The organism is Variovorax sp. 01N429 (genome assembly GCF_056399425.1).
The window spans coordinates 222,688-337,626 of the sequence record NZ_JBFTRG010000006.1; the positions used below are offsets into that span (position 1 = coordinate 222,688).

At 63.2% G+C, this 114,939-nt stretch carries 104 protein-coding genes, 2 tRNA genes and 1 pseudogene (1 of these 107 only partly in view); 40 read left to right on the top strand and 67 right to left on the bottom strand.

Annotated elements, in window-relative coordinates:
* Positions 1-224, bottom strand: partial view of a glutathione S-transferase family protein gene (locus tag AC1DSF_RS13350; RefSeq protein WP_478123347.1) — the 5' portion only. Its footprint begins 409 nt before the window's first position; 224 of the gene's 633 nt are visible here — the first part of the coding sequence; its start codon is at positions 222-224; its stop codon lies beyond the left edge, outside the window.
* Between the two features lie 481 nt (positions 225-705).
* Here AC1DSF_RS13350 and AC1DSF_RS13355 point away from each other — a divergent pair, with 481 nt between their 5' ends.
* Complete coding sequence (locus AC1DSF_RS13355; protein ID WP_478123348.1) at positions 706-1,038, top strand: hypothetical protein; 333 nt, start codon at positions 706-708, stop codon at positions 1,036-1,038.
* Positions 1,039-1,200: 162 nt separating this feature from the next.
* Here the strand turns inward: AC1DSF_RS13355 and fabG are convergent, their stop codons facing one another.
* Genes fabG through AC1DSF_RS13405 form a run of 10 tightly spaced genes read right to left on the bottom strand, consistent with a single transcriptional unit; the run spans position 1,201 to position 10,662 of the window.
* A complete protein-coding gene (gene fabG / locus AC1DSF_RS13360) occupies positions 1,201-1,932 on the bottom strand; it encodes a 3-oxoacyl-ACP reductase FabG (RefSeq protein ID WP_478123349.1) in 732 nt (243 codons plus the stop codon).
* On the bottom strand, positions 1,929-2,396 hold the full coding sequence (locus tag AC1DSF_RS13365; protein WP_478123350.1) for a hotdog family protein: 468 nt from the start codon (positions 2,394-2,396) through the stop codon (positions 1,929-1,931). The genes fabG and AC1DSF_RS13365 overlap by 4 nt, the downstream gene beginning before the upstream one ends.
* Positions 2,397-3,143: a class I SAM-dependent methyltransferase gene (locus AC1DSF_RS13370; RefSeq protein WP_478123351.1), complete on the bottom strand. Its 747-nt coding sequence runs from the start codon at positions 3,141-3,143 to the stop codon at positions 2,397-2,399.
* Positions 3,140-3,967 (bottom strand): polysaccharide deacetylase family protein, encoded by an 828-nt coding sequence (locus AC1DSF_RS13375; RefSeq protein ID WP_478123352.1) that lies wholly within the window; start codon positions 3,965-3,967, stop codon positions 3,140-3,142. Before AC1DSF_RS13375 ends, AC1DSF_RS13370 begins: the two co-directional genes overlap by 4 nt.
* Positions 3,968-4,017: 50 nt before the next feature.
* Entirely contained in the window at positions 4,018-6,411 is a 2,394-nt protein-coding gene (locus AC1DSF_RS13380) for an MMPL family transporter (RefSeq protein ID WP_478123353.1), read from the bottom strand.
* Positions 6,408-7,037: a LolA-related protein gene (locus AC1DSF_RS13385; protein WP_478123354.1), complete on the bottom strand. Its 630-nt coding sequence runs from the start codon at positions 7,035-7,037 to the stop codon at positions 6,408-6,410. The genes AC1DSF_RS13380 and AC1DSF_RS13385 overlap by 4 nt, the downstream gene beginning before the upstream one ends.
* Positions 7,009-7,989, bottom strand: a complete 981-nt coding sequence (locus AC1DSF_RS13390) for an acyl-CoA synthetase (protein ID WP_478123355.1) — start codon at positions 7,987-7,989, stop codon at positions 7,009-7,011. The genes AC1DSF_RS13385 and AC1DSF_RS13390 overlap by 29 nt, the downstream gene beginning before the upstream one ends.
* On the bottom strand, positions 7,986-9,695 hold the full coding sequence (locus AC1DSF_RS13395) for an AMP-binding protein (RefSeq protein WP_478123356.1): 1,710 nt from the start codon (positions 9,693-9,695) through the stop codon (positions 7,986-7,988). The genes AC1DSF_RS13390 and AC1DSF_RS13395 overlap by 4 nt, the downstream gene beginning before the upstream one ends.
* A gap of 13 nt (positions 9,696-9,708) precedes the next feature.
* Positions 9,709-10,347 (bottom strand): COG4648 family protein, encoded by a 639-nt coding sequence (locus AC1DSF_RS13400; protein WP_478123357.1) that lies wholly within the window; start codon positions 10,345-10,347, stop codon positions 9,709-9,711.
* A gap of 3 nt (positions 10,348-10,350) precedes the next feature.
* Complete coding sequence (locus AC1DSF_RS13405) at positions 10,351-10,662, bottom strand: phosphopantetheine-binding protein (RefSeq protein WP_478123358.1); 312 nt, start codon at positions 10,660-10,662, stop codon at positions 10,351-10,353.
* A 99-nt stretch (positions 10,663-10,761) separates the two neighbouring features.
* On the opposite strand from AC1DSF_RS13405, the gene AC1DSF_RS13410 reads away from it, so the two are divergent.
* Entirely contained in the window at positions 10,762-12,291 is a 1,530-nt protein-coding gene (locus tag AC1DSF_RS13410) for a helicase HerA-like domain-containing protein (RefSeq protein WP_478123359.1), read from the top strand.
* Between the two features lie 18 nt (positions 12,292-12,309).
* Here the strand turns inward: AC1DSF_RS13410 and AC1DSF_RS13415 are convergent, their stop codons facing one another.
* Together AC1DSF_RS13415 and AC1DSF_RS13420 are read right to left on the bottom strand one after the other, a co-directional pair.
* On the bottom strand, positions 12,310-12,951 hold the full coding sequence (locus tag AC1DSF_RS13415; RefSeq protein WP_478123360.1) for a DUF1109 domain-containing protein: 642 nt from the start codon (positions 12,949-12,951) through the stop codon (positions 12,310-12,312).
* Positions 12,948-13,517, bottom strand: coding sequence for a sigma-70 family RNA polymerase sigma factor (locus AC1DSF_RS13420; RefSeq protein ID WP_478123361.1), 570 nt, complete (start codon positions 13,515-13,517; stop codon positions 12,948-12,950). The genes AC1DSF_RS13415 and AC1DSF_RS13420 overlap by 4 nt, the downstream gene beginning before the upstream one ends.
* Positions 13,518-13,687: 170 nt before the next feature.
* Here AC1DSF_RS13420 and AC1DSF_RS13425 point away from each other — a divergent pair, with 170 nt between their 5' ends.
* The 8 genes from AC1DSF_RS13425 to AC1DSF_RS13460 all read left to right on the top strand — a co-directional run bounded on the left by AC1DSF_RS13425 (position 13,688) and on the right by AC1DSF_RS13460 (position 23,032).
* Positions 13,688-14,992, top strand: a complete 1,305-nt coding sequence (locus AC1DSF_RS13425) for a GTP cyclohydrolase II (RefSeq protein ID WP_478123362.1) — start codon at positions 13,688-13,690, stop codon at positions 14,990-14,992.
* Positions 14,993-15,042: 50 nt separating this feature from the next.
* Positions 15,043-16,389: a DUF1688 family protein gene (locus tag AC1DSF_RS13430; protein WP_478123964.1), complete on the top strand. Its 1,347-nt coding sequence runs from the start codon at positions 15,043-15,045 to the stop codon at positions 16,387-16,389.
* A 44-nt stretch (positions 16,390-16,433) separates the two neighbouring features.
* Positions 16,434-17,063, top strand: coding sequence for a uracil phosphoribosyltransferase (gene upp / locus AC1DSF_RS13435; RefSeq protein WP_478123363.1), 630 nt, complete (start codon positions 16,434-16,436; stop codon positions 17,061-17,063).
* Between the two features lie 145 nt (positions 17,064-17,208).
* Entirely contained in the window at positions 17,209-18,210 is a 1,002-nt protein-coding gene (locus AC1DSF_RS13440) for a BMP family protein (RefSeq protein ID WP_478182943.1), read from the top strand.
* A gap of 19 nt (positions 18,211-18,229) precedes the next feature.
* Complete coding sequence (locus AC1DSF_RS13445; protein ID WP_478182944.1) at positions 18,230-19,756, top strand: ABC transporter ATP-binding protein; 1,527 nt, start codon at positions 18,230-18,232, stop codon at positions 19,754-19,756.
* Positions 19,753-20,814: an ABC transporter permease gene (locus AC1DSF_RS13450; RefSeq protein ID WP_478123366.1), complete on the top strand. Its 1,062-nt coding sequence runs from the start codon at positions 19,753-19,755 to the stop codon at positions 20,812-20,814. Before AC1DSF_RS13445 ends, AC1DSF_RS13450 begins: the two co-directional genes overlap by 4 nt.
* Positions 20,811-21,734, top strand: coding sequence for an ABC transporter permease (locus tag AC1DSF_RS13455; RefSeq protein ID WP_478123367.1), 924 nt, complete (start codon positions 20,811-20,813; stop codon positions 21,732-21,734). The genes AC1DSF_RS13450 and AC1DSF_RS13455 overlap by 4 nt, the downstream gene beginning before the upstream one ends.
* On the top strand, positions 21,734-23,032 hold the full coding sequence (locus AC1DSF_RS13460) for an amidohydrolase family protein (protein WP_478123368.1): 1,299 nt from the start codon (positions 21,734-21,736) through the stop codon (positions 23,030-23,032). The genes AC1DSF_RS13455 and AC1DSF_RS13460 overlap by 1 nt, the downstream gene beginning before the upstream one ends.
* Positions 23,033-23,196: 164 nt before the next feature.
* On the opposite strand, the gene AC1DSF_RS13465 is transcribed toward AC1DSF_RS13460, so the two are convergent.
* The 11 genes from AC1DSF_RS13465 to icd all read right to left on the bottom strand — a co-directional run bounded on the left by AC1DSF_RS13465 (position 23,197) and on the right by icd (position 38,924).
* On the bottom strand, positions 23,197-24,567 hold the full coding sequence (locus tag AC1DSF_RS13465; RefSeq protein ID WP_478123369.1) for a heavy metal sensor histidine kinase: 1,371 nt from the start codon (positions 24,565-24,567) through the stop codon (positions 23,197-23,199).
* A complete protein-coding gene (locus tag AC1DSF_RS13470; protein WP_478123370.1) occupies positions 24,564-25,250 on the bottom strand; it encodes a heavy metal response regulator transcription factor in 687 nt (228 codons plus the stop codon). Before AC1DSF_RS13470 ends, AC1DSF_RS13465 begins: the two co-directional genes overlap by 4 nt.
* Positions 25,247-28,420 (bottom strand): efflux RND transporter permease subunit, encoded by a 3,174-nt coding sequence (locus AC1DSF_RS13475; RefSeq protein WP_478123371.1) that lies wholly within the window; start codon positions 28,418-28,420, stop codon positions 25,247-25,249. Before AC1DSF_RS13475 ends, AC1DSF_RS13470 begins: the two co-directional genes overlap by 4 nt.
* Positions 28,417-29,607 carry an efflux RND transporter periplasmic adaptor subunit gene (locus AC1DSF_RS13480; RefSeq protein ID WP_478123372.1) on the bottom strand — a complete coding sequence of 397 codons (1,191 nt, stop codon included), beginning with the start codon at positions 29,605-29,607 and terminating at the stop codon, positions 28,417-28,419. Before AC1DSF_RS13480 ends, AC1DSF_RS13475 begins: the two co-directional genes overlap by 4 nt.
* Positions 29,608-29,612: 5 nt before the next feature.
* A complete protein-coding gene (locus tag AC1DSF_RS13485; RefSeq protein ID WP_478123373.1) occupies positions 29,613-31,064 on the bottom strand; it encodes an efflux transporter outer membrane subunit in 1,452 nt (483 codons plus the stop codon).
* 115 nt (positions 31,065-31,179) lie between these two features.
* Entirely contained in the window at positions 31,180-31,707 is a 528-nt protein-coding gene (locus AC1DSF_RS13490; protein WP_478123374.1) for an N-acetyltransferase family protein, read from the bottom strand.
* A 10-nt stretch (positions 31,708-31,717) separates the two neighbouring features.
* A complete protein-coding gene (gene sbcB / locus AC1DSF_RS13495; RefSeq protein ID WP_478123375.1) occupies positions 31,718-33,160 on the bottom strand; it encodes an exodeoxyribonuclease I in 1,443 nt (480 codons plus the stop codon).
* On the bottom strand, positions 33,157-34,614 hold the full coding sequence (gene cls / locus AC1DSF_RS13500; RefSeq protein WP_478123376.1) for a cardiolipin synthase: 1,458 nt from the start codon (positions 34,612-34,614) through the stop codon (positions 33,157-33,159). Before cls ends, sbcB begins: the two co-directional genes overlap by 4 nt.
* Positions 34,615-34,723: 109 nt before the next feature.
* Entirely contained in the window at positions 34,724-37,045 is a 2,322-nt protein-coding gene (gene clpA, locus AC1DSF_RS13505) for an ATP-dependent Clp protease ATP-binding subunit ClpA (protein WP_478123377.1), read from the bottom strand.
* A 54-nt stretch (positions 37,046-37,099) separates the two neighbouring features.
* Positions 37,100-37,459 (bottom strand): ATP-dependent Clp protease adapter ClpS, encoded by a 360-nt coding sequence (clpS, locus tag AC1DSF_RS13510; RefSeq protein ID WP_478123378.1) that lies wholly within the window; start codon positions 37,457-37,459, stop codon positions 37,100-37,102.
* A gap of 205 nt (positions 37,460-37,664) precedes the next feature.
* Positions 37,665-38,924 (bottom strand): NADP-dependent isocitrate dehydrogenase, encoded by a 1,260-nt coding sequence (icd, locus tag AC1DSF_RS13515; protein WP_478123379.1) that lies wholly within the window; start codon positions 38,922-38,924, stop codon positions 37,665-37,667.
* Between the two features lie 200 nt (positions 38,925-39,124).
* Here icd and AC1DSF_RS13520 point away from each other — a divergent pair, with 200 nt between their 5' ends.
* Together AC1DSF_RS13520 and AC1DSF_RS13525 are read left to right on the top strand one after the other, a co-directional pair.
* Positions 39,125-39,448 carry a cell envelope biogenesis protein TolA gene (locus AC1DSF_RS13520; protein WP_478123380.1) on the top strand — a complete coding sequence of 108 codons (324 nt, stop codon included), beginning with the start codon at positions 39,125-39,127 and terminating at the stop codon, positions 39,446-39,448.
* A gap of 187 nt (positions 39,449-39,635) precedes the next feature.
* Positions 39,636-40,097, top strand: coding sequence for a DUF192 domain-containing protein (locus AC1DSF_RS13525; protein ID WP_478123381.1), 462 nt, complete (start codon positions 39,636-39,638; stop codon positions 40,095-40,097).
* 73 nt (positions 40,098-40,170) lie between these two features.
* Here AC1DSF_RS13525 and AC1DSF_RS13530 read toward each other — a convergent pair whose 3' ends face one another.
* A complete protein-coding gene (locus tag AC1DSF_RS13530; protein WP_478123382.1) occupies positions 40,171-40,752 on the bottom strand; it encodes a superoxide dismutase in 582 nt (193 codons plus the stop codon).
* Positions 40,753-40,801: 49 nt separating this feature from the next.
* Positions 40,802-42,115, bottom strand: coding sequence for an exodeoxyribonuclease VII large subunit (xseA, locus tag AC1DSF_RS13535; RefSeq protein ID WP_478123383.1), 1,314 nt, complete (start codon positions 42,113-42,115; stop codon positions 40,802-40,804).
* Between the two features lie 310 nt (positions 42,116-42,425).
* Between xseA and AC1DSF_RS13540 the strand changes: the two genes are divergently transcribed.
* The 6 genes from AC1DSF_RS13540 to adk all read left to right on the top strand — a co-directional run bounded on the left by AC1DSF_RS13540 (position 42,426) and on the right by adk (position 46,183).
* Positions 42,426-43,058: a MotA/TolQ/ExbB proton channel family protein gene (locus AC1DSF_RS13540; protein WP_478123965.1), complete on the top strand. Its 633-nt coding sequence runs from the start codon at positions 42,426-42,428 to the stop codon at positions 43,056-43,058.
* 2 nt (positions 43,059-43,060) lie between these two features.
* Positions 43,061-43,486 (top strand): ExbD/TolR family protein, encoded by a 426-nt coding sequence (locus AC1DSF_RS13545; RefSeq protein WP_478123966.1) that lies wholly within the window; start codon positions 43,061-43,063, stop codon positions 43,484-43,486.
* Positions 43,483-44,469, top strand: a complete 987-nt coding sequence (lpxK, locus tag AC1DSF_RS13550; RefSeq protein WP_478123967.1) for a tetraacyldisaccharide 4'-kinase — start codon at positions 43,483-43,485, stop codon at positions 44,467-44,469. The genes AC1DSF_RS13545 and lpxK overlap by 4 nt, the downstream gene beginning before the upstream one ends.
* Positions 44,450-44,632 carry a Trm112 family protein gene (locus tag AC1DSF_RS13555; RefSeq protein ID WP_478123384.1) on the top strand — a complete coding sequence of 61 codons (183 nt, stop codon included), beginning with the start codon at positions 44,450-44,452 and terminating at the stop codon, positions 44,630-44,632. The genes lpxK and AC1DSF_RS13555 overlap by 20 nt, the downstream gene beginning before the upstream one ends.
* A 14-nt stretch (positions 44,633-44,646) precedes the next feature.
* Positions 44,647-45,417, top strand: coding sequence for a 3-deoxy-manno-octulosonate cytidylyltransferase (gene kdsB / locus AC1DSF_RS13560; RefSeq protein ID WP_478123385.1), 771 nt, complete (start codon positions 44,647-44,649; stop codon positions 45,415-45,417).
* Between the two features lie 109 nt (positions 45,418-45,526).
* Entirely contained in the window at positions 45,527-46,183 is a 657-nt protein-coding gene (gene adk, locus AC1DSF_RS13565; protein WP_478123386.1) for an adenylate kinase, read from the top strand.
* Between the two features lie 3 nt (positions 46,184-46,186).
* On the opposite strand, the gene AC1DSF_RS13570 is transcribed toward adk, so the two are convergent.
* The gene (locus AC1DSF_RS13570; RefSeq protein ID WP_478123387.1) at positions 46,187-47,188 is read right to left on the bottom strand and encodes an asparaginase; all 1,002 of its coding nucleotides are present in this window, start codon (positions 47,186-47,188) and stop codon (positions 46,187-46,189) included.
* A gap of 72 nt (positions 47,189-47,260) precedes the next feature.
* Here AC1DSF_RS13570 and lexA point away from each other — a divergent pair, with 72 nt between their 5' ends.
* From lexA to AC1DSF_RS13585, 3 genes are all read left to right on the top strand, one after another.
* Positions 47,261-47,935, top strand: coding sequence for a transcriptional repressor LexA (gene lexA, locus AC1DSF_RS13575; protein WP_478123968.1), 675 nt, complete (start codon positions 47,261-47,263; stop codon positions 47,933-47,935).
* A 627-nt stretch (positions 47,936-48,562) separates the two neighbouring features.
* A complete protein-coding gene (locus AC1DSF_RS13580; RefSeq protein ID WP_478123388.1) occupies positions 48,563-49,570 on the top strand; it encodes a D-2-hydroxyacid dehydrogenase family protein in 1,008 nt (335 codons plus the stop codon).
* Positions 49,567-50,739: an MFS transporter gene (locus AC1DSF_RS13585; RefSeq protein WP_478123389.1), complete on the top strand. Its 1,173-nt coding sequence runs from the start codon at positions 49,567-49,569 to the stop codon at positions 50,737-50,739. The genes AC1DSF_RS13580 and AC1DSF_RS13585 overlap by 4 nt, the downstream gene beginning before the upstream one ends.
* Here AC1DSF_RS13585 and AC1DSF_RS13590 read toward each other — a convergent pair.
* Positions 50,729-52,903, bottom strand: a complete 2,175-nt coding sequence (locus AC1DSF_RS13590) for a tetratricopeptide repeat protein (protein ID WP_478182945.1) — start codon at positions 52,901-52,903, stop codon at positions 50,729-50,731. The two genes, AC1DSF_RS13585 and AC1DSF_RS13590, sit on opposite strands and share 11 nt — an antisense overlap.
* Before the next feature lie 146 nt (positions 52,904-53,049).
* On the opposite strand from AC1DSF_RS13590, the gene AC1DSF_RS13595 reads away from it, so the two are divergent.
* From AC1DSF_RS13595 to AC1DSF_RS13615, 5 genes are read left to right on the top strand one after another with little or no spacing between them, the layout of a single operon-like run.
* Positions 53,050-54,570 carry a 3-hydroxyacyl-CoA dehydrogenase gene (locus AC1DSF_RS13595; RefSeq protein WP_478123391.1) on the top strand — a complete coding sequence of 507 codons (1,521 nt, stop codon included), beginning with the start codon at positions 53,050-53,052 and terminating at the stop codon, positions 54,568-54,570.
* Positions 54,571-54,602: 32 nt separating this feature from the next.
* Entirely contained in the window at positions 54,603-55,382 is a 780-nt protein-coding gene (locus AC1DSF_RS13600) for an oxepin-CoA hydrolase, alternative type (protein WP_478123392.1), read from the top strand.
* A 56-nt stretch (positions 55,383-55,438) separates the two neighbouring features.
* A complete protein-coding gene (locus AC1DSF_RS13605) occupies positions 55,439-56,161 on the top strand; it encodes a Crp/Fnr family transcriptional regulator (protein WP_478123393.1) in 723 nt (240 codons plus the stop codon).
* Positions 56,162-56,178: 17 nt separating this feature from the next.
* Positions 56,179-57,267, top strand: a complete 1,089-nt coding sequence (locus AC1DSF_RS13610) for a phosphotransferase (protein WP_478123394.1) — start codon at positions 56,179-56,181, stop codon at positions 57,265-57,267.
* A gap of 41 nt (positions 57,268-57,308) precedes the next feature.
* Positions 57,309-58,580, top strand: a complete 1,272-nt coding sequence (locus AC1DSF_RS13615) for an acyl-CoA dehydrogenase family protein (protein ID WP_478123395.1) — start codon at positions 57,309-57,311, stop codon at positions 58,578-58,580.
* 68 nt (positions 58,581-58,648) lie between these two features.
* Here AC1DSF_RS13615 and AC1DSF_RS13620 read toward each other — a convergent pair whose 3' ends face one another.
* The 5 genes from AC1DSF_RS13620 to AC1DSF_RS13640 form a co-directional block, all read right to left on the bottom strand.
* Positions 58,649-59,152: a GNAT family N-acetyltransferase gene (locus AC1DSF_RS13620; RefSeq protein WP_478123396.1), complete on the bottom strand. Its 504-nt coding sequence runs from the start codon at positions 59,150-59,152 to the stop codon at positions 58,649-58,651.
* A gap of 12 nt (positions 59,153-59,164) precedes the next feature.
* Complete coding sequence (gene glmM, locus AC1DSF_RS13625; RefSeq protein ID WP_478123397.1) at positions 59,165-60,499, bottom strand: phosphoglucosamine mutase; 1,335 nt, start codon at positions 60,497-60,499, stop codon at positions 59,165-59,167.
* Positions 60,500-60,501: 2 nt separating this feature from the next.
* A complete protein-coding gene (gene folP / locus AC1DSF_RS13630) occupies positions 60,502-61,356 on the bottom strand; it encodes a dihydropteroate synthase (RefSeq protein ID WP_478123398.1) in 855 nt (284 codons plus the stop codon).
* 58 nt (positions 61,357-61,414) lie between these two features.
* Complete coding sequence (ftsH, locus tag AC1DSF_RS13635; protein WP_478123399.1) at positions 61,415-63,334, bottom strand: ATP-dependent zinc metalloprotease FtsH; 1,920 nt, start codon at positions 63,332-63,334, stop codon at positions 61,415-61,417.
* Positions 63,335-63,501: 167 nt separating this feature from the next.
* A complete protein-coding gene (locus AC1DSF_RS13640; RefSeq protein WP_478123400.1) occupies positions 63,502-64,170 on the bottom strand; it encodes an RlmE family RNA methyltransferase in 669 nt (222 codons plus the stop codon).
* 19 nt (positions 64,171-64,189) lie between these two features.
* On the opposite strand from AC1DSF_RS13640, the gene AC1DSF_RS13645 reads away from it, so the two are divergent.
* Both AC1DSF_RS13645 and AC1DSF_RS13650 read left to right on the top strand, forming a co-directional pair.
* The gene (locus AC1DSF_RS13645; protein ID WP_478123401.1) at positions 64,190-64,669 is read left to right on the top strand and encodes a YhbY family RNA-binding protein; all 480 of its coding nucleotides are present in this window, start codon (positions 64,190-64,192) and stop codon (positions 64,667-64,669) included.
* A 2-nt stretch (positions 64,670-64,671) separates the two neighbouring features.
* The gene (locus AC1DSF_RS13650; RefSeq protein ID WP_478123402.1) at positions 64,672-65,436 is read left to right on the top strand and encodes a glycosyltransferase; all 765 of its coding nucleotides are present in this window, start codon (positions 64,672-64,674) and stop codon (positions 65,434-65,436) included.
* On the opposite strand, the gene AC1DSF_RS13655 is transcribed toward AC1DSF_RS13650, so the two are convergent.
* From AC1DSF_RS13655 to rpsB, 21 genes are all read right to left on the bottom strand, one after another.
* Positions 65,437-65,850 (bottom strand): DUF4149 domain-containing protein, encoded by a 414-nt coding sequence (locus tag AC1DSF_RS13655; protein WP_478123403.1) that lies wholly within the window; start codon positions 65,848-65,850, stop codon positions 65,437-65,439. It lies immediately after the preceding gene.
* A 7-nt stretch (positions 65,851-65,857) separates the two neighbouring features.
* Complete coding sequence (greA, locus tag AC1DSF_RS13660; protein WP_478123404.1) at positions 65,858-66,334, bottom strand: transcription elongation factor GreA; 477 nt, start codon at positions 66,332-66,334, stop codon at positions 65,858-65,860.
* Positions 66,335-66,398: 64 nt separating this feature from the next.
* Positions 66,399-67,268, bottom strand: a complete 870-nt coding sequence (locus tag AC1DSF_RS13665; protein WP_478123405.1) for a Kdo hydroxylase family protein — start codon at positions 67,266-67,268, stop codon at positions 66,399-66,401.
* Between the two features lie 31 nt (positions 67,269-67,299).
* Positions 67,300-70,521, bottom strand: a complete 3,222-nt coding sequence (carB, locus tag AC1DSF_RS13670; protein WP_478123406.1) for a carbamoyl-phosphate synthase large subunit — start codon at positions 70,519-70,521, stop codon at positions 67,300-67,302.
* The gene (gene carA / locus AC1DSF_RS13675) at positions 70,514-71,698 is read right to left on the bottom strand and encodes a glutamine-hydrolyzing carbamoyl-phosphate synthase small subunit (protein ID WP_478123407.1); all 1,185 of its coding nucleotides are present in this window, start codon (positions 71,696-71,698) and stop codon (positions 70,514-70,516) included. Before carA ends, carB begins: the two co-directional genes overlap by 8 nt.
* A gap of 136 nt (positions 71,699-71,834) precedes the next feature.
* Positions 71,835-72,611, bottom strand: coding sequence for a TrmH family RNA methyltransferase (locus tag AC1DSF_RS13680; RefSeq protein WP_478123408.1), 777 nt, complete (start codon positions 72,609-72,611; stop codon positions 71,835-71,837).
* Complete coding sequence (rnhB, locus tag AC1DSF_RS13685) at positions 72,608-73,312, bottom strand: ribonuclease HII (RefSeq protein WP_478123409.1); 705 nt, start codon at positions 73,310-73,312, stop codon at positions 72,608-72,610. Before rnhB ends, AC1DSF_RS13680 begins: the two co-directional genes overlap by 4 nt.
* Positions 73,284-74,438 carry a lipid-A-disaccharide synthase gene (gene lpxB / locus AC1DSF_RS13690; RefSeq protein ID WP_478182946.1) on the bottom strand — a complete coding sequence of 385 codons (1,155 nt, stop codon included), beginning with the start codon at positions 74,436-74,438 and terminating at the stop codon, positions 73,284-73,286. The genes rnhB and lpxB overlap by 29 nt, the downstream gene beginning before the upstream one ends.
* Positions 74,439-74,443: 5 nt before the next feature.
* On the bottom strand, positions 74,444-75,232 hold the full coding sequence (gene lpxA / locus AC1DSF_RS13695; RefSeq protein ID WP_478123411.1) for an acyl-ACP--UDP-N-acetylglucosamine O-acyltransferase: 789 nt from the start codon (positions 75,230-75,232) through the stop codon (positions 74,444-74,446).
* 13 nt (positions 75,233-75,245) lie between these two features.
* Positions 75,246-75,689, bottom strand: a complete 444-nt coding sequence (fabZ, locus tag AC1DSF_RS13700) for a 3-hydroxyacyl-ACP dehydratase FabZ (protein WP_478123412.1) — start codon at positions 75,687-75,689, stop codon at positions 75,246-75,248.
* A complete protein-coding gene (gene lpxD / locus AC1DSF_RS13705; protein ID WP_478123413.1) occupies positions 75,686-76,672 on the bottom strand; it encodes a UDP-3-O-(3-hydroxymyristoyl)glucosamine N-acyltransferase in 987 nt (328 codons plus the stop codon). Before lpxD ends, fabZ begins: the two co-directional genes overlap by 4 nt.
* 14 nt (positions 76,673-76,686) lie before the next feature.
* A complete protein-coding gene (locus AC1DSF_RS13710; RefSeq protein ID WP_478123414.1) occupies positions 76,687-77,217 on the bottom strand; it encodes an OmpH/Skp family outer membrane protein in 531 nt (176 codons plus the stop codon).
* Positions 77,217-79,622, bottom strand: coding sequence for an outer membrane protein assembly factor BamA (bamA, locus tag AC1DSF_RS13715; protein ID WP_478123415.1), 2,406 nt, complete (start codon positions 79,620-79,622; stop codon positions 77,217-77,219). The genes AC1DSF_RS13710 and bamA overlap by 1 nt, the downstream gene beginning before the upstream one ends.
* Before the next feature lie 39 nt (positions 79,623-79,661).
* Entirely contained in the window at positions 79,662-81,032 is a 1,371-nt protein-coding gene (gene rseP / locus AC1DSF_RS13720; RefSeq protein ID WP_478123416.1) for an RIP metalloprotease RseP, read from the bottom strand.
* Between the two features lie 21 nt (positions 81,033-81,053).
* The gene (gene ispC / locus AC1DSF_RS13725; protein WP_478123969.1) at positions 81,054-82,232 is read right to left on the bottom strand and encodes a 1-deoxy-D-xylulose-5-phosphate reductoisomerase; all 1,179 of its coding nucleotides are present in this window, start codon (positions 82,230-82,232) and stop codon (positions 81,054-81,056) included.
* Between the two features lie 5 nt (positions 82,233-82,237).
* Positions 82,238-83,083 (bottom strand): phosphatidate cytidylyltransferase, encoded by an 846-nt coding sequence (locus AC1DSF_RS13730; RefSeq protein WP_478123417.1) that lies wholly within the window; start codon positions 83,081-83,083, stop codon positions 82,238-82,240.
* A 4-nt stretch (positions 83,084-83,087) separates the two neighbouring features.
* Positions 83,088-83,822, bottom strand: coding sequence for a polyprenyl diphosphate synthase (uppS, locus tag AC1DSF_RS13735; protein WP_478123418.1), 735 nt, complete (start codon positions 83,820-83,822; stop codon positions 83,088-83,090).
* Position 83,823: 1 nt separating this feature from the next.
* Positions 83,824-84,384, bottom strand: coding sequence for a ribosome recycling factor (frr, locus tag AC1DSF_RS13740; protein ID WP_478123419.1), 561 nt, complete (start codon positions 84,382-84,384; stop codon positions 83,824-83,826).
* A gap of 15 nt (positions 84,385-84,399) precedes the next feature.
* Positions 84,400-85,122, bottom strand: a complete 723-nt coding sequence (pyrH, locus tag AC1DSF_RS13745) for a UMP kinase (protein WP_478123970.1) — start codon at positions 85,120-85,122, stop codon at positions 84,400-84,402.
* 90 nt (positions 85,123-85,212) lie between these two features.
* The gene (tsf, locus tag AC1DSF_RS13750; protein ID WP_478123420.1) at positions 85,213-86,136 is read right to left on the bottom strand and encodes a translation elongation factor Ts; all 924 of its coding nucleotides are present in this window, start codon (positions 86,134-86,136) and stop codon (positions 85,213-85,215) included.
* 111 nt (positions 86,137-86,247) lie between these two features.
* A complete protein-coding gene (gene rpsB, locus AC1DSF_RS13755) occupies positions 86,248-87,003 on the bottom strand; it encodes a 30S ribosomal protein S2 (RefSeq protein WP_478123421.1) in 756 nt (251 codons plus the stop codon).
* Positions 87,004-87,211: 208 nt separating this feature from the next.
* On the opposite strand from rpsB, the gene AC1DSF_RS13760 reads away from it, so the two are divergent.
* From AC1DSF_RS13760 to AC1DSF_RS13770, 3 genes are read left to right on the top strand one after another with little or no spacing between them, the layout of a single operon-like run.
* A complete protein-coding gene (locus AC1DSF_RS13760) occupies positions 87,212-88,546 on the top strand; it encodes an amidase (RefSeq protein ID WP_478123422.1) in 1,335 nt (444 codons plus the stop codon).
* A 13-nt stretch (positions 88,547-88,559) separates the two neighbouring features.
* Positions 88,560-89,816, top strand: a complete 1,257-nt coding sequence (locus tag AC1DSF_RS13765; protein ID WP_478123423.1) for a D-amino acid dehydrogenase — start codon at positions 88,560-88,562, stop codon at positions 89,814-89,816.
* Positions 89,817-89,834: 18 nt separating this feature from the next.
* On the top strand, positions 89,835-91,316 hold the full coding sequence (locus AC1DSF_RS13770; protein ID WP_478123424.1) for an NAD(P)H-hydrate dehydratase: 1,482 nt from the start codon (positions 89,835-89,837) through the stop codon (positions 91,314-91,316).
* 8 nt (positions 91,317-91,324) lie between these two features.
* Here AC1DSF_RS13770 and AC1DSF_RS13775 read toward each other — a convergent pair whose 3' ends face one another.
* Together AC1DSF_RS13775 and rnr are read right to left on the bottom strand one after the other, a co-directional pair.
* On the bottom strand, positions 91,325-92,086 hold the full coding sequence (locus AC1DSF_RS13775; RefSeq protein ID WP_478123425.1) for an SDR family oxidoreductase: 762 nt from the start codon (positions 92,084-92,086) through the stop codon (positions 91,325-91,327).
* Between the two features lie 15 nt (positions 92,087-92,101).
* Entirely contained in the window at positions 92,102-94,354 is a 2,253-nt protein-coding gene (gene rnr, locus AC1DSF_RS13780) for a ribonuclease R (RefSeq protein WP_478123426.1), read from the bottom strand.
* Between the two features lie 81 nt (positions 94,355-94,435).
* Between rnr and AC1DSF_RS13785 the strand changes: the two genes are divergently transcribed.
* Positions 94,436-94,520: transfer RNA gene (locus AC1DSF_RS13785), tRNA-Leu, on the top strand.
* An 87-nt stretch (positions 94,521-94,607) separates the two neighbouring features.
* Here the strand turns inward: AC1DSF_RS13785 and rimO are convergent.
* The 5 genes from rimO to AC1DSF_RS13810 all read right to left on the bottom strand — a co-directional run bounded on the left by rimO (position 94,608) and on the right by AC1DSF_RS13810 (position 99,533).
* Positions 94,608-96,014 (bottom strand): 30S ribosomal protein S12 methylthiotransferase RimO, encoded by a 1,407-nt coding sequence (gene rimO / locus AC1DSF_RS13790; RefSeq protein WP_478123427.1) that lies wholly within the window; start codon positions 96,012-96,014, stop codon positions 94,608-94,610.
* Positions 96,015-96,053: 39 nt separating this feature from the next.
* Positions 96,054-96,587, bottom strand: coding sequence for a polyhydroxyalkanoate synthesis repressor PhaR (gene phaR, locus AC1DSF_RS13795; RefSeq protein ID WP_478123428.1), 534 nt, complete (start codon positions 96,585-96,587; stop codon positions 96,054-96,056).
* Positions 96,588-96,713: 126 nt separating this feature from the next.
* Positions 96,714-97,079, bottom strand: a complete 366-nt coding sequence (locus tag AC1DSF_RS13800) for a hypothetical protein (protein WP_478123429.1) — start codon at positions 97,077-97,079, stop codon at positions 96,714-96,716.
* A gap of 188 nt (positions 97,080-97,267) precedes the next feature.
* Positions 97,268-97,344 (bottom strand) — tRNA-Val (locus AC1DSF_RS13805).
* A gap of 47 nt (positions 97,345-97,391) precedes the next feature.
* Positions 97,392-99,533 carry a RelA/SpoT family protein gene (locus AC1DSF_RS13810; RefSeq protein WP_478123971.1) on the bottom strand — a complete coding sequence of 714 codons (2,142 nt, stop codon included), beginning with the start codon at positions 99,531-99,533 and terminating at the stop codon, positions 97,392-97,394.
* Between the two features lie 246 nt (positions 99,534-99,779).
* Here AC1DSF_RS13810 and AC1DSF_RS13815 point away from each other — a divergent pair, with 246 nt between their 5' ends.
* Positions 99,780-100,550, top strand: a complete 771-nt coding sequence (locus tag AC1DSF_RS13815) for a 3-hydroxybutyrate dehydrogenase (RefSeq protein ID WP_478123430.1) — start codon at positions 99,780-99,782, stop codon at positions 100,548-100,550.
* A gap of 33 nt (positions 100,551-100,583) precedes the next feature.
* On the opposite strand, the gene AC1DSF_RS13820 is transcribed toward AC1DSF_RS13815, so the two are convergent.
* Positions 100,584-101,255: an SIMPL domain-containing protein gene (locus tag AC1DSF_RS13820; protein WP_478123431.1), complete on the bottom strand. Its 672-nt coding sequence runs from the start codon at positions 101,253-101,255 to the stop codon at positions 100,584-100,586.
* Positions 101,256-101,351: 96 nt separating this feature from the next.
* Complete coding sequence (locus AC1DSF_RS13825) at positions 101,352-101,711, bottom strand: hypothetical protein (protein WP_478123432.1); 360 nt, start codon at positions 101,709-101,711, stop codon at positions 101,352-101,354.
* A gap of 171 nt (positions 101,712-101,882) precedes the next feature.
* Between AC1DSF_RS13825 and ompR the strand changes: the two genes are divergently transcribed.
* Entirely contained in the window at positions 101,883-102,614 is a 732-nt protein-coding gene (ompR, locus tag AC1DSF_RS13830) for an osmolarity response regulator transcription factor OmpR (RefSeq protein ID WP_028250078.1), read from the top strand.
* Between the two features lie 83 nt (positions 102,615-102,697).
* The gene (locus AC1DSF_RS13835) at positions 102,698-104,146 is read left to right on the top strand and encodes a sensor histidine kinase (RefSeq protein ID WP_478123972.1); all 1,449 of its coding nucleotides are present in this window, start codon (positions 102,698-102,700) and stop codon (positions 104,144-104,146) included.
* Here the strand turns inward: AC1DSF_RS13835 and ispF are convergent.
* Positions 104,137-104,622 carry a 2-C-methyl-D-erythritol 2,4-cyclodiphosphate synthase gene (gene ispF / locus AC1DSF_RS13840; RefSeq protein ID WP_478123433.1) on the bottom strand — a complete coding sequence of 162 codons (486 nt, stop codon included), beginning with the start codon at positions 104,620-104,622 and terminating at the stop codon, positions 104,137-104,139. The genes AC1DSF_RS13835 and ispF overlap by 10 nt on opposite strands.
* Positions 104,615-105,331: a 2-C-methyl-D-erythritol 4-phosphate cytidylyltransferase gene (gene ispD, locus AC1DSF_RS13845; RefSeq protein WP_478123434.1), complete on the bottom strand. Its 717-nt coding sequence runs from the start codon at positions 105,329-105,331 to the stop codon at positions 104,615-104,617. Before ispD ends, ispF begins: the two co-directional genes overlap by 8 nt.
* A gap of 129 nt (positions 105,332-105,460) precedes the next feature.
* Between ispD and mfd the strand changes: the two genes are divergently transcribed.
* Genes mfd through AC1DSF_RS13860 form a run of 3 tightly spaced genes read left to right on the top strand, consistent with a single transcriptional unit; the run spans position 105,461 to position 110,926 of the window.
* Positions 105,461-108,943, top strand: a complete 3,483-nt coding sequence (mfd, locus tag AC1DSF_RS13850) for a transcription-repair coupling factor (protein WP_478123435.1) — start codon at positions 105,461-105,463, stop codon at positions 108,941-108,943.
* A complete protein-coding gene (gene serB, locus AC1DSF_RS13855; RefSeq protein ID WP_478123436.1) occupies positions 108,940-109,650 on the top strand; it encodes a phosphoserine phosphatase SerB in 711 nt (236 codons plus the stop codon). Before mfd ends, serB begins: the two co-directional genes overlap by 4 nt.
* 4 nt (positions 109,651-109,654) lie before the next feature.
* A complete protein-coding gene (locus AC1DSF_RS13860) occupies positions 109,655-110,926 on the top strand; it encodes a cystathionine gamma-synthase family protein (RefSeq protein WP_478123437.1) in 1,272 nt (423 codons plus the stop codon).
* A 16-nt stretch (positions 110,927-110,942) separates the two neighbouring features.
* On the opposite strand, the gene AC1DSF_RS13865 is transcribed toward AC1DSF_RS13860, so the two are convergent.
* A complete protein-coding gene (locus AC1DSF_RS13865; protein ID WP_478123438.1) occupies positions 110,943-112,094 on the bottom strand; it encodes a serine hydrolase domain-containing protein in 1,152 nt (383 codons plus the stop codon).
* 133 nt (positions 112,095-112,227) lie between these two features.
* Here AC1DSF_RS13865 and blaOXA point away from each other — a divergent pair, with 133 nt between their 5' ends.
* Entirely contained in the window at positions 112,228-113,037 is an 810-nt protein-coding gene (gene blaOXA, locus AC1DSF_RS13870) for a class D beta-lactamase (RefSeq protein WP_478123439.1), read from the top strand.
* 40 nt (positions 113,038-113,077) lie between these two features.
* On the opposite strand, the gene AC1DSF_RS13875 is transcribed toward blaOXA, so the two are convergent.
* On the bottom strand, positions 113,078-114,265 hold the full coding sequence (locus tag AC1DSF_RS13875; protein ID WP_478123440.1) for an aminotransferase-like domain-containing protein: 1,188 nt from the start codon (positions 114,263-114,265) through the stop codon (positions 113,078-113,080).
* A gap of 95 nt (positions 114,266-114,360) precedes the next feature.
* Between AC1DSF_RS13875 and AC1DSF_RS13880 the strand changes: the two are divergent.
* Positions 114,361-114,560 (top strand): annotated as a pseudogene (locus tag AC1DSF_RS13880) (transposase); the annotation flags it as partial.
* Between the last annotated feature and the right edge of the window lie 379 nt (positions 114,561-114,939).

Genomic DNA, 114,939 nt, shown 5'->3' on the forward strand with positions numbered 1-114,939 from the left:
ATGATGGCCAGCGATTCGCTGAGAAACACGCCATCCTCGACTTCCAGAACCGGAATCCTGCCTATCGGGTTCCGCGCTAGGTGCGGCTCCTGACGCTGCTCCCCGGCCTGAAGATTGACGACGACATCGGTGACCTGGAGAACTGGCTGAACCGCATTCTTCTCGGCCACGTAGAGACGAACACGCGTGGGGCTGGGGGCACCTGGACAAATGAAAAGGTTCATATTGGAGGCATCGCCTGAAGGACCGCTCCTGCGCGAGCCGCAGTACAAGCCTACCGGAGCCAACGAAGATTCGCCCAGAAGTTGTCGCCGAACCGAGCGGCGCAGATTCCACAGGCGAGGACGGCAGCCCCCACAAGAATGCATGTGGCCAGAGCACTAAGCGGCGACAGATTGACGCATAGGCCCAGGCCAACTGCCAGCCCGAGCAGAGCTCCGCACGCAAAGCGCACCTTCATCTCGAATGCATCGGGCTTCCTGCCCGCGAGAGCCGGTCCTGATTCGGTCTTCATACTCGTCCTGGAGGTCTGTATGGAGGACGGCGTCGACCGTCCGGTGTTGGCCTGCATCCTGCCACATGGTTGTCGGCGCCGGGGTGCCCGAAGCCCGGCTCAAATTTTCTACAAATCTGCCGATATCAAACAACTTCAGGCCGAACAAAAGCTCGCGACCGGAATTTCAGAGTACTACAAGGAGAGAGCACATGCTGATTTGGAGAGGGTATGGAATCATGGTTGCGATATTCGCGGTCCTCGGCCTGCTTGCCAGCAAGATTGGCGCGGAGCGCTTGTTTGGAGTCCCGATTCCGGTCGACAAAAAGCAATGGTCTGAACTGATAGGTTTGTGCTTTGCCGCAGCTCTGGTTTACGGACTGCATCTCCTCCTGCAAAGGTCATCCGAGCCGCGCGCCGTGATTGACAAGAAGACCGGGACGGAGATGGTCCTGGTGACCAAACACGACCTCTTCTTCATTCCAGTGAGGTATTGGCCATTCATTTTGGTCGCGCTCGGCTTGATGTCCTTCTTTCAGAAGTAGTCATCGCCTCCGGATGGGTCGTTCGCTTTTTGCCCGCATCAGCTCGCACGGCGTGACGCAGGTGCGACTCGCGAGTTCGGAAATGCCGATGACGAACGCCCCCGTCGAACAGCCACGGAGCCCGCGCCGCCTACCGGGCGGCCCCCCAAAAGAGCCGAAGCACTAAATCATCCCACCATTGATCGAGATCACCTGCCCAGTGATGTAAGCAGCGTCGTCACTCGCAAGAAACCCCGCCAGCGCCGCCACTTCTTCCGGCCTACCCGCGCGTTTAACAGGCACCATCTGATTGATCGTCGCCGCATCGAAAACCCCATCAGCCATTGGCGACGCAATGATCCCCGGCGCAATCGCGTTCACCGTCACGCCCCGCGCAGCAACTTCCAGCGACAACGCCTTGGTCGCACTGTTGAGTGCACCCTTGGCCGCTGCATAGTTGACCTGCCCTCGATTGCCCGTCAAAGACGCCACCGAAGAGATGTTCAGGATGCGCCCCCACCGCGTGCGCAGCATCGGCAACAACAGAGGCTGTGTCACGCGGAAAAATCCGTTGAGCGATACGTCGATCACCTTGTGCCACTGCTCAGGCCGCATGCCCGGCAGAACCGCGTCGTCGTGGACACCGGCATTGTTCACGATCACCTGCACCGGTCCGCTCTCGAGCATGCGTTCGCATGCGGCGCGCGAAGCCTCGTCGCTACGCAGATCGAACATCACGCATTCGGCTTTGCCACCGGCCTCCATGATGGCCGCAGCCAGTTGCTCGACCGCCTCGGGCCGCGAGTTCGCGTGAAGCAACACTGTGGCCCCGTCGCGGGAGAGACGTTGAGCAATGGCCGCGCCAAGCGCGCCGCTTGCGCCAGTGATCAGCGCGCGTTTTCCTGTGAGACTCATGATGTGGTTTCCATGGCGAGCGGTGTATTGAGCACGACGACTGCCCGCCCCTCTGCAAGCGAACGTGCAGCGTCGTCTTTCACCGCGAATTCGTAAAGTATCTGGCTACCATCGCCTGAGATTCGCTGGGCATGCACGTGCAACGCCCCGGCAACATCGTCGATGCGCTCGACAGCCAGCCGGACATTGCGCGCACTCGCCAGAAACCCGGCCGATGGCTCGCTCCCCTCCACTGCCAACAGGCCCCCATGCAAAGCCATCGCCTGGGCGGCGTACTCGATGAGCGTCGGCGACAACAGCCCACTCGCGGTGCGAAGCGGATTGTCAGCGCGCGTGTGGGTCGTCGTCGTGCAGTGGATGGCGTTCGCGTCCCATGATTCCAGCCGCTCCAGCAGGCACATCGTGCCGCTATGCGGAATCCGCCGGGCAATGCCCGCCTGGTCGAGTGTTTGAGGTGCGGTCATTCAGATTTCCTTCAGATCGGCCACGAGCAGAACATTGGCAAAGGGCGTTCCCTGGCTCATCGGAATGCTCTGCACGGAAAATCCCAATCGCTCCAGCAGCGCCATCCAATCGTTGAGCGTGCGGCCCCAGGTGGGCGACACGCGATGTCCTCGAATGCGAGTCACCGTCCGGTCAACCCATTGGCTGATCGCGAAACCGCGTCTGCTGGCCGCATCGCCGACGCGCAACAGCAGCCGCCCGCCCGGCTGCAATGCATTGCGTACCCGATGCAGGACGCCCTCTTGCGCTTCAAGGTTGACGTAATGCAGCACATCGAGAATGACCACCAGGTCACTCGGCGGCAAGCTGGCCTTGCACATGTCGGCGCACAGGAAGCGGGGCGTCGGCTGCAGATGCCCCACCGATGCTTCGGCGCGAGCCACATCCTTGGGCATCAACTCGATGCCCGTATAGCTGGCGGCTTTCGGCGCGACAGGCCACGATGCGGGCCATTTTCCGGCTTCCGTTTGCATGGCGCTCATCGCCGACAGCAGACTCGCGAACAGACCCTGGCCGCACCCGATGTCCACCACGCGACCATGCGCTTCTCCGATCAGGCCCCTTTCGATGAGCCCTCTGAAGACCGGATCGCGGCCCAGCTTGCCGCGCGCGAAATGCCAGGCGAAGTTCCCTGCCCTCCTGTACGGATCGGTCGCACGCTCGTGCAATCGATGCCACGCGGCGTCGGTAGAAGCCCGTTCGCTCATACCGACATGCCTTTCGGCAAGGTTACTGCGCGCAAGCCGTCCGTCCGGATGCGCGCCAGAAGCTGCGGCAACACCTCCAGCACGACGGCTCGCCCGGCGGCCGTACGCGCTGCATTCCCGTCGTGCAACAGCAGGATGTCGCCAGCCTTCAGGTTCTTCGTCAGCCGCGCAAGCACCGTCGCCGCGTCGCCCTCGCGCGTGTCGTAGCCGCGCCGCGTCCAGCTGACCAACGACAGGCCCATGCCATGCAGCACCGGCGCCAGGAAGGCATTGCGCAATCCCGCAGGCGCACGAAAACACGTTGGACGTTCCCCGGTGGCATCTTCCAGCACCTGCTGCGCGCGCGAGATCTCGGCCGTGAAGCCGCGCGGGCCGAGCAATGAAAAATTGTGCCGATGCTGTGCCGTGTGGTTCTGGATGCTGTGCCCGCGTGCGACGATCTCGCGCGCCAGCGCCGGATGTTCGAGCACACGTTCGGCGATGCAGAAGAACGTGGCGCGCTGCTCATGCGCATCGAGCAGGTCGAGCACCTGCGGCGTGACCTCAGGATCGGGCCCATCGTCAATGGTGATGGCAACCTCCCGCCGATCGGCGGCCGCCTGCGGCAAGCGCGTGATGTTCGGGCCCAGCAGACTGCTGCGCGGCGTCAGGCCAGCCACCGTGATCACCACATGGTTCAGCACGACCGCGGCGATCGCCCAGGGCGCCGCACCCGGGACCAACCAGGCTGCACCCAAGGCGGCGACATGCCAGCCAACACTGGCGCGAATGATCGGCGGCCAGGACCACGATCCGGGGACTGATGAGGAAAGAACTTGCGACATGAAAATCTGGAGCCTGAAGATGCTGAACCGGCGCCGCTCGGATTTTCCCATCAGCGGGGCGCCGGGCCATCCGCCACTTTGGCGCGCGCGAACGCCGCGGACAACAACAGGGCGAGGAACGCGCCGGGCGCAACCACCCGGCCGATGGAAGACAGTGCCGGAATGTTCGAGATGGCGATCAATCCGAACGAAATGACCGTCGTGAGATTGGCGAGCATCAGCGAAGCCAGCGTGTCGGCGTCGGCCCGGCCGGTCTCGCGCAGCTGATCGAAGAAAAGCGCGTAGTTCGAACCCACCGCCACGATCAACAACAGCCCTACCAGGTGCAGGATTCCCAGCGGCACCTGGAGCGCCGCCATCCCGCCGAGCGTGAGCACCACCGCGACCACCAACGGCTGGCACACGGCCAGCAAGCGACGGCCCGAGCGCAGATAGGCTGCCAGGAGCACGACCACTGCCAGCGCGCCGAGCATGACCTGCACGAACGCTTCATGCAGATAGCGCTTGTACAGGCTCGAAAGCTCATCGCCCACATTCACCACCTGTACATCTGGCAGCCCGTCGAGCGCGTGTGCCAGGCGACCGGTGTCGAAACTCGCGCCCGGATGCAGTGCGATGAGGGTCGACCACCCGTCGCCAGCCTGGCGTTGGAACATCAGCGCGTTGACCACGGCATCGAGCGGGCCGCCCTCCAAGTCGGTTCGCTGGATGATCGGCTGGGCCCTGGCCGCCTGAGCGTCGGAGATGAAAGGCTCCAAACGCGATGCCGACAACGGCAGGCCGCGCGTCGCTTCGACCAGGCGCGCGCGCAAGGTTTCTGCATCCGGAAGGCTCGCTTTGCGCGCCTGTTGCGCTGCTTCGCTCGGCAACAGCCGCGTGACGGATTCATAACCGGCCAAGTCGCCCTTGTCCACCAGCGCTTCGAGACGCTCGCCAGCGGTCTCGGCGCTTCGCAGGGTCGCCTGGATGTCTGCGCCATGGATCACGATCAGCGTGCCGCCGTCGCTGGCGCCAATGTCACCTCGCAGTTCGGCATCGAGTTCCTGCGCTGCCTTGGGAACCGGGCTCATCGCGCCGAGATCGGCTCGCCAAAGATGGCCGCCCTGCCACACCACCAGCGCCAGCCCGGCCACGCCGAGCCCGATGAAGGCATAACGCAGCCGCGGGAGTCCGAGCACGAGCATGCCCGCGACCTTTGCCATCTGACCTCGCATGCCCATGCCGGTCGCACCGTCCGGAGCGAGCACCGGCAGCACATGGCGCGCCACGAGCGCCGCCGCGATCAGCCCCGCGAGCGAAAACACGCCCAGTTGCGCCAAGCCCGGAAAACCTGAGAAGACAAGCGCCGCGAACCCGCAGACGGACGTCAACAAACCCAGCCGGACCGTTGGCCAGTGGATGTCGCGCCAACGCTCCCAGCCCATGCCAGGCACGGCCGCGCCGCGCGCCTGGATGAGGTAGTAGATCGCGTAGTCGACCGTCTCGCCGATCAACGTGCTTCCAAAGCCCATCGTGAGGCCGTGCACTTCGCCGAACACCACGCTGACCGCTGCCGTGCCTGCTACCACGCCAGTGGCGACCGGAAGCAGCGCGACGACCAGCGCCCGCGGCGAGGCGAAGGCCAGCAGCAACAAGGCGCCCATCACGATGCCGCCGACGACGGCGAGGTGAATCGCTTCCGACTTGATCTGGTCGCGGCTTTGCACCGAAAAAACCGGCGCGCCGGTCATTTGCAATTGCGGCTTGGCACCTGCGATTCCCTGCGTCGCGGCATCGAATTCGCTCTGCACTTGCTCGATCGCTTTCGAGACGGCATCGAGGTCACTGCCCGCCGCATGCGTCGTCGCTAGGATGAGCGCGCGGGGTGCGGTCCGCGAGACCCACACGCCCTCCTCGCTGCGCGGCGAGGTCGCCGGAATCAGGTTCTCGGCAATGCGCTGCGTCTCACCTGTCGGGTCGCGCTCCAGCAGTGGCTTGAGTGCGTTGCCTGCGGGTGTTCCGAGCATCGACAAGGAGTCGACGATTGCATCGCGCAAGCCATTGGCGGTGAACCGATCCGGCGTGACATCGCTGGCGAGCAGATAGCGATGATCGAAGATCCATGTGCCGGACTCCTTCCAGTCGCTGGTGTCGCCGTTCTGCACTTGATCGAAGAGATGGCTCTTGCGCATCGCCGATGCCACCGCGCGCGAAACATCGGCGCGTTGCGCAGCGTCCTTACCGCCTTGGATGCCGATGAAGATTGTTCGGGACGCGATTCCACTCCGCAACTGCTCGATCAGCACACGCTGGCGCGCATCGGGATTTGCCGGCAGGAATGCCGAGAGGTCCGCCGAGAAATGAGTCCTCGCAATCCACGCCAGTCCCGCCAGCATCAACACCAGCCAGATCGACAACACCAGCGCGCCATGGCGCCGGCGGGACGCCGCAATGGTTCGGGTCACGGCGCCGACCGCGCCGGCGTCCGGGCGGCACCGCCAGCGCCGCGTCGGGGCGTGATCGTCATCACGGAACGATCGCCGCCGATGAACTCCATCTCGACCCCGAGCACCTCGCCGCCGCGGCCAGTCAGGCGCATCGAGCGCACCTGGGCCGCCAGGCGTTCGTCGACGGGTTTCAGCTCCAGCGCCCAGCTATTGCTGGAGCCGGTGAGCGTGCTGCGGAAATAGCGCTCCAGGTTCTGCGCATTGCCGGTCAGGGTCCCACGCATGGCTTCGACCATGCCGAGCAGTTCGGGCATGCTGTCGAGCGTCATCGTGCGGGTGCGCCCGCCACGCGACAGGGTCAGCGTGTTGCCGTCCACCGACATCGATTCGGGCCGCGGCGTGAGCGTGCGGCGCACCAAGCGATCGGGTGCCGTGAAGCTCAGTTCGCCGCTCGCGCTCAATGGCCCGTCGAGGCCACGCACAAAGCGCTGCTCGGTGAAGGTCGCCTCGCCGCTCTTTTGCTGCGCAAGCAAGCCCATCAACTCCGGCAGATCGAAAGCCCACGCCGTGGAGGCCGAAAGGGCGAGCACCGCCAGCAGCGCCCTGCACCAGCGGTCAATCCGAATCTTCGAGCCAGAAATCATGAAAATTGAACCAATTGTGCGGATACGCGCGGCACAGCGCTTCGAGTCGCGCGACGTAGCTTTCAAGCGCGGACCGGATGCGCCGCTCCCGCTCGGCCGGATCCCTGACGTGTTCGCTGAAATCGGCCAGCGGCTCGAACAGCACATCGTAGCGGGCGCCGCCCACATACAAGCCTGCCATGAAAAACACTTTGCGCCGCAACAGGGCCGCGAGCCGGAATGGGCCGTCGTTGAAAAGCGCCGGCTGGCCCAGAAACGGAAGCTCGATGCTGCTGCCGCGCTGTTGACCTGCTTCTTCGGGCCCAGCCAGCGTCCGGTCGGCCAGCAAGCCGGCCAAGCCGCCCGAATCGAGCCAGTCGCGTAGCTCGAGCATGGCGTGCGGCCGGCCCAGGCCGATGATGTGCGGCCGCAACTCGGGCAGACTGATCGCCTCCAGCATGGCGTTGATCTGTTGGGCGTTCTCCTGGTACATCAGCATGGCGAGCCGAAGACCGGCCGGCGCGCCGCTGTACTGCTTGGTTGCGCCCAGCGCCTCGAAGCTGCCGACATGCGCGCCCAGCATGAAGGCGCCCCGCCCCGCGTACACCTCCGCCTCGACCGGCTGCTGACCGGTGACCCGGATGTCGAACAGATCCATGCGGCCGCGCAGGAAGTAGAGGCGATCGAGCACCGTTGAAGCAAAAGAATGCAAGAGCCGATAGCCGTCGCTCCACGTCGCGCTCGGCCCGATGGCGCGAAACAGGTAGCGCTTGATATGACGGCGCGGCGTCGGCGAAAACAGCAGGAAGTACAGCGAGATGGGATGCAGGATGAGCCGCGTCAACCGACGACCGCATTTGATGGCGATCCAGCAAATGACGCGCAGCGCGAGCATGTTGCTGCGCTCAGGCGCACGCAGCCATTCGGCCTGGCGCAATTTGGCATCGCCGCTCTCTGGCGGCGAACCACTCATGACGCGGCGCCGACGCCGGGAATCCAGCGCCCGCTGGCGGCGACGACCCTGCCGCAGCGCACTTCGAAACGGAGTCCGCGCGAAGCCCCGGTTTCGGGTGTCAGATCTATGAGCAGCGTGCTGCCCGGACGCACCGGCGCGAGAAACTTGGCCGCCGCCAATGTGGGCTGCGCGCCAAGGCGTGCCGCCAGCGCCGGAACGCTGCGAACCGCCTCCAGGACCTCCGACACGAGCAGCGCGCCCGGCAAAAGCGGCTGCCCGGGAAAATGGCCCGCGAACGCCGGATGATCCTCAGGCACTTCGCGGGTCAACTGCACGGGCGTGTCGTCGGAAGCCAGATGCGCCAGCGCAAACTCGCGCAACGATCGCGCCGTGAGCTTGCCCGTTCCCTCGCGCGGAAACGCGGCCACATGCACAACGCGCCGCGGCACGAACACCGCTTCGATGCGTTCGCGCAGCGCGGAAATGATGGCCTTTGCATCGAGCGTGGGCGCGACGACGAAGGCTACCGGGCGCACCACACCATCCACCACGTCATCAGGCAGCCAGAAGGCGCCGTCGACCACGCCGGGAATGCTGTTGAGATGGTGATTGAGGTAGCCCAGCGAACTGCGCCGCCCTGCAACGTGGATCAAGTCATTGGCACGGCCCAGCAGGCGGAAACTGCGGTCGTCGACCAGTTCGAGGATGTCGGCCATGGGGGTCGGCTCGGCGATGTAGTCGCCCGAGACAATGAAGCGTTCGGTTCCGCTGTCGTCGTGTTCGACATGGACGCGAACCTCGCCGAACGTTTCCCAGACTTCGCTTTGTGTGGGCCTGCGGGTGGCAACCTGGCCCGATTCGGTGCTGCCGTAAATCTCGATCAGGGCGCCGCCCATTGCCTGCTCCGCCTGCGCCGCGAGTTGTGGCGAAAGCGGCGCGGTCGCCGAAAGGATCAAATCCACCTTCGGCAAGCTGATGCCTGACAGCAGCAGTGTCTTCAGATGAAACGGCGTGGTCACCAACGCCCGCGGTTGCGGAACGCACGCGAGGGCCTCGGCCACATCCGCCGGAAAGAACGGCCGGCCGCTGTCGAAAGCCGCGCCGCCCAGCAACGCCAGCAACGCCGAGGATTCGAGTCCATAGCTGTGCTGCACCGGAACCGTGGCCACCAACGTGAGTCCGGAAAGCGACGGACGCCCAAGCAGGCTGGAGAGGCGCTTCACTGCCGCATCCACACATTGGACCAAAGCTCCCCAACTCTTGGCGTGTGGCTTGGGAGCGCCGGTGGAACCGGAGGTCAGCAGACTCACCGCATGCATTCCCCGGTCAAAGGCGGGCACCGGCGTATCCGTGTGGGTCGACGTTGTCGCGGCGGGTCGATGCTCGAAGAGGACGCGCGGCAGCCCGGGCGTTTCGACGTCCGCGCTGTCGGCGACGGCGAAAGCCGGATCGCCCACCTCATGCAGTCGCGCCAAGGTATCGGCGCGCGCATCGGGCGGCAAGAAACTGGTCTCGCCGCGAACGAGCGCGGCAGCAAGGCTCACCGCAAAGGCATAGCGATCGACGCAAAGATTGACGACCGGGCCGCCGTCGCGCAGTTCGGGTGCGAAGCGTGCGACGTCCGAGATGAACTCGCGCGCGCTCACGGGCACACCGGCGCGCCATGCAATGGGCTGGTCGAGATCGCGCTCTGCGATCAGCGGCAAAAAGAAGGAAGAACTCACCGTCAGGTCCGGTTCATCGTCGAGCGGTGCGATTGACCGGCGCGCCATAGACGGCGCGAACGGCGTCGACCAGACGCGTACGCTCGAATTCAGGATGCAGTCGATATCGCAACAGGTACTCACCCAGGAAGAGCATTCCGACGAACAGCGGCGTCAGAAGGTTGGCGAGCACGGACCATGCGGCGAAAGAGAAGCTTGCATACACCGCGATCGAAGCCACGACCATTGCCGCAAAGTAGATTGCCCAGACCCGCGTGACCTGCGCCGTGTACTTGACCATGGCCGGCGAAAGAGGATGCACGCGTTCGGCAAACTGGCCGATGAGCGAAAGCCGGCCTGCGCGAAGCGATCCGCCGAACCACCCGCACAGCAAGGCATTGATGCCGACATGCTGAAGTACGTAGAGCCGGTTGGTGTCGCCCGCCTCGCCCATCATGACGAGTGCAAACAGCGCCACGCCGAGCAGGCCGGCCACCGCGAGCCCGCCCTTGCCGAAGCGGCTGGCGGCCAGACCGAGCGCGGTCAGCCACAGCGGCCCAAGCAGCACCACGACTGCCCATGGCTGCGCCGCGTGATAGAGCATCATCCAGTGGGAGATGCAGGCATAGGCCACCCCCGCGATCAGCAGGAGCGCCATGCGCCATCGGGACATGGATCAGGAAGCGCCGCGATTCTGCGCGACGTGCGTGGCCAGGCTGCGCAGCGACTCGAAAATCTGCTGGTTCCGCTCGTCGTCGGAGCGCAGCTGGAATCCGTACTTGCGGGACACTTCGAGCGCGACTTCGAGGATGTCGATCGAATCGAGCCCGAGACCTTCGCCATAGAGCGGCGCCGTCGGCGCGATGTCGGAAGGTGCGACTTCGAGGTTGAGCGATTCCACCAGGAGGACGGCCAATTCATTCTCGAGAGGTGACTGTTCGGAAGCGTCGCCAGCGGCGGGAACGGGGGAATGGGCAGTCGATGACAAGAGAAACTCCGGGTACTTTTGGGAACTATCACATGGGCGGCAGATTATAGGAGTCCGGCTTCGCTAGACTGGCCGCCTGCCAACGACCGGACTCCCCCTATGGCCGACCCTCTTTTGATTGCCCGCCACGACGCCACCGAATGCAGCCTGCTGCCGGGGCTCACGAATCGACATGGCCTGATCACAGGCGCGACGGGGACCGGCAAGACCGTCACCCTGCAAACCATTGCCGAAAAGCTCTCCGGCATCGGCGTGCCGGTCTTCATGGCCGACGTGAAGGGCGACCTCACGGGCGTCAGTCAGAAAGGCGCCATTGGCAGCAAGATGGCCGCGTCGCTGAAGGAGCGCGGCATCGATGCGCCGACTCCCCTCGCCTGCCCCGTCACTCTCTGGGACGTTTTCGGTGAACAGGGGCATCCCGTGCGCGCCACCGTGTCGGACATGGGGCCGCTGTTGCTCGGCCGCATGCTCGACCTCAACGACACGCAATCGGGCGTACTGAACCTCGTGTTCAAGATCGCGGACGACAACGGACTGCTGCTGCTCGACCTGAAAGACTTGCGCGCAATGCTGCAGCACGTCGGCGAAAACGCCAGCCAATTCACCACGCAGTACGGCAACATCAGCGCCGCGAGCGTCGGCGCCATCCAGCGCGGCCTGCTGCAGATCGAAACCCAGGGCGGCGACAAGTTCTTCGGCGAGCCGATGCTCAACATTGCGGACTTCATGCAGACCGAAGGCGGCAAGGGCGTGGTCAACATCCTCGCTGCCGACAAGCTGATGAATTCGCCACGGCTGTACGCGACCTTTCTGCTGTGGCTGCTGTCGGAACTCTTCGAGCATCTTCCCGAAATCGGCGACCCCGACCAGCCCAAGCTGGTGTTCTTCTTCGACGAAGCCCACCTGCTCTTCAACGAAGCGCCCAAGGCGCTCATCGAACGCATCGAACTCGTGGTGCGACTGGTGCGGTCCAAAGGGGTGGGTGTGTTCTTCGTCACGCAGAACCCGCTGGACATTCCCGATTCCGTGCTCGCGCAGTTGGGCAATCGCGTGCAACACGCGTTGAGAGCATTCACGCCGCGCGACCAGAAGGCCGTCAAGGCAACGGCGACGACCATGCGGCAGAAGCCGGGACTGGACATCGAGAAGGCGATCACCGAACTGGCCGTTGGCGAAGCCTTGGTGAGCTTTCTGGACGAGAAGGGGCGTCCGTCCGTCACGGAGCGCGTGTTCGTGCTGCCTCCTGGCAGCCAGATCGGGCCCATCACGGCCGAGCAACGGCAGGCGCTGATCGCGAATTCGCTCGTGGCGGGTGTGTACGAGAAGACGGTGGATCGCGAATCGGCCTACGAAAAGCTCAAGGGCCGAGCGGAATCCGCGCCTGACGGAGCCAGCATTGCAGGCAAGGCGGGTGCCGCGGGGACGCAAGCATCCGCTGGCGCCGGCGGTGGCGTCATGGGCAGCCTCAACGAGATCCTTTTCGGCACCACCGGGCCGCGCGGCGGCAAGCATGACGGACTGGCGCAGACGATGGCCAAGTCGGCCGTGCGCACGATGGGGACGACCATGGGTCGCGAGATTCTGCGCGGCGTGCTCGGCGGGATCTTCGGGTCAAAGACGCGACGCTGAACCACTGGCCGGGGTGCATCACCAACGCAGCAGCCTCGGCCCCAGAAGTGCCCCGACGATCGCAGGCGAGGCGATCCCGAGCACATACCAAACCGCCAGGAACGGCGCCTCCAGTTCCTGGCAATGCAAGGCATACACGGCCGCGCCCGCCGCGCCGGCCATTGCGCCCGCAGCTGCGCCCGCCAATGCTGGATGGGTCGGCGCCATGCCTTTCAGCGCGGCCATCATCGCCACGAAGACCGGCAGCGAGATGAAGGCGATGTTCATCGTGCAAGTCCGCCAGGTCTGCCCCATGACCAGCGAATGCCGCTGCTCGGCGGGTACCGAAGCCAGGATCATCAACGCCATCGACCAGATGACGAGCACCGGCACCGCGAGCCCCAGCCACGCAAAGTGCACGCGCGCGCCCGGCCGGGCCAGCCGCTGCACGACCACGAAGCCGGCAATCACCATGCAGATCGGGAACGCCAGCCGCACCCAGAACATCGGCAGCGACATGACCTCCATCAGATCGCGCCGCAGCCCGAACACCAGGAGCATGCATGCCAGCGACAGCGATAGGCCCATCCACAGCGCCACCGAAAGCCGGTGCGAAGCCGTGCGAGGCCGCACTGGTGCAGCGCCTGTGGCGAGCATCGCGATGAGATCGTCCGTCTTCACTTCATTTCCTTGATCTTGAGCGCCAACGCCTTCAGTCCGCGATGCACGCCCACCTTGACTGCCGATTCGGACATGCCGGTCAGCTTTGCCGTCTCGGCCACCGAAAGGCCTTGGAGCTTGACGTGCACGATCGGCAGCCGATGCCGGTCCGGCAGCGTTTCGAGCAAGCCGGCGATGTCCCGGCGTGCGTCGGCGGCTTCAGTGGCCGACTCGGCGAAGACCGCCAGTTCGTCGTCCAGCGGCTCGTGCAGCGCCTCGCGGCCGGCCTTGGCACGCAGCAGATCGATCATCTTGTAGCGCGCAATCGCATGCACCCAGGCGGTCAGCGGCTGGTCGCTCTGGTAGGTGTGGCGCTGGTTGTGCATGGCAAGAAGGCATTCCTGAACGAGGTCTTCAACTTCATCGGGCCAACCGTAGAGCCGCCTTCCGAGGAACGCGCGCAAATGCAAGCTGAGTTTCTGCAGGAACGCCCGGTAGGCCGCAGCGTCGCCGTCCAGCCCGCGCATCAGCAGGCCGTGCAGTTCCACCTCGGCCTCGCTCTTTGCCGACAAGCCCTCTTTGGTCATTCGTGCTTTCGGTTCAGTCGGTTACAGGCAGCGCGCAAAAAACAATTCCGGCGGATTGTGCCGCGAGCGCCATCAGCCGCCTGGCGAGCCGAGGCTTACGGCGAATGGCGTACGCCCCTGCTTGCCAGTTCTGAAAGCCGTCGATACATTGTGTTTTTTGAGGGCCCGCAATGTCTGTCGACACCGTTCCGACTCCTTCCACTCCGACCGTTTCCCCTGCCTCCCCCGAGCCCTCCTCCGCGCGCAAGCACATCCGGCTGACATCGCACGCCGGCCTCTCGGGTGCGCTGCCCATCCAATGGGGCGCAGCCACCGCAGTCGAGCGGGGCCCCGTCGTCGGCACCACCACCAAGCGCGCGCACCGCAACGTGATCGGCACGCACAGTGGCTCTTACAGCGTCTATCGGGCGCTGGCCGTGGCCGCAGGCGCGCTGTCGCCGCACCACAAGGCCGATCTGACGAACACCTCGCCGACGGACGTGATCGGCCCCTATCCGCAGTGGAGCGAACCGGGCCGGATCGTCTCGCTCGACCCCTGGGGCGCCGTGGTGGCCGACGCCTTCGCGACCGAACTCGCCGCGGGCTACGACATCCGCCCGACCATCGCGATCACCAAGGCGCACGTCATCCTGCCGGAGGTGATCGAGGCCCTGCAGAAGGGCCGCCTCAAGGCCGACGGCAAGTTCCTTACCGCCGGCGGCGCGGCCATGGTGACCAAGGCCGCCGTCGAGCCGGTGTGGTACCTGCCCGAAGTCGCAAAGCGCTTCGGCTGCTCCGAAACCGACCTGCGCCGCACGCTCTTCGAGGAAACGGGCGGCATGTACCCCGAGCTGGTGACGCGCTCCGACCTCGAAGTCTTCCTGCCGCCCATCGGCGGACAGACGCTCTACATCTTCGGCAACCCGCGCGACCTCGCGAACCCGGAGGTCGAACTGACCGCGCGCATCCACGACGAGTGCAACGGCTCGGACGTTTTCGGCTCCGACATCTGCACCTGCCGCCCCTACCTCACGCACGCGATCGAGGAATGCATCCAGGGCGCGCAACGCGGCGGCGTGGGGTTGATTGCCTACTCGCGCAAGGAAGGCCGCGCCCTCGGCGAAGTGACCAAGTTCCTGGTCTACAACGCCCGCAAGCGGCAAGTCGGCGGCGACACTGCCGACCAGTATTTCGCGCGCACCGAATGCGTCGCCGGTGTGCAGGACATGCGCTTCCAGGAGCTGATGCCCGACGTATTCCACTGGCTCGGCATTCGCAAGATTCACCGCCTGGTGTCGATGAGCAACATGAAATTCGACGCGATCACCGGCTCGGGCATCGAGATCGGCACGCGCGTCAACATCCCCGACGAACTGATCCCGGCCGACGCGCGCGTGGAGATGGACGCCAAGATGGCGGCCGGCTACTTCACGCCGGGCGTGGTGCCGGACGCCGATGAACTCAAGAAGGCCAAGGGCCGCGGACTCGACCAATGAGCAGAGAAAATTACGGACTGGACCCTGATCGCGCAAGTGCGGACGCCGCCATGCGCACCGTCGACGCCGAAGGCAATGTGGACCCCGAGGCCGAGTTCGAGGACGACACGAGCCGCCCCGCCGGGGCGGTCGCCCATCTGCGCACGACCAAGGCCGTGCGCAGCCGCGCGGCGGCACTGCTTGCCAGGGCTCGCGCGGGCGACTCTCCGTGGTTCCTGATCGGCAACCACAACGTGCTCGAAGACACCGCGCGCACCGTCGCGGAAGTCACGCGCGACCGCTACCCGTGGAGCCCTATCCCTTATCACAGCCGATGGCGGCACTTCGAGGCGGGCGGCGTCGACCGCCTCAAGCTGCTGGACGACTTGCTGCGCGATTGCAACGCCAGCCAGCGCGCGCGGGCGCATATCGATCTGGTGGTGGTGAGCGTTTTGCTCGATGCGGGAGCCGGTCCCGACTGGCATTACATCGAACCAGCCAACGGCCAGCGCTTCACGCGTTCTGAAGGTCTCGCGATTGCCAGCTTTCATGCATTCACGAGTGGCTTGTTCTCGTCGAACCCCGATCACCCTTTGCAGGTCGATGCGGCCGGATTGCGCGCGCTGGTCACCGACCGGCTCGGCGACGCTTTCCAGGTGAATGCCGTCAACCCGCTGGTTGGTCTCGCGGGGCGGGCCACGCTTTTGCGCCGGCTCGGCGAAACGATGAGCGAACAACCCGAGTGGTTCGGCGATGACGGGCGGCCCGGCGGATTGTTCGACGCGCTGGTCGGCCCCTACGGCCCGGCCGCGCCGCCCACGGCCGAAATCTCGGCGCACGAAATCCTGACACTGCTGCTGGATTCGCTGTCGAGCATCTGGCCGTCATCGAACGCGTTGGACAGCATTGCGGCGGATGGCAGCCATGTGATCGGCACAGGCGATCCACGATTCGCACTCGGCGACTGCTGGCGCCACAGCGCGGTGCAAGGGCCGGGTCTGACGAATGGCTGGATGCCGTTCCACAAGCTGTCGCAATGGTTGACCTATTCGCTGCTCGAACCCTTCGAGTGGGCGGGCGTCAAGGTCCGGCATCTCGATCAACTGACCGCGCTGCCCGAATACCGCAACGGCGGCCTGCTGCTCGACAGCGGAATGATCGTTCCGCGCGAGCCCGCCTTTCTCGAGCGCGAATGGAAAGTCAGCGACGAGTTCATCGTCGAATGGCGCGCCTTGACGATCGCCCTGCTCGACGAGCTTGTGCCGCGCGTGTGCAAGGTGCTGGGCCGAAGCGAGCAGGACATGCCGCTCGCACGTGTGCTCGAAGGCGGCACATGGGCCGCTGGCCGCGTACTGGCACAACGCCTGCGCAACGGTGCGCCGCCCCTGCGCATCGAGAGCGACGGCACGGTCTTCTAGTCTGTCTAGACTTCTTCGGTTTTTCTCCTCCATCAACAATACCAATGAGCAACGTCCACCTCCTCGACCATCCTCTCGTCCAGCACAAACTCACGCTGATGCGCCGCAAGGAGGCGAGCACCAACAGCTTCCGCAGGCTTCTCAACGAGATCAGCATGCTGATGGCCTACGAAGTCACGCGCGACATGCCGATGCAGGACGTCGAGGTCGAAACGCCTCTGGAGACGATGCACGCCAAGGTCATCGACGGCAAGAAGGTCGTGCTGGTGTCGATCCTGCGGGCGGGCACAGGCATCCTGGACGGCATGCTGAGCGTCATCCCGGGTGCGCGCGTCGGCCACATCGGGCTCTACCGCGATCCGAAGACGCTGACCGCGGTCGAGTACTACTTCAAGATGCCCGGCGGCATGGAGGAACGCGATGCAATCGTGGTCGACCCGATGCTGGCGACCGGCAATTCGGCGGTCGCCGCGGTGGAACGGCTGAAGGAACTCAACCCGAAGTCCATCAAGTTCGTCTGCCTGCTGACCTGCCCCGAGGGCGTCAAGACCATGCAGGACGCGCATCCGGACGTGCCGATCTATACGGCGGCGGTCGATCGCGAACTCAACAGCCACGGGTACATCCTGCCAGGCCTGGGCGACGCCGGCGACCGCATCTTCGGCACGAAGTAGCGCTCGCCCCCAGGCTGCGCGCACTTCGGGTCGCTTCGCCTACCCCCTGCCGGGGGCAACACCGGCGGCCCGGCAGAGCCGGTTCCGCGGTGTTTCGCGAATTGGGTTGTGGGTGGTTTTAGGATGTTTAACTGAGGAGAAGACTTTGAAATCACGCCGGCAGTTGGTTGTTCGTTCGGTCGCGCTTGCCGTTGCTTTGGCGGCGGGGGTGCCGGGGCTCGCGCTTGCACAGGCCAAGCTGAAAGTGGCGGCGGTCTACACCGTGCCGTTCGAACAGCAATGGGTGGGGCGTATCCACAAGGCGCTGAAGGCCGCCGAGGCTCGGGGGGAAATCGAATACACGGCGACGGAGAATGTCGCCAACGCCGACTACGAACGCGTGATGCGGGAGTACGCGACGGCGGGGAATCAGCTGATCCTCGGCGAGGTGTTCGGGGTCGAGGCGGCGGCGCGGAAGGTGGCGAAGGATTTTCCGAAGACGGCCTTTCTGATGGGGTCGTCGCTCAAGCCGCAGGCGCCGAATTTCGCGGTGTTTGACAACTACATCCAGGAGCCGGCCTATCTTTCCGGCATGGTCGCCGGGGGCATGACCAAGACGAACAAGATCGGCATGGTCGGCGGCTTCCCGATTCCGGAGGTCAATCGCCTGATGAACGCCTTCATGGCCGGGGCGAAGGAAGTGAATCCGAAGGTGGAATTCAGCGTGAGCTTCATCAACAGCTGGTTCGACCCGCCCAAGGCCAAGGAAGCCGCTTTCGCCATGATCGACAAGGGCGCGGATGTGCTGTATGCCGAGCGCTTCGGAGTCAGCGACGCGGCCAAGGAAAAGGGCAAGCTCGCCATCGGCAACGTGATCAACACGCAGGACAAGTACCCCGACACGGTGGTCGCTTCGGCGCTGTGGAATTTCGAGCCTTCGGCCGATCGCGCGATCAAGCTCGTGAAAGAAGGCAAGTTCACCGCCGAGGACTACGGCCAGTATTCGATGATGAAGTACAAGGGCTCGGAGCTGGCGCCGCTCGGCACCTTCGACACCAAGGTGCCGGCCGATATCGTCGCGAAGGTCAAGGCCCGGCAGTCCGACATTCTTGGCGGCAAGTTCACGGTGAAGGTGGACGACAGCCCGCCCAAATCCACGGCAAAGTGAGACGCGCAGGAAGCTGCCGGTGACAGTCCTGTCCCTGCGCGGCATCACCAAGCGCTTCGGTGCGCTGGTGGCCAACGACGGCATTTCGCTCGACCTCCGGGCTGGAGAGGTGCTGGCATTGCTGGGCGAGAACGGCGCGGGCAAGTCGACGTTGATGTCCATCCTTTTCGGGCACTACGTGGCCGATGAAGGGAGCATCGAGGTGTTCGGCCGGCCGCTCGCTCCAGGTAATCCGAAGGTGGCGCTGGCTGCGGGCATCGGCATGGTGCATCAGCATTTCACGCTGGCTGACAACCTCAGCGTGCTCGACAACGTGCTGATGGGCACCGAGCCGCTGTGGCAGCCCTTCTCGCGGCGCAGCGCCGCACGTGCACGGCTGCTGGATGTAGCGCAGCGCTTCGGCCTCGCGGTCCAGCCGGACGCGATGGTGGGCAGTCTGTCGGTCGGCGAGCGGCAGCGGGTCGAGATCGTGAAGGCGCTCTACCGCGATGCGCGCATCCTGATCCTGGACGAGCCGACGGCGGTGCTCACGCCGCAGGAGAGCGAGGCGCTGTTTCATACGCTGGCGCAGATGGTGGCACAGGGGCTGTCGATCATCTTCATCAGCCACAAGCTCGCCGAAGTGTTGCGCGTGTCGCATCGCGTCGCGGTGCTGCGCGGCGGCAAGCTGGTGGCCGAGGCGCGCACCAGCGAGACCACGCAGGCGCAGCTCGCGCTGTGGATGGTCGGGCATGCGATCGAGGGCACGGTGCGACGTCCCGCCCAACGCGTCGGCGAAGCTGTCTGCGTGCTCGACCGTGTTGGCACGGCCGGCGACGGACACGATCGCCTGCACGACGTGACGCTCACGCTGCGTGCCGGCGAAATCACTGCCATCGCGGGTGTCTCAGGCAACGGACAGGTGGCACTCGCAGAGCTCCTGAGCGGCACCCGACGCGCGACGGAAGGCACGGTCAAGCTGATGGGGCGCGTCCTGCCCGCCTCCCCTGCCAGGCTGGTGCATCGCGGTGTCGCGCGCATTCCGGAAGACCGGCACGGCATCGGCGTGCTGGGCGACCTGCCGGTGTGGGAAAACGCCGTGTCGGAACGGCTGCGCGGCCGCGCTTTCTCGCGCTGGCTCTGGGTCCGGCGCGCAGCCGCGAAGGCGCACGCACGCAACGTCGAGAAGGCCTACGACGTGCGAGGCGGCGGACTCGATTCGGCTGCGCGGTCGCTGTCGGGCGGCAACATGCAGAAACTGATCCTGGGTCGTGCGTTGCTGGCGCCCGCCTCGGCCAGTGCGCAGAGCCGGGTCGCGCGACTCATCGTTGCGCACCAGCCCACCTGGGGGCTGGACATCGGCGCGGTCGCGTACGTGCAGCAGCAGTTGATCGCGGCGCGCGATGCCGGCGCTGCGGTGCTCCTGATTTCAGATGATCTCGACGAGGTGCTGACGCTCGGCGACCGCGTTGCGGTCATGCACGGCGGCCAGCTCGTTGAACCCCGCGCGGCATCGGACTGGACGCGCGAGGCGATCGGGCTGGCGATGGCCGGGACGCGGGCATGAGGCTCGAGCGACGCTCGGGAACTTCGCGCACGGCGCTGGTACTCGCACCCTTCGGCGCTGTGGCCTTCACCTTGCTGGTGAGCGCGCTGCTCGTCCTCTGGGCCGGCGCACCCGTCGGCCGTACGTATGCGCTGGTGCTTCAGGGCGGCTTCGGCTCTGTCTTCGCGTGGAGCGAGACACTGACCCGCGCCATTCCGTTGATCCTCACCGGGCTGGCGGCGACCGTGGCTTTCAAGGCGCGGCTTTTCAACATCGGCGCCGAGGGCCAGCTTTACGCGGGCGCGCTTGCCGCCGTCGCCGTGGGCGGCTTGCATGGCGGTACCGGATTCGATCTCCCGACCTGGCTGCTGTTTCCGCTGATGATGCTGGCCGCCGCTGTTGCGGGCGCCCTGCTGCTGCTCGGCCCGGCACTCATGAAGAACAAGCTGGGCGTCGACGAAGTCGTGACGACGCTGCTGATCAACTTCATCGTGGTGCTCGGCGTATCGGCCATGCTGGACGGGCCCATGAAGGACCCTAGCGCGATGGGCTGGCCGCAGAGCGTTTCACTGCAGCCGGATCTGGAGCTCGACAAGCTGATCGCGCAGACGCGCGTTCATACCGGCCTGCTGTGGGCCGGCGCGCTGGCCGTGCTCGTCTGGGCGCTCTTCAAATACACGGTGATCGGCTTCGACATTCGCGCTGTGGGTGCGAACGCGCGGGCCGCCAAGTTCGCGGGCGTGCCGGTCACGCGCACGGTGGTGCTGGTCGCGCTGCTGTCCGGTGCGCTGGCCGGACTCGCGGGCGCGATCGAGGTGGCCGGCCGCACGAGCTATGTCACGCTCGACATGTCGCCGGGCTACGGCTACAGCGGCATCGTGATCGCGATGCTGGCCGGGTTGCATCCGCTGGGCGTGCTGGCGGCCGCGGTGTTCGTGGCCGGCATGCTGGTCGGTGCCGACACGATGAGCCGCGCGATCGGCGTGCCGACCTACATCGCGGATGTGATCGTTGCGGCGTCGCTGATCGCGGTGCTGGTTGCCACCTTGCTCACCCAATACCGCGTCCGCTGGAAATGAGCGACGTCGCCGATATCCTTTCGAACGCCGCCTTCTGGGTGGCGGTGCTGCGCATCGCCACGCCGCTGATTTTCGGCACGCTGGGCGTGCTGCTGTGCGAGCGCGCCGGGGTGCTGAACCTCGGCATCGAGGGCATCATGGTCGCGGGGGCCTTCGCAGGCTGGCTGGCGGTGTATGCGGGCGCGCCTCTGTGGGTAGGCGTTGGCGTGGCAGCGCTGACGGGCGCCGTATTCGGGCTGTTGCATGCGTTCCTCACCGTGGCGCTGGCCCTGTCGCAGCACGTTTCCGGGCTGGGCATCACGCTGCTGGCGACGGCGTTGAGCTACTACGGCTATCGGGTGAGCTTTCCGAAGGTCAACACGCCGCCCACGGTCACGCCGTTCGCGCCGATGGAATGGCTGCACATCCCGGTGCTTTCGGCGCAGACGCCGCTCACGCTGCTCGCGTTGCTGCTGGTGCCCGTCATTGGGTACATGCTCTATCGCACGCCCATGGGCCTGGCAGTGCGCATGGTCGGCGAGAATCCGCAGGCGGCCGAAGGCCAGGGTGTGTCGGTCGCGGCCACACGCACGGGCGCCATCGTCGCCGGATCGGCGCTGATGGGCGTAGCGGGGTCGTTCCTCACGCTGTCGGCGTTCAATGCGTTCTTCTTCAACATGATCAATGGTCGTGGTTGGATCTGCGTTGCGCTGGTGGTGTTCGCGTCCTGGCGGCCGGGCAAGGCGCTGCTTGGTGCGCTGCTTTTTGCGTTTTTCGATGCGCTTCAATTGCGGCTGCAGCAGTCGGGGGACGCCTTCCTGCCTTATCAGCTATATCTGATGCTTCCCTATCTGCTGTCGATCCTGGCGCTAGTGCTCGTGGCACGCAAGGCGAGTTATCCGCAAGCCCTGATGAAACCCTACCGAAAAGGAGAGCGCTGATGCTCGATCTCCTCATCCAGAACGCTGCCCTCCCTGACGGCCGGACCGGCATGTCGATTGCCGTGCAGGACGGCCGAATCGCGGAAGTGACCGCTGGACTACAAGCACCCGCTGGCCAGACGATCGATGCAGAAGGCCTGCTCGTCGCGCCGCACTTCATCGACCCGCACTTTCACATGGACGCGACGCTCAGCTACGGCCTGCCGCGCATCAACGAAAGCGGCACGCTGCTCGAAGGCATCGCGCTATGGGGCGAACTCAAGCCGCTGCTGACGGCAGATGCTCTGATCGAGCGCGCCCTTGCCTACTGCGACTGGGCCGTTGCCAAGGGCCTGCTCGCCATTCGCACGCACGTGGACACCAGCGACCCGAGCCTGCTCGCCGTCGACGCGCTGCTCGAAGTCAAGCGACAGGTCGCGCCGTACCTTGATTTGCAATTGGTCGCCTTTCCCCAGGATGGCGTTCTGCGCACGCCCGGTGGCGTCGACAACCTGAAGCGTGCTCTCGACAAGGGGGTCGACGTGGTCGGCGGCATTCCGCACTTCGAACGCACCATGGCCGATGGCGCTGCCAGCGTGAAGCTGCTGTGCGAAATCGCAGCCGAGCGCGGCAATCTCGTCGACATGCATTGCGATGAGTCCGATGATCCGCTGTCGCGCCACATCGAGACGCTCGCATTCGAGGCACAACGGCTCGGGCTGCAAGGGCGGGTGACAGGCTCGCACTGCACCTCGATGCATTCGATGGACAACTACTACGTGAGCAAGCTGCTGCCGCTCATTGCCGAAAGCGGCGTCAGCGTGATCGCGAACCCGCTCATCAACATCACCTTGCAAGGCCGGCACGACACCTATCCAAAGCGCCGCGGCATGACGCGCGTGCCCGAGCTGATGGCCGCCGGCGTGAACGTGGCGTTCGGCCACGACTGCGTGATGGACCCGTGGTACGGCATGGGTTCGGGCGACATGCTCGAAGTGGCACACATGGGCCTGCACGTGGCGCAGATGACAAGCCAACGCGGCATTCGCCAGTGCTTCGACGCCGTCACCGTCAACGCCGCCAAGGTGCTTCATCTCGACGGCTACGGCCTGGAAGCGGGATGCGACGCGAGCTTCGTGCTGCTGCAGGCGCGCGACCCGATCGAGGCCATCCGTCTTCGAGCGACGCGCCTGAAGGTCTATCGCAAGGGCAAATTGCTGGCGGAGACGCCGCCCGCCACAGCGGCGCTGCACCTGCCCGGCCGCCGCCCCGCGACCGCCTGGATGCCCGAGTCGAGAAACCCCGCGGAACCGGCTTAGCCGGGCCGCTGGGGTTGCCCCCGGAAGGGGGTGCCCGAGCCACACGAAGTGGGCGAGGCTGGGGGAGAGCGGCTACCCCGCGGAACCGGCTTAGCCGCGCCGCTGGGGTTGCCCCCGGAAGGGGGTGCCCGAGCCACACGAAGTGGGCGAGGCTGGGGGCGAGCCTATTCCAGCGCGACGCTGAAGCCCACGGTTGTGATGCCGTCGTCGGACCGCGCGAACACCGTCCCGTTGTGCATCACGGCGATGGCCTTGACGATGGACAAGCCGAGGCCGTGGTTCTCACCACTGTTGCGGCGCGAACTGTCGACGCGATAGAACCGGTCGAAAAGCCGCGGCAACTGGTCGGGCTCGATCGGCTGGCTCGGGTTCGAGAAACTCACCTGAGCGGAGCGGTCGTGCTGCCCGATCTGCACGACCACCTGGGCGCCGGGACGCGAATGCTGGATTGCGTTTTGCAGCAAGTTCGTCAGCGCACGACGGAACAGCGACTTCTCGATCGGCGCTACGGCATCGCCCTCGACCTGCACCGTCATGCCGGCTTCGTCGAGCAGCATGTCCAGAAACTCGACGGTCTTGCCCACTTCCTGCGCGATAGACGATTCGACGAGACCTCGCGCACGCACGCCCTGCTCCGCACGCGCCAGGAAAAGCATGTCGGCCACGATGGCGCGCAGCCGCTCCAGTTCTTCAAGATTCGATTGCAGTACTTCGCGCAACTCGGCAGCATCGCGGTCGCGGGCCAGTGCCACTTGCGTCTGGCCGATCAAGTTCGCCAGTGGCGTGCGCAGTTCGTGCGCGACGTCGTCGCTGAACGTCGCCAGTTGCCGATACGCCGCATCGAGCCGATCCAGCGCGGCATTGAAAGACGCACCGAGCTTGGCCAATTCGCGTGGGAGCGCCGGCAGTTGCAGGCGCTGGTCGCGGTTGTCGGGACCGATGCGCTGGGCATCCGCGGACAGCCGCTCCACGGGGCCGAGGCCGATTCTTGCGATCCAGTAGCCCAAAGCCGCGGACAAGGCCGTGCCGGCCAACGTGAGAATCACCAGCGCTGTCTCGAAGGTGCGAAGCGTGCGGCTGAACGGGGCGGCGTCGACGCCCGCAATGAAGCGCACAGCCGGCCGGGAGGCCGTCGCCGAAATCGCCATGCCCTGGACACGGAAGCGCTGGAGTTCCCGCGAATCGCCGGTGCGAAGCTGAACGATGTCCTCACCCGCATCTACGGCAGCGACGATTGCATTGAGGTCATCGCCATAGCGGAAAGCCGGGTCTTCGCTCCAGATCCACGAGCGGGTGCGCGGATCGTCAGCGCTCAGGGTGTCCAGCTTTTCGCGAATACGTTCGCCGAGGTTGACGGCCCGGCCGTGCTGAAGCATGTATGACATGTCTTCCAGCCGCGCATCGATCTGCGCCTGCTGATGGCGCGCAAGTTCGCTCGAAAGCACGCGATGCAAAGCGCCTCCCAAGAGGGCGAAGCCAACGAGTGCCGCGCCAGCGAACATCAGCGCCAGCCGCGTGGCGATCGAGTTCTTCATTCCGACTCCGAGCCGCCGCGGTCTTCCAGGACATACCCCATGCCCCGGATGGTATGCAGCAGGTTGCGCTCGAAGGGTGCATCAATCTTGGCGCGAAGGCGCTTGATGGCCACTTCGACCACGTTGGTGTTGCTGTCGAAATTCATGTCCCAGACCAGCTCGGCGATCACCGTCTTCGACAGGATCTCGCCCTGCCGGCGCGCAAGCACCGCGAGCAGCGCGAACTCCTTGGCCGTGAGATCGATGCGCTGGTCCTGCCGGATGGCCTTGCGACTGAGCAGATCGACCCGCAAGTCGCCGACGCGCAGCAACGTCGATTCATGGCTGCGACCGCGCCTCGTCAGCGCCTGGAGCCGCGCCAGGAGTTCGAGAAACGAAAAAGGCTTCACCAGGTAGTCGTCCGCGCCGTCCTGAAGGCCGCGCACCCGATCGGCAACGCCGTCGCGAGCAGTCAGCATGATCACGGGCGTGTTCTTGACGCTGCGCAGCGACTTCAGCACCGAGAACCCGTCCAGCCCCGGCAACATGACGTCGAGCACGATGACGTCGAAGTCGTAGTGCAAGGCCAGGTGCTGGCCGTCGATGCCGTCGAAGGCGAGGTCCACGGCGCAGCCCTGCTCGGTCAGACCCTGGTAGAGGTAGTCGGCCGTCTTGCGCTCGTCTTCGACGATCAGCACTTTCATTCCGCGATGGCTCCAGCGGGTGTGTCTGTGGTGGTGATGGCCTTCTGCTGCTTGCGCGCGGCCTTGCGGCGCACATACCAGTGGTGGGCGCGGTCGAGGTAGAGATAGATGACCGGCGTGGTGAAGAGCGTGAGCATCTGCGAGAGTATCAATCCACCCACCATGGCGTAGCCCAGCGGCCGGCGAAGCTCGGAGCCGGAACCATGGCCCAGCATCAACGGAAGGCCGCTCAGGAGCGCACACATGGTCGTCATCATGATCGGCCGGAAGCGAAGCAGGCAGGCCTCGTAGATCGCGTCGCGCGGCGACATACCCCTGTCGCGCTCTGCGTGCAGGGCGAAGTCGACCATCATGATTCCGTTCTTCTTCACGATGCCGATCAACAGAATGATCCCGATCAGCGCAATCACGCTCAGATCGTACCCGCCGATCATGAGGATCAGCAAAGCGCCCACCCCTGCCGACGGCAGTGTCGAAAGAATCGTCAGCGGGTGGATGTAGCTCTCGTAGAGCAGCCCCAGCACGATGTACACCGAGATCAGCGCAGCCAGGATGAGGTAGGGCTGCGTGCGCAGCGAATCGCCGAAAGCCTGCGCAGTGCCCTGGAAAGTGCCGCTGAGCGTCGGCGGCACACCCATCTGGGCTTGTGCGGCGTTGATCGCATTCACCGCTTGTCCGAGCGAAGTACCGGGCTTCAGGTTGAACGAGATCGTCACGGCCGGGAACTGCCCCTGGTGGTTGATCGCCAGGTAGCCGGTCTTGCTGGTGTCCAGCTTGACGAAGGTCGACAGCGGAATCTGCTGGCCATTGATCGGCGAGGTCAGGTAGAGGTGATCGAACAGCGCCGGATCGCGCTGGAGCTCGGGCGTGACTTCGAGCACCACGTTGTAGCTGTTGAGCTGCGTGAAATATTGCGCCACCTGCCGCTGCCCGATGGCGTCGTAGATGGTGGCGTCCACCATGGCCGGCGTGATGCCGTAGCTGGATGCGCGCTGGCGGTCGATGGTCACCATCGCAGTGGGTGCGGCGTTCTGCTGGTCGGAGGTCACGTCCGTGAGTTGTGGCAACTGGCGCAGCCTGGCGAGCAGTTGCGGCGCCCAGACGTTGAGCTCGACGAGATTCGAGTCCTGCAGCGTGTACTGATACTGCGTGCGCGAAAGACGCCCGCCCACGCTGATGTCCTGCCCGGCCTGCATGAACAGCGTGATGCCTTGCACCGGTGCCAGCTTGGGCCGCAATCGCGCGATGATTTCGTCCGCATTGGCGGTCCGGCCTTCGTCCTTCGGCCGCAAGCCGATGAAGAAGTTGCCCGAATTGAAGGTGCTCGCCCCCGCCTGCATGCCGAAGCTGGTCACGTCGGGGTCCTGGCGGATGATGTCGGCGAGCTTGAGCATGCGGTCGTGCATTGCCTGAGACGACGAATCCTGCGCGGAGTCGGCCGAGCCGAAGATGAAGCCCGTGTCCTGCTGCGGAAAGAATCCCTTGGGGATCACGATGAAGAGGGCCACCGTAGCCGCCACGGTGACCAGGAAGCTCATCAAGGTGATGAACGGATGGCGCAACACCACGGTCAATCCGCGCTTGTAGCCGTTCAGCATGGCGTCGAAACCGTGCTCGAACCACATGTACATCTTTCCGTGTTTCTCGTTGGCCGTGTGTGGCTTGAGGAAGCGCGCGCACAGCATCGGCGTCAGCGTGAGCGAAATGATGACGGACACTGCAATCGTCAGCGTCACCGTGACGGCGAACTCGCGGAACAACCGTCCCACGATGCCGCCCATCAGCAGCAGCGGGATGAATACCGCCACCAGTGACACCGAAATCGAGATGATGGTGAAGCCGATTTCGCTGGAACCCTTCAGCGCCGCCTCCATGGGCGACATGCCTTCCTCGATGTGTCGGTAGATGTTCTCCAGCATCACGATGGCGTCGTCGACCACGAAGCCGACCGCAATCGTCAGCGCCATGAGCGAGAGGTTGTCCAGGCTGTAGCCCACCACATACATCACCGCCGCCGTGCCCAGCAGCGCAAGCGGCACCGTCAAGCTCGGAATCACCGTGACCGTGAAGTTGCGCAGGAAGACGAAGATGACGGCCACCACCAGCGCAATCGACAGTACGAGCGTGAACTCCACATCTTTCACCGACGCGCGAATGGTCTGCGTGCGATCGATGAGGGTGTTGACGGTCACGCTCGGCGGAATGGCCGCCTTCAGCTTGGGCAGCGCGGCCTGGATGCGGTCGACCGTCTCGATCACATTGGCGCCGGGCTGTTTGGTGACCGCCAACATGATGGCGCGGCCATCGGTCAGGTCGGTGCCTTCGGCCGCGCCCTTGCCGGCATAGCCCCAGGCGGAAACCTTGGTGTTCTCCGGGCCGTCGACCGCAACCCCCACATCACGCACTCGAATGGGCGCGCCGTTGCGCCACGCGAGCACCATGTCGTTCCACGGCGCTGCCTTCAGAAGCTGGTCGTTGGTGTAGACGTTGAAGGCCTGGCGCTCGCCATCGAGCGTGCCGGTCGGCTGGCTCACCGTCGTGCTCGCAATCACGCCGCGCACTTCTTCCAGGCTCAGTCCCACAGCCTTGAGCTTGGCGGGATCGATCTGTACGCGAACCGCAGGCTTTTGTGCGCCGAAGATATTCACCAGCCCCACGCCGGCAATGCGCGAGATCTGCTGTGCCAGCACGTTGTCGGCATAGTCGTCGACCTGGATCAACGGCAGCACCTTGGATTGCACGCCAAGGATCAGCACTGAGGAGTCGGCTGGATTGATCTTCCGAAAGCTCGGCGGGCTCGGCAGGTTCTGCGGCAGCTGGCCCCCGGCCGAGTTGATGGCGGACTGAACGTCCAGCGCAGCGCCGTCGATGTTACGGTCGAGATCGAATTGCAGCGTGACCTGCGTGAGCCCGAGCGAGCTGCTCGATGTCATCTGCGTCAGCCCCGGGATCAACGAGAACTGTCGTTCGAGCGGCTGGGCGACGTTCGCCGCCATGGTCTCCGGACTGGCGCCCGGCAAACGTCCCGTGACCTGAATCGTCGGGAAGTCGACCTGCGGCAGCGGCGCCACGGGCAGCAGCGGCCACGCGACGAGGCCGATCAGCAGCAGCGCCGCGGCGAGCAGCGAGGTGCCGATCGGGCGTTTGATGAAGGCGGCGGAAATGCTCAAGACTGGCCTCCGCCGACAGTCGCGACCTGTGCCTTGCTCTGCTTCTCCACGATGCGCGCGCCCGGCGTCAAACGGTACTGGCCGTCGGTCACGACGCGGTCACCGGCTGCCAAGCCCTTGACGACCACTGCCTTGCCATCGACCGTGTCCGCCACCTCGATCGGCTGCACGCGGACCTTGTCGTCCGGCCCGACCACGTAGGCAAAGAATCCGTCCTGACTGCGCTGCACCACCGCCGATGGGACAGTCAGCGCATCCGATCGCTCGCCGAGCACGACGCGTGCGTCAACCGACTGGCCCGGCCACAGCTTGTGCTCGGCATTGCCGAACTGTGCCTTGAGCGAAATCGTGCCCGTCGCGGTGTCGATCTGGTTGTTCAGCAGCACCAGCTTGCCGGTCGCGAGCACCTCGCGTGTGTCGCGGTCGATTGCCTGCACCTGCAGCGGCTGATGCGTGCTATTGAGCGAGCGGTTCACGGCCTGGAAGCTGCTCTCCGGCAACGTGAACTGCACCGCGATCGGGTCGATCTGATTGATGACCAGCAGCCCGTTGGCGTCCGCCGCGTGCACGATGTTGCCGGGATCGACCAGCCGCGCGCCCACGCGCCCACCGATCGGCGCGGTGATGGTGGTGAAGCCGAGTTGCACCTGCGCGAGGTGGATCTGCGCATCGTCGCTCTTGACCGCCGCCTGCAGCTGATTGACCAGCGCACGCTGCGTGTCCAGCGTCTGCTGGGTGGTCGCGTCTTCCTTGATCAGCTCGCCATAGCGTTTCAGGTCGGACCGTGCATTGGCGAGTTGCGCCTCGTCCTTTGCTTTCTGGGCCAGGCTCTGTTCGAGTTGCGCCTGGAAGGTTCGCGGATCGATGCGAACGAGCACCTGGCCGGCCTTGACGTCCTGCCCTTCCTTGAAGTCGACGCTGTCGAGCTGACCGTCCACGCGCGGGCGCACGGTGACTGATGCGACCGTCATGACCGTGCCCACGCCGGTACGCGCGATCGGGATGGTTTCCTGCGCCACGCGGGCCGTCGTCGCAGGCACCGATGGCGGTCCGGCTGTTGGCGCAGGAGCCGGCGCCCAGACCCTGCGCCAGGCGCCGGTGGCGATGACCAAAACGGCGATCAGCGCAATGGCGCCGGCGATCCACCAGCGCTGGCGTTTGCGGGGGGCAGGTGCAGAGGTATCCATGTTGTTCATTTGTCTGTGGCGGCGACCGGGCCGGATGCGCCAGGGCTGGCCCCTGCACTCGCCTGCATCTGGCTCGCGTTCCAGCCGCCCCCGACGGCCTTGATCAGCGAAACACTGGCGGTGAACTGGCGCCCTTGCAGTTGCAGCGCCGTGCGTTCGTTCGACAGCGCGAGCGTTTGCGCGGTGATGACGGAGAGGTAGGGCGTCGTGCCCGCGCGGAACTGCGTCAGCGTCACGCGCTCGGCATTGCGCGCCGAAGTCACCGCACCCTCCTGCACGCCACGCTCCTGCGCCAGGAGGTTGAGCGCGGCCAGGTTGTCTTCGACTTCCTGGAAGCCGCCCAGCACGGTTTGCCGGTACTTCGCAGCGGACGCATCGAAAACGGCGCGCGCCTGCGCCACCTGGGATTCGCGCAACCCGCCATCGAAGATTGGGCCGGCCAGCGCTGCGCCGAGCGCCCACACACGGTCCGGCGTGGCGAGCCAGTTGCCGAGGCCTGCGCCGCTAAAACCGCCGACGGCGCTAAGCGTGAGCGACGGGTAGCGCGCCGCCTGCGCATAGCCGATGCCGGCATTGGCGGAGGCGACGCGGCGCTCGGCGCCGGCAATGTCGGGGCGGCGTTCCAGCAATTCGGAAGGCACGAGCGACGGAACCGGCGGCAGGTGGAGCGCGAGCACGTCCGGAGGAATCGAAAACTGCGATGGCGTCTTGCCCAAGAGCACCGCGATGGCGTGTTCGGCCTGTCGGCGTGCGATCTCGATGTCGATGGCCTGTGCCTGCGTCGACTGCAGCGTCGTATTGGCCAGATCGACATCGGCCCGAGTCACCACGCCCGCGCGGTACTGGCTCCGCGTGATCTGCAACGACTTCTGATATGCCTCGACGGTGCGCGCATACAACTGCTGCTGCGTGTCGGCCACTCGCAGGAGGATGTAGTCGTTGGCGATCTCGGCCTGGATCGCCAGTCGCGCCGCCGCGAGATCGGCATCGCTCGCCTCGGCGTTGTCGCTGGCACCTTCGACTGCGCGGCGCGCGCGACCCCAAAGGTCAGGTTCCCAGCCGGCCTGCAGCGACCACGAGTGGGAATTGCCGAGTGACGGGCCGAGCACCGTCTGATTCTTCTGCCGCTCCACACCCGCCGCGCCGTTGAGCGTCGGGAAAAGCGCCGACTGCGCGTTCTGCACCAGCGCCTGCGCCTGCCGATATTGCGCCTCGGCGGCGTGGATGTCCTGGTTTGCGAGGTTGGCCTCTTCGATCAATGCATCGAGCCGGGTGTCGCCGAAAGCCTTCCACCAAGGCTGGGACGGGTCGACGCTCGAGGGCGTCGCGGACTTCCAGTCGCCACTTTCCTTGAAGGCAGGCGCATCGACGCCTTCGGGCAGGGAAGGCCGCTGGTAGTCGGGCCCGACGGCACAAGCCGTCAGTGACGCGGCCAGGGCCAGACACAGTATTCGCATGCCTTCGACTCTAGGCAGCGGGCGGGGACGCCACCCTGACAAGAAGATGACATTCCTGTCAGTCCCGTCAGTCCTGCCTGGGCGATCGCCATCTCGCGAATGCCCGCGCTGCCCTTCAGCCGGAAGTGACGAGCGGACCCACTGAGCGCCACATGTGGATCTTCGACAGGAATGCGTCGCCCAATGCGACCGCATAAGGTTCGACACCGAAGGATTGGAAGCCGCAGCTCTCGTAGAGTGTCTGCGCCGCAGCATTGCCTTCGGTGACGGTCAGCTGGACGATCCTGACGCCTTCACGCTGTCCGGCTTCTTGGAGGATGGCCTGCACCAGTTGGCGGCCGAACCCGCCCTGCCGTGATGCAGGCGATACATACATCCCGAAAAGATTGGCCTTGTGACGAGCCTTCTCGCGCGCCTCGAACTGCACGCCGGCGGCGCCTACGAGTACTTCACCATCGAACGCGCCGAACACGACCTGAGCCGCCAGCGGTGCAGCATCAAGCCGCGTCTGCCACCAACCCAGCGGAAGCGCCGCGCGCTCGGCCACGCTTGAAGTGAACGCATCGGGATGGCGCTCGTAGCCTTCGAGCATCAAGGCCCGGTACGGTCCGGCGTCTGCGGGCGAAAGGCGGCGAACTGTCATGACGTCCCTCTCAAATGCTTGGCGCGATCGCTTCGGCGTATTCGTACAAGGCGCCGAGTATCTGCTCTGCGCGTTCATCCGCCGTCTCGGCGAGCCTATCGATCTCCGCGAACAGCTCATCGACGTTGCGCGCCCCGCCCTCGCCTTCGAGCAACTTGGCGATGCGATGCGCCTCCCAGCGCTCGGCCTCGTCGCTGGTCAGGGTTTCGGGAAAGTTTCGCGCGCGGAAGCGAAAGACGAGTTCCTCAAGCCGCGGGTCGTCGAAGCTGGTGCGCGCCTGCGCAAGCTGGCCCGGCGTAAGGCTTCGCAGTTCGGTCAGGCGGCGACGGTCGCCGTTGCCGACAAATCCTCCGTAGAGATCTTCATCGACGTCCGGCGTGCCCTCCTTCGCGCGTTCATACACCTGCGACCAGATCGCGCTCATGTCGGGCAGCGCTGCAGCGATGGCGGCATTGCGCATGGCGGCTTCCACATCGATGCCCCAGCGCGTCGCCATGGCGGGTGCGAGCGTCCGAAGATTACCGACCACCATCGGCGACTTGTTCAGGTGCACGCCCTTGACAGGAAGCCGGACGACGCCTTCCGGCAGGTCGGCGCTCCGCGTGAAGAGCCGCAGGCGCAGCGTCGCCACATCCAGGTCGCGCAATTCGCTCGGGTCGTGCGCGAGATCCCATGCGATCAGCTCATTGCGGTTGGTCGGATGGCTCGCCAGCGGCCACATGACCGCGAGGCACCCACGTTCGGCCGGAAACATGCCTGAGACGTGCAAAAACGGCCGCGCGGTTTCCTTGGTGGCGGGCAGGCCGAGTTCGGTCGCGACGCGGTCCTTGCGGTGCAAGCCGAGCGCGAAATCGAACAGCTTGGGCTGCCTTTGACGAATCAGGCGCGCGAGAGCGATGGTGGCGCGAACATCCGACAAAGCATCGTGCGCCGCCTCGTGCAGCAGGCCATTGGCGCGTGCGAGGTCTTCGAGCTTGAAGCTCTGGCTGCCGTCTTCCTTCTTCGGCCATTCGATGCCGTCGGGCCGCAGCGCATAGGTCAGGCGCACGACATCGAGCAAGTCCCACCGCCCGCAGTCGTTCTGCCACTCGCGCGCATAGGGATCGATGAGATTGCGCCAGAACAGGAAACGGGTCACTTCGTCGTCGAAGCGAATCGTGTTGTAGCCCACGCCGATGGTGCCCGGCTGCGCAAAGGCTTGCTCGATTCGCGCAGCAAACTCATGCTCGGGGATGCCGCGCTCCAGACACTGCTGTGGAGTGATGCCGGTGATCAGGCAGGCTTCGGGGCTGGGAAGGTAGTCGGGCGCCGGCTTGCAATAGATCATCAGCGGCTCGCCGATTTCATTGAGTTCAGCGTCCGTGCGGATTGCCGCGAACTGCGAAGGTCGATCGCGGCGCGGCACGGCACCGAAGGTCTCGTAGTCGTGCCAAAGAAAAGTGTGAGCGGTCATAGCAAGGGAGAAAACAAACGGGCCGAGGCATCGCCCAGGCGGCGCAGAAAGCTCTGGTGGCGTTGGGCGTGCACTGGGGACGCATTGCCAAGGTCGGTCTCGAACTGCGCGATCAGGGGATTGGCAAGCGTCGGACCATAAATCACGGCGCAGACCTCGAAGTTGAGCCGGAAGCTGCGATTGTCGAAATTGGCGGTGCCGATCATCGCGCAATTGGTGTCCACCACCAGCGTCTTCGAGTGCAGCATTCGCGCCTTGTATTCCCAGACCTGCACACCGGCTGCAATCAGTTCGTCGTAGTACGAACGTGCCGCCGCGCTCACGATCAGCGAATCGCTGCGCCGCGGCACCAGCAGCCGCACGTCGACTCCGCGCAAGGCGGCACTCGTGAGCGCCATCAGGGCGGGTTCGCCGGGGACGAAATACGGCGTGGTGAGCCACGCCCGGTGGACCGATGCATGGATCGCTGCGACGTGAATGCGATGAATGGGCTCCAGCGCGCTGTCGGGCCCGCTGGTGATGATCTGCACCGGGATGTCGCCCGCGCCGTCATGCTGCGAGAGACGCGGCAGCAGGCTGCCGATGTCCTTGTGCATCTCTCGGGGGTTCTCGCCGGTCGCATAGGTCCAGTCTTCGATGAAGGTCGTCTGCAGCCATCGCACGGCGCTCCCTTCGATGCGCAAATGCACGTCGTGATACGCGTCGGCACGGGTGCGGGCGTCTTCTTCATCCGTGATGTTGACCCCGCCGGTAAAGCCTACGCGGCCGTCGCACACGACGATCTTGCGGTGGGTCCGGTAGTTGGTCACCGGACGCAGGCGCCTGCCGATGCGTGTGTCGTGAAAGAGCGCGATGAGAATTCCCGCGTCCCGCATTGGCGCCATGAACTTGTGGCCGATGCGCTTGGACCCAAGCGCGTCGAGGAGCAACCGTACTGTGACGCCTTCGCGCGCGCGCTCGATCAGCAGATCGCGCAACGCGGTGCCGATGTTGTCGGGCTCGAAGATGTAGTACTCGAGATGGACGTGATCGCGCGCTTGGCGAATCGCCTCGAAGATCGCATCGAAGGTGCGAGCCCCGCCCGAGAGCAGCTCGGCCGATGTGGCGCTGGACACCGGCAATCCACAGGCAGCCGTCCCCAGAGCCGCCATCTGCCGCAGCGAAGGCGGCGCGCGCTCGGCGGCATCGCGCAACATCACCGTGTCGCCCGGCGCCTGGGCGCTCGCCCGGTTGCGCAGACGCTTCAGCCGCTGCTTCTTCAGCCGTTGAGGCCCTAGAAAGTAATAGACGATGAACCCCACGAACGGCACCAAAGCCAACGAGAGAATCCAGCTCATCGTCGACACCGGCGCCCGCTTCTGCATCACGATCCAGACGGAAAGCACCGCGATGTAGCCGCTCCATGCAAGCGAGAGGCCAGTACGCCATTCCTGGCTAAGCTCGGGAAGAATCAAGGGAAAAAGGGTTCCAAAAAGAAAAAAGGTCGGCAGCCCAATGCTACCGACCTTTATTCATTCACCAGAAGTACGGCGGAACCGGCTTTGCCGGTCCGCTGGTATCGCCTCAGCCAGTTGCTGCTTCTTCGGCTTCCGGCTTTGCCTTGCCTTCTTTTTTCGCCAACGGCTGGATGTCCAGCTGCACTTCTTCCTTGTCGTCGAGGTCGACGGTCAAGCGACCGCCTTCCTGCAGGCGTCCGAACAGCAACTCGTCGGCCAAGGCACGACGGATCGTGTCCTGGATCAGGCGTTGCATCGGGCGCGCGCCCATCAGCGGATCGAAGCCCTTCTTTGCGAGATGCTTGCGCAGCCCATCGGTGAACGTCACGTCGACCTTCTTCTCGGCGAGTTGCGTCTCCAGCTGCAGCAGGAACTTGTCCACCACGCGCAGGATGATCTGCTCGTCGAGTGCCTTGAAGCTCACCGTCGCGTCCAGCCGATTGCGGAACTCCGGCGTGAACAGGCGCTTGATGTCGGCCATCTCGTCGCCGGACTGACGCGGGTTCGTGAAACCGATCGTCGCCTTGTTCATCGTCTCGGCACCGGCGTTGGTGGTCATGACGATGATCACGTTGCGGAAATCAGCCTTGCGTCCGTTGTTGTCCGTCAACGTCCCGTGGTCCATCACCTGCAGCAGCACGTTGAAGATGTCCGGGTGGGCCTTCTCGATTTCGTCGAGCAGGAGAACCGCATGGGGCTTCTTCGTGATCGCTTCGGTCAGCAGGCCGCCCTGGTCGAAACCGACGTAGCCGGGAGGCGCGCCGATCAGGCGGCTCACCGCGTGACGCTCCATGTACTCGGACATGTCGAACCGGATGAGCTCGATGCCCATGATGTAGGCAAGTTGCTTGGCCGCTTCGGTCTTGCCGACGCCCGTAGGACCGCTGAACAGGAACGATCCGATCGGCTTGTCCTCGCGACCCAGCCCGGAACGTGCCATCTTGACGGCCGAGGCGAGCACTTCGAGCGCCTTGTCTTGCCCGAACACCACGCTCTTGAGGTCGCGTTCGATCGTCTGCAGCTTGCCGCGGTCGTCATTCGACACGTTGGCCGGGGGAATGCGCGCGATCTTCGCGACGATTTCCTCGACTTCGGTCTTGCTGATGGTCTTCTTGCGCTTGTTCGCAGGAAGAATCCGCTGGGCGGCGCCGGCTTCGTCGATCACGTCGATCGCCTTGTCAGGCAGATGACGGTCGTTGATGTACTTGGCACTCAGCTCCGCTGCCGCTTGCAATGCAGCCACGCCGTACTTCACGCCGTGATGCTCCTCGAAGCGCGACTTCAGCCCCTTCAGGATGTCCACGGTTTCCTGCACCGTCGGCTCGACCACGTCGACCTTCTGGAAGCGACGCGACAGGGCCGCGTCCTTCTCGAAGATGCCACGGTACTCGGTGAAGGTGGTCGCGCCGATGCACTTAAGCTGTCCGCTCGAGAGCGCGGGCTTGAGCAGGTTCGACGCGTCGAGCGTGCCGCCCGAAGCCGCGCCCGCACCGATCAGCGTGTGAATCTCGTCGATGAACAGAATCGCGTTCGGCTTGTCCTTGAGCGACTTGAGCACGCCTTTCAGGCGCTGCTCGAAATCACCGCGGTACTTGGTCCCAGCCAGCAGTGCGCCCATGTCGAGCGAATACACGTTCGACTCGGCCAGGATTTCCGGCACGTCGTTTTGCGTAATGCGCCAGGCGAGGCCTTCGGCGATCGCCGTCTTGCCCACGCCAGCCTCACCCACGAGCAGCGGGTTGTTCTTGCGCCGGCGGCACAGGATCTGGATCACGCGCTCGACCTCGTACTCGCGGCCGATCAGCGGATCGATCTTGCCTTCCTTGGCAAGCTGGTTGAGGTTTTGCGTGAATTGCTCCAGCGGAGAAGATTTCTCGTTCTTCTCGCCGCCGCCCTCCTCGCCTTCGCCAGAAGACGCATCGCTGCTGCCCTTGGCAGCTTCCGGCGGATCGCTCTTCTTGATGCCGTGCGCGATGAAGTTCACCACGTCGAGACGCGTCACGCCCTGCTGATGCAGGTAGTAGACAGCATGCGAATCCTTTTCCCCGAAGATCGCGACCAGCACGTTGGCGCCGGTGACTTCCTTCTTGCCGTTGCCGGTGGACTGCACATGCATGATGGCGCGCTGGATCACGCGCTGAAAACCCAGTGTCGGCTGGGTATCGACATCGTCGGTACCCGCGACCTGTGGCGTGTTGTCCTTGATGAAATTGGTCAGCGACGCGCGCAGGTCGTCGACGTTTGCCGAGCAGGCGCGCAAGACCTCCGCGGCGCTCGGGTTGTCCAGCAAAGCGAGCAGCAGGTGCTCCACCGTGATGAACTCGTGGCGCTGCTGCCTGGCTTCGACAAAAGCCATGTGCAAGCTGACTTCCAGTTCCTGGGCAATCATGTGATTTCCTTTTGCCTTGCTGTAAATAATTTGTCAGATGGGTTGGAGAGTGATTTATTCAACCGGTTCACTGACGCATTGAAGTGGGTGCCCTGCCTGGTGGGCCGCTTCCATGACCTGATTGACCTTGGTAGCTGCCATGTCGCGGGAGTAGACACCGCACACGCCACGACCGTCGAGGTGAATCTTCAGCATGATCTGTGTCGCGGTTTCGCGGTCCTTGTTGAAGAACTCCTGGATCACGACGACGACGAATTCCATCGGCGTGTAGTCGTCGTTCAACATCACGACCTGGTACATCTGGGGCGGGGCGGTTTTCTGCGGCCGACGTTCTAGAACGACCGAGTCGCCATCGTCCCGTCCCGGCTTTGTGGCCGGCGGCGTCTTTGGGGTCGAGGGGATTCTGGTAGCCATGAAAATCATTTTATAGAGCAGCCGCGCGTTGCACTCGCTGTAGTGGCACAACTGGTGCCAGCTTTGTGACATTCAAGATGGATGCGGCGGAAGTGCGGCTGCCTTCATGCAAGCCTCGTGCCTTCCCGGCAACGAAAAAGCCCCGGCACCTTGCGGCCCGGGGCTCTGTGAGGCGAGGCGTCGAAGCTCGCTTCAGACAACTAAATTACATGTTGTCGATCATCACCTGCCCGAACCCGGAGCAGCTCACCTGGGTGGCGCCCTCCATCAGGCGGGCGAAGTCATACGTCACCTTCTTGCTTTCGATGGATTTTTCCATGGAGCTGATGATCAGGTCCGCAGCTTCCTTCCATCCCATGTGCCGCAGCATCATTTCGGCCGAGAGGATTTCGGAACCGGGATTCACGTAATCCTTGCCGGCGTACTTGGGGGCGGTCCCATGCGTGGCTTCGAACATTGCAACCGTGTCGCTCAGATTCGCGCCGGGCGCGATTCCAATCCCGCCGACTTGCGCAGCCAGAGCGTCGGAAACGTAGTCACCGTTCAGGTTCAGAGTGGCAATCACGCTGTATTCGGCGGGACGAAGCAGAATCTGTTGCAGGAACGCGTCAGCAATCGAATCTTTGATGGTTATTTCTTTGCCGTTTTTTGGGTTCTTCAAGCGCATCCACGGGCCGCCGTCGATCAATTCGGCGCCGAATTCCTTGGCAGCCAAGCCGTACGCCCAGTCACGGAAGGCGCCTTCCGTGAATTTCATGATGTTGCCTTTGTGTACGACGGTCACGCTCGGTTTGTCGTTGTCGATGGCGTATTGAATGGCTTTGCGAACCAGCCGCTCGGTGCCTTCACGCGAGACCGGCTTGATGCCAATGCCCGAAGTATTGGGAAAGCGAATCTTCTTGACGCCGAACTCATCCTGCAGGAACTTGATGAGTTTCTTTGCTTTTTCACTTTCGGCTTCGAACTCGATTCCCGCGTAGATATCTTCGGAGTTCTCGCGGAAGATCACCATGTTGGTCTTCTGTGGCTCCCTCACGGGACTGGGCACGCCTTCGAAGTACCGAATGGGGCGCAGGCAGACATAAAGGTCGAGTTCCTGCCGCAAGGCGACGTTCAGCGAGCGAATTCCGCCGCCGACCGGCGTGGTGAGCGGACCCTTGATCGACACCACGTAATCGCGAACGGCATGAAGCGTTTCTTCCGGGAGCCAGACATCGGGACCGTAGACCCTCGTCGATTTCTCGCCGGCAAAAACCTCCATCCAATGGATCTTGCGCTTGCCGCCATACGCCTTTGCAACTGCGGCGTCCACGACCTTCAGCATCACGGGCGTGATGTCCAGCCCCGTCCCATCTCCTTCAATGAACGGAATGACCGGCTGGTCGGGCACATTGAGCGAATTGTCCGCATCGACAGTGATCTTCTGGCCTTGGGCCGGAACTTTGATGTGCTGGTAGCTGGACATGAAGACGAAAACTCCGCGTTGCGTAAAAGCGTAAAAGCCTGGCAGACACTGAACTGCCGGGCCGCTGGATAGCTTTAGAATTTTAGACGCAACCGGAGGAGCCTGAGGAGTCTGTCAACCGCCGCCGCATGGGCGCCGTTGTTGGCTGACCTTCTGCTGGCCGGGAGGCGTTTTCAACCATTTCCAATGAGGAATTTGTAATGAGTAAAGTTCTCGCAGTCATGATGGCCGGCCTGTTCGCAGCAGCTGGCGCATACGCCCAAGGCGCCTCGACCTCGCAAGAAGCCGCCCCTCCGACTAACACCAAGCCGCAACAGCGCGCGCAAGAGCGCCGCTCGACCAAGCCGCAAGGTGAAGTTCGTCCGCAGGGCGGCGATCAACGCAACTCCTCCGAAGCCGTCGGCGTGGTGCCGAGCAAGGCCACGGCCGCTGGCCAGGCTCGCGCCGACACCCGCAGCGATCGTCGCCGCGATCGCCACGGCAACGTTCGCAAGATGAACCCGCAAGGCGGCACCCCCCAATAATCGGGATTGCTCCCAATCGGAAAAGCGTTCCTCGGGAGCGCTTTTTTTTCGCCGGCAACGCCCTGTCGCGGACGTCAGGTCCACGACAGCAATTTGACGGGGTTAAGAGGTAAGCTCAAAGAACAATTGGTCGATGCCCGCATAGCGCGGGCATTCTTGTTTGCGTCGCCATCGTGAAAGTCGATCCATGTTTCAGCGTTTTTTTTCGTTTCTTCTGTTGTCAGTCTCGCTGGTGACTTTTGCGCACGCGCAAGAGCCACAAAGGCCACAAAGCAATCTTCCCCGAGTCAGGCTGACCGCCGGCATGTATCAAATCGACGCGCAAGTCGCGCACACGCCGACGCAACGCGAGATCGGGCTTATGTTCCGCAAGGACATGCCGCAGGCGGAAGGAATGATCTTTGTCTTCGAACAACCCGCCACGCAGTGCTTCTGGATGAAGAACACTCTGCTGCCGCTGACGGCCGCCTTCGTGGCTGAAGATGGGCGCATCGTGAATCTGGCGGACATGAAGCCGATGACAGAAGATTCGCATTGCTCGAAGGAACCGGTGCGCTTCGTGCTGGAGATGAACCAGGGATGGTTCGCACGCAAGAACATCAAGGAAGGAACGAAGCTCGGCGGGGAATTGTTCACCCAGAAGCGCTGAGACTCCAAACCGCTCGTACCCAACAAAAAGCCGACCCGGAGGTCGGCTTCTCGTTGTGTGCGAAGACCCTGGATCAACCGAAGTTCTTCGCTGCGAAATCCCAGTTCACCAGCTTGGCGAGGAAGGTCTCGACGAACTTCGGACGCAAGTTGCGATAGTCGATGTAGTACGCGTGCTCCCAGACGTCGACCGTCATCAGCGCCTTGTCGTCGGTCGTCAGCGGCGTGCCGGCGGCGCCCGTATTGACGATGTCCACCGTGCCGTCAGGCTTCTTCACCAGCCACGTCCAGCCTGAGCCAAAGTTGCCCACGGCAGATTTGACGAAGGCTTCCTTGAAGGCTGCGTAGCTACCCCACTTGGCATCGATGGCCTTGGCGAGCGCACCGCTGGGTTCGCCGCCGCCGGACGGCTTCATGCAGTTCCAGAAAAACGTGTGATTCCAGGTTTGCGCTGCATTGTTGTAGATGCCGCCGCTGGACTTCTTCACGATTTGCTCGAGCGTCATGTTCTCGAACTCCGTGCCCTTTTGCAGGTTGTTCAGGTTCACGACGTAGGCGTTGTGATGCTTGCCGTAGTGGTACTCGAGAGTTTCCTTGGAGTACTCGGGCGCCAGCGCGTCCATCGGGTATGGCAGAGGAGGAAGAACGTGTTCCATGTTGTAGCTCTCGGGGTTGGTTGTGGGACGGACGATTCTAGAAAGGAAATCAGACACTCGGCGTCGGACGCCTTCCTTTCGTTTCGGTCTTCGACACGGTCAATTCGGCAATCCCATCTGCGAGCTGCGCACGGACATCGTCGCCAGGGGCGAGGTCCTCGACACTGGTGACGGCGTGTCCCTGCGCATCGGTGAGCCACGCATACCCCCGTCGAAGCACCAGAGCCGGATCGAGCAATTGCAGACGCAGCGCAGCGCGGTTGAGATGCTGATGCTGCCGGTCCAATGCTGCGTGCAGCTTTATGGGAAGTCCGGCTTCCAGGGCTTGCTGCGCCTGTCCGAGCCGGTCCATCCGCGACAGCACTGCGAAGTGCAGCCGCTGGGCGTGGTGCGCGAGCCGCAATCGTTGCCGGGCGACCAGCTCAGAGGGGCGACCGAGCCGGCCCGCCGTCACATCGAGCCGCTGGTTCGAAGCATCCAGCCGCGCCAGGGTCGCTCCGCGGAGTCGGTCTTCCAGCAGTTCAAGGGCGTCCAACCACAGATCGCGCGGCGCGGCGACCATTTCGGCAGCCGCAGTCGGCGTTGGCGCGCGCACGTCCGCGCAGAAATCAGCGATGGTGAAGTCGGTCTCATGCCCGACACCGCTGATCACCGGGACAGGGCTGCGCACGATGGTGCGCGCAAGCGACTCGTCATTGAAGGCCCAGAGATCCTCGATGGAACCACCCCCGCGCACCAGCAGGATCACGTCCACTTGCGGTGCCACGGCATACAGCGACTGCAGTGCCCGCACGAGTTCGCCCGGCGCGCCCGCGCCCTGCACAGCGGCCGGTGCCAGCACGACCGAAATTTGCGGTACGCGCCTGCGCAGTGCCGTAGCGACGTCGTGAAGCGCTGCCGCGCCCAGCGAGGTGACCAGGCCGATGGTGCGCGGCATCGTCGGCAACGCTCGCTTTCGAGTTGGATCGAAGAGGCCTTCCGCTTCCAGTTTGGCCTTGCGCTGGAGGAACTGCTCGAAGAGTGCGCCCTGCCCTGCGCGACGCAGGCTTTCCACCACCAGTTGGAGATCGCCGCGCGGCTCATACACCGCGAGCCGACCGCGCACTTCGACCTGGTCGCCGTCGCGCGGCGAGAAGTCCAGCAGGCTCGCCGCGCGACGGAACATCGCGCAACGCAACTGTCCTGCTTCGTCCTTCAGAGAGAAATAGCAGTGGCCACTGGAGGCGCGCGAGAAGCCGGAAATTTCTCCGCGCACTGAGACTGGGTTGAAGCGCGCGTCCAAGGCATCGGCGACGGCCCGGCAAAGTGCTCCGACCGCCCAGACGCGCCCGCCGGCCGCAGGTGTTTGCTCACGTCCGTTCATGCCTCACCTGCGTGACAAGCGAAAACCTTCCACAACCGGGCAGGAGGTCGCTGCGACAACTCATCCATGCACAGCGCGGGCGCATGTTCCCGTGCAAGTCATTGATTTTTATGAAGAAAGCGGTGCTCAAATATCGCTCGATTTAAGGGAAGGCCCATCTGGTGCGGGTTCGGGCGAGTTGCCCAGGCCGTTAATCACAAAGTTATCCACAGATTCTGTGCGCCCTCACCTACACGGGAGCCGCGCCGGAATACAGGTCAGCAAGGTGGATAATCGCCGCGCATTTGCAGTCCATGGGCCGGAGGAATTCTTGTTTTCCATCATAGTTGCTGCGGGTTGGCCGATCTGGCCTTTGCTCGCTTGTTCGATCGTCGGCCTGGCACTCGTCATCGAGCGATTCGCCAGCCTGAAGACTTCCAAGGTCTTGCCTCCCAAGCTGCTCGACGAAGCTATCGCGGTGTCGCGCAGCGCGATCCCCGGCCCTGATGTTGTGACCAAGCTCGAAAAGAATTCCGGCCTCGGCGAAGTGCTTGCTGCGGGCTTTCGTGCGCTCAATGTCAACCCGACCTCCAGCGAAGATGACTTGCGCGTGTCGATGGAAGCGGCCGGGCGCGTGGTCGCCCATCGCCTCGAACGCTATCTGCCCGCCCTGGCGACCATTGCTTCGGCTGCACCGTTGCTGGGCCTGCTCGGCACCGTCATCGGGATGATCGAGATCTTCGGCGCGCAGTCGGTCTCCAGCGGCGCCGTCGGATCCGGCAACCCGGCGCAGCTTGCGCATGGCATCTCGATTGCGCTCTACAACACCGCGTTCGGGCTCATGATTGCGATTCCGGCGCTGATTTTCTGGCGCTACTTCCGCAGCCGGGTCGACGAATACCTGCTGAACCTCGAGCTCTCGGGCGAGCGCTTTGCACGCCATCTGAACACGCTGCGCCGATGAGAATGCACTTTCGCCACGGCTCGCGCGAGGAACCGGAGATCAACCTGATTCCGTTCATCGACGTCCTGCTGGTCGTGTTGATTTTCCTGATGCTGTCCACGACGTACAGCAAGTTCACCGAGATGCAGTTGCGCCTGCCGGTCGCGGATGCGGAAGCGCAGCGCGACTACCCGAAGGAACTGATCGTGGCCGTGTCGTCCGATGGGCGCTACTCGATCAACAAGAGCGTTCTGCCGGACCGCAGCGTGGAAGGCGTAGCGGCGGCGCTGGCCGCTGCCACCGGCGGAGCAACGGACCGCGTCGTGATCATCAGCGCCGACGCCAGCGCAACCCACCAGTCCGTGATCACCGTCATGGAAGCGGCGCGCCGGGCGGGTCTGATACAGATCACCTTCGCAACACAGTCAGCCGCGCAGGCGGGACGATAGCCTTGGCGTCGTTGCGGCAGGCTTGGCTGCAACGCGGAGCGCTCGCACGGCTGCTGTGGCCGCTGTCGCAGTTGTATGGTGCGATCACCGGGCTCCGGCGCTGCCTGTATCGACTCGGAATCCTGCGAACCACACGAGTTGGCGTGCCCGTGGTGGTCGTCGGCAATGTCATCGCCGGAGGGTCCGGCAAGACGCCTGCGGTGATGGCCATCGTGCGGCATCTTCAAACGCGCGGTATCCACGCCGGTGTCGTATCGCGCGGCCATGGGCGAGTCACCGACGATTGCCGGGAAGTCCTCGATGACAGCCATCCTCGTGACGTCGGCGATGAACCCGCGCTGATCCGGCGCTCGACGCGAGTCCCGGTCTTCGTTGCACGGCGGCGCGTTGACGCGGCGATCGCGCTTCTGGCTCGGTATCCGACCACCGAGGTCATCGTGAGCGACGACGGCCTGCAGCATCTCGCCATGGCTCGCGATGTCGAGATTTGCGTTTTCGATGACCGGGGCATCGGAAACGGATGGCTGCTCCCCGCTGGACCTTTGCGCGAAAAGTGGCCGCGTCATTGCGATTTGGTGCTTCACACGGGCGGCCGGCCGGCGTTCGACGGCTTCACTGCACGGCGAATGCTGGCCGACTACGCCGTCCGAAAAGACGGCACGACGATTCCGCTGAGCGATCTTCAATACCAAAATCTCGACGCGGTGGCGGCGATCGCCAAGCCAGAAGCCTTTTTCGACATGCTGCGCGAGCGGGGCTTGCACCTCGAACAATGCATCGCACTTCCGGACCATGACGATTTCGACAACTGGAATGCGCCCGCGACCGGCCGCACGCTGCTCTGCACCGAAAAGGACGCCGTAAAGCTCTGGTGCAAAGTGCCCGACGCATTGGCGGTACCGCTCGTCTTCGAAACGTCGGATGCGTTCTTCGCAGCGCTGGACGCAAAGCTATCATCGCGCGATGGACACCAAGCTGCTTGAACTGCTCGTCTGCCCCGTGACCAAGGGGCCCCTCACTTGGAACGCTGAGAAGCAGGAGCTGGTCTCGCGCAGCGCACGCCTCGCATATCCGGTGCGCGACGGTATTCCGGTGCTGCTCGAAGCGGAAGCCAGGACGCTTTCCGACGAAGAGCTGGGCCTTTGACCGGGCGGGCTGAATTGAACGCGGCGTTCGTCGTCCTGATCCCCGCCCGGCTCGCATCGACCCGACTGCCGGACAAGCCGCTGGCTGACATCGCCGGGCTGCCCATGGTCGTGCGCGTTGCCCAGCGCGCCTTGGTATCAGGCGCCCAGCGCGTCGTGGTGGCGGGAGACGACCCGCGCATCATTGCCGCATGCGCGGCGCATGGCGTGCAGGCGCTGCTGACTCGCACCGATCACGCCAGCGGAAGCGATCGCCTTTCCGAGGCGTGCGCGCAGCTCGGCCTCGCGGACGACGCCATCGTCGTGAACGTGCAAGGCGACGAACCGTTGATCGAGCCGACGTTGATCGACGCGGTCGCACGAACTCTGGCGGACCATCCCGACGCAGCGATGAGCACCGCGGCGCACGCGATCGATTCGCCCGAGGAATTCGCCAATCCCAACGTGGTCAAGACCGTGCTCGACGCCAAGGGCTATGCGCTCTACTTCAGCCGAGCCCCAATCCCCTGGTGGCGCGACGGCTTCGCGGCGCTGGGGCCGAAAGCAGTGCCGACGTCGCCGCCGGCCTTGAGGCACATCGGCATCTACGGCTACCGCGCTGGATTCATCCGGCAGTTTCCGGGCCTGCCTCCTGCGCCCGTCGAAACCACCGAAGCCCTCGAACAACTTCGAGCGCTCTGGCATGGTCATCGCATCGCTGTCCACATCACCTCGGATGCTCCCGGCCCCGGGATCGATACGCCAGAGGATCTCGCGCGAGTTCGCGCCCTTCTCGCTGCTGGCTAGCTTCGTTTTAGCGGGGGGAGCGCATGCTATCCTCGCCGCAATTCCGCCTGGGAAATCCTATGGGAGGCAGCATGGCGCGACATAAATCGAAAAACCTTCCGAGGACACCATGAGACTGATTTTGCTGGGCGCCCCGGGTGCGGGCAAGGGCACGCAAGCGGCCTTCATTTGCCAGAAATACGGCATTCCCCAAATCTCGACCGGCGACATGCTTCGCGCCGCGGTCAAGGCCGGTACGCCGCTTGGCCTGCAGGCACAGTCCGTCATGGCATCGGGCGCGCTGGTGAGCGACGATCTCATCATCAACCTCGTCAAGGAACGCATCGCGCAGCCCGATTGCGCCCAAGGGTTTCTCTTCGACGGCTTTCCACGGACGATCCCCCAAGCCGAAGCGATGCGCTCGGCCGGCGTCAAGCTCGACTACGTGCTTGAAATCGACGTTCCTTTTTCCGACATCATCGAACGCATGAGCGGTCGCCGCTCACACCCGGCGTCTGGCCGCACCTACCACGTGAAGTTCAATCCGCCCAAGGTCATCGGCAAGGACGACCTGACGGGCGAAGACTTGATCCAGCGAGAAGACGACAAGGAAGAGACGGTTCGCAAGCGGCTCGAGGTCTACAGCCAGCAGACGCGGCCGCTGGTCGACTACTACTCGCAGTGGGCCAAATCCGACCCGGCTGCGGCACCCAAGTACCGCTCCATCAGCGGTGTCGGAACGGTGGACGACATCACTCAGCGCGCGCTGGCTGCACTGAGCTCCTGATCTTCATGGCGATGGCCGCCCCGCCAGCAGCTCCAGCACGAGCTCGATGCGCGCCTTGACCGGCGTCAGTGCGCCTGCATCCCGAAGAAGCTCGTTCTGTCTTGGCAAGATGCGCCCCTGCGCACAGCGCGTAGCGCGGACGACCGACACGCCCGCGGCCTGAGCCCGCAAAGCAGCGGCTTCCAGGGCGTGATGCAGGGTTCCGTTTCCGGTGGCGGCAAGCACGAGCCCATCAAGCACTTCGGATGACCCCAACTCACGCTCTCGCACCAAGGCATCGACGATGCTGCCGCGCGCATCCGCATGGCTCATCAGGACCTCGACGCGCGGCCACTTGCGCGCGGCAACCACGCGACTGAAGACCTCGTGGGCGGCTGGCGCGGGGGCCGGCCATGTCCGCACTAGTCGAACACTCCCCTCCTCGACGTAACCCAACGGTCCGGCATCGCCGGAGGCGAAGGCATCGAGCCGGTACGTGTGCACCTTCTGGACGTCGACCGCACCGTGCATGGCCCCGGCGCAGACGGCCACGACACCGCGCGCGCCCTGGGTGGACGCAACGACGATGGAGTCGCACACATTCTGCGGACCGTCCGGCACCAGCGCGCTGGCGGGCCGCATCGCGCACGTGAGCACCACAGGTTTCACCGATGCGGATGCAATGACGGAATGCAGAAAATACGCGGTTTCCTCCAGCGTATCGGTTCCGTGGGTGATGACGAGCCCTGACACATCGGGCTGCGCCAACCAGTGCACACACCGCTGCGCGAGCTTCTGCCAGATTGCAAAACTCATGTCCTTGCTGTCGATCTGCGCCACCTGTTCGGCCGCGAGTTCCACGCCAGCCGGCGCTTTGATTCCACCCAGCAGTTCCTCGACGCCCACTTGGCCGGCCGTATACCCGATGTTGTCGGCCGAAGACTCGGCGCGGCCTGAGATCGTGCCGCCTGTTCCCAGCACGATCACCTTGCGGATGCGCTCGTCGCCTTGTTTGATTTCATTCATGACTTGCCAACCACAGAAAACTGGTTAAAAATACAGGTACTGGATATTCAGCCAGTTCCTTCAGGAGCCCACATGCAGTTCGCAGTCAAGCTTACCGCCCGCCAGCAGCAGATTCTGGATTTGATCCAAAGCGCCATCGCGCGCACCGGTGCGCCTCCCACTCGCGCAGAGATCGCGGCTGAACTGGGCTTCAAGTCTGCCAACGCAGCCGAAGAGCATTTGCAGGCGCTCGCGCGCAAGGGGGTGATTGAACTCGTCAGTGGCACGTCGCGCGGTATCCGCCTCAAGGGCGATGCATTGCGCGCGCTCAACGAGTCCCGAAACAGCCAATTTTCCTTGTCCCTTCCGGGTATGGCACAACTCGCGCTGCCGCTGATCGGCCGAGTGGCAGCCGGCTCGCCGATCCTGGCTCAAGAACACGTCGACCAAACCTACTATGTCGAAAACACGCTGTTCCAGCGGCAACCCGACTATCTGCTCAAGGTGCGCGGGATGTCCATGCGCGACGCCGGCATCATGGACGGCGATCTGCTGGCGGTGCAGGCCACGAAGGAAGCCCGCAACGGCCAGATCGTGGTCGCCCGCCTGGGCGATGAGGTCACTGTCAAACGGCTCAAGCGCAACAAGCAAGTCATCGAACTGCACGCCGAAAACCCTGACTACCCCACCATCGTTGTTCAACCGGGTGAGCCCTTCGAGATCGAAGGCCTCGCTGTCGGACTGATCCGCAACACGATGTTGATGTAACCCTTCGACCATCCTGCAAGCGAACTCGGCCTGCACCCGTGTTCGCCTCGTTGACGGCCGCGACAGGTGGCGGGCGTATGGCGTAGTGCCATCACCCTGTCGTGGCCAATGAAAGCAATCCTGCCTATGTTCAATCTCTGACTTTTCTGGAGTTCACATGGGAATCGCTCTTCTTAGCATCGTCGACCTGATCTCGCCTCTGCAGACATTGGCCAGCCGATGGATGCCAACGCGTCGGTCAAGCCACATCAGCACGGCGGGCTTGCGCTATGTCGGGGTTCGGCCAAGCTGCGGGTTGCGCCAAAGTCCGGCGACTCGCGAGGATGCGCCGAGCTCGGCGGCACGGCCGCTTCGAGTCGTGCGGATGGTCGATGCCCAGCAAACCGGTCGCCATCCAGGCCGGGTGGTGATTTCCGGCCGCATGGCGGACGTATGCGCCGAGCTCGACAGGCTCGTAGCACTCGAGGCCGCCGCCTCTCCCCCGTCGCCAGGCCTTCGCGCTCATCTGCATTGACGGCAGAGAAGCCCGCAAGCGCGCTGCTCTCGCCGCAAAATTGTTCAAGATAAGCGGAGGCCAGGCAGTGCGCCGACACAGCACGTGGGCGGTGCGAGGCACAATGGCACGCCATGAACATTGTGATCCTCGACGATTATCAGGACGCGGTGCGCAAGCTCAAGTGCGCAGCCAAGCTCGACGCTTATGCGGCCAAGGTCTACACCAACACAGTCAAGGGCATCGGGCAACTCTCGGTCCGCCTCAAGGATGCCGAAGTGATTGTGTTGATCCGTGAGCGCACCAACATCTCCAGGCAACTCATCGAAAAGCTGCCGAAGCTGAGACTCATCTCCCAGACAGGTCGCGTCGGCAGTCACGTCGACGTGAATGCCTGTTCCGAGTTCGGCATCGCCGTCGCCGAAGGCTCGGGCTCGCCGCTGGCCCCGGCCGAGCTGACCTGGGCCCTGATCATGGCCGCCATGCGCCGGCTGCCCCAATACATCAGCAACCTGAAGCACGGCGCCTGGCAGCAGTCGGGCCTCAAGTCGGCGTCGATGCCTCCGAACTTCGGCCTGGGCTCGGTGCTCAAGGGCAAGACGCTCTGCATCTGGGGGTATGGTCGCATCGGCCAATTGGTCGCTCGCTATGGGCAGGCTTTCGGCATGCAGGTGGTCATCTGGGGCCGGGAGCAAAGCTGCGCCAAGGCAAGGTCCGACGGCTTCCAGGTCGCATCGGACCGAGACACCTTCTTTGCCGCGGCCGATGTCCTGTCGGTTCACCTGAGGCTGACGGAAGAGACGCGGGGGCTTGTGACGCTCGAAGACCTGTCGCGCATGAAACCGACGGCGCTGTTCGTGAACACGTCGCGCGCGGAGCTTGTCGAGCAAGACGCTCTTCTTGCTGCGCTCAATCGTGGTCGGCCTGGCCTCGCCGCCATTGATGTGTTCGAAAGCGAGCCGCCGCTGCAAGGCCACGCGCTGCTCCGCCTCGAAAACTGCATCTGCACGCCACACATCGGCTATGTCGAGCAAGACAGCTACGAGATGTACTTCGGGCAAGCCTTCGACAACGTCGTCAGCTTCATCAAGGGCAATCCGACCAACATCGTCAATCCTGGCGCGCTGCAGGTCCGGCGTTGAGACAGTCGGCACCGTCGGCCGCGCTGTGGTCCCTGCTGGCTGGCAACTTCGTGATCGGCACGGGCGTGATGGTCGTGCCCGGAACGCTCAATGAGCTCAGTGCATCACTGCAGGTCAGCGCTGCAACCGCCGGCCAGTTGATCACCGCCGCGGCGGTCGTGATGTGTCTCGGGGCTCCGTTGCTTGCCGCCGTTGTCGCCGGGTGGGATCGCCGCGTGTTGCTGACCTGCACGATGCTCTGGTACGCGGGCGGGCACCTTGTTGCGACCCTGATGCCGAACTTCGTCGGACTGCTTGTCGTCCGGATGTTGACGGTGGTGGCGCCAGCCATCTTCACGCCGCAGGCAGCCGCTTGTGTCGGTCTCCTGGTGCCGAACGAACAACGCGGGCGTGCCGTCACTTTCGTCTTTCTCGGATGGTCGATGGCGTCGGTGCTGGGGCTTCCGATCGGCGCGCTGATAGGCGGCCATTTCGGGTGGAGGCCCGCATTCCTGCTGATCTCGATGTTGTCGCTCGTGAGCGCCATCTGGGTCTGGCGGCAACTGCCCTCCGGCATTCGACCCGCTGCGTTGTCGCGCGAGTCGTGGGGCCGTGTGCTCAAAAGTCCTTTGCTGATGGGTGTGGTGTGCGTCACCGCGCTGCAGGGGTCCGGCCAGTTTGTCTTGTTCAGCTATTTCGCCCCGCTGCTTAAGCAGCAGCTGGGTGCAAACGCCACTCAACAGGGTCTCATGTGGGCATGGTTCGGCGCTTGCGGCGTGGTGGGCAACGTGCTCGTCAGCCGCTACATCGACCGTGTGGGGCCACCGCGCATGGTCTTGCTGACGACGGCGTTGATCGCTTTGAGTTTGCTGCTCTGGCCGCTCGGCGTCACGCTGGCGTGGCTAGCGCTGCTGCTGACGCCATGGGGGCTGGGCTGCTTCGCGACCAATTCGGCGCAACAGGCGCGCCTGGTGTCGCTCGAGCCTTCGCTTGCGCCTGGCTCGGTCGCACTGAACAGTTCAGGGATCTACATCGGTCAGGCCATCGGTGCAGCAGCCGGAGGCTGGCTCCTCGCTAACGACGAATCCGCATGGATGAGCTGGGTTGGCTTTGCGACGATGCTCTTTGCCATTGCGCTCAGCATCGCCGTCGAAAAGGCGCAGCGGCGCGCCCCCGCTTTCAGCGCTTGATGATCGGGCGCGGGGCGATTTCCGCTTCGGTGCTCGGATCGAAGAGTTCGAAGTCGATCAGATGCGGGTCGGTCGAAGGCGCTGGCGGCGCCTTGGGCTGCTCGAGCGGCGTCGGCATCGTCTCGTAAGCCGTTTTGTCGAATTCGGCAAGATCGAGTTCAAGCGGAGGCCTCTCTGGCCTTGGCGCCGGAGCATCGACGTCTGCCGGCAGCGTCGCCGGTGCATCCGGGATCAGCACGGTGTCATGTTGCAAACGCTCGTCGATCGACCCATAGATCGACGGCGGAAGGACAGGACCGTCCTCTATTGCAGGCGGCTCCGTTTCCGGGCCGAGAGGCGCAGTCGCCGTCAGCTCGCCATCATGCCCATAGGTGTCCGCAAACGCCTGCGGCGTGACCAGGACCGGCGGCGCGCTCGCGGGTTCGATGACTTCCTTGGCCAGGGAATAGAGCAGCAGAAGCTCCTGGTAGGCGGCAAGATCGAAGGCCCCGTCCTCGTGGACACCGGGCTTTCGGAAGATCAGTTCTTCGATAAAGGCCAAAGTGCTCGGCGCAGGCCATTGCGATTCGATGCGCGCCAGGGCGCTTCGATAATGTTCGAGGCCCTTGCCCGTATCCGTGAAATTCTCGAATGCGGGCACGTCGGCATTGAATGCCCGCTCGAACTCTTCGGCGACGCCGGCGTAGTCGTCCTCGCGCCCGAGCGCATGGTAGATCCGCAAAAGGTCGAGGTACGCCAGCGCACTGGTGCCCGGGTTGGCTTCGATGTGCTCCCGCAAAACCGAAATGGCCTGATCGTGCTGGCCCAGCGAGAGGAAGAAATCCGACTGCTGCTGCACGTCCAGGAGTTCTTCGGTATTGACGAGCCGCGCCGGCACGCTGTCCAAGGCGCGAGAGGGATGCGGCGGCTCGCCGAAATCACTGTCGGCCTGATCCGGCTGATCGGGTATGGCAAACGGCTTGGCACCGAAGGTCGACACACCGAGGCTGCGCTTGCGCGGCTGCTCATGCTGCTCCGAATCGGGATCCGGGTCCAAATCCTCATCTTCGTCAAGCAAACCGCCGTGCCGCCGAACGCGCTTCGCTCCGAGCTTTGGCATCGGGTCGCCACGCTTCAATTCCGAATCACCCCACCACGCGGGCGCCACCGCCCTGCGCGACATGCGCCACAGCAGCAGTATGCCGACCAGAGCCAACAACAATGCGAGGAGCAGCGCGTAGACGAGCGGATTGCGATATTGGCTTTCGCGTGCCTGTGCCAGTTCGCTCCGCATATCGGCCAGTGCGCGCTGGTTCTGCGCCGTTTGCTCGCGCATGGCAGCTAAGGTGGCATCCATTTCCTTGGCGCGTTGGGCATCGCGCCCGGCCTGCTCGGCGGCAGGATCCAGGGCGCCCCAGAGAGCGGCGGCCGCGGCCCGGCGAGTCGGATCCTCTACGGCCGGCAAGCTCAATTGGCTGGTCGATTTCAGGCCCGCGTCTTTTGCCGGCTCCGGCTCCAACGCATCCACCTGGAGTCGAGGTCCTGCGGCGACGGGTGCCGCCTTCGCCGGCTGAGCAGCCGGGGATGCCTGAGCCACATTGACAGCACGCGAAGCGGCCGGCGCCTGAACGACGGCAGCGCGACGAGGTGCGGGCGAGGCGCTTGGTTTGCGCTGCGCGGACGTTGCCGGATCGCGGTCGGATGTCGAGTCGGCCGATGCCGCAGAGCGTTTCGCCCCCGTCGCCGCCCCATCGGAACCGGACGCTCCGCCGCTGCCGGCCGTACGCGACACCGGGCGCAGGGATGCCCGCGGTGCGGTCGCCACTTCTACGGAGGCGCGAGCACTGGCAAACGCAACAGCCGGCGGCGTCACGTCCGAAGGCACATCCGCAAGCAGCACATAGCTCCGGCTCGTCTTCGTGTCGCACCCGGCGCGGACGGTCACCGTGACGACCGGTTCTTCGACGGGGACTGTCGAGCGCACCCGGATGTTCGAATTGCCCGGACTCCCGCCTGATTCCAGCGATACAGTCACTCGCCGGTCGAGCATGGGCGTGTCCCCTTGCAAGATATCGGCGTTGAGGCATAGGGAGCCTCCGTCCTCGGTGGCTGCCAGCGAGATCGGGATCACCATGTCGATCGGCTTGCCGATCCAGACGGCGCCCTGGGGCCGGCCTATCGTCAAGGCGGATGATTCGAGGACGACCCCGAAAAGAAGCAGGCTCGCCGCCAAGCGTGGAAATCGCAAAATAGGCTTCAAGAAGCAATCAAAAGTTGACACATTCTGACATGTGCGTCAGGGACCCCGACCCACGGAGAGACAATTATCAAATGACTGTGAACTTTTCCAACACCGCCGTGATCGGCGCCGGCGCAATGGGGCGAGGCATTGCCCAAATCGCTGCCCAAGCCGGAAGCAAGGTCTTCCTTCTGGACAGCTTCGAAGGCGCAGCTCTGCGCGGCCGCGACGCCATTCTTGCCCAATGGCAAAAGCAACACGAAAAAGGCAAGCTCGACGCGACACAACGCGATGAGTTGTCCAGCCGCGTGACCGCCGTCGATTCGATGCAGGAGCTCGCCGGCTGCGATCTCGTGATCGAGGCGGTGATCGAAGACCTCGAGGTCAAGCGTCGTTTGTTCAGCGATCTCGAAGCCGCCGTCGCGCCTTCGGCGACCTTGGTCACCAACACATCGTCCCTCTCAGTCACTGCCATTGCCGCCGCGCTGAAACATCCCGAGCGCATGGCCGGCTTTCATTTCTTCAACCCGGTCCCGCTGATGAAAGTCGTGGAGGTGGTAGCCGGTTTCAAGACGGACCCTGAAGTCTGCCGCCGGCTTTCAGGCTATGCCAAGCAGATGGGCCACAGCGCGGTCCAGGCGAAGGACACGCCCGGTTTCATCGTCAACCACGCGGGGCGCGGCTACGGCACCGAAGCATTGCGCATCGCCAGCGAAGGGGTCGCGGATTTCGCGACGATCGACCGCATCCTCAAGGATCAGGCGGGCTTCCGACTCGGGCCCTTCGAGTTGCTGGACCTGACGGCGCTCGACGTCTCGCACCCAGTCATGGAGTCGATCTATCGCCAGTACTACGACGAACCGCGATATCGCCCGAGCGTGATCACGGCACAACGGCTGGCCGCCGGCGCGCTGGGCCGCAAGACGGGCGAAGGCTTCTATCGCTATGTCGACGGTGCCATTCAACAGACCCCCGAGGCGCCATCACCCACCGTCGACGCCATGCCGGCGGTTTGGGTGTCTCCCCGCGCAGCCCGGCGCCCTGAGCTGCTGCGGCTGGTGCATGCGCTTGGCGCCCAACTCGAAAGTGGTGCAACGCCCTCTCCTTCCGCGCTGATCCTGGTTGCGCCCCTTGGCTTCGATGTGACAACCGTGGCGGCCGTCGAACGGCTTGACGCCACGCGCACCGTCGGCATTGACATGATGGTCGATGATGCCGCGACCAAGCGGCGCGTCATCGCAACCAATCCTGCAACACGCCGGGACATGCGCGACGCGGCGCATGCACTGTTCGCGCGCGACGGCAAGGCAGTCAGCGTGATCCGCGACAGCGGTGGCTTCGTCACGCAACGCGTGGTCGCCACCATCGTGAACATCGCCTGCGACATGTGCCAGCAAGGCGTTTGCACGCCCGCCGATCTCGACTTGGCGGTGCGGCTCGGCCTCGGCTATCCGCAAGGTCCGTTGGCAATGGGTGACTTGTACGGCCCGACCAACATGCTGGAGGTGCTGTTCAACTTGCAGACCGTGTACGGCGACCCGCGCTATCGCCCGAGCCCTTGGCTGCGCCGCCGCGGAGCGCTCGGCCTGAGCCTCACACATCAAGAAGAGTAAAGAGCAGAACCCTGAGACACACGAGACCACCCATGACCGCAGAACTCAAGAGCACCACAGAAGGCAGCACGATGGTGCTGACGCTTTCCAACCCATCGCAGCGCAATGCGCTCGGGCCCGAGATGTACGCGGCAGGCATCGAGGCGCTCAACGGCGCCGAGAACAGTGCTGAGATCCGCAGCGTCGTCTTCGTCGGCGAAGGCAAATGGTTCTGCGCGGGCGGATCCCTGCAACGGCTCCAGAACAACCGGACGCTCGATCCCTCGGTGCAGGCCGAAAGCATCGAGGCATTGCACACCTGGATCGACACGATCCGCACGTTTCCCAAGCCTGTCATCGCCGCGGTCGAAGGAGCGGCCGCAGGCGCGGGCTTTTCGTTGGCGCTGGCGTGCGACTTGGTCGTGTCCGCACGCGACGCCGTCTTCGCGGCGTCATACAGCAATGTCGCACTGTCGCCGGACGGCGGTCTGAGTTGGCATCTCGGACGGATGCTGCCCCGCCAACTGGCCAGCGAATGGCTCATGCTGGGCGAGCGCCTCGATGCATCGCGCCTGCATGCATTGGGCCTGATCAACGAGATCACCGAAAACGGCCAGGCTCTTTCAGGTGCTCTCGCGCTTGCCGCAAAGCTCAATGCGCGCGCGCCGAACTCGATGGCAAGCATCAAGGAACTGCTCGGTGAAGCTCGCGGCGCCACCCTCGTTTCGCAGCTGTCGGCAGAGCGTGACCACTTCGTTCGCAATCTTCATCACGCGAATGCGGGTATTGGCATCGCCGCCTTTCTCGACAAGCAAACACCACGTTACGAATAGCAGCAGGTCGCTCTCGCGACAGCCCCTACCTCCTTCAGTCACCGACAGGACAGTCCATGGACGACCCCATTCTTACCATCGAAGAACGAGAAGCGATCAACGGTGGTCGCTGGTTTTCTTCACTTTCCCCCTCACTGCGCCACGACATCCTCCGATGTGCATTCGTCAAACGCTACAAGGACGGCGAACTGATTGCCGCTCGCGGCGATCCGCCCGAGCAGTGGATCGCGTGTGCGAAGGGTGCCGTGCGTGTGAGTTCGACCGCGGTGTCGGGCAAGCAGGTCACGCTGACCTATGTGGAGCCGGGCATCTGGTTTGGCGACGTGGCGATCTTCGACGGGGATCGGCGCACGCACGATGCCTATGCGCATGGCGATTCGACGATTCTTTGCGTGGCGCGTGCGGATTTCCAGAAGATCCTGGCCAATCACATCGAGCTCTACGAAGCGCTGATGCGGCTTCAGGCGCGTCGCATTCGGCAGTTGTTCGGGCTGGTCGAGGATCTCAATACCCTGCCCTTGCGAGCGCGCCTTGCCAAGCAACTCGTCCATTTGGTTCGCAGCTACGGCGTGCCGAATCTCGCGGACGGCAGCCAGATGCGCATCGGTCTGCAGCTCGCCCAGGAAGAGCTCGCCCAATTGCTCGGCGCGTCGCGTCAACGCGTCAACCAGGAACTGAAGGCCATGGAGCGCGAGGACGCGATCCGCATCGAACCAGCCGGTCTGGTGGTGCTCGATCGCTCGGCGCTGATGCGCATTTCGGAAGCCGACGACCAATAACTCAAGACTGCAGAGACATGACCCAGGACTTCGACAAATTCGTCGGCACGCGTGCCGTCTCTCCGCAGCACGTCGTCGACGTCGACGCGCTGACCGCATGGCTCGAAAGGAACCTCGATGGCTTCAAGGGACCGCTCACGATCGAGATGTTCAAGGGCGGCCAGTCCAATCCGACGTACAAGCTGGTCACGCCCACGCAGAGCTATGTGATGCGCGCCAAGCCGGGTCCTGTCGCCAAGCTGCTGCCTTCCGCTCATGCCGTCGAGCGCGAATTCAAGGTCATGAGCGGCCTTGCAGGTACCGACGTGCCGGTTCCGCGCATGTACTGCCTTTGCGAAGACGAGGCGGTCATCGGCCGCGCCTTCTATGTCATGGAGTTCATGGCCGGACGCGTTCTGTGGGACCAAGCTCTGCCCGGCATGAGCAATGCCGAGCGCACCGCAATCTACGACGAAATGAACCGGGTGATCGCGGCGCTGCATTCGGTGAAGTTCGCCGAGCGCGGCCTTGCGGAATACGGCAAGCCGGGCAACTACTTCGAACGCCAGATCGGCCGCTGGAGCAAGCAGTACGTGGCGTCCGTCACGCAGCCGATTCCGGAGATGGATCGGCTGATGGAATGGTTGCCGGCGCACATCCCGGCCAGTGCCCGCGACGAGAAGATGACTTCGATCGTCCATGGCGACTACCGCCTGGACAACCTGATGTTCCACGCTACCGAGCCGCGTGCAATCGCCGTGCTCGACTGGGAGCTGTCGACGCTGGGCCATCCGCTTGCCGACTTCAGCTACCACTGCATGTCATGGCACATCGCGCCCGGTTCATTCCGCGGCATTGGTGGGCTCGACCTCAAGAGCCTCGGCATCCCGACCGAGAGCGAGTACATCCGCAAGTACTGCGACCGAACCGGCATCACGACGCCCGAGGCGCTCGCACCCGACTGGAACTTCTATCAGGCCTACAACCTGTTCCGCATGGCAGCGATCTTGCAAGGTATTGCCAAGCGGGTCGAGGCCGGCACTGCGTCCAGCGAGCAGGCAGTGGCTTCCGGCCGCGGCGCGCGCCCGATGGCCGAAATGGCATGGCAATTCGCAGAACGGGCATGAGCTCGCGATGAGCGCCTGAACCCTTAACACCAGGAGACGAAATGGACTTCGAATATTCGGCCAAAACCAAAGACTTGCAGAAGCGCGTCGCGGCCTTCATGGAAGACTACATCTACCCCGCTGAAGCCGAGTATTCGGCCGAACTCGCGGCGAACACGGCCGCCGGCAAGCGGTGGACCGCACTCAACACCGTCGAGAAGCTCAAGACCAAAGCCAAGGCGGCCGGCTTGTGGAATCTGTTCCTGCCGGTCGACAGCGCCGCGGCATCGGGCTACGAAGGCGCGGGCCTGACCAATCAGGAATACGCACCGCTCGCCGAAATCATGGGACGTGTGCCATGGGCAAGCGAGGCTTTCAACTGCTCGGCGCCCGACACCGGCAACATGGAAACGATCGCGCGCTACGGCTCCGACGAGATCAAGGCACGCTGGCTCAAGCCACTGCTCGAAGGCCAGATCCGCTCTGCGTTTGCAATGACGGAACCTGACGTGGCATCGAGCGACGCCACCAACATCTCGACCCGGATCGAGCGCCAGGGAGACGAGTACGTCATCAACGGCCGCAAATGGTGGATCTCGGGTGCTGCCGACCCGCGCTGTGCGGTCTTCATCACGATGGGCAAGTCGGAACCTGACGCGCCCAGGCATTCACAGCAGAGCATGGTGATCGTGCCGGCCGATACCAAAGGCATTCGCATCGTGCGGCCACTCAATGTCATGGGCTACGACGATGCGCCACACGGGCACGTCGAAATGTATTTCGAGAATGTTCGCGTGCCAGTGGGCAACATCCTGCTGGGCGAGGGCCGCGGCTTCGAAATCGCACAAGGCCGGCTTGGCCCTGGACGCATTCACCACTGCATGCGCTTGATCGGGCTGGCGGAGCGCGCCCTCGAACTGATGTGCAAGCGCGCCTCGTCGCGGGTGGCTTTCGGCAAGACGGTTGCATCGCAGACCGTAACGCAGGAACGCATCGCCGAAGCGCGTTGCAAGATCGACATGGCGCGGCTGTTGACCCTCAAGGCCGCGTGGCTCATGGACGTCGCCGGCAATAAGGTCGCAAAGACTGAAATCGCAATGATCAAGGTCGTGGCGCCCAGCATGGCCTGCCAGGTCATTGATTGGGCCATGCAGGTCCACGGCGGCGGCGGCATGTGCGACGACTTCCCGCTCGCCTACGCCTACGCCGGCGCGCGCACGCTGCGCTTTGCGGATGGTCCGGACGAGGTCCATCGCAACGCCATCGCAAAGTGGGAACTCGGCAAGTACGCGCCGAGCAAGGGCGACGAAGGAATGCCCGTCACTCGCTTCTAATCCAGAAACACCGCGGAACTGGCTTTGCCAGGCCGCTGGTGTTGCCCCCGGTCAGAGGGGGTGGGCGGCTACACGAAGTGAGCCAACCTGGGGGCGAGCTTTTTCTCCAGGAATATGGCGCTGCCGAAGGCAGGGTCGAGCTGGAAGCTGGCGAAGCCTTCGCGCTCATACGCTCGCAGCGCGCTCCGATTTCCGGAAAGCACCTCCAATGTGAGCTTGCACGCGCCGCGCGTTCGTGCCTCCGCCTCGACGTGCGCGAACATGCGCTGCGTGACCCGCTGCCCGCGATGAGTGGCCAACACCACGACGTCGTGGACGTTCACGAGCGGCTGACACGCAAAGGTAGAAAAGCCCTCGATGCAGTTGATGAGGCCCACAGCCTGCTCACCGTCATAGGCCAGCACGCTGAAGGCTTGCGGGCGTGCTGCCAAGGCTTCGGGCAAGCCGGCCAGCACGCTGGGGGCAAGCGGAGTTCCACCGCCAGCAGGATCCCGCGCATAGGTGTCAAGCAAGTCGACCAGTGCGCGTGCATGCGCGGGATTGCGGTAGTCCGCCGTCAAGACGTTGATCATGGCCGCCCCACTTCAACCGGCTTCGACTGCTGCGACCAACCGCCGCGCGCACGCCTCGGCTTGCGCGGCATCCTTGGCCTCGACCATCACGCGAAGAAGCGGCTCGGTGCCGCTGGCGCGAATCAGCACGCGGCCTGAGTCGCCCAGTTCAGCCTCGGCGCGCTCCGTTTCGGCCGCGAGCACCCGGTTGGCCTTCCAATCCTGGCCCTCGCTCAACCGAATATTGATGAGTGTTTGCGGAAAGAGCGTCACGCCCGCGAGCAGTTCAGCCACGCTGCGGCCGCTTCGCACGCATGCTTGAAGCACCTGCAGCGCGCTGACGATGCCGTCGCCCGTGGTGTGGCGATCTAAGGCCAGCAGGTGGCCCGAGCCTTCGCCGCCGAGCAGCCAATTGCGCTTGTCGAGTTCTTCCAGAACATAGCGGTCACCGACCCGGGCCCGCACGAATTCGATCCCGTGAGCCCTCAGGCCCATCTCGACCGCCTTGTTGGTCATCAGCGTGCCGACGACACCAGCGGGCTTTTCGCCGCGCGCGATGCGCTCCATCGCCATCAGGTACAGCAGCTCATCGCCATTGAAAAGCCGCCCGCTGGCATCGACCAGTTGCAAACGATCGGCGTCGCCATCGAGCGCGATGCCGTAGTCGGCACCTTGCGTCTTCACGGCATCGATCAAGGCTTGCGGATGCGTCGCCCCGAAATCCTTGTTGATGTTGAGACCGTCCGGTGCGCATCCGATGCTCGTCACTTCCGCGCCCAACTCGTGAAAGACGGAAGGCGCCACTTGGTAGGCGGCGCCGTGCGCTGCGTCAACGACGAGCTTGTGATTTCGCAGCGTCAGGTCGGTGGCGAAGGTGCTCTTGCAGAATTCGATGTAGCGCCCGGGCGCGTCGTTCAGGCGTCGCGCCTTGCCGAGATTCTTTGAATCGACCCAGACTGGTGGCTCCTTCAACACGGCTTCGACCGCCAGCTCCCATTCGTCGCTGAGCTTGGTGCCCTGCGCGCTGAAGAACTTGATGCCGTTATCTGGGTAGGCGTTGTGACTGGCGCTAATGACGACGCCGAGACTCGCGCGTTGCGCCCGCGTCAGGTAGGCCACGCCCGGAGTGGGCAGCGGCCCGAGCAGAACGACATCGACACCCGCGGAATTGAACCCGGACTCGAGCGCCGACTCCAGCATGTACCCGGAGATGCGGGTGTCCTTGCCAATCAGCACGGTCGGCCGCGCTTCCGACTTCTTGAGCACACGGCCGACGGCGTGGGCAAGGCGCAATACAAAGTCAGGCGTGATCGGCGCTTGCCCGACCGTTCCGCGAATGCCATCGGTTCCGAAATACTGCCTTGTCATCGTTATGTTTCCTGTCCTCGTTGTTCTTGCTTCATGGCGCACCAAACGGAGAGCGCCGCCACTGTCTCACGCACATCGTGCACGCGCACGATCGATGCGCCCTGCTCCACGGCCAGCACGGCGGCCGCGACGCTGGGCACCATGCGATCCTGCGCCGATTCGATGCCTGCGACCGCGCCCAGTGAAGACTTGCGAGACCATCCTGCGAGCAACGGCCAACCCGACGCGAGCAGCTCGCGTTGACGGCCCAGCAGAGCGAAATTCTGCACCACAGTCTTGCCGAAGCCGATGCCCGGATCGATCACGATCCTGTCCGGCTTGACGCCCAGAGTCGTCAGCGCCGATGCGCGCTCCACCAGGAAGGTGTGAACGGCAGGAACAACGTCGCCGATCATCGGTGCGACTTGCATGGTCTGCGGATCGCGATGCATGTGCATCAGGCAAACGCCGCAGAGCGGATGCGCCGCAATGGCTTCCAGCGCACCCGGCCGCCGTAGCGCCCACACATCATTGATGATGTCAGCGCCGAATTCCAGCACTGCACGCATGACCTCGGGTTTGTAGGTGTCGACGGAGATTGGCACTCCAAGTTTCACCGCTTCGCGAACGACAGGCACCACGCGCGCCAGTTCCGCATCGAGAAGTACGGCGGGACTTCCGGGGCGGGTCGACTCACCGCCGATGTCGAGAATGTCCGCACCCTGTATGACCAACTCGGCGCAATGACGCACAGCGGCTTCAGTGGACGCATGGGCGCCGCCGTCGGAGAACGAGTCAGGCGTGACGTTGACGATGCCCATCACCTTGGGCTGGGCCAAATCGATCGCGAAGCGCGAGGTGCGCCAGATCGCCGTCATTCCCCGGCTCCATGAAAAAACGGGGCCAGAGGCCCCGTTGATCGCCAAAGCGTCATGCTCAGGCTGCAGTCGGCGTCGGGTCGGGGTTCACCGCCGGCGTTCCGCCACTGCCGCCGCCGCTGCCCGAAGGCGGAATACGCGGCGTCCAGTCTTTCGGAGGACGCGGCGCACGGCCCGCCATGATGTCGTCGAGTTGCTCGGTGTCGATGGTTTCCCATTCGAGCAGCGCCTTGGCCATCGCATGCATCTTGTCGCTGTTTTCCTCGATCAGGCGGCGCGCCAGGGCGTACTGCTCATCGATGATGCGGCGAACTTCGGCATCCACCTTCTGCATGGTCGACTCGCTCATGTTCGTGGTCTTGGTGACCGAGCGTCCGAGGAATACTTCGCCCTCGTTTTCAGCGTACACCATTGGGCCCAGCGATTCGGTCATGCCATAGCGCATCACCATGTCGCGAGCGATCTGGGTCGCGCGTTCGAAGTCGTTGCTCGCGCCGGTCGTCATCTGGTGCATGAAGACTTCTTCAGCAATACGTCCACCAAAGAGCATGCTGATCTGGTTCAGCATGTATTCGCGGTCGTAGCTGTAGCGGTCCTGCGCAGGCAGGCTCATCGTCACGCCAAGGGCACGGCCGCGCGGAATGATGGTGACCTTGTGCACCGGGTCGCACTTGGGCAACAGCTTGCCGATGAGCGCATGGCCCGACTCGTGATAGGCAGTGTTGCGTCGCTCTTCCTCGGGCATGACCATGCTCTTGCGCTCGGGGCCCATGAAGATCTTGTCCTTGGCCTTCTCGAAGTCCTGCATTTCGACGACGCGCGCATTGCGGCGCGCGGCCATTAGCGCGGCTTCGTTGCACAGGTTGGCGAGATCCGCGCCCGACATGCCTGGAGTGCCGCGCGCAATGATGCTCGCGTTGACGTCCTGCCCCAAGGGCACCTTTCGCATGTGGACGTTGAGGATCTGTTCGCGGCCCCGAATGTCCGGCAGAGTCACATAGACCTGGCGGTCGAAGCGACCTGGACGCAGCAGCGCCGCATCGAGAATGTCCGGCCGATTGGTTGCAGCGACGACGATCACGCCAAGATTGGTCTCGAAGCCATCCATCTCGACCAGCATCTGATTGAGGGTCTGTTCCCGCTCGTCGTTGCCACCGCCGAGGCCGGCGCCGCGCTGGCGGCCGACAGCGTCGATTTCATCGATGAAGATGATGCAAGGCGCGTTCTTCTTGGCGTTCTCGAACATGTCGCGGACGCGCGCAGCACCCACACCGACGAACATTTCGACGAAATCCGAACCCGAAATCGAGAAGAACGGGACCTTGGCTTCTCCTGCGATGCTCTTGGCCAGGAGCGTCTTGCCGGTGCCTGGAGGGCCGACGAGCAACAGGCCCCGCGGGATGCGGCCACCCAGTTTCTGGAACTTCGCCGGGTCCTTAAGGAAATCGACGACTTCCTTGACCTCCTCCTTCGCCTCGTCGCAACCTGCGACATCCGCGAAAGTGACCTGGTTGTTGTTCTCGTCGAGCATCCGAGCCTTGCTCTTGCCGAAGCTGAAGGCGCCGCCTTTGCCGCCCCCCTGCATCTGTCGCATGAAGTAGACCCACACGCCGATCAGGAGCAGCATCGGCCCCCAACTTACCAGCAGCGTCATGAGGAGGGACCCTTCTTCACGCGGCTTGACGTCGAACTTGACGTTGTTGGCGATCAGGTCGCCGACGAGGCCGCGGTCGAGATAGGTGGCCGTCGTGCGGATCTTGCGGTCGTCGTTGGTGATCGCGACGATCTCGCTGCCGCCCTGGCCTTCCTGGATCGTGGCGCTCTTGATGCGGTTACTGCGGACCTCCTCGAGGAAGTCCGAATACCCGATGTTGCCTGCGCCGGCTACGCCGCGGGTGTCGAACTGCTTGAACACAGTGAACAACACCATCGCAATGACGAGCCATACGGCAACTTTGGAAAACCACTGATTGTTCAAACGAAGCTCCAGTCGAAAGCGCGTGCCATGAAAAACTAAAAACGCGCTGTGGGGACGCAATTGGCGACCATTTTAGGCTTTTCAATCTGCGAAAAGCCCTAATTTCCCCATAGCAGCCATAGGGGGCAAACGGTTTTAAGACAGTCGTATGCCGGACGGCCGCCGTATCACTTTGTATCCGGACTCTTGATTCCGATGCCCACCATGAAGGTCTCCGAGGATTTATCGCGCGAAGCCTTCGGTTTGAAGGGCTTTACGACGCGAAAGTTGTCCTTGAAAAGCTGGGTCAGCTCGCTATAGCCACTTCCATGAAACAGCTTGGCAACGAGGGTGCCCTCGGGCTTCATGTGATGCCGTGCGAAGTCGATTGCAAGCTCGATCAGGTGCGCAACACGGGCGGTGTCGGCAGACGCGATCCCTGAGAGGTTCGGGGCCATGTCGGAGACGACCACATCCGCCAAGCGGCCGGACATCGCCTCAGACAGGCGCCCAAGCACTTCGGCCTCACGAAAATCGCCCTGAAGGAAGGTCACCCCTTCGATCGGCTCCATGGGAAGGATGTCTAGCGCAATGATGGTTCCCGCGAGTTCTCCCGCGGCCGCTCCGCCGGGTGAGAGCCGTCGCCGCACGTACTGGCTCCAGGCACCAGGCGTGGAGCCCAGGTCGACCACCATATGCCCCGGCTTGATAAGACCGAGGCTTTCGTCGATTTCCTTCAACTTGTAGGCGGCGCGAGCCCTGTAGCCCTCTCGAGAAGCGAGTTTGACGTATGGGTCATTCACGTGGTCGTGCAGCCACGCCTTGTTGACCTTCTTGGCTTTCGGTTTGGGATTCATTGACATCGATAATACGGGGATGCCCGCCATTCAACTTACCCCTGCGCAGCGCAAGGTGCACCGCTCCGAAGCGCACCATCTGGATCCGATCGTGATGATCGGCGGTGACGGGCTGACGCCAGCCGTGAAGAAGGAAACCGACGCCGCCCTCAAGGCGCATGGCCTGATCAAGGTGCGCGTCTTCTCTGACGACCGAACCGCTCGCGAAGCCATGCTTCAGACCCTGGCCGACGAACTGGACGCAGCACCCATCCAGCACATCGGCAAGCTGCTCGTCCTCTGGCGGCCTATTCCCCCAAAGGAGAAAGCGATCGACGAAGACCGCATGCCAGGCCCGCGCGATGTCAAGGTGATCAAGTACAGCAAGCGCGCCGGCCAACGTCCTGAAATCAAGACGCTGCGCGTGCTTGGCAACCAACGCCTGACCCCCGGCGGCAACATCAAGCGAGCCAAGGCGAAGAAGCCGCTGTCGGACAAGAAGCGCCGCCAGGCGGATTGAGGATGCCGACGCAGACCGCGGGACGACCGCAGCGCCACATCCTGTGCATGAAATGGGGCACCAAGTACGGGCCCGAATACGTCAATCGCCTGTACGCCATGGTGCGGCGACATCTGACCGGCGACTTCAATTTCGTGTGCCTTACCGACAACAGCGAAGGTATCCGGAGTGAGGTCCAGTGTTTTCCGATTCCGCCGCTGAATCTCGAACTGGCGCCCGGCCAGGTCGATCGGGCCTGGAAGAAGCTCACCACCTTCGAGAAAGACCTACACGGCTTGCGCGGGACGGCACTGTTCGTCGACCTGGACGTTGTCGTGGTTGGCAGCCTGGACGAGTTCTTTGAGTATCCGGGCGAGTTCCTGATCATTCACGACTACGAACGCCCTTGGCGCCGGCGGCGAATCACCGGCAATTCGTCCGTGTACCGCTTTGAACTGGGAGCGCATCCAGACGTCCTCGCCCACTTTCGCGAGAACATGGACGCGGTGCAGGCGGAGTTTCGCAATGAGCAGACTTACCTGTCCGACTTCATGTACCGGAAAGGCAAGCTTGCTTACTGGCCGGAAGCTTGGTGTCCGAGCTTCAAGTACCACGGGATTCCGAGCTGGCCCAGCAATTACTGGCGAGAACCTTTCGTGCCGGAGGGCGCCAGGATCATGGTGTTCCACGGCGAATGCAATCCGCCCGATGCGCTGGCGGGGAGGCGCAACCGCCGCTTTCGTTTCATCCGGCCGGCCCGCTGGATCACCCAGTTCTGGAAGGCCTGATCAACCTCGGCGCGGGCCCATTCGCCAGAGTAGCGCACCGGCGCAAGCCCACTGCCCCAGGTACATGACGCTTCCCAGTGAATGCCAAAACCTGAGGTTTTCGCGCGCCACGATGCGCGGCGCGACTGCATATTGCTGCAGTAGAGCCAGCAACAGCGCTGTGATCACGAGAAAGACGGCGGTTCGCGCAGCAGCAGTGACGCGTTCATCGGCCTGGGCGCGAAAGTAGATCAGCAGGATCAGCCCGCAAGAAAGCGCCAGCCATGTCTGGGCGGCGAACAGTTGCGCCGCGAAGTTACCCGCAACAGATGGGCTGCCCAGCCGTGCGAACAACATCGGCACGACAATAAATCCGACCGCCGACAGGCTGCCCCACCAGAGGGCGGCGAGCATGAGGGCGATGCGGTCTTTCATCCTGCGTTCAGAGGTAGCTGACGGCGACGATTTCGTACCGCTTCAGGCCGCCCGGCGCTTGCACCTCCGCGGTGTCGCCCTCTTCCTTGCCGATCAACGCGCGCGCGATTGGACTGGAGACGTTGATGAGACCGAGCTTCAGGTCGGCTTCGTCTTCGCCCACGATCTGGTACTTGACGGCTTCGCCGGTCTTTTCTTCTTCGAGTTCCACCGTTGAGCCGAAGACGACCTTGCCCCCCGCGTCGAGTTCGGACGGGTCGATGATTTGTGCTGCGGACAGCTTGCCTTCGATGTCCTGGATGCGGCCTTCGATGAAGCCCTGACGGTCTTTGGCGGCTTCGTATTCAGCGTTTTCGCTGATGTCTCCTTGCGCGCGCGCCTCCGCGATCGAGTTGATCACACCGGGGCGATCGACGGTCTTGAGCCTTTGCAGCTCTTCGCGCAGCTTCTCGGCGCCGCGCTTGGTGATGGGGATGGTTGCCATTGGGTTGCTCCAGAAAGCGAAACCGCCGAACGCTGCCGTTCGGCGGTTGAAGGGAGAGAAAAATTCAGACGAGCTTGCGTCCAGTCAGCCGGCTCAGAATGGCGAGCGGGCTCGATTCAGGATTGTATTGCCTTGCTGCGGGCAGATGCAGCGTCTGTTCAAGCATGTACTGCCCCGACATGACCGCGTGAGAAGTCTGGTCCGAGAAGCACACCCAGACCGATCCTGCCGGAAACGGCACCGTTTCCTGCTCGGCATTCTTTTGATATTGAAGGTCAGACTTCATGCCGTCGTGCAGTTGGAGCATGAGGTGGTCGTATTCGCTGCGCAGCGACTTCGTCACGCGAAGAGCCCGGAGCATCTTCGCCTCCCAACGTGAATACGGCTTTGCGCGCGGAAGGAAGCGTTCGGCAACCTTCTCGAACGGCTCGCCAACGCGCCATACACGCGGCGCGCCGTCCGGGTTGGCATTTGTGAACACACGCAAGATTCTCTCGCCGTAGTTGGGGCGCGAAGGAAAGGCGTCGACGTGCAGCCGACGGTCATCTGCCCGCCATGACTGCACCCGCGTCTCAACCTGCGCCGGACGATAGCTGGTCGGCGCCAGCCGCAAGGCCGGCGTGTAGTGCGGCAAGAGGCCGTGAATCAATTGCTGGGCCTGTGCGCGAAAGCGTCCGATCATGGTCGACACCGCGCGCTGGCGCTCCTCGTCTCCTGCCACGCCTTTCAGGCGCCCGTTAGCATCCAGGCTGATGTTGCGCACGTCGGGCGACAAGACTGCCGGTGTCAGCAAGGCGCGCTCGTCAGGCAGTATGTCGAATCCGAGCCGAGGGAAGTACAGAACCTTTCCCGCCTCTAGCTCGGCAATCCACGCCTCGTTCGCCGTCGCTGCGTTCCAGTCGGACAGGTCAAGTTCTACGAGTTGGGTGTCCATTGGAAAAGGGCTCCTTCCACTCAGCGACGGATCAGGCAAGCTGAGCGTGCATCTCCTGGACCGAAATGACGCCGAGGTCGTCCATGTGCTGCATGCCTTCGACGGCCGCTTCGGCGCCGAAGATGGTCGTGAACGTCGTCACGCGCGCCAGGAGCGCGGACGTACGAATCTGACGCGAATCAGCGATAGCGTTTCGCCGCTCTTCCACCGTGTTGATGACCAAGGCGATCTCATTGTTCTTGATCATGTCCACGATATGCGGACGCCCTTCGGTGACCTTGTTGACTACCGCGCAACCCACACCCGCCGCATTGATTGCCGCAGCGGTTCCTTTGGTGGCGATGAGGTCGAATCCCAGCGCAGCCAGCCCGCGAGCGACTTCCACGGCGCGCGGCTTGTCGTTGTTCTTCACCGAGATGAAGACTCGGCCGGACTTCGGCAGGTGCGTGCCGGCGCCCAATTGCGATTTGACGAAGGCTTCGCCGAAGGTCTTGCCCACGCCCATCACTTCGCCGGTCGACTTCATCTCCGGGCCGAGAATGGTGTCCACGCCAGGGAACTTGACGAACGGGAACACGGCCTCCTTGACGCTGAAGTACGGCGGCGTGACCTCGCGCGTGACGCCCTGCGACGTCAGCGACTGGCCGGCCATGCAACGAGCGGCCACCTTGGCCAACTGAATCCCCGTCGCCTTGCTCACGTAAGGCACCGTGCGGGACGCGCGCGGATTCACCTCCAGCACGTAGATCACATCTTCGCCGTCCTTTTCCTGGATCGCGAACTGCACGTTCATCAGGCCCACCACGTTCAGCGCCTTCGCCATGGCGGCGCTTTGGCGCTTGAGCTCGGCAATGGTTTCCGCTTTCAGGCTGTAGGGAGGCAAAGAACAAGCGGAATCGCCGGAATGCACGCCCGCCTGCTCGATGTGTTCCATCACACCGCCGATAAGCGTGTTGCCCTCCGCATCGCGAAGGCAATCGACATCGCACTCGACCGCATCATTCAGGAAGCGATCAAGCAGCACCGGCGAATCGTTGCTTACCTTGACCGCCTCGCGCATGTAGCGCTCGAGGTCGCGCTGCTCGTGCACGATTTCCATGGCGCGACCACCGAGCACGTAGCTCGGACGCACGACAAGCGGATAACCAAGCGCAGCAGCCTTCTCGAGCGCTTCGGGTTCGGTGCGGGCGGTGGCGTTCGGCGGCTGACGTAGCTTGAGCTCATGCAGCAGCTTCTGAAAGCGCTCACGGTCTTCGGCGGCGTCGATCATGTCCGGCGAAGTGCCGATGATCGGCACACCATTGGCTTCGAGGTCGAGCGCGAGCTTGAGGGGGGTCTGACCGCCGTACTGCACGATGACACCCGTCGGCTTTTCCTTGTCGACGATTTCCAGCACGTCTTCAAGCGTGAGTGGCTCGAAATACAGTCGGTCGCTCGTGTCGTAGTCCGTCGACACCGTCTCAGGATTGCAGTTGACCATGATGGTCTCGTAGCCGTCCTCGCGCATTGCCAGTGCGGCATGCACGCAGCAGTAGTCGAATTCGATGCCCTGCCCGATGCGGTTGGGGCCTCCGCCCAGGACCATGATCTTCTTCTTGCTGGTGGGTTCGGCCTCGCACTCGTCGTCGTAGGTCGAATACATGTAGGCGGTGTTGGTGGCGAATTCGGCCGCGCAAGTGTCGACACGCTTATAGACGGGACGCACGCCCAGCGCACGACGCTTTTCGCGGATTGCGGTATCGGTGGTCTTCAGCTGGCGCGCGAGGCGGCGGTCGGAGAAGCCCTTTTTCTTGAGCGCGAGCAGAGTGTCCCGATCGATCTCGTCGAGGGACTTGGTTTCCAGTTCGAGTTCGATCTTGACGATTTCCTCGATCTGTACAAGGAACCAGGGGTCGATCTTGGTCAAGGCGAAGACTTCATCCACGCTCAAGCCCATTGCAAAGGCATCGCCGACGTACCAGATCCGGTCGGGCCCCGGCTCACCGAGTTCCTTTTCAAGCACTTCGCGGTCTTGCGTCTTCTCGTTCAGCCCATCGACGCCGACTTCGAGGCCACGCAGGGCTTTCTGGAACGATTCCTGGAAGGTGCGGCCCATCGCCATCACCTCGCCGACGGACTTCATCTGTGTCGTCAGGCGCGAATCGGCCTGCGGGAATTTCTCGAAAGCGAAACGCGGAATCTTGGTGACCACGTAGTCGATGCTCGGCTCAAAGCTCGCAGGCGTGGCGCCGCCCGTGATCTCGTTGCGCAATTCGTCGAGCGTGTAGCCTACCGCCAGCTTGGCGGCCACTTTCGCAATCGGGAAACCCGTCGCCTTGGAGGCCAGAGCGGACGAACGCGACACACGCGGATTCATCTCGATGACGACCATGCGGCCGTCCATCGGGTTGATCGAAAACTGGACGTTGGAGCCGCCCGTGTCGACACCGATCTCGCGCAGCACGGCCAGCGAGGCGTTGCGAAGGATCTGGTATTCCTTGTCCGATAGCGTCTGTGCGGGTGCAACGGTGATCGAATCGCCGGTATGCACGCCCATGGGATCCAGGTTCTCGATTGAGCACACGATGATGCAGTTGTCGGCCTTGTCGCGGACGACTTCCATCTCGTACTCTTTCCAGCCGAGCAGCGATTCTTCGATCAGCAACTCGTTTGTCGGCGAGGCTTCGAGGCCGCGCTTGCAGATGGTTTCGAACTCTTCGGGGTTGTAGGCAATGCCGCCACCCGTGCCGCCGAGCGTAAAGCTCGGACGAATTACGACCGGGAACCCGACCGTCTTCTGCACAGCCCAGGCTTCGTCGAGCGAATGCGCGATGCCCGAGCGTGCAGAGCCCAGGCCGATCTTCGTCATTGCGTCCTTGAACTTCAGGCGGTCCTCGGCCTTGTCGATGGCTTCGGGCGTGGCGCCGATCAGCTCGACCTTGTACTTCTCGAGCACGCCGTTGCGCCAAAGGTCCAGCGCGCAATTGAGCGCAGTTTGTCCGCCCATCGTCGGGAGGATTGCGTCCGGGCGCTCCTTGGCGATGATCTTCTCGACCGTCTGCCAGGTGATCGGCTCGATGTAGGTCACGTCGGCGGTGGCCGGGTCCGTCATGATCGTCGCCGGATTGCTGTTGATGAGGATGACCTTGTAGCCCTCTTCGCGCAGCGCCTTGCAGGCTTGCACGCCGGAGTAGTCGAACTCGCAGGCTTGGCCGATGATGATCGGGCCAGCGCCGATGATGAGGATGCTCTTGAGATCTGTGCGCTTAGGCATTCTTCTGTCCTTCTTTGTGACTTTGCATGAGTGCCGTGAAGCGGTCGAACAGGTAGCCGATGTCATGTGGTCCCGGCGAAGCTTCAGGATGGCCCTGGAAGCAGAAGGCGGGCTTGTCGGTTCGTGCCAAACCTTGCAGCGTGTTGTCGAACAGGCTGACGTGCGTGGGGCGCAAGTTGGCGGGCAGCGTCTTCTCGTCGACCGCAAAGCCATGGTTCTGGCTGGTGATGCTCACCCGACCGTTGTCGAGGTCCTTCACCGGATGATTGGCGCCGTGGTGGCCGAACTTCATCTTGAAGGTCTTCGCGCCGGAAGCCAACGCCATGATCTGGTGGCCGAGGCAGATTCCGAAAACCGGGATGCCGGTTTCGATGAGTTCACGCGTCGAATCGATGGCGTAGTCGCAGGGCTCCGGGTCGCCGGGGCCGTTGGCCAGGAAAATGCCGTCCGGGCGCAGTTTGAGCACGTCGGCAGCAGGGGTCTCCGCCGGCACGACGGTGATACGCGCGCCGCGCTGGGCGATCATGCGCAGGATGTTCTTCTTGACCCCGTAGTCGAACGCGACGACGTGAAACTTGGGCGTGATCTGCACGCCATAGCCGGAACCGAGCTTCCACTCGGTCTGCGTCCATTCGTACGTTTCCTTGACCGAAACCACCTTGGCAAGATCGAGGCCTGCCATGCTCGGCGCAGCCTTGGCTGCGGCAACGGCCTTGTCGATCAATTTCTGGGAGACCGTTTCGCCCTCTGGCAACCCGAGAATGCAGCCGTTCTGGGCGCCTTGCGTGCGCAAATGGCGTGTCAGCTTTCGGGTGTCGATGTTTGCAATGGCGACTGTGTTGCCTCGCACGAGGTATTCGTTCAGCGTCGCCGATTTGCGGAAGTTCGACGCGACGAGCGGCAGGTCCTTGATGATCAGGCCCGATGCATGAATCTTGTCGGCCTCGACATCTTCCTCGTTGGTGCCATAGTTGCCGATGTGCGGGTACGTGAGCGTCACGATCTGCTGGCAGTAACTCGGATCGGTCAGGATTTCCTGGTAACCGGTCATGGCGGTGTTGAACACCACTTCGCCAGTCGTGACGCCCGTGGCGCCGATCGAATTGCCGAGAAAAATCGTGCCGTCTGCAAGCGCCAGGATGGCGGGCGGGAATTTTCCCTTGAGAGACAAAAGCACTGGGATCTCCGGATGGATGACGCCCAAAGCGAACCCAAGAACTGAATTTGGGCTGCGACTTTCGTCGAGGAGTTGGCTTGCGTGCGCTGAGGGCGGGGTGTGAGCGGGAAAGCCCTTGATTATAGCCGTGGGCGGCTCAGGAAATGGCTCCCGCCGCGCTCGCATGCAGGCAGATCGCGGCGGCCGCGGCTACGTTGAGCGACTCCTCGCCGCCCGGCTGCGCTATCCGGATATGTTGGGCAGCCCGCGCCTCCAGTGCGGCCGAAACGCCCTGCCCTTCGTGTCCCATCAGCCATGCACAGGGATGAGGCAATCGGGCCCGATGAAGCCAATCGCCACGGTGCGAACTGGTGGCAACGCACGGCACGGCCAAGGCGTCCAGCGCGTCGATTTCCGCAGACTCGATCAGTCTCAGTCCGAAGTGCGCGCCCATGCCGGCGCGGAGCACCTTTGGCGCCCAGAGCGCAGCAGTCCCCTTGAGCGCGATGATCTGGGTGAATCCGAATGCGGCGGCGCTTCGCAAGATTGAGCCGACATTGCCCGCGTCCTGCAGGCGATCGAGCACCACAGTGGGAGCGGATGCCTCGAGATCCGGCGTGAGAGGCAAATCGAGCACAAACCCCATCGGAGCGGGCGATTCAAGGCCGCTGACTCCCGCCAGCAGGGCATCGGCGACCACCACCGTTTTTTCGGCGGCGTTCGTCCATTCGCGCGCTGACGTCGGCCAAAGCGACTCCGCAATAACCGCAATCGACGCACGAACGCCACGTTCTCGAGCTGCCCGGCACAGATGATCCCCCTCCAGCCATACGCGCCCCGTCTTCCGGTAGGCGCCGGGCTCGTGCGCAAGCTTGCGGAGTTCTTTGAGCAGCGGGTTGTCTCGCGAAGTGATGTGCCCGACGTCGGATGTCATGGCGAGATCTGTATTTCGATGCTGGTGACCCGCGTCACCGTCGCGTCGCCAGCGGCGCCAACAGCCTCGAGAGACCCGGAAGTGCGCACGAGTGCGGCGGCAACCGGGCTGAACGACCTGCGGTGATGCACGCAAGCACCGTGGCGCATCAACGCCTCCAGGTGTTCGGGCGTGCCGTAGCCTTTGTGACCGGCAAAGCCATATTGGGGATATTCGGCATGCAGTTGCTCACAAAGTCGATCGCGATACACCTTCGCCAGGATCGACGCCGCCGAAATGGCTTTGACGCGGGCATCGCCCTTGATCACCGCTTCGGCAAGCACACCGAGCGTGGGGAGCCGATTGCCGTCAACCAACACCTTGCCCGGCTTCAGTCGCAAGCCCTCCACGGCGCGGCGCATAGCAAGCATAGTGGCTTGGAGGATGTTGTGCGTATCGATTTCCTCGACGCTCGCCTGCGCGACCGAGCAGCACAGAGCTTTCGCAAGGATCTGTTCGTTGAGGCGCTCGCGCTGCAGCGCCGTCAACGTCTTGGAGTCGGCGAGGCCACGGATCGGACGTTTTTCGTCCAATATGACGGCAGCGGCGACAACCGGCCCGGCCAGCGGGCCCCTGCCTGCCTCGTCGACACCGGCGAGCAAGCCCGGCGCATCCCACACCAGGGTGGCCTGTTCAGCCTTCAAGAACTTTCTGGATTGCATTGGCGCACAGTGTCGGCGTATCGCGGAGCAATTCAGTATGCAGCGCGCTAAAACGTTGTTGCAAAGCGTGAACCTTCTCGGGCGCAGCGAGCCACCCAAGAGTCGCTTCGGCGAGAGCCTGCGGGGTCGCGTTGTCCTGCAGCAGTTCAGGGACGACGAACTCGCCGGAAAGAATGTTCGGCAGTCCGACCCATGGTTGAAGCTGCTTGTGCTTCATGACCAGGTTCCACGTCAACGTATTGACCCGGTACGAGATCACCATCGGCCGCTTGAACAGGGCGGCTTCGAGCGTTGCGGTCCCGCTGGCGATCAAGGTCACATCGCAGGCAGCCAGCGCCGCGTGTGACTGACCGTCCAGGAGCTTCACACGGCCGTCCATAACGCTGTCTCGCAGCAGTTGCTCCATTTCGGCTCGCAGGTTCGGCAGTACGGGCAGGATGAACTGGAGCGCCGGACGCGATTCGCGCATGACCGCGGCAGCGGCGAAGAATAGCGGTGCAAGGCGCCGGATCTCCGAGCCTCGACTTCCGGGCAGCAGCGCGACAACGGTCGCCTCTGCATCCAGTCCAAGAGACAGGCGGGCGGCCGCTTGGTCAGGCGTCATCGGAATGACGTTTGCCAACGGGTGGCCTACATAACTCGCGGCAATTCCATGCTTTGCGAGCAGTTTCGGCTCGAAAGGGAAAATACAAAGAACGTGGTCGGCAGCGGCCCGCAGCTTTTCCACCMGCTCCGGTCGCCACGCCCAGATCGAGGGACAGACAAAATGCGCCGTCTTCATGCCCCTGTTTCGCAGCGCCACTTCGAGATCCAGATTGAAGTCAGGCGCGTCGACACCGATGAAGATGTCCGGCCGTTCGCGAAGCAGGCGAGCTCGCAATTGCCGCCGGATGCCGGCTATTTCCGGATAGTGGCGCAGGACCTCGACGTACCCGCTGACAGCGAGCTTCTCCTGAGGCCACCAGGTCTCGAATCCGCGGGCAAGCATCCGCGGGCCGCCAATGCCCACAGCCTTCACGTCCGGCCAACGCGCCTGAAGCCCATCAATGAGAAGGCTGGCCAGCAGGTCGCCAGAGGCCTCGCCCGCGACCAGCGAAAACCGCCGCCCTGCAACTTCCGCCGTCATTGCCTTCAGCGCGCGATGCCGCTTGCTGCGCTGCCGAGGAACGCGCGCATTTGCGCCACGTCCGCCGCTGCGCCGGGCATCTCAGTGGCCAACTCGGCGATGCCTTCCCGGGCTTGGTCGAGCGTCTTGCCCTGGCGATAGAGCATCCTGTGCATCTCTCGGATCGCGGCGATCCGTTCAGCGGAAAAATCGCGCCGACGCAAGCCTACAAGATTGACGCCGCGGACAGCGAGCGGATTGCCGTCGACCACCATGAAAGGCGGAACGTCCTTGCCCACGTGGCTTGCAAAGCCGATCATCGAATGGGCGCCGATGCGCATCCGCTGGAGGATGCCGACGAGGCCGCCGACTGTGGCCCAGTCGCCGATTCGCACGTGCCCGGCCAACGTCACGTTATTGGCCATGGTGATCTGGCTGCCGAGTTGGCAATCGTGCGCAATGTGCACGTAAGCCATGATCCAGTTGTCGTCGCCAACTCGCGTGGTGCCGACGTCCTGTACCGTACCCAGGTTGAATGTGCAGAATTCGCGAATGGTGTTGCGATTGCCGATCACCAGTTCTGTCGGCTCCCCAGCATATTTCTTGTCTTGCGGTACCGCGCCGAGCGATGCGAACTGGAAGATGCGGTTGTCGTCGCCTATAGTGGTCCGGCCTTCGATCACGCAGTGCGCGCCGATGGTCGTGCGAGCCCCCACACGAACGTGCGGCCCGATCACGGCATAAGGCCCCACGCTCACAGTCGGATCCAGTTCAGCACCGGGATCGACGATGGCCGTCGAGTGAATCAGCGTCATGCCCACCGCAGTTTCAATTGATCTGGCGCATTGCGCACATCAGCGAGGCCTCGCATGCCAGCTCTGCCCCGACCAACGCTCGACCTTTGAACTTGGAGATGCCAGCCTTCATTCGTTCGATTTCCACTTCGAGCGTGAGTTGATCCCCAGGTTCGACGGGCCGCTTGAAACGGGCGCCATCGATGGCCGCAAAGTAGTAGACGGTGTTGTCGTCCGGAATGATGTCCAGCGAATGAAAGGAGAGCAGCGCGGCTGCCTGCGCCATGGCTTCGAGCATCAACACACCCGGCATTACCGGGCGATGCGGAAAGTGTCCGTTGAAAAAAGGCTCGTTCATGGTCACGTTCTTCAAAGCCTTGATTCGCTTGCCCTTTTCCATTTCGAGCACGCGATCCACAAGCAAAAACGGATAGCGGTGAGGTAGCAGCTTGAGGATTTGATGGATATCGAGCGTCATGATTTCTTGTCCTGCATCGTCAGTTTTTCCAGCGCCTTGAGGCGCTCGCGCAGACTGTGCAGTTGCTTGAGCGTGGCTGCATTCTTTTCCCAGGCGGCATTGTCGTCGATGGGAAACACGCCAGTGTATTGGCCCGGCTTGAGAATGGATCGCGTCACGAGCGAGTTGGACGAGATATGCACGTGATCGGCGATCGTGAGATGGCCCAGGACGCCAGCGCGGCCGCCGAACGTGCAGTACGCGCCGATGGTCGCGCTGCCGGCCACCGCCGTGCAGCCGGCCATTGCCGTGTGCTTGCCCACTCGCACGTTGTGGCCGATCTGGATCAGGTTGTCGAGCTTGACGCCGTCTTCAATCACGGTGTCTTCCAGCGCACCTCGATCGATACAGGTGTTGGCACCGATCTCGACGTCGTCGCCGATTCGCACGGCGCCAAGTTGCTCGATCTTGACCCATGCGCCTTCGTGCGGGGCAAGCCCGAATCCATCCGCGCCGATGACGACGCCCGGATGCAGAAGACACCTGTCTCCAATGACGCAATCCTCGCTCACCGTGACTCGGGACTTCAGCACGGTATCGGCACCGATGCGCACGCCCCGCTCCACGACGCACAGCGCGCCAATCCTGGCCGTGGGATGGACCGCAGCATCTGGATCGATGACGGCGCTCGGATGAATGCGCACGGTCTCCGGTCGTGCGTGTGCCTTCTTCCAGAGCTGAGTCAACCGGGCGAAGTACAGGTATGGGTCCGGTGTAGAAATGAATGCGCCGCGCTCTGCGGCGGCTTCTCGCATGGCAGGTGCGACGATGACACAGCCCGCCTTCGAGGCGGCCAGCTCTTTGCGATATTTGGGATGGCTCAGAAAGCTGATGGCATCGGGTCTTGCCACCGAAAGCGGTGCCAGCCGCTCGATGGACAATGCCGGATCGCCCTTAAGCTCGCCCCCGAGAGCATCGACGATCGCGCCTAACCGCAGTGCCACGCCGTTCTTCGGCGCTACTTGCCGCCGTTCGAGGACGACGCGTTCAGCGCCTTGATCACCTTCTCGGTGATGTCGTGCTTGGGATTGATATAGATCGCTTCCTGCAGGATCGCATCGTACTTTTCAGCTTCGGCCACCTGCTTGACCACGCGATTGGCCCGCTCGTAGACCTGCTGCAGTTCTTCGTTCTTGCGGGCGTTCAGATCTTCCTGGAACTCACGGCGGCGACGCTGGAAATCCCGGTCCTGATCGATCAAGGCACGTTGCCGTGTGATGCGCTGTGCCTCTGGAAGCGTCGGAGCCTCCTTTTCGAACTTCTCGGACGCCGCCTTGAGCGCCTCGCCCTGTGCGGTCAAATCCTTCTCGCGCTTGAGGAATTCGGCCTCCAGTTTTGCCTGAGCTGCCTTGGCGGGCAGCGCTTCGCGCAGAACGCGGTCAGGATTCACAAAACCGATGCGGAATGTTTCCTGCGCGTGGGCGGGTGTCCCCACCGCCAGAAAGGCGGGGATCAGCAGCGCACCTGCGACACGGAGCAATGGGGTCATTAGAAGGAAGTTCCGATCTGGAATTGCAGGCGTTGAATTCTATCCTCCGGGATGTTGTTCAAGACGTCCGCCTTCTGGTACACGACCGGAATGGCATACGCCAGGCGCAGCGGGCCAAGGGGGGATATCCAGCTGATTCCAAGGCCGACGGACGCGCGGATCTTGGTGATCGCATCCCACTGAGCATCGGTGGAGAACGTATTGCGCTCTGCCCAGACGTTGCCGGCATCGAAGAATCCGTAGAGACGCAGAGTCCGATCGTTGCCCGCACCCGGGAACGGAGTGCTCAACTCGGCATTGAAGATAGCCTTTTTAGTGCCACCCAGCGCCGCACCCTCGACCTGGCCATAGACTGGCACGTCCGTCGGCCCCAGGGAGTTCTGTTCGAAGCCGCGAACGGAGCCCAACCCGCCAGCATAGAAATTCTTGAAGATCGGATAAGGATTGTCACCAAAGGCCTTGGCGTACCCGAAATCGCCGTTCACTGCGAATGTGTACTGCTTGTTGAGCGGGAACCACTGCTGGTATTGGTAGCTGGTCTTGTAGTACTTCATGTCTCCGCCGGAGCCAATTTCGAGATTGGCACGCTGCAGACGACCACGCGTCGGGACTAGCGCGCTATCGCGATCGTCGCGCGCCCAGCCAACGGTCAGAGGGATGCCCCAGACCGAGTTGTTTGCACAGAATGAAACAAGGCCATCCGGTCCCGTCGTACATCCGAAGTAGTCGCGGTACGACTGCGGCGTTGCCGCGGAGATGTAAGTGCCGGGGTCGAAACGGTAACGCTCGAGGCCTGCGCCAAAATAGACCGTGTCCACCTCGCTGAACGGCACGCCGAAGCGGATGCTCCCGCCCTCGTTCACCAGTTTGTAGTCGCCATCCACGTTGTAATACGGCCGGGTCGTCGTGGTGTAGAGACTGAAAGTGCGTGAGATGCCATCCTTAGTGAAGTAAGGATCGGTGGTGGTCAACGAGATCGTGCGGTTGTACTTGCTCGTGTTGACCTGCACGCCCAGGTAGTTGCCGGAACCGAACACGTTCTCCTGCGAAATACCAAAGGTCAACGAAACTTTGTCCGCGGTGGAGAAGCCGGCGCCCAACTGCAATGAGCCAGTGGGCTTTTCAACCACGTTGATAGTCAGGTCCACCTGGTCGGGCGAGCCCGGCACTTCCTGGGTGTCGACGTTGACGTCGGTGAAGAATCCCAGACGGTCCACACGATCGCGCGACAGCTTGATCTTGTCGCCGTCATACCAGGAGGCCTCGTACTGCCGGAATTCGCGTCGGATGACTTCGTCGCGCGTGCGATTGTTACCGCCGATCGACACACGGCGCACATACACGCGCCGACCTGGATCGGCGTTCAGGGTCAATGCGACACGATTGTTGGTGCGGTCGATCTCGGGCTCGGCCTGCACTCGCGCGAACGCATAGCCGAAAGAGCCGAAATAATCGGTAAACGCCCTGATTGTCTCGTTGAGTTGTTCGCCGTTGTAGGGCTCGCCGGGTCGAATGGTCACCAGCGACTTGAATGCGTCTTCGCGTCCCAGGAAATTGCCAGACAGCTTGACGCCGGAGACGATGAATTTTTCGCCTTCGCTGATGTTGACGGTAACTGCCAGATCCTGACGATCCGGAGAAATTGCAACCTGGGTCGAGTCGATGTGAAACTCCAGGTAGCCGCGTGACAGATAGTAGGAGCGCAGCGTCTCCAGGTCGGCATTGAGCTTGGTGCGAGAGTACTGGTTGGACTTGGTGTACCAGCTCAACCAGCCACCACTGTCCTGGTCGAAGAGGCTGAGCAGCGTGGATTCGCTGAAATCCTTGTTTCCGACGATGTGCACTTCGCGAATGCGTGCGGGCTCGCCTTCGGTCACGGTAAAGGTGAGATTGACGCGATTGCGCTCGATCGGAGTCACAGTCGTGACGACCTGGGCGTTGTACAGGCTCCGGCTCACGTATTGGCGCTTCAGCTCCTGCTCCGCACGATCGGCCAGTGCCTTGTCGTAAGGGCGTCCGTCGGCCAGACCCACTTCGCGCAACGATTTCACGAGTGCGGCCTTGTCGAATTCCTTGGTGCCGACGAAGTCGACCTCGGCAATGGTCGGCCGCTCTTCGACGACGACGACGAGCACATTGCCATTGACGTCGATTCGCACGTCCTTGAACAAGCCCAGATCGAACAAAGCACGGATCGCTGCCGAGCCACGTTCGTCGTTGTACGTGTCGCCTACGCGAAAGGGCAGCGAGGCGAAAATCGTACCCGGCTCCACACGCTGGAGGCCTTCGACGCGGATGTCGCGAACCGTGAATGGTTCGACCGCCCAGGCCGCAGTGGCGGCAATTGCGCTGGCCACCATTACGGCGACGCTGCGCAGGCGAAAGCGACTGAATGTTTTGTTCATCTGTGAATTTGCGCCGGCGCGGAATGGGCCGGCAGATAGTTAACCAAAGAGCCGCGTGACGTCGTTGAAAAGTGCGATCGACATCATGACAAGCAACAACGCAACACCGCCGCGCTGAAGCCGTTCCATCCATGCGTCTGAGACACTCCTGCCGGTCAGGCCCTCCCAAAGATAATACATCAGGTGTCCTCCATCGAGGACCGGCAACGGCATGAGGTTCAGCACGCCGAGACTGACGCTGATGAGTGCGAGGAACACCAGGTATTGGGTAATGCCAAGGCTTGCGGACTTGCCCGCATAGTCGGCGATCGTCAGGGGGCCGCTCAGATTCTTGAGCGATGCTTCGCCGACGACCATCTTGGCCATCATGCGCACCGTGAGGGCGGACACTTCCCATGTCCGAACGAACCCATGCAAGAGCCCGTCAATGGCCCCTTGCCTCACGAGAACCATCTCAGGAGGAGCCCCGACGTAAGCACCGACGCGGCCGATCTTGACGCCTGCCTCATCGCGAACGTCGGGGGCCACATCGAGCTTCAGCACCTGGCCGGCACGTTCGACTCTCCATGGCTGGACCCTCGGCTGGTCGCCGTCGATCGAAGCGCGGATCACCTCACGCAGTTGTTGGCCATCGACGATCGTGGTCGCACCCACCTCCCGAACGACGTCGCCCGCGTGCAGACCGGCCCGCTCCGCAGCACTGTTCGCCATCACCTCGCCAATCTCCGGACGCGTCAATGGAGCAACGATGCCGATCTTTCGGAACATCTGCGCATCGGCGTCCTTGGCCTCTATACGGCTCAACGGCAATATGAGTTCGCGCGATGGGCGCCCGCCCTCACCTGCAATCTCAAGCGTAAGGTCGCGCCCGTCAAGGGCGCCACGAGTCATGCGCCAGCGCAGATCTTCGAAAGACCGCACCGGCTCCAGCGCACCGTCGAAGCCCGCCCGCGTGATGTGCTCTCCGCCGCGCAGCCCCGCGCCTTCGGCCAACGACGCCGCCACGGGGCGCGCAAGCTTCGCGGAAGGCTCCTCGACGCCAACCCAACTCACGACGCTATAGAGCAGCACTGCCAAGAGCAGATTTGCAATGGGCCCCGCAGCGACTATCGCAGCGCGCGACCGCAAGGGTTGTGTGTTGAATGCGCGATGCCGCTCTTCAGGGAGCACCGGGCCTTCGCGCTCGTCCAGCATCTTCACGTATCCGCCGATCGGAAACATGCCGATCACGAACTCGGTGGTCTGCCCAGGATGCTGGCGCTTCGGCTGCCAGCGATAGAGCGCCGCCCCAAATCCGACCGAGAAGCGCAGGACCTTCACGCCACAGGCCACCGCCACTCGGTAGTGACCGTACTCGTGAACTGCGATCAGCAAGCCGAGCGCGACGATGAAGGCAACGACTGTGAGCATCGGATTTCCGATCGTGGGTGGTTAGGCAGCGAAGCGCAATGCGGCTGCGTTGGCTGCGGCACGGGCGCTGGCATCGAGTGCGAGCAAGTCGCCAAGCGACTCCGGCTTGGAGGGAAGCACCGCCTCCAAAGTTTCCATGTTGACTGCGTGAATGCGGTCGAAGCGAAGTCGCCGGTCCAGGAAGGCTTCAACGGCCACTTCGTTGGCAGCGTTCAGAATCGCCGTCGTCCCCGGAGCGGCGCGAAGTGCATGCCAGGCCAGTTCGAGGCCGGGAAAGAGCGCCGCGTCGGGTGGATCGAAGGTCAAGGCCGACATTTGACGAAAATCAAGTCTGCCCGCGCCGCTTTCGATCCGCTCAGGCCAGGCAAGCCCCACGGCGATGGGTACACGCATATCAGGCGTTCCGAGTTGGGCAATCACAGATGAATCCGCAAACTGAACCATCGAGTGCACCACGCTCTGAGGATGAATGACGACCTCGATTTGATCCGGCCGCACTCCGAACAAGTGACGTGCCTCGATCACTTCGAGCGCCTTGTTCATCATGGTCGCGGAGTCCACCGAAATCTTGCGGCCCATCACCCAGTTCGGATGAGCGCAAGCCTCTTCTGGCGTGACGTTGATCAGCGATGCGGGTTCACGCGTTCGAAACGGCCCGCCGGAAGCAGTCAAGATGATCTTGTCGATCCGCCGCGCCCACGTCGACGGGTCTTCCGGAAGCGACTGGAAAATCGCCGAGTGTTCGCTGTCTATCGGCAGCAGGGTCGCTCCGCCCTGCCGCACAGTGCTCATGAACAGTTCGCCGCCAACGACCAAGGCTTCCTTGTTTGCCAGCAATAGCCGTTTGCCTGCTTGAGCGGCGGCCAGGCAAGGCCCCAGTCCTGCGGCGCCGACGATGGCCGCCATGACGACATCCGCTTCGTCGTGGGACGCAATCGTCTCGATCGAATTCCTACCCTGCAATACGCGTGTAGGTATTCCGTTTTGCCTTAGTTTTTCAGCAAGAAGATCCGCGTGCGCCGCGCTGGCCATGGCGGCGAACTTCGGTGAGAAGCGCGCGCATTGCGCCAGCATCTCGTCGACCTTCGTTGCCGCGGACAAGGCAAAGACTTCAAACCGGTCGGGATGTCGAGCGATCACGTCCAAGGTGCTCACGCCGACGGACCCCGTCGAGCCGAGCACAGTGACGCGCTGTCTGATTGAGTTCACAGGGAGGCCAACATCATTGCGATAGGCAGCGTCGGAAGCAAAGCATCAACCCGATCAAGAACGCCGCCATGCCCCGGCAGCAGGGAACTGCTGTCCTTCGCACCCGCACTTCGCTTGATCAAGGATTCGACCAGATCACCCACCACGCTCATTGCCGCGAGGAATATTACGCCTATCAACAGGAGCCACCAGCCACGATCAGCCAGCCGCGTATAGAGGCTGACGACCGTGGCCTGCAGCGCCGCGTCGCTCCAGGTCCAGGCGATGGCCAAAATGATCACGCCAGCCATGCCTCCCCATACGCCCTCCCAGCTCTTGCCGGGGCTGATGCTGGGCGCAAGCTTGTTATGAGTAAATTTGAGCCCGAACGCCCTGCCCGCGAAATAGGCAAACACGTCGGCGACCCACACCAATACAAGGATCGACAACAGGAAGTTGATCCCGATCATCCGCGCTTGCACTGCGGCAAGCCACGCGACCCACAGTGCCAACAAGCCTCCTACCAACCGCAATCCCTTGGGGACTCGCGGCCATCCTGGCACTGCAACCCGGAGCAGTGCGGCGCCACCCAATACCCAGGCAGCACTGGCGACGATCCAGACGAGAAGCAGGGGCGCATCGAGCAGTCCCAGCCACCAGGACAGCGAGCAAAGCAAGACGATTTCGACCCCGAGGAACAGCGATACGGCTTGACCGTAGCCATTGAGGCGGCCCCATTCCCAGCCAGCGGCGCCGATCAAGGCGAGCATGACGCAGCCGAAGGGAACGTAGGACGGATAGAAAAGCGCTGGGAGAAGGATCGCCAGCAAGACGGCCGCTGTGATGATGCGTTGTTTGAGCATGCGCTCAGGCTACTTGCTGATCAGGCCGAGCCGGCAACCGGACCTGCGCCGACGTTTTTCCGTATCGACGCTCGCGAAGCTGGTACGCATCAATAGCCTCGTCCAGTGCGGCTTCATCGAAATCGGGCCAAAGCCTGTCACTGAAGAACAACTCGGAATAGGCGCTCTGCCAGAGAAGAAAATTGGAAAGCCGTTGTTCGCCACCGGTGCGGATGAATAGATCGGGGTCCGGTACGTGCGAGAGCGCCATGGCGGCATCGAGATTGGCTTCCGTCAGCGCTTCGCCTCGAGCCACCAGTTGCGCCGCGGCCCTGGCAATGTCCCAGCGGCCGCCGTAGTTAAAACAAACGTTGAGAACTAGTCGACTATTGTGAGCCGTCGCAGTTTCCGCCTGGATCAGCCCGGCCGCGATCTTCTCGGACAGCCCCCCCCGCTCACCCACGAAATGAAGGCGGACGCCATCGTGGCTCAACTTCGGAACCTCACGAGCAAGCGCACCAACCATCAAGTCCATTAGTCCGGACACTTCCTCGATGGGTCGATTCCAGTTCTCCGACGAGAAGGCGAAGACCGTCAGCACAGCGACACTACGCGCCACGCAAGCCTTGACGCATCGCCTCAAGGATTCGACGCCCTGCTTGTGCCCCGCCACCCGCGGCAGGAAACGACGCGTTGCCCAGCGCCCATTCCCGTCCATGACGATGGCAATGTGATGAGGAATCGCGCGCGGACTCTTCATGTCAGACCGCCATGATCTCGGCTTCCTTGGCTGTCACCAGCCGGTCGATCTCAGCAATGTGTCGGTCGGTGACCTTTTGGATTTCAGCCTCTGCGCGCTTCTGATCGTCTTCGGATGCCAGCTTGTCCTTGACCAGTTTCTTGATTGCGTCGTTTGCATCGCGCCGCAGATTCCGCGTGGCGACCTTCGCGCTTTCGCCTTCGTTGCGGACCAGCTTGGTCATTTCCTTGCGCCGCTCCTCGCTCATGGGAGGCATCGGAACGCGGATCAAGTCCCCCATCGAAGCGGGGTTGAGGCCGAGGTCGCTTTCGCGAATCGCCTTTTCAATCTTGGCGCCCATACCCTTTTCCCAAGGCTGAACGCTGATGGTCCGCGAATCGAGCAGTGCAACGTTGGCAACTTGGGACAGCGGCACCGACGAACCGTAGTACTCGACGTGGATGGAGTCCAGCAGAGCGGGACTTGCCCGACCTGTCCGAATCTTGGTGAGGTTGTTTTGGAACGCCGCCAGCGATTGGTTCATCTTGGCGTCTGTTGCGTTTCGAATGTCTGCAATGGTCATAGATACTTTCTCCGCTCAGGCATGCACCAGCGTGCCTTCGTCCTCGCCCATAACGACGCGCTTCAACGCGCCATTCTTGAAAATCGAGAACACCTTGATCGGCAGATTCTGGTCCCGGCACAGCGCAAAAGCCGTGGCATCCATAATGCCGAGGTTTTGAGCGATAGCTTGGTCGAAGCTCAACATCGAATAGCGGGTTGCGCTCAGGTCTTTCTTGGGATCGGCGGTATACACGCCATCGACCTTGGTCGCCTTGAGGACCAGCTCGGCCCCGATTTCGGCGCCGCGCAGCGCCGCGGCAGTGTCCGTCGTGAAGAACGGGTTGCCGGTGCCGGCAGCAAAAATCACCACTTTGCCTTCTTCCAGATACTGGAGGGCCTTGGGGCGCACATAAGGCTCGACGACCTGCTCGATGGCGATGGCGGACATCACGCGCGCAATGAGGCCTTGCTTGTTCATAGCGTCGGCCAAGGCAAGTGCGTTCATGACAGTCGCCAGCATGCCCATGTAGTCGGCCGTGGCGCGGTCCATTCCGACGGAACCGCCGGCAACGCCACGAAAGATGTTTCCGCCGCCGATCACAACTGCGACTTCGACGCCCATGTTCACCACCTCTGCCACCTCGCCAACCATACGGACGATCGTTGCGCGATTGATGCCAAAGGCGTCGTCGCCCATCAATGCCTCTCCCGACAGCTTCAACAAGATTCGCTTGTGGGCTGGGCGGGCTTCAGGCATGGAGGATTTCCTTTGAGGTTGGCGGGTGCGAGTGTAAGACGTGGTAGCGAGCAGGCAATGGAGCAATGCGCACCATTGCCTGATATCGGCTTAAGCCGCAGCCTTGGCCGCTGCGACTTGGGCGGCGACCTCGGCTGCGAAATCGTCGACCTTCTTTTCGATGCCTTCGCCCACCACATAGAGCGTGAAGGCCTTGATCGACGTGCCAGCTGCCTTGAGCATCTGCTCGACGGTCTGCTTGTCGTTCTTGACGAACGCTTGGTTGTGCAGCGAAACCTCCTTGAGGTACTTCTGCACGCCACCTTCGATGCGCTTGGCAACGATATCCGCAGGCTGAGGTTGCTTGCCGGCGGCTTCAGCTGCCTTGCGATCTTCCTCGGCCTTGCCGGCAGCGACGGCACGTTCCTTTTCGATCAGTTCGCCCGGAACGTCAGCTGCCGAAATTGCGACCGGCTTCATGGCCGCCACGTGCATTGCCACGTCCTTGGCGGCAGTGTCATCGCCTTCGAACTCGACCATGACGCCTATGCGCGTGCCATGCAGGTATGACGCCACCTTGCCATTGCCAGCAAAGCGCTTGAACCGACGGAAGCTCATGTTCTCGCCGATCTTGCCGACGAGACCCTTGCGCACGTCTTCAAGCGTGGGGCCGAAACCGTCTTGCTCGTACGGCAGAGCGCCGAGGGCCGCCAGATCAGCAGGGTTGTGCTTGGCGACCAGCATTGCGGCAGCATTGGCCATCGCGAGGAAGCTGTCGTTCTTCGTCACGAAGTCGGTTTCGCAGTTAATTTCGATCATCGCGCCAGCGTCGCCTTCGACGAATGCCGTGACCACGCCTTCGGCAGTGATTCGACCGGATGCCTTGCCGGCCTTGTTGCCCAGCTTGATGCGCAGAAGCTCTTCTGCCTTTTCCATATTGCCTTCAGCCTCGGTCAAGGCCTTCTTGCATTCCATCATGGGTGCGTCAGTCTTCGCGCGCAGTTCGCCGACCATGCTTGCGGTGATTGTTGCCATGTGTACTCTCCGTTCGGTTTGTCATTGCAGCCGCCCACACCGGGCGCCGCGAAAATCAGATTAAAAAAAAGGGGCTTCGAGGCCCCTTCTTCAGGCTCGAACGAGCTTGAATCAGGCGGAAGCGCCCTCTTCGACCTCGACGAACTCGTCGGAGTTGCCTTCGGACACAGCCTTGACAACGTCGCTGACCGCGCTCGAACGCCCTTCGATGATCGCATCCGCGATGCCGCGGGCGTACAGCGTGACAGCCTTCGACGAGTCGTCGTTGCCGGGGATCACGTAGTCGATGCCTTCAGGCGAATGGTTCGAGTCAACCACACCGATCAGCGGGATGCCGAGCTTCTTGGCTTCGGCAACTGCAATCTTGTGGAAGCCGACGTCGATCACGAAGATAGCGTCCGGCAAAGCGGTCATGTCCTGGATGCCGCCGATGTCTTTTTCGAGCTTTTCAATTTCGCGCGTGAAGGTGAGCTGCTCTTTCTTGCTCAGGCTATCGAGGCCGGCTTCGAGTTGAGCCTTCATGTCCTTCAGACGCTTGATCGAGGTCTTCACGGTCTTGAAGTTGGTCAGCATGCCGCCGAGCCAGCGGGTTTCGACGTAAGGCACGCCGGCGCGGCGCGCCTCGGCGGAGACAATTTCACGAGCTTGGCGCTTGGTGCCCACCATCAGGATGGTGCCGCGATTGGCCGTGAGCTGCTTGGCGTACTTCATCGCGTCCTGGAACATCGGAAGCGACTTTTCCAGGTTGATGATGTGAATCTTGTTGCGATGGCCGAAGATGTACGGGGCCATCTTGGGGTTCCAGAAGCGCGTTTGGTGACCGAAATGGACACCGGCTTCGAGCATTTCGCGCATGGTCGTCGACATAGCAATAACTCCAAAGGTTGGGTCTAAAATCCAGCCCGTTTTGTGCGCCTTCTTTCGATGAAATTCGAAGACTCACAACACCTTGAGTGGGCTGGTTTGCGGATGTGCTTCGCCCTGGAAAAATACCCGGGAAAGTGAGTAAAAGTACCCGGAGCGAAACCCAAAGAGTATAGCACCCACCTCTCCCCTTTTTCGGCCCCAAATCACCATGCGACCTGACTTGCACGCCACCCGCATCACCCTGATGACGGGCGCCTCCGACGCGCGCACTGAAATGGAGCATTCCGTGGCTGCCGCGGAGTCACCCGCCTGCAAGAACGCGTTCACACGCACATTCTTCGCCGAGGCACGCAGGGAAGCCACCAATGCGGCCGCGCATACGCCTTTAGCCGGCCTGGCCTTTTCCATCAAAGACCTGTTCGACGTCGCTGACCAGCCGACCCCCGCGGGGTCCGTTGTACTTTCCCACGCGCCACCAGCCAAGGCTGACGCCGTCGCTGTCGCACGCCTCCGGCACGCCGGGGGCGCATTGTTGGCGCGCACAAACATGACCGAATTCGCCTTCTCGGGTGTCGGTGTCAATCCGCATTTAGGAACCCCGGTGAACCCGAGCGACCCGACAACGCCGCGGATCCCTGGAGGATCGTCCTCCGGCGCGGCGATCTCCGTGTCCACGGGCGCGGCCTTCGTGGGGCTCGGCTCAGATACAGGCGGATCGATCCGGATTCCAGCGGCCCTGAACGGAATCGTCGGCTTCAAGAGCACGGCGCGGCTCGTCCCGGCCGATGGCGCGCTGCCGCTTTCGACCACCCTCGACACCGTCTGCGCGATGACAAGGTCGGTGCGCGATGCTGTCACCGTCCACGAAATCCTGGCGGCCCGTCGAGCCACGCCCGGAAATGCACCGCTGGCGAACTACCGCTTCGCCGTCGCCAAGGAGCTGTTTCAGGACGATCTCGAGCAAGTTGTAGCTGGCGCCTTCGAACGAACGCTCCGAATATTGCGGAAAGCCGGCGCGCACATCGAAGAAGTCAGCCTGCCAGCGCTGGCAGACCTCCCTGCGATCAACGCAACCGGCGGGTTTTCAGCGGCCGAATCCTATGCGTGGCATCGGCTGCTGCTGGAGCGCAGCGGAGCTGGCTATGACCCTCGCGTGGCGCAGCGCATCCTGAAGGGTGCGACGATGAAGGCGTACGAGTACATCGAGTTGGTCAACGCCCGCCGCTCGTGGATCTCTCGCATGGAAACCGCTCTCGCGCCCTTCGACGCGGTCCTTTCACCCACGGTCCCGATGGTGGCCCCTCCCATCGCGAGCGTCGCCCCGGGAGAGGAGCGCGATGCGGCATTTTTCAAGATCAACGCGTTGCTGCTGCGCAATCCTTCGGTCGTCAACATGCTCGACGGCTGCGCGATTTCCATTCCCTGTCATGCGGCGGGGGAACTGCCCGTGGGCCTCATGCTCTGGCACGCCGCCCTGCGCGACGACACGGTGCTGGCGGCCGCGCTGCAGGCCGAGCGTGCCTTCTCAACAAAAAATCAATGACGCAAAGTACCGAATGAAAGTAGCGATCGTGGGAGCCGGCATCATCGGCGTCACCACTGCATGGGAGTTGGCCTGCGACGGCCATGACGTCGTTGTCTTTGAGCGCCGCGGCGCCGCCGCCGAGGAGTCTAGTTTCGCAAATGCCGGTGTCGTGGCGCCAGGATACGTGACGCCATGGGCCGGTCCGGGGATGCGCGGAAAGGTCCTCCGGTCGCTTTTTTCGACGCACGGCGCCATCAAGCTGCGTTGGCCTCTTTCGGCTCGAGATGTGCGCTGGATGGGGCATTGGCAGCGAGCTTGCAAGCTCGAAACCTACTTGGCCAATCGCGCACGCATGCAGCGCCTGGCGTTCTACAGCCGCACGCGCCTGCACGCCATCACCGCCGCGTGCGAACTGGAATACGAACGCAGCGACGGCTATCTGGTGCTCTTGCGCTCAAAGCGCGAGAAGAAACTGGTTCAGGCGGGTCTTGAGGTGCTGCGCGATGCCGGAGCTGCGTTCCGCGAAATCGATGCCGACGAAGCACGCAAGATCGAACCCGCGCTCAGCCATGAGACCGCTCTCGCCGGCGCCATCCACCTGCCTGACGACGAAGTGGCCAATTGCAGGCAGTTCGCGCTGCTTCTCAAGTGGGAAGCCGAGGCCTTGGGCGTTCAGTTTCATTTCAATTGCGACCTCGCGCCCATGAAGCGCTCGGCTCCCACCGAACTCGCGCTGGCGAGCGGCTCCGAGGGCCACCGCTTCGATGCGGTGGTGGTGTGCGCCGGCGTTGCCTCGGCCAACCTGCTGAGGCCGCTGGGCTTGCGTGTTCCGCTCGCACCGGTCTACGGGCACTCCATCAGCGCCAGCATCCGCGAGTCGCTCAATGCGCCGCGTAGTGCAGTCATGGACGAGCGCTACAAAGTTGCCATTTCAAGATTGGGCCAGCGCGTGCGAGTGGCGGGGAGCGCCGAGCTGGGCGGCTCGCTCGACACCCTCAATCCTGCGTCCCTGCAGACGCTCTACAAGGTGCTGCAGGACTGGTTCCCCGGCGCGGTAACGCTCCGCTCAGGCGTCCAGCAATGGAAAGGTGCACGGCCGATGCTGCCAGACGGACCTCCCGTGATCGGCCCGAGCGGGGTACCCGGCGTTTGGCTGAATCTGGGCCACGGATCAAGCGGCTGGGCTCTCTCCTGCGGCAGCGCGCGCGTGCTTGCAGATCTCATGTCAGGCCGGGATCCTGGCATCGATCTCGAGGGGTTGGGAGTCGAGCGCCTGCTGCAACGTTGACGTTCGAGGCATCCAGACGTGCATCGCATTGCTTCCTCCACCTCAGCCGACCTCTTCAACATTTCGGCGGTGCGCCGGATCGAAGAGGCTGCTGCTGCCGCGTTGCCGCCTCATGAGTTGATGCAGCGCGCAGGACTCGCGGTCGCCCGCCTGGCGATGGCCATCGCGCCGCACGCTCGGCACATTTGGATTGCTTGCGGCCCCGGCAACAACGGCGGCGACGGCTTCGAGGCTGCCTGCCATTTGCAGACACGCGGCTTCGCCACCATCGTCACGCGCATCGGCCACGACCACCGGCTAACCGCGGACGCCAAGGCCTCCCTTGAGCGCGCGCAGAAGGCCGGCGTGCTTTTTTCAGAAGCTCCGCCGTCGAACTATGACCTGGCCATTGACGCACTGCTGGGGATCGGCGCTGCAAGACCACCCGGCGGTTTGATGCTGGACTGGCTGCGACTCATGGGCGGCAGTCATGCACCGGTGCTGAGCATCGACACACCTTCGGGCCTGGATGCGGACACCGGCACCCTCTCTTTGAACTACCTTGCTCCTCCGCGGCCCGGCAGAAGCGCCTCGCGCCGTGCATGCCTGAGCCTTCTGACACTCAAGCCGGGCCTTTTCACTGCGCAGGGTCGCGATGCAGCAGGGGATGTTTGGTTTGACGACCTCGGTGTCTCTGGAGCTTCCGAAAAGCCCGTCGCCCGCCTTCCTGGCATTCCGGTACACCTGCCCCGTGTGCAGGCATCCCATAAGGGAAGTTACGGCGACCTCGCAGTGATTGGTGGCGCCCCGGGCATGGCGGGAGCCGCACTCCTGGCGGCCTCCGCCGCGGTCAACGCCGGCGTGGGGCGCGTATTCGTCGCGCCACTTGACGCGGGCATCGTTCCACTGGACGTCCTGCGACCGGAGCTGATGTTCCGCCGCCCCGATACCCTGGACCTTGCAGGGATGACTGTCGTCTGCGGATGCGGCGGGGGGGCGCTCGTGGCCGACGTGTTGCCGCACGTTCTGGAGACTGCTGCGGGACTCGTGGTCGACGCGGATGCGCTCAACGCGATCGCTGGCGATAGCGCCCTGCAGGGTCTGCTGATTGCGCGTACACGCTCCAGACGGCCGACGATCCTCACACCGCATCCACTCGAAGCGGCTCGCTTGCTCGGAGCGGCCACCGCCGACATCCAGAACAACCGTATCGCAGCCGCCACTCGGCTTGCAGCGCAATTCGGCGCCACTGTTGTGCTCAAGGGCTCAGGTACTGTGATCGCCGCGCCCGATGAAGTGCCGGTGATCAATCCCAGCGGCAACGCGCGGCTGGCGACCGCCGGGACCGGCGACGTACTTGCAGGGATGACCGGCGCTGCGCTGGCGGCCGGCCGATCCGCGTTTGCCGCAGCCCTGGAAGCCGTCTGGCACCACGGCGATCTGGCCGATCGCTGGCCAGCCGACATTCCGCTCACAGCGGGGGCTCTCGCCTCCGGCAGCGTCCCTGCCGGCGCCCGTTGATCTGACTTTCAGCCGCGCCCGACAAAGGGCATCTTGGTCGCCATTACCGTGTGGAAAAGCACGTTTGCTTCCAGCGGCAGGTTTGCCATGTAAAGCACCGACTGACCCACGATGGACACATCCATCACGGGCTCGATCGCGACTTCGCCATTCGCCTGCGGAACACCCTTCGTCATACGGGCCGCCAGTTCAGTCAGGGCGTTGCCGACGTCGATCTGACCGACTGCGATGTCGTACTTGCGGCCATCGAGCGATGCCGTCTTGGTCAACCCTTCGACCGCGTGCTTCGTCGCCGTATAGGCGATTGAATTCGGCCGGGGGGCGGTCGCAGAAATCGACCCGTTGTTGATGATTCGCCCGCCCTTCGGCGTCTGCGATCTCATCGTCCGAAACGCCTGCTGGATGCAATAGAACATGCCGCTCAGGTTGATGTCGACCACACCCCGCCATTGTTCAGGTGTCCAATCCTCGAATGGCCCTGGCGGATTGCCGACGCCGGCATTGTTGAAAAGCAGATCCACGCGTCCAAACTGTTTGACCGTCCCGGCGAACAGCGCCTGCACCGATTCGGGATTGCCCACATCGGTCGACACCGCGAAAGCTCGCGCCCCAGCGCCCGACTCGTTCGCCACCTGCTGCAACGGTTCAAGACGGCGACCCGCCAACGCAACGCTCCAGCCGTCCGCGAGCAATGCCAGCGCGGCAGAGCGGCCGATGCCGGTTCCGGCACCGGTGACGATTGCGATGCGGCTCTTGTTCTCCATGCTCATTCATGACTCCTTGGGTCAGCGGCGCGCCTTGCGCCCCTTCATCTTGTTGGTCGCCTTCTTGACGGCTGTCTTGAAAGCCTGCATCGCCGATTGTGGCGCTCGCTCGACCGCTCGGTCATCGCGCTCCGCAAATGCTTCGGGTTTCTTGCGCGCACTTCGCTTGGCCGATGCCTTGACAGGCACGCCGCTCGGCGCGACGCCCTTGTCCTTCATGGCGCGAGTGCCCAATTCCTCGCCTTCGCGCACCAGCCTGAAGTCAATCTTGCGGCCGTCCAGGTCGACCCGGCTCACCTGCACGCGGACGCGGGTTCCGATGGCATAGCGGATCCCCGTGCGTTCGCCCCGCAATTCTTGTCGCTGCTCATCGAACTTGAAGTACTCGCCTCCGAGTTCCGTGATGTGCACCAGCCCTTCAACGTACATCGCATCGAGCGTGACGAAGATGCCGAACGTCGTGGCCGCCGTKACGACGCCGCCGTATTCCTCCCCGAGATGCTCGCGCATGTACTTGCATTTCAGCCAGGCCTCGACATCGCGGCTGGCTTCGTCGGCCCGGCGCTCGTTGGCACTGCAATGCAGGCCGGCGGCTTCCCAGGCTTGCACCTCCTTGCTCGGTGCCACGGTGGCCTTCTGCGGCTTCGCAGTGGGCGACTTCACGCGCGAAGCCAGCCGTTTGGCGAGCTTGGCATGTGCCTCGCCGGGTGTCGGCAACATCGGCAACTGGTACTTGGTTTTTCCAAGGATCGCCTTGATGACGCGATGCACCAGCAAATCCGGATAGCGGCGAATCGGGCTCGTGAAATGCGTATAGGCCTCATAGGCCAGCCCGAAGTGCCCGCTGTTGATCGGCGTGTAGATCGCCTGCTGCATCGAACGCAGCAGCATCGTGTGGATCTGCTGCGCGTCGGGGCGCTCCTTAGTTGCATTGGCAATCGCCTGGAACTCGCCCGGCTTCGGATCGTCCGTGATGGAAAGCCCCACGCCCATGGCCTTGAGATAGCCGCGCAAGATCTCCTTCTTCTCGGGCGTCGGGCCTTCGTGCACACGGTAGAGACCGGGGTGCTTGCCCTCTGCGATGAAGTCGGCGCTGCAGACGTTGGCCGCGAGCATCGCCTCCTCGATCAGGCGGTGCGCTTCGTTGCGCGTGCGCGGCACGATCTTCTCGATGCGGCCAGCGTCGTCGCAAATGATCTGCGTCTCGGTGGTTTCGAAGTCGACAGCACCGCGCTTTGAACGTTGCGAGAGCAGAGCACGGTACGCGTCGTGCAGATTCAGCAGATCCTTGACTCGGTCCTTGCGCTTCTGAGCTTCCGGTCCGCGCGTGTTGCCGAGAATCGCCGCCACTTCGGTGTACGTGAACCGCGCATGACTGAACATGACCGCGGGATAGAACTGGTATGCGTAGATTTCACCATCGGCCGCAACCAACATGTCGCAGACCATGCACAGCCGTTCGACTTCGGGGTTCAGTGAGCACAGCCCGTTCGACAGTTTCTCGGGCAGCATCGGAATGACACGGCGCGGAAAGTACACGCTCGTCGCTCGGTCGTATGCATCGATGTCGATCGCAGAGCCTGTCTGCACATAGGCGCTCACGTCCGCAATGGCAACCAGCAGACGCCAACCCTTGCCTCGGCCGACCTTCGCCGGTTCGCAATACACCGCGTCGTCGAAGTCTCTCGCGTCTTCGCCGTCGATCGTGACCAACGGAATGTCCGTCAGGTCGATGCGCCCCTTCTTGTCGGTTGGGCGGACCTTGTCGGGCAAGGCTTTCGCTTCCGCAAGACAAGCCTCCGAGAACTCGTGAGGCACGCCGTATTTGCGCACGGCAATCTCGATCTCCATGCCCGGGTCGTCAATCTCGCCGAGCACTTCCTTCACGCGCCCCACAGGCTGCCCGAACAGCGCGGGCGGCTCTGTCAACTGAACGACGACGACCTGCCCGACCTTTGCCGTGCCTGTTGCGCCCTTGGGAATCAGAACATCCTGTCCGTAGCGCTTGTCTTCCGGCGCCACGAGCCAGACTCCGCCCTCATGAAGCAAGCGGCCGATGATGGGCTGCCCGGAGCGTTCGATGATCTCGACCACGCGGCCCTCGGGGCGACCGCGCCTGTCCTGCCGCACGACGCGCGCCTTGACGCGGTCCTTGTGCAACACGGCACGCATTTCGTTCGGGGGCAGATAGATGTCGGCCTCACCGTCATCGCGTTGCACGAAGCCGTGACCATCGCGATGTCCTTGGACTGTGCCTTCAACTTCATCCAGCAAGCCGCTGGGATGGCCAATATTTTTGATATGATCTCCTTCTTTCCTGAAATTCAAAACATAACTGCTTTTGCAGGTATGTGGGCCCAGATGGCGGAATTGGTAGACGCACTAGTTTCAGGTACTAGCGAGTAACATCGTGGAGGTTCGAGTCCTCTTCTGGGCACCAAGTTTAAGTTCACCCTTTCCGGGTTTTTCGATTCAAGCCACCGGTCTCCGGTGGCTTTTTCGTTGGGGCTGCCCAACATCACCAACATCAAATGGGCAGCGCAATCAGGTCGTGTCCCTCAGCGCCGACGACGCGTGCGCGAGTGAACTCACCGACCTTCAATGTCTTGCTGATCTTTTCCGGCGGCAGCAGCCGCACGATGCCATCGATCTCGGGCGCATCGGCGTAGCTGCGACCGACGCCGCCCTTGCGTCCCAACCCGGGTGCCGAATCCACCAACACCTGCATCGTGGCGCCGATTCGCTTGCGCAGCTTGGCAATCGACACGGCCTCCGCGACTTCCATGAAGCGCGCACGCCGTGCTTCGCGCTCTCCCTCCGGCAGCATCCCTGCAATGTCGTTCGCAGCGGCGCCCGCCACAGGGCTATAGGCGAAACAGCCTGCGCGGTCGATCTCCGCCTCGCGGATGAAATCGAGCAAGTGCTCGAACTCTTCCTCCGTCTCACCGGGGAACCCGGCAATGAAGGTGCTCCGAATCACCAATTCGGGACAGACCTCCCGCCAGCGCGCGATGCGTTCCAGATTCTTTTCGCCGCTTGCTGGCCGCTTCATGCGGCGCAGAACGTCGGGATGGCTGTGCTGCAACGGCACATCGAGGTAGGGCAACACTTGTCCGCTGGCCATCAATGGAATGATCTCGTCGACGCTCGGATAAGGATAAACATAGTGCAGGCGCACCCACGCCCCATAGGGCGCTGCGATTTCACCCAGCGTCCGAACAAGCTCGAGCATTCGCGTCTTGACCGGCTTTCCGTCCCAGAATCCGGTGCGGTACTTCACGTCTACGCCATAGGCAGACGTGTCCTGGCTGATCACGAGCAGTTCCTTGACGCCACCCTCGAACAAAGCCTTGGCTTCGGAAAGCACGTCGCCGACCGGCCGCGATACGAGGTCTCCTCGCATCGAAGGAATGATGCAGAACGTGCAGCGGTGATTGCATCCCTCGCTGATCTTCAGATACGCGTAATGGCGCGGCGTGAGCTTCAGCCCGGCAACCCCGAACGCCTGCGGCACCAGATCGATGAACGGATCGTGCGGCTTGGGCAGGTTCGCATGCACCGCATCCATCACTTCCTGCGTCGCATGCGGACCGGTGACTGCCAGCACGCTCGGGTGCATCTGGCGTACGAGGTTGCCGCCCCCGTCACCAGTTTTTGCGCCCAGGCAACCAGTGACGATCACGCGACCGTTCTCGGCCAGAGCTTCACCGATCGTGTCGAGGCTCTCCTTGACGGCGTCGTCAATGAAGCCGCAAGTGTTGACGATCACCAGGTCGGCACCTTCGAAGGTCTTCGAAGTCTGGTAGCCCTCGGCACTCAGTTGGGTAAGGATCAATTCGGAGTCGGTAAGGGCCTTTGGGCAACCAAGGCTCACGAAACCAACTTTCGGCGCAGTTGGCGCGGCAATTCGTTCGGGGGAGGCAACTTCGCTCATATCCCCGTATTGTCCCAGCTATCGACCGTCCTGCCTCTTTCAGGGACGCTTGATGCCAAAGGCGCCCAGGACCTGTTCAGTGTTCTTCTGCATCTGCTCCTGCATCTGCAGGAAAACATTCTTGGACTGCTCGACGTAATTCCCCATCAGTCCTTGAAGCACCGGAGACTGCAAGGCCATGAATCTCGACCACATCTCCGGCGTCAGCCCTTCGGACTTTTCGGCAAGCTGGGCCTGCACCTCTGCCATCGCCTGAATATTCTTTTCGAGATACGGCCCCATGTAGCTTTGCATCGCCTGGCCATAGAACCGGATGATGCTGGCGAGAACCTGCTCGGTGAACATGGGCGCCCCGCCCGCCTCTTCCTCGAGGATGACCTGCAAGAGGATGCTCCGCGTGAGGTCGTCGCCCGTCTTGGCGTCGCGCACCACGAACAATGCCTTGTTCATGACGAGCTGCTTCACCTCCGCAAGGGTGATGTAGCTGGAGGTTTCCGTGTCGTAGAGCCTTCGGTTCGGATACTTCTTGATCACCCGCTGGACCGGCTTCACACCGGACTTCTTGCTCTGCACTAGGAACTCCTTCGGTTTCGCAACAATTGGTGCGCGAACAATTCTAGGGAGCGCTCATATTGCACTGCGCCAAGGTTTACCCTGACCGGAGAAGAAGGAGCGGGAGAAGCCAAAGAGGAAGAAGCTTCAGTCCACCGATGTCGCGTATTCGGCGCCACATGTCTTGCAAATTCCAGTCTCGGGACGGGTGTCGGTCGCTTCGCGATATTGCAGTGGGTTCTTCGTGCCGTTGAACACCCAGCAGCGAGGGCAGTGTTCCTGGCCTGCGAGTGGCAGGTAGCCGCGGGCCCGCTGCTCGGCGCGTTCCCGTGTGACGGGCGTCCCGTGGCGGACAGTTCGGGCGACGTCTTCAGCGGCCATGGTTCCAGCGCGCCCGTTGGCGCGATCGTTGAGGCCGTAGACCACGCGAGCGAATTCGAGCGGCGCCTGGCGCACCAGCGCCGCGATTCGGAGTTCTTCCTGCGAAGGATCGATCTCGGCGGCAGTATTCATCGGTTCCTAAACCTGGTGCATTGAGGTGAATGCAGTCAAGGTAACACAACTGCCGCGTCAGTCGCCAGTCGCCCGAACGCCATAGAACGATGGCTGAGCTATGCCGAAAAACAGAGGGAAGAGGAGAGAGGAAGAAGACTTTGATCAGCTGCGCATCTGGTGGTTAATCAGATGCTGTGACCAAAAATTGGTAGGCGCGATTGGACTCGAACCAACGACCCCCACCATGTCAAGGTGGTGCTCTAACCAGCTGAGCTACGCGCCTAGGTTGTATTCGAGAGGCCGAATTGTAGCAGGCTCCGAGAGCACTTTTTAACGGCGTCGTGCAGAACGCACACCTGTCACTCCCGACACCACACCCAACACCTGAGTGAGGCGTGCGGCATCGCTGATTTCGATGGTGAACGTCATCCACGCGGTGCCCTTCACCGACTGCGTCTGCACGCCGATGACGTTCATCTTCTCGCGCGCGAAGACGTCGGAGATGTCGCGCAGAAGGCCCTGCCGGTCGGCCGCTTCGACGGCCACGTCCACTGCATAGACGGAGCCGGCATCGCCTTTCTGCACGCCCCATTCGACATCGATGACGCGCTCGGCGTTCTGACTGGCCATCGAGCGGAAGTTGCTGCAGTTGGCGCGATGGATGCTCACGCCATGGCCCTTGGTCACGAAGCCGCGAATCGCATCGGGCGGCGCAGGCTTGCAGCACTTGGCGAGTTGCGTCATCAACGACGAAACGCCGACGACCAGCACGCCGCCGCGCCCTGCCTGGTCGCTGCCGCGCGCCTTCTTGATGATGACCCCATCGTCCGGCCCGGGCGCTGGCTCGGGCGGCCGCAGCAGCACCTCGATGTTGCGCAGCGAGAACTCGTCCTTTCCCACCACTTCGAAGAGGTTGTCAGCGGACTTGAAACCCAGTTGCGACGCAAGGTCGTCGAGCTTCAGCGCGGTCTTTCCTTCGCGCTGAAGGAGCCGTTCGACGGCTTCCCGGCCACGCGCGACGGTCTCGTGGGTGATCTGTGCGTTGAACCATGCCCTCACCTTCGCGCGCGCACGATGACTCGCCAGATAGCCCAACTCGGCGTTGAGCCAGTCTCGCGATGGGCCACCTTCCTTGGCTGCAATGATTTCGACGGTCTGCCCGTTTTGTAGCGGCGTGTTGAGCGGCACCATTGCGCCGTCGACGCGCGCACCGCGACAGCGATGCCCAAGGCTCGTATGAACGGTGTAGGCAAAGTCGACCGCCGTCGAACCCTGCGGCAGTTCGACGATTGCCGCATCGGGTGTCAGCACATAGATGCGGTCGTCGAAAAGGCCCTGCCCTTGCTGGCCGCCGGACAGGTCCCGCTCCCACGCGAGCAGTTGCCTGAGCACTGCGATCTTGGCGTCGTATTCGCCGCTCGCCCAGACGCCCGCATATCCCTTGTGCCCCGCTTCCTTGTAGGCCCAGTGCGCGGCCACGCCGTGCTCCGCGTGGTCGTGCATTTCCTCCGTGCGGATCTGGATCTCGATCGGCTTGCCCGCATGCCCATCGACGACTTCGCGAACGACCGTATGCAGCGACTGATAGCCGTTCGGCTTCGGGCGCGCGATGTAGTCGTCGAACTCCTCGTCGATCGGCTGGAAATGAGAATGCACCCACGCCAGTGCCGCATAGCAATCCTTGACGTCCGCGACAACCACGCGCAGCGCCATGATGTCGAAGACCTGTGCGAAGTCGAGCGACTTGCCGCGCATCTTCTTGACGATGCTGTAGATGTTTTTCGGCCGCCCCTGCACCTTGGCCCTGACTCCTTCGGCAGCCAGGTCTCTTTCGAGACGTGTCCTCAATTGCTCGACATAGCCTTCGCGCTCGACGCGCTTTTCGTCGAGCAGTCGTGCTATGAGCTTGTAGGTCTCCGGCTCGAGGAAACGGAACGAGAGGTCCTCGATTTCCCATTTGACCTGCCAGATACCCAGGCGATTGGCCAGCGGCGCGAACACTTGCAGCGATTCGCGCGCCACGTTCTCGGGCGGCGGGCGCTTGCTCGCGGCGGCGTAGCGCAGCGTCTGCAGTCGCGACGCGAGACGGAGCATCACCACGCGCAGATCGCGCGAGAACGCAAGGAGCATCTTGCGCACGTTCTCGGTCTGGGCGCCGACGCCATCCGCCGCATGAACGCTGGCAGTGGCCGAGCGCGCCTGCTTCTGCACGTGCACGAGTTTCGTTGTCTCCACGGCCAGCGCCGCGAAGTTGTCGCCGAAAACCTTGGCGATGACTTCCTGCGGCCGATTGAGGTGCTGGCAAGAATAGACAAGATAGCTGGCGGCCTGCATGGCCTCCGACCCGCCCATCGACGAGACGATGGCCGCAACCGCATCGGCATGGGAGAGCGTGTTCTCGCCAGTGTCCAGCGTTTCGTCCGCGATCAGGGGCTCGGCGAAAGCCCGCGCCCGCGCGAGCATGTTCTCCATCACCGGCGCGCGCTCGGCGGTTGCCGCCGACAGCGGATAGTCGACCACCTGCGAATCCGAAGCGGGCGGGACGTGCAAATTGGTCTGTTCGCGCTTCACTTTGTCGAATGCAGAAGGATTGCCCGCGGTGCCTGCCAGCAAGCCTCACGGAGGACGTGATGAGAAGCGAGCGCGGTCATGGAAGAAGCGAATTCGCGGTGAAGATAATGGTCTCGTTGCATCCTAATTCATTCGGAGATCGTCATCATGCTCAAAGGCAAAACCGCGCTTGTCACGGGGTCCACCAGTGGCATCGGCCTTGCTATTGCGAAGGCGCTTGCGCAGCAAGGCGCGAACATCGTGCTCAATGGTTTCGGCGACGCGGATGGCCCGCGGGCCGAGATCGCCGCTATGGGCGTCAAGGTGGAATACCACGGCGCGGACATGAGCAAGCCAGCGCAGATCGAGGACATGATGAAGTTCGCTGCCGCCCACTTCGGCCGCATCGACGTCCTGGTTAACAACGCCGGAATCCAGCACGTTGCCAAGGTCGAGGACTTTCCGCCGGAAAGGTGGGACGCCATCATCGCCATCAATCTTTCCAGTGCCTTCCACACGACCCGGCTGGCCGTACCGGCAATGCGGGAGGCCAACTGGGGCCGTGTCATCAATATCGCATCGGCGCATGGCCTTGTCGCGTCGGCGCAGAAGTCGGCCTACGTGGCAGCCAAGCACGGCATTGTCGGATTCACGAAATCGGTGGCACTCGAAACGGCCACCACCGGCGTCACCTGCAATGCGATCTGTCCGGGATGGGTCTTGACGCCGCTGGTGCAAAAGCAGATCGATGACCGCTCGGCGCGCGAAGGTATTTCAGTCGCCCAGGCGCAGAACGACCTGCTGGGTGAAAAGCAGCCGTCGCTGCAATTCACCACAGTCGATCAGTTAGGCGGGCTCGCGGTGTTCCTGTGCTCGCCGGCGGCCGATCAGGTGCGGGGCGTCGCCTGGCAGGTCGACGGCGGCTGGACCGCGCAGTAGGCGACGTCCAGCCCCAGCCTGCAGCAGGCGGTCTTACTTGAGCTGCACAGAGCCCGAGACGTTGACGATGACGGTCGTGGTGCCGGCTTCGATCGGCACCGGCGCGTCGGCCGAAGCCATCTTTGCGCCTGCATCCATTGCCATCATGCGCGGGCGGATCGGGCCGCCCATGTGGGCGTTGACCGACACCTCGCGAAGCGTATAGCCACTGAAGCCGAAGCGCTTGGCGAGTTCGTCGGCGCGTTGCTTGAAGTTGTCGATTGCAAGCGCCTGTGCTTCAGTTTGCGACTTGGCCTGCTGCTCACGGCTCAGGCTGAAGCCGACGTTGCTGACGGTCAGCGTAGAGATCTTCGCCGCCGTCTGGGCGATGCGCGGGAAGTCCCGGCCTTCGAGAACCAGTTCGGCGGTGCCTTGCCAGCCCGTCAGCTTGCCGTCGCGGCTGCGTCGGGGAAAGAGGCTGAAACTGCCGGTGTGAACGTCGAGTTGGCCCGCCTGGGCGTTCTTGCGCACTTCGGTGAGCGCTGCATCGAGGGCCGTCTTCAGCTGGCTCTGGACGCTGGCGGCGTCGGAGCCGTCGCGCGTGGTCGAAAGCGTCATGCTGAGTTGGTCCTGCTGCACCTCGACCGACGAGTCGGCCGACAGTTGCAGCACATTCTGCGGTGATGGCAGCGTCACGTTCTGGGACCATGCAGCGGTGGCACTCATCAGGACGGCGCATACCGCGAGTCGTTTGATGTTGATCAATTCAGGAAACCTCAAGTCAGGTGGTGGAAAGTAGGCGGCGCCCGCACGGGGCGCCACTCAGCGACGCGGCCGTCCTGGCGAATCCAGCGTGATGCCCTTGGTAGCGGGTACCGGTGCGATACGGTCCATACGGTCGATTCGGTCAGCAGTCTGGGTTTCTGCCGACCTGGCAATATCCTGCCGCGGAGCCGGAGACCATTGCTGGCGCACCTGCTGCCTCAGCTGCGCCAACTCTGCAGCTGTCAGGCGGCGGCCGCCAGCCATCTCGCTGCGCTTGACACCGATACTGGGCCGTTGCGCGTCGGAGCCGTCGCTCCGCCGCTGGTCGTTGACGTTCATGAAGCTGAAGCTCCCCGCCCAGCCGGTGAGGCAGAAGGTCGTGAGCAAGACAGGTACCGCGAATTTATTGGTTTTCATAAGGATTGCGAGACTTCCAAGCCCACTTTGCCATCGCTGCGCAATGCGGGAACGTCCGGAAGGCTAGCGGCCGCAAGTTTTGTAACTTAGTGTCAAACCTTTCGGGAAACCGGCTCAACGACTCCGCAACACCCTCAAAATTGGTGCTGTTACAAATTTGGCGTTGTAAAAATGAATCAAGCTCCAGCACGCACAGACAAGATCGTGATCGTCGACGACGACGCACGCATCCGCGACCTACTCCGCCGCTACCTCACTCAGGAAGGTTTCGAGGTGATCGTGGCCGAAGACGGCAAGGCTCTCAATCGCATCCTGCTGCGAGACACGGTCGACCTGATCGTCCTCGACCTCATGATGCCCGGTGAGGACGGCCTTTCGGTCTGCCGACGACTGCGCGCAGCCAACGACCGCACCCCCATCATCATGCTCACGGCCAAGGGTGAGGACGTGGACCGTATCGTCGGCCTCGAGGTTGGCGCCGACGACTACCTCGGCAAGCCCTTCAATCCACGCGAGTTGCTGGCCCGCGTGCACGCGGTGCTCCGCCGCCGTCCGCCGCTCGAAGCACCAGGCGCGCCATCGACCGACAACGAAACGGTGAACTTCGGGCCGTTCAGCTTTGACCTCGGCTCGCGCACGCTCAAGAAGGATGGTGAAGAGTTGTCCTTGACCACTGGCGAGTTTGCGATGTTGAAGGCGCTCGTGCGTCATCCCAGACAGCCGCTTTCTCGCGAAAAGCTGGCGCAGCTGGCGCGCGGCCGCGAGTTCGAGCCCTTCGACCGCAGCCTCGACGTCCAGATCTCGCGCCTGCGCAAACTGGTCGAGTCGGATGCCGCAGCGCCACGCTACATCCAGACTGTCTGGGGCGTTGGCTACGTGTTCGTGCCGGACGGCACGACCTGAAAGCGTCGAGATCCGTGGCCGCCACGATCGGCCCCCAGACCACCCAGCCGAGCCCGCTCGCAGAGGACAGCTCCCAGGGCACGCTGCCGAGCCCGCTGGACGCCCTCGGCCATCGTCGGCGCCGGACCCGGCTGCAGCTCGGGCTGAGTCTTTTCTGGCGGACCTTCTTCTTGCTCGTGCTGCTGCTGGTCGGCTGCACGGTCGCTTGGCTGCAGACTTTTCGCGCGCTCGAATACGAGCCGCGCGCCATCCAGACCGCGCACCAGATTGCCTCGCTCGTGAACCTCACTCGCGCGGCGCTGGTGTATTCGGACGCCATCACCCGCGTTTCGCTCATCAAGACGCTGGCCGACCAGGAAGGCGTGCGCATCCTGCCGCGCGAACCCGGCGATCGCTTCCTGCCCTACACCAGCGGCGCGCTGGACCAGCGGGTCACCGAGGAGCTGATCGCCCGCCTCGGCGAGGGAACGACGGTGGCGAGCCGCGTCAACGACGAGCCCGGCCTCTGGATCGGCTTCACCATCGAAAGCGATACCTATTGGCTGCTGGTCGACCCCACCCGCTTCAGCCGGCTCGATCGCCGAACCTGGCTCATCTGGCTCGCGACCACCATGGCGCTGTCGCTGGCGGGCGCGGCGCTGATCACCCGGCTGATCAACCGGCCGCTCAAGCAGTTGTCGCAGGCAACGATGCAGGTGCGCGAAGGCGAATACGAGGCGCACCGCCTGGACGAGCGCGCCCGGACCAACGAAATCCGGGCGGTGAACGTCGGCTTCAACCGCATGGCCGACCAGCTCGCCAAGATCGAGCAGGATCGCGCCGTGATGCTCGCCGGCATTTCGCACGACCTGCGAACTCCGCTGGCGCGATTGCGGCTCGAAACCGAAATGAGCGTGGCCGATGAGGACGCGCGCGATCACATGGCCGCCGACATTGCGCAGCTCGACGCGATCATCGACAAGTTCCTCGACTACGCGCGCCCGGACCATGTGGACTTCAAGCCCGTGCTGCTGCGTGACGTGATCGACGCCTGCACCTATGCCGTTCAGGATCATGAGGACATCAAGATCACGGTCGACGTGGCGTCCGATCTGCGGGTGATGGCTGACGAAGTCGAGTTGCAGCGCGTGATCTCCAACCTCGTCGAGAACGCACGGCGCTACGGCAAGACGCCATCGACGGGCGTGGCCGATATCACGATCCAGGCGCAGGCGCACAACGATGCGGTGCTGATCAAGGTGCGCGACCACGGCGCGGGCGTCGCACCTGCCCTGCTTTCGCAGCTGAGCAAGCCGTTTTTCCGGGGTGACGTGGCGCGAACTTCCGCGGCCGGCGCCGGGCTGGGTTTGTCCATCGTCACGAAGAACATCGAGCGCATGGGCGGCACCTTTGCACTCACGAGCACGCCAGGACGCGGACTGGCTGCGCACATTCGCATGCCGCGTGCGGCATCGGCCAAACCTGATCCTTCAGCATCGAAGGACAAGGAGGCACAAGGCCAGGCAAAAAGGGAATTCGGCGTTCAGCGGTAAATCAGCACGATGGCGCGCGCTTCCATGGCGAGGCCCTCGCCCACTGGCCCGAGTTTTTCGGCGGTCTTTGCTTTCACGTTGACTTGGTCGATGTCGACGGCAAGCGTCGCGGCGATGCGCTTGCACATCGCCGGGATGTGAGGCGCGAGCTTCGGCGCTTGCGCGATGACGGTGCTGTCGACATTGCCGATCTGCCAGCCCGCGGCACGCACCCGTTGTGCGGCCTCGGCCAGCAAGACAGCCGAGTCCGCGCCGAGAAACTGCGGATCGGTGTCCGGAAAATGCCGCCCGATGTCGCCGAGGCCCGCCGCACCCAGCAATGCATCCGTGATCGCATGCAGCAGCACATCGGCGTCCGAATGACCCAGCAGGCCGGTGATGTGCGGCACTTCGACGCCGCCGAGCACCAGCTTGCGGCCGGCGACCAGCTGGTGAACATCCCAGCCCTCGCCGATGCGGAAGTTGAAATCAATCATGGTGCGTCGTCCGCCGGCTGCGCAGGATCGCTTCGGCGAGCGCAAAGTCCTCCGGGAACGTGAGCTTGAAGTTCTGGCCGCTTCCTGGAACCAGCAGTGGCGCGAGGCCGACCGACTCGATGGCACTGGCCTCGTCCGTCACTGCATCACCGGCGCGCTCCAGCGCATCGAGCAGCATGCCGATGCGAAACATCTGCGGCGTCTGGGCAAGCCATTTGTCGGCGCGGGTTGCCGTGCTGGCGACGCGCCCTTCTGGCGAGGCGACCTTGAGCGTGTCCGCCAGGCGATGCGCCAGCAAACCGCCGACGGCGTCGTGTTCGCAAGCAGCGATCAGGGCTTCGATCTGCGTCGGCGTCACCAGACAGCGCGCTGCGTCATGAACCAACACCCAATCGTGAGGCCCGGCCCCAGCCTGGCGCAGTGCTCGCAGGCCATTGCGGACCGTGGCCGCGCGCGTGGCGCCTCCGACTCGCAGCAGGTGTTCACCTGCCGCCGGGAAGCGAGGAAGAACGATCCCCACGTCAGCGTCTTCCGGCACCACCGCCAGCGCGATGCCCTCGAACAGACCCTTGAGAGACCGGAAGACCTCCAGCGTGTGCTCCACCATCGGGCGGCCAGCGATGCGCTGATACTGCTTCGGCCCCTGTCCACCGGCGCGAATTCCGGACCCCGCGCAAGGGATCAGAACGAAAAATCTGGAAGCTGACATGGGTGCGACATTGGCCTGCGACAAAAGAGCAGCCATTCTAGAATCCGCTTTCACACCCCTCGCCGCCCGGCGCGGGGTGTTCTGCATTCCCCGGGCATTTTCAGGCTTCCCAGGCTCTCCAGGCACTTCATGGACCTCCCTCAACTCACGGCCGGCAAGCGTTTCACGCTGCCGCGCCCACCGCTGTCGGCCGATGCACTGTTGCTGGCGCAATTGGCTCAACGCGAAAAGTCTGCCGGCCGTGCAACCGCCGTGATCACCGCGGACGCGACCGATGCACAGCGCCTCATCGATGAGATCGCATTCTTTGCGCCCGACCTGCGCTGTGCGCTCTTTCCGGACTGGGAGACGCTCCCCTACGACGCCTTCTCGCCGCACCAGGATCTGATCAGCGAGCGTCTGGCAACCCTCTGGCGCATCAGCCAGAAAGAGGCCGACGTGGTGCTCGTCCCGGCGACCACGGCGCTCTACCGGCTCGCGCCGCCCGGGTTCCTCGCGGGCTACACCTTCCAGTTCAAGAGCGGTCAGAAGCTTGAAGAGGCGAAGCTCAAGGCCCAACTCACACTGGCTGGCTACAGCCACGTCACGCAAGTCGTGAGTCCCGGTGAATACGCAGTGCGCGGCGGGCTGATCGATCTGTTTCCCATGGGCTCCCCAGTGCCCTTCCGTGTCGACCTGTTCGATGACGAGATCGATTCGATCCGCACCTTCGACCCGGACACGCAGCGCAGCCTCTATCCGGTACCCGAAGTGCGCCTGTTGCCGGGCCGCGAGTTCCCGATGGACGACGATGCGCGCACGCGCTTTCGCAGCCGCTGGCGCGAACTTCTCGAAGGCGACCCCACCCGCAGCCGCATCTACAAGGACATGGGCAATGGCGTCGCGACGGCGGGCATCGAGTACTACCTGCCACTTTTCTTCGAAGAAACCGCGACCGTCTTCGATTACCTCGGCAGCGAAGCCACCGTCGTGCTGCACGGTGACCTCGAACCCGCTTTCCAGCATTTCTGGCAGGACACCGGCGAGCGCTACCGACTGGTGCGTGGTGATCCCGAACGGCCGGCGTTGCCGCCCGAAGCACTTTTCCTGAATGCCGAGCAGTTCTACCAGCGCGCCAAGCCCTACGCACAACTCGCCATCCGCGGCGATGTGGCGACCGAAGCGCCTTACGCCGAATTCGACGTGCTTCCGGCCTTTGCCGTGGTTCGCGGCGCGGACGACCCGCTTGTCAAGCTCAAGGAACACATCCGCGTCACGCCGCACCGCGTGCTTTTCATCGCCGAAAGCGACGGCCGGCGCGAAAGCCTGCTCGACTTCCTGCGCGCCAGTGGCGTCGGTCCGCCGGCCTTCGATTCGCTCGCCGAATTCGAGGCGTCGCCGGACGAGAAGATCGGCATCGCCACCGCCGCGCTGGTCTCCGGTTTTGCATGGCGTGAACAAGGCATCGACCTCGTCACCGAAACCGAACTCTTCGCCGCCGCGCCGACTACGCGCCGCCGCAACCGCAAACAGGAGCAAGTCAGCGATGTCGAGGCTCTGATCAAGGACCTGAGCGAGCTCGCCATCGGCGATCCAGTGGTCCATTCCGCTCACGGCATCGGGCGCTATCGCGGGCTGATCAACATGGATCTCGGCCAGGGCACGGGACCTGACGGCAAGCCCCTGATGCAGGAAATGCTGCATCTGGAATATGCCGACAAGGCCACGCTCTACGTCCCAGTGTCCCAACTGCATCTCATCAGCCGGTATACCGGCGTCAGCGCCGACGAGGCGCCCCTGCACAAGCTCGGCTCCGGCCAGTGGGAAAAGGCCAAGCGCAAGGCGGCGGAGCAAGTGCGCGATTCGGCTGCCGAGTTGTTGAACATCTACGCGCGCCGTGCCGCGCGTGAAGGCCACGCATTCCGCTTCTCCGCGGCCGACTATGAGGTCTTCGCCAACGATTTCGGATTCGACGAGACGGCCGACCAGAAGGCCGCCATTCACGCGGTCATCCAGGACATGATTTCGCCGCAGCCGATGGACCGCCTGGTTTGCGGCGACGTGGGGTTCGGCAAGACCGAAGTGGCGTTGCGCGCCGCATTCATCGCGATGACTGGCGGCAAGCAGGTCGCCTTCCTCGCGCCCACCACGCTCCTGGCTGAACAGCACTATCAGACACTGGTCGACCGTTTCGCGAAATGGCCAGTCAAGGTCGCCGAGATGAGCCGCTTCCGCTCGGCCAAGGAAATCACCGCCGCATCCAAGGGCCTCGCCGATGGCAGCATCGACATCGTGGTCGGCACGCACAAGCTGCTTTCGCAATCGGTCAAGTTCAAGAACCTGGGCCTGCTGATCATCGACGAGGAGCATCGCTTCGGGGTGCGCCACAAGGAAGCGATGAAGGCACTGCGCGCGGAAGTCGACGTGCTGACGCTCACCGCCACGCCGATCCCGCGCACGCTGGGCATGGCGCTCGAAGGCCTGCGCGACCTGAGCGTCATCGCCACCGCGCCGCAGCGGCGACTCGCGATCAAGACCTTCGTGCGCAATGAGGGCACGGGCGTGATCCGCGAAGCCGTGCTGCGCGAACTCAAGCGCGGCGGACAGGTCTACTTTCTGCACAACGAGGTCGAGACGATCCAGAACCGCCGCCAGAAGCTGGAAGAAATCCTGCCGGAAGCGCGCATCGCCGTGGCCCATGGCCAGATGCCCGAGCGCGAACTCGAGCGCGTGATGCGCGACTTCGTGGCCCAGCGCTACAACCTGCTGCTGTGCTCGACCATCATCGAGACCGGCATCGACGTGCCGAGCGCCAACACCATCGTGATGAGCCGCGCCGACAAATTCGGCCTGGCGCAGTTGCACCAATTGCGTGGCCGCGTTGGCCGCAGCCACCATCAGGCCTATGCCTATCTGATGGTGCCGGACATCGATGGTCTGACCAAGCAAGCGGCGCAGCGGCTCGACGCCATCCAGCAGATGGAAGAACTGGGATCGGGCTTCTATCTTGCGATGCACGACCTGGAGATTCGCGGCGCCGGCGAAGTTCTCGGCGAAAACCAGAGCGGCAACATGATGGAGATCGGCTTCCAGCTCTACAACGAGATGCTGTCCGAGGCCGTTCGCTCGCTCAAGGCCGGCAAGGAGCCCGATCTGCTGTCGCCGCTCAGCGTGACGACCGAGATCAACCTGCACGCACCCGCCCTTCTGCCCGACGACTACTGTGGTGACGTGCATCTGCGCCTGTCGTTCTACAAGAAGCTCGCGACGGCCAAGACGCCAGACCAGATCGACACGCTTCTGGAAGAAATCGTCGATCGCTTCGGCAAGCTGCCGCCGCAGGCACAGACATTGATCGACGTGCACCGACTGCGCGTGCTCGCGCGACCCTACGGCGTGACGAAGGTCGATGCGGCGCCTGGTGTGATCAACATCACCTTCAAGAAGGACCCGCCGATCGATTCGATGAACATCATCAACCTGATCCAGAAGAACAAGCACATCAAGCTCGCGGGCAACGAAAAGCTGCGCATCGAACGCGAGTTGAAGGAGCCCAAGGACCGCGCGCAGATGGTGCGCGACGTGCTTCGCAGCCTGGGCCAACCCAAAATACAGGAAGCCGCAACGGCATGAACGCCAAAGAACATTCGCCCGGGCTCGTCGTCCAGCGCTTCACGCCGCCGCTGGCGCTCGCCGATTTCAAGCTGATCGCGTTCGACATGGATTCGACGCTGATCAACATCGAGTGCATCGACGAGATTGCCGATGCGGTGGGCAAGAAGGCTGAGGTGGCCGCGATCACCGAGGCCACCATGCGTGGCGAGATCAAGGACTTCAAGGAAAGCCTGCGCCGCCGCGTGGCACTGCTGAAGGGCGTGCCCGTCGACGCGTTGCAGAGGGTCTATGACGAGCGGCTGCGACTGAACCCCGGCGCGGAGAAGCTCGTCTCGGCCTGCAAGGCGGCTGGCATGAAGGTGCTGCTGGTCTCTGGCGGCTTCACGTTCTTTGCCAATCGGGTGAAGGATCGACTGGACATCGACTTCGCGCGCTCGAACCTGCTGGACGAAGCCGAAGGCCGGCTCACCGGGCAGGTCGTGCAGCAATCGTGGGGCGACATCTGCGACGGAGCCGAGAAGCGGCGGACCTTGCTGGAAGTGGCGTCGCTGCTCGGCATTTCCCCCGGCGAAACGATTGCGGTCGGCGACGGCGCCAACGACTTGCCGATGATGGGCGAAGCCGGTCTCTCGGTGGCCTATCACGCCAAGCCGAAGGTGCGCGAACAAGCCATGGTCGCGATCAACGAGGGCGGTCTCGACCGTCTGCTCGAACTACTGAGGTGACACCATGACCCACCCCACCGAAGCCAGCGACAAGAATCCGCCGGCAGCCTCGGACATCTTGCATGCCGATCGGCGCTTTGGCACCGAGCACGGCAGCATTCACAAGCCGATTCATACGGCGGTGCAGTTCGGCTTCGACCGGGTGGAAGACCTCATCGGCGTGTTCCAGGGCACGCTCAAGGGCAGCTACAGCTATGCACGCCAGGGCACGCCGACCACGGCGGCGCTCGAAGCCAAGATCACGTTGCTCGAACAAGGCATCGGCACCGTCTGTTTTTCCACCGGCATGGCTGCCATCAGTGCGGTCTTTCTCACGCTGCTGCGGGCCGGCGATCACATGGTCTCGAGCCATTTCGTGTTCGGCAACACCAACAGCCTTTTCGGCACGCTGGGCGACCTGGGCGTCGGTGTCACCAAGGTCGATGCGGGCTCGGTGGACAACGTGCGCGCCGCGCTGCGGCCGGAAACGCGGCTGGTCTTTGTCGAAACCGTTGCCAATCCCGGCACGCAGATTCCGGACATCGAAGCGATCGGCGCGCTGTGCCGCGAACGTGGGCTGCTCTACGTCGTCGACAACACGATCACATCGCCTGCCCTCTTCCTGCCAAAGACAGTTGGCGCGGGGCTCGTCGTGAATTCTCTGACCAAGACCATCGGCGGACATGGCGCCGCACTGGGCGGAGCGGTGACCGACACGGGGCTTTTCGACTGGTCGGCGTACCCCAACATCTCGGCGAGCTATCGCAATCTCGATGCGCGTCAGCAGGGATTGCAGCAGCTTCGCAAGAAGGGGCTGCGCGACATGGGGGCATCGCTGTCGCCCGAGCAAGCCCACCGCATCAGCCTCGGCGCCGAAACCCTCGCGCTGCGCGTGGCACAGACCAGCGCGACCGCGTTGTCGCTCGCCCGCTTTCTGCAGACCCACCCGGCGGTCGGCGCTGTGCACTATCCGATGCTGGAAAGCCATCCGAAGCACGCGCTGGCACTGCGGCACTTCAAAGCGGGCTCTTGGCTGCTCGCATTCGAATTGCGCGAAGGCATCGACATGCTCGCGGCGCTTGACCGGCTCAGGCTTCCGATCAAGGCGACCGGACTGGGCGACAACCGCACGCTGGTGATTCCGGTTGCGCCGACGATCTACTGGGAAGCCGGAGCCAAGGTGCGCGCCGAGATGGGCATTGCCGATGGGCTCGTGCGCGTCTCCGTCGGGCTGGAATCCGCGGACGAACTGATCGCGGATTTCGATCGCGCTCTGGGTTCAGACATTCGCGCCTGACTGGCTGCGCCTTCGCTCAGGCTGCCGGCACGGCTGCACCCACTTGCTGATAGACCGCCATCTCGAAAGCGATGAGCGTCTCGACGACCGGCATGTCGAAGAAGGGAAGCACCTGGGTCATCAGCACGCCGCCGATCCCTTTCGAGCGGTCGATCCAGTAGTACGAATTGAAGACGCCCGCCCAGTCTCCGGTTCCTTTGCTGCGCATGCCCGGCAGGTCGGCCAGCGTGAGATGGAAGCCCAACCCCCAGGACTGCGGAACCGGAAGTGAAGGAACATCGTTCGACAAATCCGGCATCGCCGACTTGATCAGTGCGGGCAGTTGGATGTCGCCAAGGTGGTTTTGCAGCGCCAACTCCACGGTCGCTGGCTTGAGAATGCCGGCGCCGTCGTTCAGCCAGGCCTGCACGAAGCGGCCATAGTCCTGTACCGATCCGTAAGAGCCGTGGCCGGCGGCGTCCCACTCCGAGGTGGGCGGCAAGTCATAGGGTGACGGCACGAGCTTGCCGTCCGGCTGGCGCTGCATCACGCGGAGCAATCGAGCCCGCTGCTCGGTGCTGGGCTCGAAGGTCGAATCAGTCATTCCCAGCGGCCCATAGACGTGCTGCTGCAAATAGCTGCCGAGGCTCTGACCCGAAAGCTTTTCCACGATGAGCCCGAGCCAGTCGCTGTTGACGCCGTATTCCCACGCAGTGCCCGGGTCGTTGACCATTGGCACCGAGAGGCTGCGCTTGAGCCCCGACAGCGCGTTCGGCTCTCCCGTCAGCGAGTGGTACTGGACCAGCTTTTCATTGAGGAAGAAGTACCCGAGCCCGGCCGAGTGCGTCATGAGCTGACGCACAGTGGCTTTGGTGGCGGGCGGGCGCAGGCGCGGCTTGTCGCCGTCGAAGCCGTCCAGAACGGCCAACTCCCCGAACTCCGGCAGGATCGATTCGACCGCGGCGTCGAGGCTCAGCCGCCCCTGCTCCACAAGCTGCAGCGCGGCGGTGGTGGCAACCGCCTTGGTCATGGACGCATTGCGGAACAAGGTGTGCTCGGTGGCCTCGCCGGCCGCGTGATGGAACAGCTGACCGTTGCGGTCGACCACCACCGCCGCAATGCCATGCAGAGCGCCTTTCGATACAGAGCCATCCAGCAACGCCGCAATGGCCGAACCGTCGAATGCCATGATCATCTCCAGTTTGTTGAAGGGAAATCGCGCGCGGGACATTCTGCGCTCGAAGCGATTCGGGGCTTCATCCTTTTCACTGATGGGGGTCTTTGCAGATTCGGGCGCGCACTTGCTCTTTAGACTTGCCGCCATGAATCGCAGAAACATCGTGCTCTCCGCCCTCTCCGCCCTCACTGCAGGGTTTGCGCCATTCGCATTGGCCGCCCCGCAGTTTCAGGAAAAGACCGAATGGTCCCGCTTCTTCGCCGAGGCGAATGTTCAAGGCAGCATCGTCGTGCTCGACGCCCGCGGCAAGTCCCCGCAGGCCCTGGTCTACAACCCGGCGCGCGCCGAGCGGCGCTACTCGCCGGCGTCGACCTTCAAGATTCCGCACAGCCTGTTCGCGCTCGACGCCGGCCTGCTGAACGATGAATTCCAGGTCATCCCCTGGGACGGCGTAAAGCGATCGCAGCCTGCCTGGAACCAGGACCAGAACCTGCGCTCCGCGATCAGAAACTCGACGGTCTGGGTCTTCGAGCGCTTCGCCAAGGAACTTGGCGAAGAACGCGAGGTTGCCTACATGCGAAAGATCGGCTACGGCAATGCGGTTGCCACTGGCGACAAGCCGTTCTGGGTCGAAGGCGATCTCGCCATTTCATCCTTCGAGCAGATCGATTTCCTGCAGCGGCTTTACCGAAACCAGCTGCCCTTCAAGGTCGAGCACCAGAGGCTCGTGAAGGACGTGCTCGTCAATGAAGCGGGGCCGGACTGGATCCTACGGGGCAAGACCGGGTGGACCGGCAAGCTCGGCTGGTGGGTCGGCTGGGTCGAATGGCCGACCGGCCCCGTGTTCTTCGCCATGAACATGGACACTCCGAAGAGGCTCGCCGACCTTCCGAAGCGGCAGAGCATCACGCGAAGCGTTCTGCTCTCGATCGACGCGCTACCTAAAGCCCAGTAGGCGCATCAAGGCGCAGTAGGCCAGGACGGCGCGCCCGCTATCAGAGCGCCGCCCCAAGCCGCGCGACGCCTTCCTGAATCTTCTCGACGTTCGCGGTGGCAAAGCTCAGCCGCAGCGTTGCGAGGTCGGGCTTTTCCGCAAAGAAGGGAGCGCCCGGCACGAAGGCCACGAGCTTCTCGATGGCGCGCTTGGCGAGCACATTGGCGTCGGCGACCTTGCCATTGGCGCCGGTCAGGCGCGCCCAGAAGAACAATCCGCCACCGGGCTGCGTGAAGCTGATCGCATCGCCGAGCTCCTTCTGCAGCGCCGCCCCCATGGCCTGTGCACGCTCGGCGTACACCTTGCGCACATTAGCGAGCGTCGCCGGCATCCGGCCGCTTTTCAGATACTGCGCCGCCGTCGCCTGCGCGAACGTGCTGGTGTGCGCATCGCTGAACTGCTTGCACATCGTGGCCTTTGCCAGGAGTTCGGCCGGGCCAATCATCCAGCCAATGCGCAGACCCGGGCTCAGTACCTTGCTGAGACTGCCGCAGTGCACCACCAGCTCACGGCTGCCGGGCACGTCGCGGGTCAGCGACATGATCGAAGGCGGTGGTGCCTTGTCGAAATAGAGATCGCCGTAGGGGTCGTCCTCGACGATCAGCGTCTGGTGCTTCACCGCCATTTCCAGCACCTTCTTGCGCCGCTCCAGGCTCAGCATCGCGCCGCTTGGATTGCCGAAAGTCGGGATGAGGTAGACGAACTTCGGCTTGTGCTCGGCGATCAGCTTTTCGAGTTCATCGGTGCGCACGCCGTTGGCGTCGATGGGCGCGCTGATCAACTGCGCGCCATAGAGGCGAAAGCACTGGATGGTTGCCAGGAAAGTCGGGCCTTCGACGATGACCTTGTCGCCGGGGGAAATGAGCGTCTTGCCGAGCAGATCTAGCGCCTGCTGGCTGCCGGTGGTGACGATGAGACCGCTCGGGTCGACTTCAACGCCCTTGGTCTTCATGAAGGCGCTGAGTTGCGTGCGCAACGGCTCGTAGCCTTCGGTCGCGCCATATTGCAATGCACCGCCGGCCTCTTCGGCCAGGGCCCTGGAGCTGGCTTCCCTCAGCCCTTCGACATCGAACATCGCGCTGTCCGGAAAGCCGCCTGCAAAGCTGATGATGCCGGGCGTGCCGAGCAGCTTGAAGAGTTCGCGGATGGCGGAGGTTTCAACATTGTCGAGACGGGAAGCGAATTGCATGTCGGGGCCTTCTGTCGAAGAGTTGCAGGCGTCCATTGTCGCAGGGGGACTAGGATGGTCTGCAAACAAGCCCGGGCCTTGCGTGATCTGGAGCCATGAGTTCCAAACGCGTGAGGCGCCGGACGCAGCTCGGTCAGGGCTTGAATATGTCGACGAAGAAGACGCGCAAGCGCGAATCCTCGACGAGATGGATCGGGTGGCGCCCTGGCGCGCGTTGGTGCAGATCGTCGAGCCACTCAGCCCGAGGGCAAAGACTGGCCGCCCGCCGTTCGCCATCGAGACGATGCTTCGCATTGGGTCGCCGCCTTCAGCACCTTCTCGTGCACATTGACGTCACGGGCAGCCTGCGGCACGGCCACGCCCTCATTCCTCCACCAACATGGCTGCTTCACGCTTGAACTCTAGGCTGAATTGCCTTCTCGTTCGCGTGAACCACCTCCCGTTTCAAAGACACCTTAAAAAGGGGTCTTTGAAACCGGCAGCAGCCCACTCCGCCCGTCACGCCACGAGTTGGTGTGCCCGCGAAACATCTATCAGCTCAGCTCCATGAGGCTCGAGACGCTCACTCGCAGGAGGCCGATGACAGTGATACGGCGACCTCTTCTTTGTATCGATCAAGCTTACGTCACCGGCAACATGACAATGCCGCCACGCGATCACTTGGCGGCGCTCAT

Bases quoted from the DNA above. Each gene is read 5' to 3' on its own strand.
- AC1DSF_RS13355 (WP_478123348.1), top strand. From the start codon at position 706: ATGCTGATTTGGAGAGGGTATGGAATCATGGTTGCGATATTCGCGGTC.
- fabG (WP_478123349.1), bottom strand. From the start codon at position 1,932: ATGAGTCTCACAGGAAAACGCGCGCTGATCACTGGCGCAAGCGGCGCG.
- AC1DSF_RS13365 (WP_478123350.1), bottom strand. From the start codon at position 2,396: ATGACCGCACCTCAAACACTCGACCAGGCGGGCATTGCCCGGCGGATT.
- AC1DSF_RS13370 (WP_478123351.1), bottom strand. From the start codon at position 3,143: ATGAGCGAACGGGCTTCTACCGACGCCGCGTGGCATCGATTGCACGAG.
- AC1DSF_RS13375 (WP_478123352.1), bottom strand. From the start codon at position 3,967: ATGTCGCAAGTTCTTTCCTCATCAGTCCCCGGATCGTGGTCCTGGCCG.
- AC1DSF_RS13385 (WP_478123354.1), bottom strand. From the start codon at position 7,037: ATGATTTCTGGCTCGAAGATTCGGATTGACCGCTGGTGCAGGGCGCTG.
- AC1DSF_RS13390 (WP_478123355.1), bottom strand. From the start codon at position 7,989: ATGAGTGGTTCGCCGCCAGAGAGCGGCGATGCCAAATTGCGCCAGGCC.
- AC1DSF_RS13400 (WP_478123357.1), bottom strand. From the start codon at position 10,347: ATGTCCCGATGGCGCATGGCGCTCCTGCTGATCGCGGGGGTGGCCTAT.
- AC1DSF_RS13410 (WP_478123359.1), top strand. From the start codon at position 10,762: ATGGCCGACCCTCTTTTGATTGCCCGCCACGACGCCACCGAATGCAGC.
- AC1DSF_RS13420 (WP_478123361.1), bottom strand. From the start codon at position 13,517: ATGACCAAAGAGGGCTTGTCGGCAAAGAGCGAGGCCGAGGTGGAACTG.
- AC1DSF_RS13425 (WP_478123362.1), top strand. From the start codon at position 13,688: ATGTCTGTCGACACCGTTCCGACTCCTTCCACTCCGACCGTTTCCCCT.
- AC1DSF_RS13430 (WP_478123964.1), top strand. From the start codon at position 15,043: ATGCGCACCGTCGACGCCGAAGGCAATGTGGACCCCGAGGCCGAGTTC.
- upp (WP_478123363.1), top strand. From the start codon at position 16,434: ATGAGCAACGTCCACCTCCTCGACCATCCTCTCGTCCAGCACAAACTC.
- AC1DSF_RS13450 (WP_478123366.1), top strand. From the start codon at position 19,753: ATGAGGCTCGAGCGACGCTCGGGAACTTCGCGCACGGCGCTGGTACTC.
- AC1DSF_RS13455 (WP_478123367.1), top strand. From the start codon at position 20,811: ATGAGCGACGTCGCCGATATCCTTTCGAACGCCGCCTTCTGGGTGGCG.
- AC1DSF_RS13460 (WP_478123368.1), top strand. From the start codon at position 21,734: ATGCTCGATCTCCTCATCCAGAACGCTGCCCTCCCTGACGGCCGGACC.
- AC1DSF_RS13465 (WP_478123369.1), bottom strand. From the start codon at position 24,567: ATGAAGAACTCGATCGCCACGCGGCTGGCGCTGATGTTCGCTGGCGCG.
- AC1DSF_RS13470 (WP_478123370.1), bottom strand. From the start codon at position 25,250: ATGAAAGTGCTGATCGTCGAAGACGAGCGCAAGACGGCCGACTACCTC.
- AC1DSF_RS13480 (WP_478123372.1), bottom strand. From the start codon at position 29,607: ATGGATACCTCTGCACCTGCCCCCCGCAAACGCCAGCGCTGGTGGATC.
- AC1DSF_RS13485 (WP_478123373.1), bottom strand. From the start codon at position 31,064: ATGCGAATACTGTGTCTGGCCCTGGCCGCGTCACTGACGGCTTGTGCC.
- AC1DSF_RS13490 (WP_478123374.1), bottom strand. From the start codon at position 31,707: ATGACAGTTCGCCGCCTTTCGCCCGCAGACGCCGGACCGTACCGGGCC.
- sbcB (WP_478123375.1), bottom strand. From the start codon at position 33,160: ATGACCGCTCACACTTTTCTTTGGCACGACTACGAGACCTTCGGTGCC.
- clpA (WP_478123377.1), bottom strand. From the start codon at position 37,045: ATGATTGCCCAGGAACTGGAAGTCAGCTTGCACATGGCTTTTGTCGAA.
- clpS (WP_478123378.1), bottom strand. From the start codon at position 37,459: ATGGCTACCAGAATCCCCTCGACCCCAAAGACGCCGCCGGCCACAAAG.
- icd (WP_478123379.1), bottom strand. From the start codon at position 38,924: ATGTCCAGCTACCAGCACATCAAAGTTCCGGCCCAAGGCCAGAAGATC.
- AC1DSF_RS13520 (WP_478123380.1), top strand. From the start codon at position 39,125: ATGAGTAAAGTTCTCGCAGTCATGATGGCCGGCCTGTTCGCAGCAGCT.
- AC1DSF_RS13525 (WP_478123381.1), top strand. From the start codon at position 39,636: ATGTTTCAGCGTTTTTTTTCGTTTCTTCTGTTGTCAGTCTCGCTGGTG.
- AC1DSF_RS13530 (WP_478123382.1), bottom strand. From the start codon at position 40,752: ATGGAACACGTTCTTCCTCCTCTGCCATACCCGATGGACGCGCTGGCG.
- xseA (WP_478123383.1), bottom strand. From the start codon at position 42,115: ATGAACGGACGTGAGCAAACACCTGCGGCCGGCGGGCGCGTCTGGGCG.
- AC1DSF_RS13545 (WP_478123966.1), top strand. From the start codon at position 43,061: ATGCACTTTCGCCACGGCTCGCGCGAGGAACCGGAGATCAACCTGATT.
- AC1DSF_RS13555 (WP_478123384.1), top strand. From the start codon at position 44,450: ATGGACACCAAGCTGCTTGAACTGCTCGTCTGCCCCGTGACCAAGGGG.
- adk (WP_478123386.1), top strand. From the start codon at position 45,527: ATGAGACTGATTTTGCTGGGCGCCCCGGGTGCGGGCAAGGGCACGCAA.
- AC1DSF_RS13570 (WP_478123387.1), bottom strand. From the start codon at position 47,188: ATGAATGAAATCAAACAAGGCGACGAGCGCATCCGCAAGGTGATCGTG.
- lexA (WP_478123968.1), top strand. From the start codon at position 47,261: ATGCAGTTCGCAGTCAAGCTTACCGCCCGCCAGCAGCAGATTCTGGAT.
- AC1DSF_RS13580 (WP_478123388.1), top strand. From the start codon at position 48,563: ATGAACATTGTGATCCTCGACGATTATCAGGACGCGGTGCGCAAGCTC.
- AC1DSF_RS13595 (WP_478123391.1), top strand. From the start codon at position 53,050: ATGACTGTGAACTTTTCCAACACCGCCGTGATCGGCGCCGGCGCAATG.
- AC1DSF_RS13600 (WP_478123392.1), top strand. From the start codon at position 54,603: ATGACCGCAGAACTCAAGAGCACCACAGAAGGCAGCACGATGGTGCTG.
- AC1DSF_RS13605 (WP_478123393.1), top strand. From the start codon at position 55,439: ATGGACGACCCCATTCTTACCATCGAAGAACGAGAAGCGATCAACGGT.
- AC1DSF_RS13610 (WP_478123394.1), top strand. From the start codon at position 56,179: ATGACCCAGGACTTCGACAAATTCGTCGGCACGCGTGCCGTCTCTCCG.
- AC1DSF_RS13615 (WP_478123395.1), top strand. From the start codon at position 57,309: ATGGACTTCGAATATTCGGCCAAAACCAAAGACTTGCAGAAGCGCGTC.
- AC1DSF_RS13620 (WP_478123396.1), bottom strand. From the start codon at position 59,152: ATGATCAACGTCTTGACGGCGGACTACCGCAATCCCGCGCATGCACGC.
- glmM (WP_478123397.1), bottom strand. From the start codon at position 60,499: ATGACAAGGCAGTATTTCGGAACCGATGGCATTCGCGGAACGGTCGGG.
- folP (WP_478123398.1), bottom strand. From the start codon at position 61,356: ATGACGGCGATCTGGCGCACCTCGCGCTTCGCGATCGATTTGGCCCAG.
- AC1DSF_RS13640 (WP_478123400.1), bottom strand. From the start codon at position 64,170: ATGAATCCCAAACCGAAAGCCAAGAAGGTCAACAAGGCGTGGCTGCAC.
- AC1DSF_RS13645 (WP_478123401.1), top strand. From the start codon at position 64,190: ATGCCCGCCATTCAACTTACCCCTGCGCAGCGCAAGGTGCACCGCTCC.
- AC1DSF_RS13650 (WP_478123402.1), top strand. From the start codon at position 64,672: ATGCCGACGCAGACCGCGGGACGACCGCAGCGCCACATCCTGTGCATG.
- AC1DSF_RS13655 (WP_478123403.1), bottom strand. From the start codon at position 65,850: ATGAAAGACCGCATCGCCCTCATGCTCGCCGCCCTCTGGTGGGGCAGC.
- greA (WP_478123404.1), bottom strand. From the start codon at position 66,334: ATGGCAACCATCCCCATCACCAAGCGCGGCGCCGAGAAGCTGCGCGAA.
- AC1DSF_RS13665 (WP_478123405.1), bottom strand. From the start codon at position 67,268: ATGGACACCCAACTCGTAGAACTTGACCTGTCCGACTGGAACGCAGCG.
- carB (WP_478123406.1), bottom strand. From the start codon at position 70,521: ATGCCTAAGCGCACAGATCTCAAGAGCATCCTCATCATCGGCGCTGGC.
- AC1DSF_RS13680 (WP_478123408.1), bottom strand. From the start codon at position 72,611: ATGACATCCGACGTCGGGCACATCACTTCGCGAGACAACCCGCTGCTC.
- rnhB (WP_478123409.1), bottom strand. From the start codon at position 73,312: ATGCAATCCAGAAAGTTCTTGAAGGCTGAACAGGCCACCCTGGTGTGG.
- lpxA (WP_478123411.1), bottom strand. From the start codon at position 75,232: ATGACGCTGATTCACTCGACGGCCATCGTCGATCCCGGTGCTGAACTG.
- fabZ (WP_478123412.1), bottom strand. From the start codon at position 75,689: ATGACGCTCGATATCCATCAAATCCTCAAGCTGCTACCTCACCGCTAT.
- AC1DSF_RS13710 (WP_478123414.1), bottom strand. From the start codon at position 77,217: ATGACCCCATTGCTCCGTGTCGCAGGTGCGCTGCTGATCCCCGCCTTT.
- bamA (WP_478123415.1), bottom strand. From the start codon at position 79,622: ATGAACAAAACATTCAGTCGCTTTCGCCTGCGCAGCGTCGCCGTAATG.
- rseP (WP_478123416.1), bottom strand. From the start codon at position 81,032: ATGCTCACAGTCGTTGCCTTCATCGTCGCGCTCGGCTTGCTGATCGCA.
- AC1DSF_RS13730 (WP_478123417.1), bottom strand. From the start codon at position 83,083: ATGCTCAAACAACGCATCATCACAGCGGCCGTCTTGCTGGCGATCCTT.
- uppS (WP_478123418.1), bottom strand. From the start codon at position 83,822: ATGAAGAGTCCGCGCGCGATTCCTCATCACATTGCCATCGTCATGGAC.
- frr (WP_478123419.1), bottom strand. From the start codon at position 84,384: ATGACCATTGCAGACATTCGAAACGCAACAGACGCCAAGATGAACCAA.
- pyrH (WP_478123970.1), bottom strand. From the start codon at position 85,122: ATGCCTGAAGCCCGCCCAGCCCACAAGCGAATCTTGTTGAAGCTGTCG.
- tsf (WP_478123420.1), bottom strand. From the start codon at position 86,136: ATGGCAACAATCACCGCAAGCATGGTCGGCGAACTGCGCGCGAAGACT.
- rpsB (WP_478123421.1), bottom strand. From the start codon at position 87,003: ATGTCGACGACCATGCGCGAAATGCTCGAAGCCGGTGTCCATTTCGGT.
- AC1DSF_RS13760 (WP_478123422.1), top strand. From the start codon at position 87,212: ATGCGACCTGACTTGCACGCCACCCGCATCACCCTGATGACGGGCGCC.
- AC1DSF_RS13765 (WP_478123423.1), top strand. From the start codon at position 88,560: ATGAAAGTAGCGATCGTGGGAGCCGGCATCATCGGCGTCACCACTGCA.
- AC1DSF_RS13775 (WP_478123425.1), bottom strand. From the start codon at position 92,086: ATGAGCATGGAGAACAAGAGCCGCATCGCAATCGTCACCGGTGCCGGA.
- rimO (WP_478123427.1), bottom strand. From the start codon at position 96,014: ATGAGCGAAGTTGCCTCCCCCGAACGAATTGCCGCGCCAACTGCGCCG.
- AC1DSF_RS13800 (WP_478123429.1), bottom strand. From the start codon at position 97,079: ATGAATACTGCCGCCGAGATCGATCCTTCGCAGGAAGAACTCCGAATC.
- AC1DSF_RS13810 (WP_478123971.1), bottom strand. From the start codon at position 99,533: ATGGAGAACATGCTCGCGCGGGCGCGGGCTTTCGCCGAGCCCCTGATC.
- AC1DSF_RS13815 (WP_478123430.1), top strand. From the start codon at position 99,780: ATGCTCAAAGGCAAAACCGCGCTTGTCACGGGGTCCACCAGTGGCATC.
- AC1DSF_RS13820 (WP_478123431.1), bottom strand. From the start codon at position 101,255: ATGAGTGCCACCGCTGCATGGTCCCAGAACGTGACGCTGCCATCACCG.
- AC1DSF_RS13825 (WP_478123432.1), bottom strand. From the start codon at position 101,711: ATGAAAACCAATAAATTCGCGGTACCTGTCTTGCTCACGACCTTCTGC.
- ompR (WP_028250078.1), top strand. From the start codon at position 101,883: ATGAATCAAGCTCCAGCACGCACAGACAAGATCGTGATCGTCGACGAC.
- ispF (WP_478123433.1), bottom strand. From the start codon at position 104,622: ATGATTGATTTCAACTTCCGCATCGGCGAGGGCTGGGATGTTCACCAG.
- ispD (WP_478123434.1), bottom strand. From the start codon at position 105,331: ATGTCAGCTTCCAGATTTTTCGTTCTGATCCCTTGCGCGGGGTCCGGA.
- mfd (WP_478123435.1), top strand. From the start codon at position 105,461: ATGGACCTCCCTCAACTCACGGCCGGCAAGCGTTTCACGCTGCCGCGC.
- serB (WP_478123436.1), top strand. From the start codon at position 108,940: ATGAACGCCAAAGAACATTCGCCCGGGCTCGTCGTCCAGCGCTTCACG.
- AC1DSF_RS13860 (WP_478123437.1), top strand. From the start codon at position 109,655: ATGACCCACCCCACCGAAGCCAGCGACAAGAATCCGCCGGCAGCCTCG.
- AC1DSF_RS13865 (WP_478123438.1), bottom strand. From the start codon at position 112,094: ATGGCATTCGACGGTTCGGCCATTGCGGCGTTGCTGGATGGCTCTGTA.
- blaOXA (WP_478123439.1), top strand. From the start codon at position 112,228: ATGAATCGCAGAAACATCGTGCTCTCCGCCCTCTCCGCCCTCACTGCA.
- AC1DSF_RS13875 (WP_478123440.1), bottom strand. From the start codon at position 114,265: ATGCAATTCGCTTCCCGTCTCGACAATGTTGAAACCTCCGCCATCCGC.